This is a genomic window from Oryzicola mucosus (assembly GCF_014534685.1).
Classification (GTDB): Bacteria; Pseudomonadota; Alphaproteobacteria; order Rhizobiales; family Rhizobiaceae; genus Oryzicola; species Oryzicola mucosus.
On sequence record NZ_JACVVX010000006.1, the window covers coordinates 112,386 to 224,984 of the forward strand.

The 112,599-nt window shown below is 60.6% G+C and carries 111 protein-coding genes, 2 tRNA genes and 1 pseudogene (2 of these 114 running past the window's edge); 43 read left to right on the forward strand and 71 right to left on the reverse strand.

Annotation, left to right across the window (positions count from 1 at the left end; all coding sequences use genetic code 11):
- The 7 genes from ICI42_RS18260 to ICI42_RS18290 all read right to left on the reverse strand — a co-directional run.
- A protein-coding gene (locus ICI42_RS18260) for a GNAT family N-acetyltransferase (protein ID WP_188166040.1) crosses the window boundary here: on the reverse strand, nt 1-228 show its 5' portion. It extends 252 nt beyond the left edge of the window; 228 of the gene's 480 nt are visible here — the first part of the coding sequence; the start codon lies at nt 226-228; its stop codon lies beyond the left edge, outside the window.
- A gap of 4 nt (nt 229-232) precedes the next feature.
- Nucleotides 233-1,732 (reverse strand): Asp-tRNA(Asn)/Glu-tRNA(Gln) amidotransferase subunit GatB, encoded by a 1,500-nt coding sequence (gene gatB / locus ICI42_RS18265; RefSeq protein ID WP_188166041.1) that lies wholly within the window; start codon nt 1,730-1,732, stop codon nt 233-235.
- Between the two features lie 81 nt (nt 1,733-1,813).
- The gene (locus ICI42_RS18270; protein ID WP_188166042.1) at nt 1,814-2,245 is read right to left on the reverse strand and encodes a CBS domain-containing protein; all 432 of its coding nucleotides are present in this window, start codon (nt 2,243-2,245) and stop codon (nt 1,814-1,816) included.
- A 201-nt stretch (nt 2,246-2,446) separates the two neighbouring features.
- Nucleotides 2,447-3,400, reverse strand: coding sequence for a GGDEF domain-containing protein (locus ICI42_RS18275; protein ID WP_188166043.1), 954 nt, complete (start codon nt 3,398-3,400; stop codon nt 2,447-2,449).
- Nucleotides 3,401-3,500: 100 nt separating this feature from the next.
- The gene (locus ICI42_RS18280; protein ID WP_188166044.1) at nt 3,501-4,508 is read right to left on the reverse strand and encodes a glycoside hydrolase family 25 protein; all 1,008 of its coding nucleotides are present in this window, start codon (nt 4,506-4,508) and stop codon (nt 3,501-3,503) included.
- Nucleotides 4,509-4,707: 199 nt separating this feature from the next.
- Nucleotides 4,708-4,899, reverse strand: a complete 192-nt coding sequence (locus ICI42_RS18285; RefSeq protein ID WP_188166045.1) for a hypothetical protein — start codon at nt 4,897-4,899, stop codon at nt 4,708-4,710.
- Between the two features lie 173 nt (nt 4,900-5,072).
- Nucleotides 5,073-6,122, reverse strand: coding sequence for an aldo/keto reductase (locus tag ICI42_RS18290; protein WP_188166046.1), 1,050 nt, complete (start codon nt 6,120-6,122; stop codon nt 5,073-5,075).
- 520 nt (nt 6,123-6,642) lie between these two features.
- On the opposite strand from ICI42_RS18290, the gene ICI42_RS18300 reads away from it, so the two are divergent.
- The gene (locus ICI42_RS18300; RefSeq protein WP_188166048.1) at nt 6,643-7,695 is read left to right on the forward strand and encodes a DUF1176 domain-containing protein; all 1,053 of its coding nucleotides are present in this window, start codon (nt 6,643-6,645) and stop codon (nt 7,693-7,695) included.
- Here the strand turns inward: ICI42_RS18300 and ICI42_RS18305 are convergent, their stop codons facing one another.
- From ICI42_RS18305 to ICI42_RS18335, 7 genes are all read right to left on the reverse strand, one after another.
- Nucleotides 7,696-8,529, reverse strand: a complete 834-nt coding sequence (locus tag ICI42_RS18305; protein WP_188166049.1) for an alpha/beta hydrolase family protein — start codon at nt 8,527-8,529, stop codon at nt 7,696-7,698. It lies immediately after the preceding gene.
- Between the two features lie 230 nt (nt 8,530-8,759).
- Nucleotides 8,760-10,367 carry an NTP transferase domain-containing protein gene (locus ICI42_RS18310; RefSeq protein ID WP_188166050.1) on the reverse strand — a complete coding sequence of 536 codons (1,608 nt, stop codon included), beginning with the start codon at nt 10,365-10,367 and terminating at the stop codon, nt 8,760-8,762.
- Nucleotides 10,364-10,843, reverse strand: coding sequence for an XdhC family protein (locus tag ICI42_RS18315; protein ID WP_407945184.1), 480 nt, complete (start codon nt 10,841-10,843; stop codon nt 10,364-10,366). The genes ICI42_RS18310 and ICI42_RS18315 overlap by 4 nt, the downstream gene beginning before the upstream one ends.
- A 233-nt stretch (nt 10,844-11,076) precedes the next feature.
- Nucleotides 11,077-11,415 (reverse strand): XdhC family protein, encoded by a 339-nt coding sequence (locus ICI42_RS18320; RefSeq protein WP_188166052.1) that lies wholly within the window; start codon nt 11,413-11,415, stop codon nt 11,077-11,079.
- 15 nt (nt 11,416-11,430) lie between these two features.
- On the reverse strand, nt 11,431-12,684 hold the full coding sequence (locus ICI42_RS18325; protein WP_188166053.1) for a vWA domain-containing protein: 1,254 nt from the start codon (nt 12,682-12,684) through the stop codon (nt 11,431-11,433).
- A 2-nt stretch (nt 12,685-12,686) separates the two neighbouring features.
- Nucleotides 12,687-13,610, reverse strand: coding sequence for an AAA family ATPase (locus tag ICI42_RS18330; RefSeq protein WP_188166054.1), 924 nt, complete (start codon nt 13,608-13,610; stop codon nt 12,687-12,689).
- A 28-nt stretch (nt 13,611-13,638) separates the two neighbouring features.
- Nucleotides 13,639-14,133, reverse strand: a complete 495-nt coding sequence (locus ICI42_RS18335; protein WP_188166055.1) for a flavin reductase — start codon at nt 14,131-14,133, stop codon at nt 13,639-13,641.
- A gap of 150 nt (nt 14,134-14,283) precedes the next feature.
- Here ICI42_RS18335 and ICI42_RS18340 point away from each other — a divergent pair, with 150 nt between their 5' ends.
- The 4 genes from ICI42_RS18340 to purB all read left to right on the forward strand — a co-directional run bounded on the left by ICI42_RS18340 (nt 14,284) and on the right by purB (nt 18,669).
- Entirely contained in the window at nt 14,284-15,348 is a 1,065-nt protein-coding gene (locus ICI42_RS18340; RefSeq protein WP_188166056.1) for a branched-chain amino acid ABC transporter substrate-binding protein, read from the forward strand.
- Complete coding sequence (locus tag ICI42_RS18345) at nt 15,345-16,358, forward strand: P1 family peptidase (protein WP_188166057.1); 1,014 nt, start codon at nt 15,345-15,347, stop codon at nt 16,356-16,358. Before ICI42_RS18340 ends, ICI42_RS18345 begins: the two co-directional genes overlap by 4 nt.
- A 183-nt stretch (nt 16,359-16,541) precedes the next feature.
- Nucleotides 16,542-17,276, forward strand: coding sequence for a DUF2259 domain-containing protein (locus ICI42_RS18350; protein WP_330999195.1), 735 nt, complete (start codon nt 16,542-16,544; stop codon nt 17,274-17,276).
- Nucleotides 17,277-17,361: 85 nt separating this feature from the next.
- Complete coding sequence (gene purB, locus ICI42_RS18355; protein ID WP_188166059.1) at nt 17,362-18,669, forward strand: adenylosuccinate lyase; 1,308 nt, start codon at nt 17,362-17,364, stop codon at nt 18,667-18,669.
- A gap of 70 nt (nt 18,670-18,739) precedes the next feature.
- Here the strand turns inward: purB and ICI42_RS18360 are convergent, their stop codons facing one another.
- Nucleotides 18,740-19,555, reverse strand: coding sequence for a VOC family protein (locus ICI42_RS18360; protein WP_188166060.1), 816 nt, complete (start codon nt 19,553-19,555; stop codon nt 18,740-18,742).
- A gap of 176 nt (nt 19,556-19,731) precedes the next feature.
- Here ICI42_RS18360 and ICI42_RS18365 point away from each other — a divergent pair, with 176 nt between their 5' ends.
- Complete coding sequence (locus ICI42_RS18365; RefSeq protein ID WP_188166061.1) at nt 19,732-20,286, forward strand: RBBP9/YdeN family alpha/beta hydrolase; 555 nt, start codon at nt 19,732-19,734, stop codon at nt 20,284-20,286.
- Between the two features lie 274 nt (nt 20,287-20,560).
- On the opposite strand, the pseudogene ICI42_RS18370 reads toward ICI42_RS18365, so the two are convergent.
- Nucleotides 20,561-21,330 (reverse strand): annotated as a pseudogene (locus ICI42_RS18370) (HpcH/HpaI aldolase family protein).
- Nucleotides 21,331-21,353: 23 nt separating this feature from the next.
- Nucleotides 21,354-21,674 (reverse strand): DUF1476 domain-containing protein, encoded by a 321-nt coding sequence (locus ICI42_RS18375; RefSeq protein WP_188166062.1) that lies wholly within the window; start codon nt 21,672-21,674, stop codon nt 21,354-21,356.
- 279 nt (nt 21,675-21,953) lie between these two features.
- Between ICI42_RS18375 and purC the strand changes: the two genes are divergently transcribed.
- The 5 genes from purC (at nt 21,954) to ICI42_RS18400 (ending at nt 24,721) form a co-directional block, all read left to right on the forward strand.
- Entirely contained in the window at nt 21,954-22,721 is a 768-nt protein-coding gene (gene purC / locus ICI42_RS18380; RefSeq protein WP_188166063.1) for a phosphoribosylaminoimidazolesuccinocarboxamide synthase, read from the forward strand.
- Nucleotides 22,722-22,793: 72 nt separating this feature from the next.
- Nucleotides 22,794-23,036, forward strand: coding sequence for a phosphoribosylformylglycinamidine synthase subunit PurS (gene purS / locus ICI42_RS18385; RefSeq protein WP_188166064.1), 243 nt, complete (start codon nt 22,794-22,796; stop codon nt 23,034-23,036).
- Nucleotides 23,037-23,282: 246 nt separating this feature from the next.
- Nucleotides 23,283-23,525: a hypothetical protein gene (locus ICI42_RS18390; RefSeq protein ID WP_188166065.1), complete on the forward strand. Its 243-nt coding sequence runs from the start codon at nt 23,283-23,285 to the stop codon at nt 23,523-23,525.
- Nucleotides 23,522-24,196 (forward strand): phosphoribosylformylglycinamidine synthase subunit PurQ, encoded by a 675-nt coding sequence (purQ, locus tag ICI42_RS18395; protein WP_188166066.1) that lies wholly within the window; start codon nt 23,522-23,524, stop codon nt 24,194-24,196. Before ICI42_RS18390 ends, purQ begins: the two co-directional genes overlap by 4 nt.
- Before the next feature lie 114 nt (nt 24,197-24,310).
- Entirely contained in the window at nt 24,311-24,721 is a 411-nt protein-coding gene (locus ICI42_RS18400; RefSeq protein ID WP_188166067.1) for a hypothetical protein, read from the forward strand.
- A gap of 24 nt (nt 24,722-24,745) precedes the next feature.
- Here the strand turns inward: ICI42_RS18400 and ICI42_RS18405 are convergent, their stop codons facing one another.
- On the reverse strand, nt 24,746-24,940 hold the full coding sequence (locus ICI42_RS18405; RefSeq protein WP_407945181.1) for a DUF1127 domain-containing protein: 195 nt from the start codon (nt 24,938-24,940) through the stop codon (nt 24,746-24,748).
- Nucleotides 24,941-25,060: 120 nt separating this feature from the next.
- On the opposite strand from ICI42_RS18405, the gene ICI42_RS18410 reads away from it, so the two are divergent.
- The 3 genes from ICI42_RS18410 (at nt 25,061) to ICI42_RS18420 (ending at nt 29,169) form a co-directional block, all read left to right on the forward strand.
- Nucleotides 25,061-26,482 carry an aminotransferase-like domain-containing protein gene (locus ICI42_RS18410; RefSeq protein ID WP_188166069.1) on the forward strand — a complete coding sequence of 474 codons (1,422 nt, stop codon included), beginning with the start codon at nt 25,061-25,063 and terminating at the stop codon, nt 26,480-26,482.
- A gap of 127 nt (nt 26,483-26,609) precedes the next feature.
- Nucleotides 26,610-28,847: a phosphoribosylformylglycinamidine synthase subunit PurL gene (gene purL / locus ICI42_RS18415; RefSeq protein WP_188166070.1), complete on the forward strand. Its 2,238-nt coding sequence runs from the start codon at nt 26,610-26,612 to the stop codon at nt 28,845-28,847.
- An 88-nt stretch (nt 28,848-28,935) separates the two neighbouring features.
- Nucleotides 28,936-29,169, forward strand: a complete 234-nt coding sequence (locus tag ICI42_RS18420; RefSeq protein ID WP_188166155.1) for a BolA/IbaG family iron-sulfur metabolism protein — start codon at nt 28,936-28,938, stop codon at nt 29,167-29,169.
- Between the two features lie 6 nt (nt 29,170-29,175).
- Here ICI42_RS18420 and ICI42_RS18425 read toward each other — a convergent pair whose 3' ends face one another.
- A complete protein-coding gene (locus ICI42_RS18425) occupies nt 29,176-29,970 on the reverse strand; it encodes a phosphodiester glycosidase family protein (protein WP_230980436.1) in 795 nt (264 codons plus the stop codon).
- A gap of 165 nt (nt 29,971-30,135) precedes the next feature.
- On the opposite strand from ICI42_RS18425, the gene grxD reads away from it, so the two are divergent.
- Together grxD and ICI42_RS18435 are read left to right on the forward strand one after the other, a co-directional pair.
- Nucleotides 30,136-30,471, forward strand: a complete 336-nt coding sequence (gene grxD / locus ICI42_RS18430; protein ID WP_188166071.1) for a Grx4 family monothiol glutaredoxin — start codon at nt 30,136-30,138, stop codon at nt 30,469-30,471.
- Nucleotides 30,472-30,574: 103 nt separating this feature from the next.
- Nucleotides 30,575-31,828 (forward strand): multidrug effflux MFS transporter, encoded by a 1,254-nt coding sequence (locus ICI42_RS18435; RefSeq protein WP_188166072.1) that lies wholly within the window; start codon nt 30,575-30,577, stop codon nt 31,826-31,828.
- 41 nt (nt 31,829-31,869) lie between these two features.
- Here the strand turns inward: ICI42_RS18435 and ICI42_RS18440 are convergent, their stop codons facing one another.
- From ICI42_RS18440 to ICI42_RS18460, 5 genes are all read right to left on the reverse strand, one after another.
- Nucleotides 31,870-32,697 carry an inositol monophosphatase family protein gene (locus ICI42_RS18440; protein WP_188166073.1) on the reverse strand — a complete coding sequence of 276 codons (828 nt, stop codon included), beginning with the start codon at nt 32,695-32,697 and terminating at the stop codon, nt 31,870-31,872.
- The gene (gene ttcA, locus ICI42_RS18445) at nt 32,687-33,562 is read right to left on the reverse strand and encodes a tRNA 2-thiocytidine(32) synthetase TtcA (protein ID WP_188166074.1); all 876 of its coding nucleotides are present in this window, start codon (nt 33,560-33,562) and stop codon (nt 32,687-32,689) included. Before ttcA ends, ICI42_RS18440 begins: the two co-directional genes overlap by 11 nt.
- A gap of 60 nt (nt 33,563-33,622) precedes the next feature.
- Nucleotides 33,623-34,552, reverse strand: coding sequence for a glutaminase (locus tag ICI42_RS18450; RefSeq protein ID WP_188166075.1), 930 nt, complete (start codon nt 34,550-34,552; stop codon nt 33,623-33,625).
- Nucleotides 34,553-34,660: 108 nt separating this feature from the next.
- A complete protein-coding gene (rpsD, locus tag ICI42_RS18455; protein WP_188166076.1) occupies nt 34,661-35,278 on the reverse strand; it encodes a 30S ribosomal protein S4 in 618 nt (205 codons plus the stop codon).
- A 213-nt stretch (nt 35,279-35,491) separates the two neighbouring features.
- Nucleotides 35,492-35,905, reverse strand: coding sequence for a winged helix-turn-helix transcriptional regulator (locus ICI42_RS18460; protein WP_188166077.1), 414 nt, complete (start codon nt 35,903-35,905; stop codon nt 35,492-35,494).
- Between the two features lie 131 nt (nt 35,906-36,036).
- Here ICI42_RS18460 and ICI42_RS18465 point away from each other — a divergent pair, with 131 nt between their 5' ends.
- Nucleotides 36,037-36,936, forward strand: a complete 900-nt coding sequence (locus tag ICI42_RS18465; protein WP_188166078.1) for an NmrA family NAD(P)-binding protein — start codon at nt 36,037-36,039, stop codon at nt 36,934-36,936.
- A gap of 39 nt (nt 36,937-36,975) precedes the next feature.
- On the opposite strand, the gene ICI42_RS18470 is transcribed toward ICI42_RS18465, so the two are convergent.
- The 3 genes from ICI42_RS18470 to ICI42_RS18480 form a co-directional block, all read right to left on the reverse strand.
- Complete coding sequence (locus ICI42_RS18470; protein ID WP_188166079.1) at nt 36,976-37,164, reverse strand: DUF3008 family protein; 189 nt, start codon at nt 37,162-37,164, stop codon at nt 36,976-36,978.
- A 72-nt stretch (nt 37,165-37,236) separates the two neighbouring features.
- Nucleotides 37,237-38,028 carry a glutamate racemase gene (gene murI, locus ICI42_RS18475; protein WP_188166080.1) on the reverse strand — a complete coding sequence of 264 codons (792 nt, stop codon included), beginning with the start codon at nt 38,026-38,028 and terminating at the stop codon, nt 37,237-37,239.
- Complete coding sequence (locus ICI42_RS18480; RefSeq protein ID WP_188166081.1) at nt 38,021-38,905, reverse strand: RNA methyltransferase; 885 nt, start codon at nt 38,903-38,905, stop codon at nt 38,021-38,023. Before ICI42_RS18480 ends, murI begins: the two co-directional genes overlap by 8 nt.
- A gap of 186 nt (nt 38,906-39,091) precedes the next feature.
- Between ICI42_RS18480 and ICI42_RS18485 the strand changes: the two genes are divergently transcribed.
- Both ICI42_RS18485 and ICI42_RS18490 read left to right on the forward strand, forming a co-directional pair.
- On the forward strand, nt 39,092-42,412 hold the full coding sequence (locus ICI42_RS18485; protein ID WP_188166082.1) for a CHAT domain-containing tetratricopeptide repeat protein: 3,321 nt from the start codon (nt 39,092-39,094) through the stop codon (nt 42,410-42,412).
- A 163-nt stretch (nt 42,413-42,575) separates the two neighbouring features.
- The gene (locus ICI42_RS18490; RefSeq protein WP_188166083.1) at nt 42,576-43,787 is read left to right on the forward strand and encodes an NADP-dependent isocitrate dehydrogenase; all 1,212 of its coding nucleotides are present in this window, start codon (nt 42,576-42,578) and stop codon (nt 43,785-43,787) included.
- Between the two features lie 165 nt (nt 43,788-43,952).
- On the opposite strand, the gene alaS is transcribed toward ICI42_RS18490, so the two are convergent.
- On the reverse strand, nt 43,953-46,613 hold the full coding sequence (gene alaS / locus ICI42_RS18495; RefSeq protein ID WP_188166084.1) for an alanine--tRNA ligase: 2,661 nt from the start codon (nt 46,611-46,613) through the stop codon (nt 43,953-43,955).
- Nucleotides 46,614-46,831: 218 nt separating this feature from the next.
- On the reverse strand, nt 46,832-47,923 hold the full coding sequence (recA, locus tag ICI42_RS18500) for a recombinase RecA (RefSeq protein WP_188166085.1): 1,092 nt from the start codon (nt 47,921-47,923) through the stop codon (nt 46,832-46,834).
- 242 nt (nt 47,924-48,165) lie between these two features.
- On the opposite strand from recA, the gene ICI42_RS18505 reads away from it, so the two are divergent.
- Complete coding sequence (locus tag ICI42_RS18505) at nt 48,166-48,993, forward strand: carbohydrate kinase family protein (RefSeq protein WP_188166086.1); 828 nt, start codon at nt 48,166-48,168, stop codon at nt 48,991-48,993.
- Here the strand turns inward: ICI42_RS18505 and ICI42_RS18510 are convergent, their stop codons facing one another.
- Together ICI42_RS18510 and sufA are read right to left on the reverse strand one after the other, a co-directional pair.
- On the reverse strand, nt 48,994-49,314 hold the full coding sequence (locus tag ICI42_RS18510) for a TfoX/Sxy family protein (protein WP_188166087.1): 321 nt from the start codon (nt 49,312-49,314) through the stop codon (nt 48,994-48,996).
- A 3-nt stretch (nt 49,315-49,317) separates the two neighbouring features.
- Nucleotides 49,318-49,707: a Fe-S cluster assembly scaffold SufA gene (gene sufA, locus ICI42_RS18515; RefSeq protein WP_188166088.1), complete on the reverse strand. Its 390-nt coding sequence runs from the start codon at nt 49,705-49,707 to the stop codon at nt 49,318-49,320.
- Nucleotides 49,708-49,912: 205 nt separating this feature from the next.
- Here sufA and ICI42_RS18520 point away from each other — a divergent pair, with 205 nt between their 5' ends.
- On the forward strand, nt 49,913-50,239 hold the full coding sequence (locus ICI42_RS18520; RefSeq protein WP_188166089.1) for a DUF1236 domain-containing protein: 327 nt from the start codon (nt 49,913-49,915) through the stop codon (nt 50,237-50,239).
- On the opposite strand, the gene ICI42_RS18525 is transcribed toward ICI42_RS18520, so the two are convergent.
- The 7 genes from ICI42_RS18525 to ICI42_RS18555 form a co-directional block, all read right to left on the reverse strand.
- Nucleotides 50,236-50,610 (reverse strand): SUF system Fe-S cluster assembly protein, encoded by a 375-nt coding sequence (locus ICI42_RS18525; RefSeq protein WP_407945182.1) that lies wholly within the window; start codon nt 50,608-50,610, stop codon nt 50,236-50,238. The two genes, ICI42_RS18520 and ICI42_RS18525, sit on opposite strands and share 4 nt — an antisense overlap.
- 5 nt (nt 50,611-50,615) lie before the next feature.
- Complete coding sequence (locus ICI42_RS18530; RefSeq protein WP_188166090.1) at nt 50,616-51,854, reverse strand: cysteine desulfurase; 1,239 nt, start codon at nt 51,852-51,854, stop codon at nt 50,616-50,618.
- Nucleotides 51,855-52,002: 148 nt separating this feature from the next.
- Nucleotides 52,003-53,271, reverse strand: a complete 1,269-nt coding sequence (sufD, locus tag ICI42_RS18535; RefSeq protein WP_188166091.1) for a Fe-S cluster assembly protein SufD — start codon at nt 53,269-53,271, stop codon at nt 52,003-52,005.
- Nucleotides 53,272-53,281: 10 nt separating this feature from the next.
- Nucleotides 53,282-54,037: a Fe-S cluster assembly ATPase SufC gene (sufC, locus tag ICI42_RS18540; protein WP_188166092.1), complete on the reverse strand. Its 756-nt coding sequence runs from the start codon at nt 54,035-54,037 to the stop codon at nt 53,282-53,284.
- A gap of 78 nt (nt 54,038-54,115) precedes the next feature.
- On the reverse strand, nt 54,116-54,403 hold the full coding sequence (locus tag ICI42_RS18545) for a hypothetical protein (RefSeq protein ID WP_188166093.1): 288 nt from the start codon (nt 54,401-54,403) through the stop codon (nt 54,116-54,118).
- Complete coding sequence (gene sufB / locus ICI42_RS18550; RefSeq protein WP_188166094.1) at nt 54,403-55,917, reverse strand: Fe-S cluster assembly protein SufB; 1,515 nt, start codon at nt 55,915-55,917, stop codon at nt 54,403-54,405. Before sufB ends, ICI42_RS18545 begins: the two co-directional genes overlap by 1 nt.
- A 167-nt stretch (nt 55,918-56,084) precedes the next feature.
- Nucleotides 56,085-57,245 (reverse strand): cysteine desulfurase family protein, encoded by a 1,161-nt coding sequence (locus tag ICI42_RS18555; RefSeq protein ID WP_188166095.1) that lies wholly within the window; start codon nt 57,243-57,245, stop codon nt 56,085-56,087.
- Nucleotides 57,246-57,463: 218 nt separating this feature from the next.
- On the opposite strand from ICI42_RS18555, the gene ICI42_RS18560 reads away from it, so the two are divergent.
- Nucleotides 57,464-58,138, forward strand: coding sequence for an alpha/beta hydrolase (locus ICI42_RS18560; RefSeq protein WP_188166096.1), 675 nt, complete (start codon nt 57,464-57,466; stop codon nt 58,136-58,138).
- 71 nt (nt 58,139-58,209) lie between these two features.
- Here the strand turns inward: ICI42_RS18560 and ICI42_RS18565 are convergent, their stop codons facing one another.
- Nucleotides 58,210-59,571, reverse strand: a complete 1,362-nt coding sequence (locus ICI42_RS18565; protein ID WP_188166097.1) for an esterase-like activity of phytase family protein — start codon at nt 59,569-59,571, stop codon at nt 58,210-58,212.
- A 57-nt stretch (nt 59,572-59,628) separates the two neighbouring features.
- Nucleotides 59,629-60,795 carry an anhydro-N-acetylmuramic acid kinase gene (locus tag ICI42_RS18570; RefSeq protein WP_188166098.1) on the reverse strand — a complete coding sequence of 389 codons (1,167 nt, stop codon included), beginning with the start codon at nt 60,793-60,795 and terminating at the stop codon, nt 59,629-59,631.
- A gap of 107 nt (nt 60,796-60,902) precedes the next feature.
- Here ICI42_RS18570 and tyrS point away from each other — a divergent pair, with 107 nt between their 5' ends.
- The gene (tyrS, locus tag ICI42_RS18575; RefSeq protein ID WP_188166099.1) at nt 60,903-62,156 is read left to right on the forward strand and encodes a tyrosine--tRNA ligase; all 1,254 of its coding nucleotides are present in this window, start codon (nt 60,903-60,905) and stop codon (nt 62,154-62,156) included.
- 117 nt (nt 62,157-62,273) lie between these two features.
- Here the strand turns inward: tyrS and ICI42_RS18580 are convergent, their stop codons facing one another.
- Nucleotides 62,274-65,687: a YhdP family protein gene (locus ICI42_RS18580; protein ID WP_188166100.1), complete on the reverse strand. Its 3,414-nt coding sequence runs from the start codon at nt 65,685-65,687 to the stop codon at nt 62,274-62,276.
- A gap of 93 nt (nt 65,688-65,780) precedes the next feature.
- On the opposite strand from ICI42_RS18580, the gene ICI42_RS18585 reads away from it, so the two are divergent.
- Nucleotides 65,781-66,248 (forward strand): peroxiredoxin, encoded by a 468-nt coding sequence (locus ICI42_RS18585; protein ID WP_188166101.1) that lies wholly within the window; start codon nt 65,781-65,783, stop codon nt 66,246-66,248.
- Nucleotides 66,249-66,315: 67 nt separating this feature from the next.
- Here the strand turns inward: ICI42_RS18585 and ICI42_RS18590 are convergent, their stop codons facing one another.
- Complete coding sequence (locus tag ICI42_RS18590; protein ID WP_188166102.1) at nt 66,316-66,582, reverse strand: hypothetical protein; 267 nt, start codon at nt 66,580-66,582, stop codon at nt 66,316-66,318.
- A gap of 74 nt (nt 66,583-66,656) precedes the next feature.
- Here ICI42_RS18590 and ICI42_RS18595 point away from each other — a divergent pair, with 74 nt between their 5' ends.
- Nucleotides 66,657-66,980, forward strand: a complete 324-nt coding sequence (locus tag ICI42_RS18595) for a hypothetical protein (protein ID WP_188166103.1) — start codon at nt 66,657-66,659, stop codon at nt 66,978-66,980.
- A gap of 6 nt (nt 66,981-66,986) precedes the next feature.
- On the opposite strand, the gene ICI42_RS18600 is transcribed toward ICI42_RS18595, so the two are convergent.
- Together ICI42_RS18600 and ICI42_RS18605 are read right to left on the reverse strand one after the other, a co-directional pair.
- A complete protein-coding gene (locus ICI42_RS18600) occupies nt 66,987-67,415 on the reverse strand; it encodes a hypothetical protein (RefSeq protein WP_330999196.1) in 429 nt (142 codons plus the stop codon).
- A 415-nt stretch (nt 67,416-67,830) separates the two neighbouring features.
- A tRNA-Asp gene (locus ICI42_RS18605) sits at nt 67,831-67,907 on the reverse strand.
- A gap of 210 nt (nt 67,908-68,117) precedes the next feature.
- On the opposite strand from ICI42_RS18605, the gene ICI42_RS18610 reads away from it, so the two are divergent.
- Both ICI42_RS18610 and ICI42_RS18615 read left to right on the forward strand, forming a co-directional pair.
- Nucleotides 68,118-68,193, forward strand: a tRNA-Val gene (locus ICI42_RS18610).
- An 82-nt stretch (nt 68,194-68,275) separates the two neighbouring features.
- Complete coding sequence (locus ICI42_RS18615) at nt 68,276-69,148, forward strand: glycosyltransferase family 2 protein (protein WP_188166104.1); 873 nt, start codon at nt 68,276-68,278, stop codon at nt 69,146-69,148.
- Between the two features lie 72 nt (nt 69,149-69,220).
- On the opposite strand, the gene ICI42_RS18620 is transcribed toward ICI42_RS18615, so the two are convergent.
- The 5 genes from ICI42_RS18620 to ICI42_RS18640 form a co-directional block, all read right to left on the reverse strand.
- On the reverse strand, nt 69,221-69,493 hold the full coding sequence (locus tag ICI42_RS18620) for an HU family DNA-binding protein (protein WP_188166105.1): 273 nt from the start codon (nt 69,491-69,493) through the stop codon (nt 69,221-69,223).
- A gap of 195 nt (nt 69,494-69,688) precedes the next feature.
- On the reverse strand, nt 69,689-72,103 hold the full coding sequence (gene lon, locus ICI42_RS18625; protein WP_188166106.1) for an endopeptidase La: 2,415 nt from the start codon (nt 72,101-72,103) through the stop codon (nt 69,689-69,691).
- A 255-nt stretch (nt 72,104-72,358) separates the two neighbouring features.
- Nucleotides 72,359-73,630 carry an ATP-dependent Clp protease ATP-binding subunit ClpX gene (gene clpX / locus ICI42_RS18630; protein WP_188166107.1) on the reverse strand — a complete coding sequence of 424 codons (1,272 nt, stop codon included), beginning with the start codon at nt 73,628-73,630 and terminating at the stop codon, nt 72,359-72,361.
- Nucleotides 73,631-73,898: 268 nt separating this feature from the next.
- The gene (locus ICI42_RS18635) at nt 73,899-74,531 is read right to left on the reverse strand and encodes an ATP-dependent Clp protease proteolytic subunit (RefSeq protein WP_188166159.1); all 633 of its coding nucleotides are present in this window, start codon (nt 74,529-74,531) and stop codon (nt 73,899-73,901) included.
- A 147-nt stretch (nt 74,532-74,678) separates the two neighbouring features.
- A complete protein-coding gene (locus ICI42_RS18640; RefSeq protein WP_188166108.1) occupies nt 74,679-75,782 on the reverse strand; it encodes an NAD(P)/FAD-dependent oxidoreductase in 1,104 nt (367 codons plus the stop codon).
- A 101-nt stretch (nt 75,783-75,883) separates the two neighbouring features.
- Between ICI42_RS18640 and ICI42_RS18645 the strand changes: the two genes are divergently transcribed.
- Nucleotides 75,884-77,137: a cytochrome P450 gene (locus ICI42_RS18645; RefSeq protein WP_188166109.1), complete on the forward strand. Its 1,254-nt coding sequence runs from the start codon at nt 75,884-75,886 to the stop codon at nt 77,135-77,137.
- A 6-nt stretch (nt 77,138-77,143) separates the two neighbouring features.
- Here the strand turns inward: ICI42_RS18645 and ICI42_RS18650 are convergent, their stop codons facing one another.
- The 4 genes from ICI42_RS18650 to ICI42_RS18665 all read right to left on the reverse strand — a co-directional run bounded on the left by ICI42_RS18650 (nt 77,144) and on the right by ICI42_RS18665 (nt 80,335).
- Nucleotides 77,144-77,488, reverse strand: coding sequence for a cupin domain-containing protein (locus ICI42_RS18650; protein WP_188166110.1), 345 nt, complete (start codon nt 77,486-77,488; stop codon nt 77,144-77,146).
- 11 nt (nt 77,489-77,499) lie between these two features.
- Entirely contained in the window at nt 77,500-78,783 is a 1,284-nt protein-coding gene (locus tag ICI42_RS18655) for an O-acetylhomoserine aminocarboxypropyltransferase (RefSeq protein WP_188166111.1), read from the reverse strand.
- Between the two features lie 149 nt (nt 78,784-78,932).
- Nucleotides 78,933-79,454, reverse strand: a complete 522-nt coding sequence (locus ICI42_RS18660; RefSeq protein ID WP_188166112.1) for a CoA-binding protein — start codon at nt 79,452-79,454, stop codon at nt 78,933-78,935.
- 47 nt (nt 79,455-79,501) lie between these two features.
- Nucleotides 79,502-80,335: an enoyl-CoA hydratase gene (locus ICI42_RS18665; RefSeq protein WP_188166113.1), complete on the reverse strand. Its 834-nt coding sequence runs from the start codon at nt 80,333-80,335 to the stop codon at nt 79,502-79,504.
- Nucleotides 80,336-80,500: 165 nt separating this feature from the next.
- Here ICI42_RS18665 and ICI42_RS18670 point away from each other — a divergent pair, with 165 nt between their 5' ends.
- Nucleotides 80,501-80,950, forward strand: coding sequence for a PaaI family thioesterase (locus tag ICI42_RS18670; protein ID WP_188166114.1), 450 nt, complete (start codon nt 80,501-80,503; stop codon nt 80,948-80,950).
- Between the two features lie 3 nt (nt 80,951-80,953).
- On the opposite strand, the gene ICI42_RS18675 is transcribed toward ICI42_RS18670, so the two are convergent.
- Nucleotides 80,954-81,325, reverse strand: coding sequence for a helix-turn-helix domain-containing protein (locus ICI42_RS18675; RefSeq protein ID WP_188166115.1), 372 nt, complete (start codon nt 81,323-81,325; stop codon nt 80,954-80,956).
- A gap of 10 nt (nt 81,326-81,335) precedes the next feature.
- The gene (locus ICI42_RS18680; RefSeq protein WP_330999197.1) at nt 81,336-81,605 is read right to left on the reverse strand and encodes a type II toxin-antitoxin system RelE family toxin; all 270 of its coding nucleotides are present in this window, start codon (nt 81,603-81,605) and stop codon (nt 81,336-81,338) included.
- 266 nt (nt 81,606-81,871) lie between these two features.
- Here ICI42_RS18680 and rplM point away from each other — a divergent pair, with 266 nt between their 5' ends.
- Nucleotides 81,872-82,336, forward strand: a complete 465-nt coding sequence (gene rplM, locus ICI42_RS18685; protein WP_188166116.1) for a 50S ribosomal protein L13 — start codon at nt 81,872-81,874, stop codon at nt 82,334-82,336.
- 1 nt (nt 82,337) lies between these two features.
- Nucleotides 82,338-82,814 carry a 30S ribosomal protein S9 gene (gene rpsI / locus ICI42_RS18690; protein ID WP_188166117.1) on the forward strand — a complete coding sequence of 159 codons (477 nt, stop codon included), beginning with the start codon at nt 82,338-82,340 and terminating at the stop codon, nt 82,812-82,814.
- A gap of 106 nt (nt 82,815-82,920) precedes the next feature.
- On the opposite strand, the gene ICI42_RS18695 is transcribed toward rpsI, so the two are convergent.
- The 3 genes from ICI42_RS18695 to ICI42_RS18705 are packed head-to-tail and all read right to left on the reverse strand — an operon-like array spanning nt 82,921 to nt 85,856.
- Nucleotides 82,921-83,673, reverse strand: a complete 753-nt coding sequence (locus ICI42_RS18695) for an ABC transporter ATP-binding protein (RefSeq protein WP_188166118.1) — start codon at nt 83,671-83,673, stop codon at nt 82,921-82,923.
- Nucleotides 83,667-84,731, reverse strand: a complete 1,065-nt coding sequence (locus ICI42_RS18700; protein WP_188166119.1) for a FecCD family ABC transporter permease — start codon at nt 84,729-84,731, stop codon at nt 83,667-83,669. The genes ICI42_RS18695 and ICI42_RS18700 overlap by 7 nt, the downstream gene beginning before the upstream one ends.
- Before the next feature lie 3 nt (nt 84,732-84,734).
- Nucleotides 84,735-85,856 (reverse strand): ABC transporter substrate-binding protein, encoded by a 1,122-nt coding sequence (locus tag ICI42_RS18705; RefSeq protein WP_407945185.1) that lies wholly within the window; start codon nt 85,854-85,856, stop codon nt 84,735-84,737.
- A gap of 122 nt (nt 85,857-85,978) precedes the next feature.
- Between ICI42_RS18705 and ICI42_RS18710 the strand changes: the two genes are divergently transcribed.
- The 3 genes from ICI42_RS18710 to argC all read left to right on the forward strand — a co-directional run bounded on the left by ICI42_RS18710 (nt 85,979) and on the right by argC (nt 88,853).
- Entirely contained in the window at nt 85,979-86,800 is an 822-nt protein-coding gene (locus ICI42_RS18710; RefSeq protein ID WP_188166121.1) for a class I SAM-dependent methyltransferase, read from the forward strand.
- A 95-nt stretch (nt 86,801-86,895) separates the two neighbouring features.
- Nucleotides 86,896-87,852: an agmatinase gene (speB, locus tag ICI42_RS18715; protein WP_188166122.1), complete on the forward strand. Its 957-nt coding sequence runs from the start codon at nt 86,896-86,898 to the stop codon at nt 87,850-87,852.
- Between the two features lie 62 nt (nt 87,853-87,914).
- Nucleotides 87,915-88,853 (forward strand): N-acetyl-gamma-glutamyl-phosphate reductase, encoded by a 939-nt coding sequence (gene argC / locus ICI42_RS18720; protein ID WP_188166123.1) that lies wholly within the window; start codon nt 87,915-87,917, stop codon nt 88,851-88,853.
- Nucleotides 88,854-88,983: 130 nt separating this feature from the next.
- Here the strand turns inward: argC and ICI42_RS18725 are convergent, their stop codons facing one another.
- Nucleotides 88,984-90,072 (reverse strand): COX15/CtaA family protein, encoded by a 1,089-nt coding sequence (locus tag ICI42_RS18725; RefSeq protein WP_188166124.1) that lies wholly within the window; start codon nt 90,070-90,072, stop codon nt 88,984-88,986.
- A 149-nt stretch (nt 90,073-90,221) separates the two neighbouring features.
- Here ICI42_RS18725 and ICI42_RS18730 point away from each other — a divergent pair, with 149 nt between their 5' ends.
- The gene (locus ICI42_RS18730; RefSeq protein ID WP_188166125.1) at nt 90,222-90,443 is read left to right on the forward strand and encodes a DUF2842 domain-containing protein; all 222 of its coding nucleotides are present in this window, start codon (nt 90,222-90,224) and stop codon (nt 90,441-90,443) included.
- 3 nt (nt 90,444-90,446) lie between these two features.
- On the opposite strand, the gene ICI42_RS18735 is transcribed toward ICI42_RS18730, so the two are convergent.
- Nucleotides 90,447-91,874, reverse strand: coding sequence for a hypothetical protein (locus ICI42_RS18735; RefSeq protein ID WP_188166126.1), 1,428 nt, complete (start codon nt 91,872-91,874; stop codon nt 90,447-90,449).
- A 227-nt stretch (nt 91,875-92,101) separates the two neighbouring features.
- Here ICI42_RS18735 and ICI42_RS18740 point away from each other — a divergent pair, with 227 nt between their 5' ends.
- The 3 genes from ICI42_RS18740 (at nt 92,102) to ICI42_RS18750 (ending at nt 94,866) form a co-directional block, all read left to right on the forward strand.
- Entirely contained in the window at nt 92,102-92,671 is a 570-nt protein-coding gene (locus ICI42_RS18740) for a polysaccharide biosynthesis/export family protein (RefSeq protein WP_188166127.1), read from the forward strand.
- A gap of 254 nt (nt 92,672-92,925) precedes the next feature.
- Nucleotides 92,926-94,458, forward strand: coding sequence for an undecaprenyl-phosphate glucose phosphotransferase (locus ICI42_RS18745; protein ID WP_188166128.1), 1,533 nt, complete (start codon nt 92,926-92,928; stop codon nt 94,456-94,458).
- 156 nt (nt 94,459-94,614) lie between these two features.
- Nucleotides 94,615-94,866, forward strand: coding sequence for a hypothetical protein (locus tag ICI42_RS18750; protein ID WP_188166129.1), 252 nt, complete (start codon nt 94,615-94,617; stop codon nt 94,864-94,866).
- A gap of 44 nt (nt 94,867-94,910) precedes the next feature.
- Here ICI42_RS18750 and ICI42_RS18755 read toward each other — a convergent pair whose 3' ends face one another.
- From ICI42_RS18755 to ICI42_RS18790, 8 genes are all read right to left on the reverse strand, one after another.
- Complete coding sequence (locus tag ICI42_RS18755) at nt 94,911-95,531, reverse strand: riboflavin synthase (RefSeq protein ID WP_188166130.1); 621 nt, start codon at nt 95,529-95,531, stop codon at nt 94,911-94,913.
- Nucleotides 95,531-96,655, reverse strand: a complete 1,125-nt coding sequence (gene ribD, locus ICI42_RS18760; RefSeq protein ID WP_188166131.1) for a bifunctional diaminohydroxyphosphoribosylaminopyrimidine deaminase/5-amino-6-(5-phosphoribosylamino)uracil reductase RibD — start codon at nt 96,653-96,655, stop codon at nt 95,531-95,533. The genes ICI42_RS18755 and ribD overlap by 1 nt, the downstream gene beginning before the upstream one ends.
- Nucleotides 96,652-97,122: a transcriptional regulator NrdR gene (gene nrdR, locus ICI42_RS18765; RefSeq protein ID WP_188166132.1), complete on the reverse strand. Its 471-nt coding sequence runs from the start codon at nt 97,120-97,122 to the stop codon at nt 96,652-96,654. Before nrdR ends, ribD begins: the two co-directional genes overlap by 4 nt.
- Before the next feature lie 150 nt (nt 97,123-97,272).
- Nucleotides 97,273-98,574: a serine hydroxymethyltransferase gene (glyA, locus tag ICI42_RS18770; RefSeq protein ID WP_188166133.1), complete on the reverse strand. Its 1,302-nt coding sequence runs from the start codon at nt 98,572-98,574 to the stop codon at nt 97,273-97,275.
- A gap of 171 nt (nt 98,575-98,745) precedes the next feature.
- Complete coding sequence (locus tag ICI42_RS18775; RefSeq protein ID WP_188166134.1) at nt 98,746-99,996, reverse strand: L,D-transpeptidase family protein; 1,251 nt, start codon at nt 99,994-99,996, stop codon at nt 98,746-98,748.
- A 297-nt stretch (nt 99,997-100,293) separates the two neighbouring features.
- A complete protein-coding gene (gene ldtR, locus ICI42_RS18780; RefSeq protein WP_188166135.1) occupies nt 100,294-100,809 on the reverse strand; it encodes a transcriptional regulator LdtR in 516 nt (171 codons plus the stop codon).
- Between the two features lie 178 nt (nt 100,810-100,987).
- Nucleotides 100,988-101,449, reverse strand: coding sequence for a DUF6163 family protein (locus ICI42_RS18785; protein WP_188166136.1), 462 nt, complete (start codon nt 101,447-101,449; stop codon nt 100,988-100,990).
- A complete protein-coding gene (locus ICI42_RS18790; RefSeq protein ID WP_230980437.1) occupies nt 101,446-102,495 on the reverse strand; it encodes an enoyl-CoA hydratase/isomerase family protein in 1,050 nt (349 codons plus the stop codon). Before ICI42_RS18790 ends, ICI42_RS18785 begins: the two co-directional genes overlap by 4 nt.
- Before the next feature lie 135 nt (nt 102,496-102,630).
- On the opposite strand from ICI42_RS18790, the gene hemB reads away from it, so the two are divergent.
- A complete protein-coding gene (gene hemB, locus ICI42_RS18795; protein ID WP_188166138.1) occupies nt 102,631-103,662 on the forward strand; it encodes a porphobilinogen synthase in 1,032 nt (343 codons plus the stop codon).
- A gap of 2 nt (nt 103,663-103,664) precedes the next feature.
- Here the strand turns inward: hemB and sthA are convergent, their stop codons facing one another.
- Nucleotides 103,665-105,074: a Si-specific NAD(P)(+) transhydrogenase gene (gene sthA, locus ICI42_RS18800; protein ID WP_188166139.1), complete on the reverse strand. Its 1,410-nt coding sequence runs from the start codon at nt 105,072-105,074 to the stop codon at nt 103,665-103,667.
- A gap of 187 nt (nt 105,075-105,261) precedes the next feature.
- On the opposite strand from sthA, the gene ICI42_RS18805 reads away from it, so the two are divergent.
- The 3 genes from ICI42_RS18805 to ICI42_RS18815 all read left to right on the forward strand — a co-directional run bounded on the left by ICI42_RS18805 (nt 105,262) and on the right by ICI42_RS18815 (nt 107,552).
- On the forward strand, nt 105,262-105,732 hold the full coding sequence (locus ICI42_RS18805; protein ID WP_188166140.1) for an RDD family protein: 471 nt from the start codon (nt 105,262-105,264) through the stop codon (nt 105,730-105,732).
- 124 nt (nt 105,733-105,856) lie between these two features.
- A complete protein-coding gene (locus tag ICI42_RS18810; protein ID WP_188166141.1) occupies nt 105,857-106,615 on the forward strand; it encodes an arginyltransferase in 759 nt (252 codons plus the stop codon).
- Nucleotides 106,616-106,655: 40 nt separating this feature from the next.
- A complete protein-coding gene (locus tag ICI42_RS18815) occupies nt 106,656-107,552 on the forward strand; it encodes a DMT family transporter (RefSeq protein ID WP_188166142.1) in 897 nt (298 codons plus the stop codon).
- Here ICI42_RS18815 and ICI42_RS18820 read toward each other — a convergent pair.
- Nucleotides 107,540-108,730 (reverse strand): AI-2E family transporter, encoded by a 1,191-nt coding sequence (locus ICI42_RS18820; protein WP_188166161.1) that lies wholly within the window; start codon nt 108,728-108,730, stop codon nt 107,540-107,542. The genes ICI42_RS18815 and ICI42_RS18820 overlap by 13 nt on opposite strands.
- A gap of 194 nt (nt 108,731-108,924) precedes the next feature.
- Complete coding sequence (parC, locus tag ICI42_RS18825; protein WP_188166143.1) at nt 108,925-111,231, reverse strand: DNA topoisomerase IV subunit A; 2,307 nt, start codon at nt 111,229-111,231, stop codon at nt 108,925-108,927.
- 217 nt (nt 111,232-111,448) lie between these two features.
- On the opposite strand from parC, the gene ICI42_RS18830 reads away from it, so the two are divergent.
- Nucleotides 111,449-112,599, forward strand: the 5' portion of a protein-coding gene (locus tag ICI42_RS18830) for a hypothetical protein (RefSeq protein WP_188166144.1). Its footprint extends 55 nt past the window's final position; the window shows 1,151 of its 1,206 coding nt (coding positions 1-1,151); the start codon lies at nt 111,449-111,451; its stop codon lies off the right edge, out of view.

The window sequence follows — 112,599 nt, forward strand, 5'->3', positions numbered from 1 at the left end:
GGCAGCGGCATAGGCCATGCCACCGAGCGATTTGCCGTCATCCGCGACGAGGAATTCCGAGGCCGGCCGTTCAAGCCGCGCCTTGAGCGAGGGCATGGAATGCCATTCGGCGGTAATCTCGTTGACCCGCTCGACGCCATAAATGGCGTCGTAGGTGTCATGCCAAGTCGCCGATAGCAGTAAGCGCACCGCTTCCAGGTCGCGCGCGCCGGCGGTTCGAACGAACATCCGACTACTCGATACCCAGCTTGGCCTTGACCAGATCGTTGACGGCCTGTGGGTTGGCCTTGCCGCCGGTAGCCTTCATAACCTGGCCTACAAACCATCCCGCCATGCTTGGCTTGGCCTGCGCCTGCGCCACCTTGTCGGGATTGGCGGCAATCACATCATCCACCGCCTTTTCGATGGCGCCGGTATCGGTGACCTGCTTCATGCCTCGGCTTTCGACCAATTGACGCGGTTCGCCGCCCTCGTTCCAGAGGATTTCAAACAGATCCTTGGCGATCTTGCCGGAAATCGTGCCTTCCTTGATCAGGTCAATTACGCCGCCAAGCTGGTCCGGGGAAAGTGGAGCGTTTTCAATATCTTTGCCAGCCTTGTTCAACGCACCGAGCAGATCGTTGATGACCCAGTTGGCAGCCAGCTTTCCGTCGCGCCCGGCCGCCACCTTCTCGAAATAGTCGGCGATGGCCTTTTCCGAAACCAGGATCGAGGCATCGTAGACCGACAGTCCGAGGCTTTCGACCAGGCGCGCTTTCTTGTCGTCGGGCAGTTCAGGCAAGTCCTTGGCGAGGTCATCGACATAGGCCTGGTCGAATTCGAGCGGCAGGAGATCGGGATCGGGGAAGTAGCGATAATCATGCGCTTCTTCCTTCGACCGCATCGAGCGCGTCTCGCCCTTGACGGGATCGAACAGGCGCGTTTCCTGGTCAATCGTGCCGCCGTCCTCGATGATGCCGATCTGCCGGCGTGCCTCGTACTCGATGGCCTGGCCGACAAAGCGTATCGAGTTGACGTTCTTGATCTCGCAGCGCGTGCCGAACTCTCCGCCCGGCTTGCGCACCGAGACGTTGACGTCGGCGCGCATCGAGCCCTCATCCATGTTGCCGTCGCAAGTGCCGAGATAGCGCACGATGGTGCGCAACTTGGTCAGATAGGCCTTCGCCTCGTCGGAGGAGCGCATGTCGGGCTTGGAAACGATTTCCATCAGCGCCACACCCGAGCGGTTGAGATCGACATAGGACATGGTCGGGTTCTGGTCGTGGATCGATTTGCCCGCATCCTGTTCGAGATGCAGGCGCTCGACGCCAACCTCGATATCCTCGAACTCGCCCTTGCGATCTGGACCGACGGACACGGTCACAATGCCTTCGCCCACGATCGGCTGCTTGAACTGTGATATCTGATAGCCCTGCGGCAAATCTGGATAGAAGTAGTTCTTGCGGTCGAAGACCGACTTCAGGTTGATCTGCGCCTTGAGGCCCAGACCGGTGCGGATCGCCTGCTTGACGCATTCCTCGTTGATCACCGGCAGCATGCCGGGCATTGCGGCGTCGACGAGGCTGACATTGGCATTCGGCTCGGCGCCGAAGGCGGTCGATGCGCCTGAAAACAGCTTCGCATTCGATGTCACCTGGGCATGGACTTCGAGCCCGATAATGACTTCCCAATCCCCGGTTGCGCCGGGAATGAGGCGTTTGGGATCGGGCGTGCGGGTATCGATGAGTGTCATGGGGCCAATTCGCGAAATTCAACAAAATGTTGAATTTCGCTACCCTAACGCGCCCGATGAGGCAAGTTTAAAGGCCGTCCTTCACGCCGTCGCGATATATTGCTTGATCTCCTCGGCCTCGCGCTCGACGTCCTCGATGCGGCGCTTGACGATATCGCCGATGGACACGATGCCATCCAAGAACCCTTCCTTCTCAACGGGCAGATGGCGGAAGCGTCCCTGCGTCATGATCTCCATGAGCTCGTTCACGGTATGGTTCTCGTTGCAGATTTTGACTTTGGGCGTCATCACGTCGCGCACGCTCTTCTCCAGCGCACCCGGTCCCTCCTTGCCCAGAACCCGAACAACATCGCGTTCGGAGAGAATGCCTATGATCTTGCGGTCGCCATTGGTAACGACAAGAGCGCCGATGCGATGGTCTGCAAGGATCTTTACCGCAGCCATCAAGGGTTCGTTGGGGCCGAGCGTGTAGACATCGTGCCCCTTCTTTTCGAGAATAGCCTTTACAGTCATGTGATCCTCCTCTGCTGCATCATCGGGCACGAGCCCGGCATCGTCTGCCAATATCCGCTTGCGCCGCAGGACATGGGCTGGTTTCCGCAACGGCAATGGTGCGCCGACGGGGTGTGCTTTTCAAGAGCTAGCTAGTTTTCTTCAGCCTCATTGCCGCGCACATGCAGCAAAGCTGCAATGGACCGCATCACGCAGGGTGGCTCAGGCAGCATCCGAAGCGTTTTTGGGAGCGATGCGGATCGTGTTGCGGCCGGCTTGCTTGGCTGCGTAGAGCGCATCGTCGGCGCGACGCATCAATGCCGACAGCGAATCGCCCATGGTGGCCGAGGCTATGCCGGCGCTGAAGGTGAAGGCCACCGTCGCGTTGACATGCCTGGAGGACAGCGGTTGCAGCGAAAGGAGGATGCGGTGCAGCCTCAATCGGGCAAGCTCTTCATTTGTGTCGGGCATAACCACCATAAATTCCTCGCCGCCGAGCCGGCAGACTTGGTCACCCGCCGGCAGAAGCGTCGTGAGCGTGTGGGCAAACAGAACAAGCACCTCGTCGCCCACCGCATGGCCGAAACCGTCATTGATGCGCTTGAAAAGGTCGATGTCGATAATCGCCAAGGACAGAGGCTGGCGTGCTGTCATGAAGTCCGACAGAGCAGCGTCGGCTCGCTCCAATCCATGGCGGCGACTGGCGAGCCCAGTAAGAAAATCGGTTCTCGTTTCCCGCAAAGCCGCGTCATGAGCTGCTCGCAGCTTCAGTTCTTCGTTTTTGGCACGTGAAACGTCGCTGGCCACGACCAACGTCCAGCCATTTGGCATGCGATGATCGTTGATCCACCACCAACTGCCGTCATACATGTCGACTGCGAAATCGTAACGCAGATCGCCATTGCGCCGCCTTTCGCGCACGCGTGGCGCGAAAGCTTCAAGCTTCATTGTTTGAAGCTGTATTCCGTTCTCTGACTCGATGGCCTCCACCAGGGCGTCAACAAAATCGAAAGGCGGTCGCGGCGCGTTTGGAAAGAAGGCGGCACGAAAGGCGTCGTTGACGAAGCGCACAGCGTCGGTCTCATCGCAGAGGCAAATGCCGACATGGCCGGATTGTAGCGCCGCCATCATCATCGCGGCGATGGTAGAGTCGATCTCACCCACTTTGTCCGGCATTCGACGCGTTGGTCCCCAAATGCTCCAACAGGAGTGAAACAGAGGTCGGAGCGTTTGGCAATGTGGCGATCACTATCACTAACCGCAGGTTGAATTTTGGTCAGTCGGCTTTGGCCATCATTTTCTGGACGCCCAGCCAGCGGCGCCACTGTTCTTCCGTACCGTGGAAGACATTAAGGTCGATCTTGCCGGTCACGCCATGCGACAGTCCCGATCCGGAATATTGCCAGAATACCCATTCGCGGCCGGGATAGACCTTGGACGGGTGCTGTGCCACCGCGCGCAGCCAGAACGGATAGTCCAGGAAGGCCCCGCGCAGATTGTCCTTGTAGAAATCGGGCGCGGTGTAGATCACCGGGCGCTTGCCATAGTGCTTTTCCAGCCGGTCCATGAAGACTTGCATCTTCTCGCGCACCTTTTCGGGCGAAAGACGACGCTTGCAGCTCGACTGGCCGTTGTACTCGACGTCGATGACCGGCGGCAGCGCATCGGGATCGCGCGGCACGTTGCGGATGAACCAGTCGGCCTGGTCGCTGGCAACGCGGCACCAGTAAAAGAAATGATAGGCCCCTCGCCTCAAGCCGGCAGCCTTTGCCAGGCGCCAATTGGTTTTGAACATCGGGTCCAGATGATCGCCGCCGTCGGTGGCCTTGATGTAAGCGAAATTGGCACCTTGGCTGCGGAGCCGCTGCCAGTCGATATTGCCCTGCCAGCGCGAGACGTCGACGCCGTGCACGGCAAGGTTCTTTGGCGACGAGCGGCCAAAGTCGATCGGCTTTGCGTCGCGGAACTGGCGGGGGCTAACGCTTATGCCGCCCAGCAAGGCGGCTGCCTTGCTGGGACGCGGGGCGGAAGCAAGCGCTGCCAGCGGCACCGGGGGCTGCGGCGAAGCCGATCCAGCATCGGTGACCGAAGCCATTTGCGGTTGTTCATCGATCTCAGCCAGGACCGAAGCAATGTCAGCGGGTGGGACTGGCGCGGTTGAAATCGCGCTGGTCGTCTCCATCGATGGACGCTGCAATTGCAGCACATCCATGCTGGAACTGGAGGTACACCCAGCCAGCAAAGGAAAGACGAGCAAGGAAGCAAGAAATCTTGGCGTTCGCATCTGAACCTGTACACACAACACAACAGACAGAAGACGGACCCCGCATAAGCAAGACGCAGCCCACTCAAATTGCTAACGAGAAATTACCAACAAATATTGAATGCTTATGATTAACGCCGCAAAACGCTGAAATAGCCTGCGAAAACAAAAGGCCCGGCGAGCCGGGCCTTTTAGAAGGATCGATGACCTTGTGTTCCCCTCATGCGCACAGACCGGCTGCACGGCATGCGCTGATCAAATGCGCCGGCGGCACCACCGCTGTGTCGGTTCCGTCCACCGCCTTTACGATCAGCCTTCTCAACTCATCTGGACGCACGCGGTCGCGCTCCATGACAAGCTGGACCATCGGATCGCTCAAAAGCTCGTCCAGATGCGTCTTGCCTTCGCTCATATATCGCCTCCTCGGAATGCCGCCCGATGCTTAGATAGGAACTAAATCAGGCTCGCCAATGATGGTTTGGCGGCTATGTTGTGGCAAATACGAGAAACCGTTGCAGGAGAAGGCTTTGCGACGCAATTTTTTTGCGCCGTCGCGCGGTTTGCGTCATTCCCTTGCACAAATTGTCAGGGACAAGGATTGCCGGTACGCTGATGGATGTCGTTGACCGCCTTTTCCATCTCCTCTGTCCACACGACATCTGCCGCAGACAGGGCGGTTTCAAGCTGCGGGATCGAGGTCGCCCCAATGATAGAGGCCGTTACAAACTGTCGGCTCAGCACAAAGGCCTGTGCGAACAGCGCCGGCTCCATACCGAAAGACCGGGCGAGGTCGTTGTAAGCGAGAAGTGCTTCGGCCGCATGCGGCTTCTCATAGCGCTGGCCGCGATCAAAAAGGGTGGTGCGGGCACCCGCGGGCCGCGCGCCATGGTCATATTTGCCCGTCAGATAGCCCTGCGCGAGAGGCGAATAGGCGAGCAAACCGATATCCTCGCGGTCGCAAACCTCGGCCAGGTTCACTTCGAAGGTACGGTTTACAAGATTGTAGGCGTTCTGGATCGAAACCGGCCTCGGCCCCCTGCCCATGTCCGATGAAGCCACATAGCGCATGGTGCCCCAGGCGCTCTCGTTCGAGAGGCCATAATGGCGGATCTTACCGGCCTTGATCAAATCGTCGAACACGCCGAGCGTCTCTTCGATCGGGGTTTCGTCCGCATCGCGCGGCGCCGGCCACTCACCCACGCGCGTCGGGTTGGAGCCCCATGGAATACGACGCTCCGGCCAATGGATCTGGTAGATATCGATATAGTCGGTGCCCAGCCGCGCCAGGGACTTGTCGATGGCGTCGAAGATGTCGGCCCGCACCAGCCGCGATGGGTGGCCGCGCATCCAGTCGTTGTCAGTCCTACCCACGACCTTGGAAGCGAGGATGATCTTGTCGCGCGTGCACCGCGCCTTCATCCAACTGCCGACAATCTTCTCAGTACTGCCATAGGTCTCCGCCTTAGGCGGAATGGAGTACATTTCGGCGGTGTCGAAGAAATTGATGCCGCGTTCGAAAGCCAAATCCATCTGTGCGTGACCTTCGGCTTCGGTGTTCTGCTGACCCCAGGTCATCGTGCCAAGGCAAATTCGGGTGACGGAAAGATCGGTGCGGCCGAGACGGCGCTGCTGCATGAAAAATCTCCGGTGAGAGCATCGGGAGGATGCGGGTTCAGACTGTCCATTACATCAGATGGCTGTGTCTATCCAAGTCGGTAGGGGCAACGCGCACCTTATTGCGCTCGGTGGTCGTCTCTGCCTGTCATGGCGAATTTCTGCACATGCCCTCGTTGACGCTGCGTCGTGCGCATCTTCCAGCATAACAGCCATGCTCTTGCTGCAGTGCACAATTTGACACAATTCACCTATATGAGGGGCATAGGGAGGAACCACACAGGGAATCAGACCATGAGGTTCTACACCGAAATGTTCGCGCGACCGCGCAACAGCGAGCGAACACGATACCGCGCCGCAATGACCATACTGAACTCCATGTCGGGCGCCGACCGTGCCGACATTGGTGTCAAGCCAGCGGATTTTCCACGCATCGCTCGTGAAATGTCGACAAAGCAGGCTTGAAGGCATCCGGGACGCTTCATTCCGTCACCGGCTTGCCGCAATCGGCCCTACACACTGCGGTGGAGAGGAGATTTCAATGACACCACGCCTCACCGCCGCCGCAACCGCCCTTTTTGCGTTTTCCTGCTTTCCCGGCCTTGCCGCCGAACCGGACTACTACGACAACAGGTCCGACGCCGCATCGCTGATCAAGTCGCTCTACAACGCCATAGACCGCAAGGAATATGCCCGCGCCTGGGATTATTATGGCGAGGAGAAGCCGGCCAAGGATTTCCAGACGTTTCAGGACGGCTATGCCAAGACCGAGAGCGTCGACGTCCTGACCGGCGCCGTCAGCAGCGAAGGCGCGGCGGGCAGCATCTATTACAACGTGCCGGTGGCGATCCGCGCCAATGACAGCGATGGCAGCGACAAGGTCTTTGCCGGCTGCTACGTGGTCCGCCAGGTCAATGGATCCATCCAGGAACCGCCGTTCCAGCCGATGCTGATCGACAAGGGCACACTGAAGGCCGCCGACGGGAATTTGGCAGATGCGCTGCCTGCGCAATGCGGCGAGGCCCCACCGCCAGAAACCGATGCCGTTCTGCAAAAGGTCAATGCCTGGTTTTCCGCAACATATGCCGGACCGTGCAAGGAAAACGATGGGCCGGGTGGCCGCTCGGAAGAGCAGACCGGACCGGAAGCCCACAAGATTTCCTACCACAAGGAAGGCGACGATGCCTCCGAGCCGGCCAGTGAAGCGCGGCTGTTCCGCTTCTTTTGCATGATGGGCGCCTATAACGAGACGCATATCTACTACCTCTGGGACGAGGTGAACGACCTGCGGCAGCTGGAATTCGCAAGTCCCGAACTCGACATTCAGTATGCCGACCCCGATACCAACGAAAAGGTCGAGAGCGTCAAGATCATCGGCTACCAGGCTGACAGCGAATTGGTCAATTCTGACTATGACGAGCAGACCATGACCATCACTTCGAACGGCAAATGGCGCGGCGTTGGCGACGCCTCCGATTCCGGAACCTGGCTGTTCCGCAATGGCGAGTTCACCCTCGTCAAATATGACGTCGATGCGTCCTATGACGGCGAGATCAACCCCGAAACGGTTCTGGACTACTACTCCGCGCCCTGACTATCGGGCCGACAGCATCCAGTTCAGGGTCTCCCGCCAGTCGACCATGCGGATCGGCGTGCCGTGGGTTCCGGTTTCGAAACGCACGAACCGCGCGGGATAGCCGGGCGCTTTCTTCAGAATCGAGCGGAAGAAGGCTTCCTGTTTGTCGGCGGGAAAGACCGTATCCTTGCTGCCCTGCCCGAAAAAGACCGGCGTGCGGGCCTTGAAGGCCGGCGAATTGAGAAAACGGTCATCCCACAGCGAGCCGAGCAAAAGGTAGCCCGAGACGGTCGAGGCCATCGCCGGGTCGCCCGCCAGCGCCCAGCACAATGCGCCGCCCATCGAGCCGCAGGCGACGAAGATCTGAGCGGAGGGGGACTGCGCCTTATAGTGGCTGATCAAGGCAGCGATCTGGGCAGCGCCTTTTTCACCGAAGTCCGGGAAATCGGGCGACAGGTAGAGACCGCCATTGTCGGCCATCAGGTTCTTGATGCGGTTGAAGTTGCCGCCGAAGGTGAAATCGTCCACCCCCTGCCGGCGGCTGCCGCCTTGCCCATGCAGGTAGAGCGTGATGACCGACGCGCCTTGGGTGCGTCCAACCGCGACATGACGGATGTCGCCGACAGGGGATTTGAGCACCAGTTCCTTTTGGACGCCGCGTACACGCGTTGAGACATATTTGCCCTGCGCGCGCCGCTCCGGCACCTCGTCGCGGGCGTTGATGTCGCGCATCTCGTGGTAGTCGACGACTTTATATGCCTCGCCTTCAGACGCAATGATGCCGGGATAGGCGAAGAGTTCGTCCTTGTAGGGTTTGAGGGTGGTGGCGTGGGCTGGCAACGCCAAGGCCATGGCAAGTAAGAAGCAGATCGATTTGGCTGCTCTCGCCCCCCTCTGTCCTGCCGGACATCGCCCTCTCAAGGGGGGAGATTGGATGTCATCTTCGTTTTCGCCAACCTCCAACGGAGCAGAAGCCGCGAGAGCAGCCGAACTGCTGATCTCCCGCCTTGAGGGGGCGATGTCCGGCAGGACAGAGGGGGATGTTCTCAGGTAGCGGATCAGACCAGAAAGCAAAACAACCCTCAATCCTGCAGCACACCACCGGCGCCAGCGAGCGCTTCGGGCGTATCGACATCGATGAAGGCACCCTCGCCCAACTCGACATCGATGACCTCGACATCATGCGCCTCTACCAGATGACGCGCGCCGGTGTCTCCCTGAAGCTGCCGGACGCCCTCGAAAAGCGCGCGCGGCAGGATGACGGGATTGCCGCGTTTGCCGAAATGGCTGGCGCGCACAACAGCCATGCCGCCGCTGCGTTCGAAGGTCTCGATCAGGCGATCGAGGTCGGCCGAGGTGATGCGCGGCATATCGCCAAGCACGACCAAGGCACCTGAGGCCGTGGCCGGCACGGCGGCAATGCCAGCCTTGAGCGATGTGGACAGGCCTTCGGCGAAATCCGGATTGTCGGCGATATCGAGCGTCAAACCCGAGAGCGCCTGCCGGATTCGCTCGCCCTGGTGGCCCGTAACGACCGAGAGGCCGGTCGCGCGCGAGCCTGCGGCCTGTTCCGCAAGCCGCCGCACCAGCGGTTCGCCGTCGAACAGCGCCATCAGCTTGTTCGGCCCGCCCATGCGGCTCGAACGGCCAGCTGCGAGCAGTATCGCGTGAACCTTTGGCTTGCCGGCTTTGCGCGCCTCGCGCGGCTGCGGGCGTGTCGGTATTTCCATCAGAAGCCCGCCGACTCCCATGCCGGCAATGTCGCGGGGCGTGACCTCCAGACCGGCTATCAGGCGATCCAGCACCCAATCGAAACCATTTTCCTTGGGGCTGCGCGCGCAGCCCGGTGCGCCGATCACCGGCACTGAGCCGAGCCGGCCCAGCACGAGAAGGTTGCCAGGGTCCACAGGCATGCCGGCATAAAGCACTTCGCCCCCGGCCGCGCGGATCGCCGCGGGCACGACATCGTCGAAATCGGCCATGGCTGATGCCCCAAACAGCACCGCCATATCGACCTGCGGGGCGAGACTGTCAAGCGCCGCCGCCAGCGCCCGCGGCTCATGCGACGCGCGCTGCTCGGACAGGATGGTGCTCCCTGAGCGGGCAAGACGCGCGCGTGTAGCCTCGACGGTCTTGTCCAGCACGCTGTCCTTGACGCTCGGCAGCACAGTCTGGATCATGCCGACACGCTTGGGCGCAAAGGTATGAACCGCGAATGCCGGTGCAGACCGGCACAGCTCCGTCACCTGTTCGATGACCGTAGACGCTACCGCGAAGGGGATAATCTTGACGGTGGCCACCATCTGGCCGGCGTCGACACGGGCAAAGGCCGGAAGCGTCGCCAGCGTGACGGCGGGATCGATCGCATTGACCGCATCGACCAGCGCTGCGCTGACGGTGAACACCCCCGCCCCCGCCGCATGCAGATTGACACGGCCGGTCGACGCGGGCCGGGCTTTGACTCCCCTGATATCAAGCGCCTGGACGACCGCTTCGGCAGCGGCATTTTCCTCAAGATCACCGGGTTCCAGCATGGCGGCCACCACGGTTTGCACGCCTGCTTCTATCAGCGCCTTGATGTCATCTGCATCCAGGCGTTTCGCTTTGGGCAAGCGACGGCCGACCAAAGCAACCGAGTGCGCCAACAGAGCGCCTTCGGCCTGATCGACCGGCACCGCACCGAATCTCATGCAGTTTTTTCCTTGACCTTGGCGGCGTTGCCGCGGGCGCGAAACGCCGCGATGACTTGCGCAAGCACGGCGACCGCTATCTCAGCAGGATTGGCCGCGCCAATATCGAGCCCGATGGGGGCAGCGATACGGTCAAGTTGGTCGGCTGTCGCGCCTAGGCTTTTCAGACGCTCGAGGCGGGCGGCATGCGTCTTGCGGCTGCCGAGCGCGCCGACGTAAAAGCAACCCGCATCCAGCGCCGCCTTCAAGGCGAAATCGTCGATCTTGGGGTCGTGGGTAACGGCTGCGACAGCAGTGTAAGCATCGAGCGGTCGCTCGGCGAAGACCTCTTCCGGCCAGCGCGGATCGAGCGGCACGTCGGGAAAGCGGTCCTCCGCGGCGAAAGCGGTTCGCGGATCGACGATTTCCACCGGATAGCCGGCAACCCGCGCCATGGGCGCCAAGGCCTGGCTGATATGGACGGCGCCCAACAGCATCAGGCGGGGCTGGGGGAGGTGTGCATTGATGAAAAAGGACCTGTCCTCAGCCTCCGTCAGGCCGGAATTGCCGGTGCGAAAAGCCCTGGCCACCACCTCGCCGAGGGCACCGCTTACCATCTCCCCCTCGCGGATCAGACGGCCCGCGCCATCACTGAGATCGGTGACGAGGACCGCGGCGCGGCGGGCGCGCCGTTCACCGTTGAGCTGTTCGAGCAAATGCGGGTCCATGGTCAGCCCAGCCGCTCGACATAAACCCGGATGCGGCCACCGCAGGAGAGGCCGACCCGCCATGCGGTCTCGTCGGCGACACCGAACTCCAGCATGCGCGGGTGTCCTGTTTCGATAACCTCGCCGGCCTCGGAGATAACAGCGCCCTCCACGCAGCCGCCCGACACCGAGCCGTGGAAGTTGCCCTCGGCATCGATGACGAGGTGGCTGCCCGTCGGGCGTGGGGCCGAGCCCCACGTCTCGACGACCGTTGCGATCGCGACCGGCTTGCCGTCTTGACGCCAGCGCTCGGCGATCAGCAGCGGGTCGCGGGCTTCATCGAGATGCGTGGCTTCCTGCATCGCTTCCTCCAAAAATCATGCCGCCTGGGCGTTTTGCCGCCCGAGCCAGTGCCTGACATCCATATGGCCGCCCCGTCGGTCGTCGCCAAGGGCCGCGCAGAGATCGGCCAGCGCGTTGAGGTTGTGTATGGGCCGGAATTCATCGACATGCGGCAGCATGGCACGAACGCCGCGCGCGCGCGCCTCAAAACCGTCGAAGCGCAGCAGAGGGTTCATCCAGATCAACCGGCGGCAGGATTTGCGCAGCCGTTCCATTTCCTCGCCAAGGCCAGCTACATCGTCGCGTTCGAGCCCATCGGTGATAAGCAGGACAATGGCGCCCTGCCCCAGAACACGGCGCGACCAAAGCCGGTTGAACTCGTGCAGCGTGTCGCCGATGCGCGTGCCGCCGGACCAGTCGCGGACGGCTGCGGAGCACTCCGCCAGCGCCTCGTCGGGGTCCTTGCGGCGCATCTGGCGGGTCAGGTTTGTGAGTTGCGTGCCGAAGACGAAGGCGTGCACGCGCCGGCGCTTTTCCGTCATCGCATGCAGGAAATGCAGAAAGATGCGCGTGTACTGGCTCATCGAGCCGGAAATGTCGGCCAGCACCACCAGCGGCGGATGCACCTGTCGCGGCGAGCGGAATTTCGGCAGCACGAGGTCTCCGCCGGTGCGCGCAGCAGAGCGCATCATGGCGCGCGCATCGATTTTGGCGCCGCGCGGATCGGGCCGGAAGCGGCGCGTCCGCACCAGATCGAACGGCAGGCGCAGGGCGGCGATCTCGCGCCGGGCGGCGGCCAGTTCGACGGCGTCCATCTGGGCGAAGTCCTTGCCCCTCAGCACCTCGTTGCCGGACACGGTGAACCGGGCATCGACCTCGATCTCGGGGATTTCCTTTGGCGGCTGGTTCTTCCGAAGCCCCTCGAACAGCGCCTGGCTGACCCGATTTTCCGCTGGGCGCGGCTTCTGCTTCTCGCGATGATCGGGAGCGATGGGTGAAAACATCGCCAGCATCTTCTCGACCAGTTCGCGCGACCGCCAGAACAGGCGGAATGCCTCGTCGAACACCGCATGATCCTCATGGCGATTGACCAGCACGGCGTGCAGCGTCCAGTAGAAATCCTCGCGGTCACCGATACCGGCGGCAAGGACCGCCTCGATGGCATCCTTGACCGATGCCGGACCGACCCGCATGCCCGCTTTGCGCAAGGTGCGCGCGAAATAGACGATGTTCTCGGCGAGACGGCCTTCGATCCTGGCTGTTTCTGGCTGGGAAGGCGAAGCGGTCATATCTACTCCGCCGCCGACAGTTCCGCCTTCACCTCGTTGAGGATGCGGCGGCCCTCGCCCTTGTCGATGCGAGCGATATCGTCCTGGTATTTCAGCAGCACGCCGATGGTGTCGGAGATCGTCTCGGGGTCGAGCGCGATCTTGTCGAGTTCGGTGAGCGCACCAGCCCAGTCAATGGTTTCAGCCACGCCGGGTACCTTGAAGAGATCGATCTGGCGCAGTTTCTGGACGAAGCGCACGACCTCCTCCGACAGCTTCGATGCCGCATCGGGCACCTTGCGGCGAACGATTTCCAGTTCGCGTTCGGCCGTGGGGTAGTCGACCCAGTGATACAGGCAGCGGCGCTTGAGTGCGTCGTGGATCTCGCGCGTTCGGTTGGTGGTGATGATGACGATAGGCGGCTCTTCCGCCTTGATGGTACCGAGTTCGGGCACCGTGACCTGATAGTCGGACAGGATTTCGAGCAGGAAGGCCTCGAAGGCCTCGTCGGTGCGATCCAATTCGTCGATGAGGAAGACGGGCGCTGCACCCGCCTTGCCCGTCAAGGCTTCGAGAACGGGGCGGCGGATAAGATATTTTTCGGAAAAGACGTTCTTTTCCATACCTTGGCGGTCGACCGCGCCCGATGCTTCCTCCATACGGATTTCGATCATCTGCGCCGCATAGTTCCATTCATAGACGGCGGAGGAGACGTCGAGGCCTTCATAGCACTGCAGGCGGATCAGGCGACGGCCGAGCGCGGACGCCAGAACCTTGGCGATCTCGGTCTTGCCGACACCAGCCTCGCCCTCAAGGAAGAGCGGGCGGTTCATGCGCAGGCTGAGGAATAGCACCGTCGCCAGTGCCCGGTCGGCGACATAATCGGCGCCGGTCAGCACTGCCAGCGTCTCGTCGATGGATTGCGGTGCAGGAAGCGGCTCGGTCATGTCTTCTCCATTGCCATCCCGGCATGGGTCACAGAATGTGGTAGCTGCGGTCATGGTAGAGCAGCGGGCGCAAGTTATCGCCGATGCGGAGGCCTGTCACCTTGCCAAAAAGCACACGATGGGTGCCGATATCCTTGCTGTCGAAAATTTCGCAGTCGAACACCGAGATTGCATCCGTCAACGCCGGCGCACCGGTGGCAATGACATCCCATTCGGCTTTCGCGAAACGTTCTTCCGGTGACAGCCTGGTCACGCCGGAAAAGGCGACAGCAAGAGGCTCATGCTTGGCTGCAAGCGTGTTGAGAGCGAAGGTACCATTCCTGATAAAGAGCTCGTTGGACGGGTTTTCCCGGTTGACGCAGACCAGAACCGTCGGTGGGGTGTCCGAAACCGAGCAGGCGGCTATGACGGTCGTTCCGCGTTTGCCTGCAGCGCCGTCGGTGGTGATCACCTGCACAGCGCCTGCATATCGGCTCATCGCGTCGCGATAGGCCTGCGGCCCGACTTCGTATTTCTTCAGCACATCGTCATTCCCGACCAGAGTATCGAACTCATATATGGCGCGTGGCAATCGGTCACAAGAAAAGCATGCAGCCAACGCCGTGAAATGGCATGTTGCACTTGTGCAACGCAGCCTTTAGGTGTGCGAAAAACACGGGGAGCTATCGAGCGCATGCGACGGGCGGCCGCAACTATCGGCCTTTTGGCGGGATTGTGCCTCGGCACGACGGCGGGCAGCGCATTGGCGCAGACCGTGGGTATCGTTGCACCTCTCAGCGGGCCGATGCAGATTCTCGGTCGCCAGGTCGAGACCGGTGGGCGTCTAGCCGCCAGCGCCCTCAAGCTGAATGTCGTCGTAGCCGACGACGCATGCACAGAGGAAGGAGGCAAGGCGGCAGCCGAAGCATTGATCTCCGCCAAGGTGACGGCGGTTGTGGGCTTCCTCTGCAACGAGGCAGCCATAGCTGCCCTTCCCTTGCTCAAGGATGCCGGCATTCCGGCGATCACGCTTGGCGTGCGCGCCAACGGTCTGACAGACACGCGCGAAAAGACGGACTGGCCGGTTTACCGGCTCGGACCGCGCGCCGACAGCGAGCGCGATGCCGTGGGCACGCTGATGACGCGGCTGTGGCGCGATGAGCTTTTCGCCATCGTCGACGACGGTACCATCTACGGTCGCGAACTCGCGGAAAGCTTTCGAGCCGCCGCCGAACAGGCCGGGTTGAAAGCCGTGATGGTCGACACCTTCCGGCCTGCCATGGAAAACCAGGTTGGGCTCGTCGGACGTCTGCGACGGTCCGGTGCTACCCATGTCTTTGTCGGCGGCGATGCTGACGACATCGCCATCATGGCGCGCGACGCCAAGGGCATGGGTGCTTCGATGACCTTTGCCGGCGGAGAAACGCTGCGCATGCCGACTGGCACCGCAGCGATTGCGCCTGGCACCATCATGATCGGCTTGCCCGATCTGGCGGAAGCGGCTCCGGCATCGGTGGCCAGGCGGTTCCGTACCGCGGACATCATCCCCGAAGGCTACATGCTGCCAGCCTATGCCGGTGTGGAAATCGTGGCTCAAGCAGGCAAATCCAGCGCCGATGCGCTGAAGACGCTGGGCACTGAAACATTCGAGACAGCAGTCGGACCGATTCGCTTCGACACCAAAGGCGACCTGGCGGACAACCCGTTCCGCACCTTTCGTTTCGATGGCAGCACATTCATCCCCCTGGAGGACCAATGAGCTTCAAGACCGGCCCTAAAAACCTGATCACCGACGTCGCGGGACTGAAGGTCGGCAACGCCTCGGACGCCAGGCTCAAATCCGGCGTGACTGTCCTTCTGTGCGATCCGGCGGCCACCGCTTCGGTGCAGGTTCTCGGCGGCGCGCCCGGTACGCGTGACACCGAACTTCTTGAACCGCACAACACGGTGGAAGCTGTCCATGCGCTGGTGCTTTCCGGCGGCTCGGCCTTCGGCCTGGATTCCGCTTCGGGGGTGCAGGCTGCATTGCGCGAGCGCGGCATCGGTTTCGATGTCGGTGGCCAGAAGGTGCCAATCGTTCCGTCCGCCATCCTGTTCGACCTGATCAATGGCGGCGACAAGAACTGGGACCGCTTCCCGCCTTATCGCGACCTTGGCTACCAAGCCGTGCAGAACGCTTCTGAGGATTTCGAGCTCGGAACCATCGGCGCGGGTTCAGGCGCGACGACGGCTTTGCTCAAGGGCGGGCTCGGCTCGGCTTCCACCCGCTTGGATAACGGCGTCACGGTCGGCGCGCTGGTGGCCGCCAATCCGGTCGGCTCGGCGACAGTGGGCAAGACAAAGCATTTCTGGGCGGCGCCGTTCGAGATCGGCGAGGAGTTCGGCGGTCTGGGCCTGCCCGCGCCGCTGCCGCACGATACAACAGCGCTTTACACCAAGCTGCGCGATCCGCTCGCCAACACCACCATCGCCATCATCGCCACCGACGCCGTCCTTAGCAAAGCAGGCGCCAAGCGGCTCGCCATTTCAGCGCATGACGGCTACGCCCGTGCGATATGGCCAGTGCACACGCCGATGGATGGCGACCTCATCTTCGGGGTTGCGACCGGCAGCAGCGGCATCGAGCTCGACCCGATCCAGCTGACCGAGGTTTATGCGGCGGCGGCGGCGACAATGGCGCGCGCTATTGCGCGCGGCGTCTATGCTGCGACCGCGGAGGCTGGAGATGTGAACCGGACCTGGTCGAGCCTGGGACTGGCAGAGTCATGAACTCGGTTGCGGAAAGACTCCGCGTATACCCCCTCACCCGGCCTCCGCTCCGCTCGGCCACCCTCTCCCCGCTGGGGAGAGGAAAATGATCATCGCAGCGCCAGTCCCTTCTCCCCGCGGGGAAAAGGTGGCCCGGAGGGCCGGATGAGGGGGCATCTCATGCCAACTGAGAAGGAACGTTTTGTGAGCAGAAAAACCCTGGCCATCGCCTTCCTTTCTCTCGCTTACGCTGCGCCCGCGCAAGCTGGCGACACTGCTAACTTGTCCGTGCTCGGCTTCAGCAAAGACGGCAAGGTCTTCGCCTTCGAGGAATACGGCATACAGGACGGTTCGGGCTTTCCCTATTCGAACCGCTTCTATGTCGACATCGCCAAGGACGATTTCGTAGCCGGCACCCCGATCCGCGTGCTGTTCGAGGACGAGATCAAGCCGCTCTATGCTGTGCGCGCGCAGGTCGGCGAAAAGGGAAATGCCATTCTGAGCAACCAGGAACTGGCTGAAAATCCTGGCTTTCTCGCGGGTTTCAACGCGGTGACGGAGGTGAGTGCCGATCCCCACCACATGGTCGTCAATCCGCGCCCAGTGTTCCCGCCAATCGACGCAAATATGGAAGTCCTCCTCGAGGAGTTTCCGCTCAAAGGCCCGAACTTCTGTGACGGCGGCGTCGGCCCTACCAAGGGATATCGGCTGATCGGTATCCACACGAAAGACGGCGGCAAGACGGAAATGCTGCACGAGGATACATCCATTCCGCAAAGCCGGGGCTGCGCCACCGGCTATCGGATCGGAGGCGTACAAACCTTCTTCACACCAGACGACAAGATGGCTTATGCAGTGCTGATCACCGTTATCCGGCAGGGTTTTGAGGGTCCGGATCACCGCTGGATCGCCAATACGGGCTATTGGGCGGGGGAATAGGCCGCTTCCGGCAATCCCGGCGTTGAGCATTGCCGCCGCCTCTGTTAGGGAGCGGCGACGCCAACGAAACGCTGGATACCCTGCCATGATCCCTCGCTACTCACGGCCCGAGATGGTCGCCATCTGGTCGCCCGAGACCCGCTTCCGCATCTGGTTCGAGATCGAAGCCTATGCCTGCGACGCTCTGGCCGAGATCGGCGTGATCCCCAAGGAGGCGGCAAAGACCATCTGGGAGAAGGGCTCAGCGGCGACGTTCGACGTCGACAAGATCGACGAGATCGAGCGTGTCACCAAGCATGACGTCATCGCATTCCTGACGCATCTGGCCGAGTTTGTCGGCCCGGACTCGCGCTTTATCCACCAGGGCATGACGTCGTCCGACGTGCTCGACACCTGTTTCAGCGTGCAGTTGACTCGCGCCTCCGACCTGCTGCTGGCCGATCTCGACGCGCTGCTGGCAGCCCTCAAGCGCCGCGCTTTCGAGCATAAAGACACCGTCACCATCGGCCGCAGCCACGGCATCCATGCCGAGCCGACCACCTTTGGCGTCAAGCTGGCGCAGGCTTATGCCGAATTCTCGCGCTGCCGCGAGCGCCTGGTGCATGCGCGCGAAGACATCGCCACCTGCGCGATCTCGGGCGCAGTCGGCACCTTCGCGAATATCGACCCGCGCGTCGAAGAACACGTCGCCGCCAAGCTCGGCCTGAAGCCGGAACCTGTGTCCACACAGGTCATCCCCCGCGACCGCCATGCGATGTTCTTTGCCACGCTGGGCGTCATCGCCTCGTCGGTCGAGCGGCTGTCGGTGGAAATCCGCCATCTGCAGCGCACCGAGGTGCTGGAGGCGGAAGAGTATTTCTCGCCGGGCCAGAAGGGCTCGTCGGCGATGCCGCACAAGCGCAACCCTGTGCTGACCGAAAACCTGACGGGTCTCGCCCGGATGGTACGCTCCTACGCGTTGCCGGCGATGGAGAATGTGGCGCTTTGGCACGAGCGCGATATCTCGCATTCTTCGGTCGAGCGCATGATAGGCCCGGACGCCACCATCACGCTCGACTTTGCGTTGGCGCGCCTGACTGGCGTAATCGACAAGCTTTTGGTCTATCCCGAGAACATGGACAAGAACCTCAACAAGTTCCGCGGGCTGGTGCATTCGCAGCGCGTGCTGCTGGCCTTGACCCAGGCTGGCGTGAGCCGCGAGGATGCCTACCGGCTGGTGCAGCGCAACGCCATGCGCGTCTGGGAACAGGGCGCTGACTTCCTCGAAGAACTTCTTGGTGACAAGGAAGTGACCGATGCCCTGCCGGAAGCCGAAATCCGTGAGAAATTCGATCTCGGCTATCACACCAAGCATGTCGACACGATCTTCAAGCGGGTGTTCGGGGAGGCCTGAACGCGCCACGATTAGCTGACAAGACGCCCTCGCCCGGGATTTCCGAGCGAGGGCGTTTTTGCCAGAACACTCAGCCCGGCAGGCCGGGCACTGTACGGATCACCGTGCCCCATGGATCTTCCTTGACGGTCTCGGCGGAGATTTCGGAAGACCGCATTTCCACCCAGCTCAAACCGGTGAGCCCTGATTTGCGGCGGCCAGCGCCGGCACTTTGCCAGGTGTTGGCGCCGATATGGTGGTGATAGCCGCCTGACGACAGGAAGACCGCCGCCGAGCCATAATGGGCTACGGCATCGAAGCCGAATTCGCGCTTCCAGAAATCTTCCGCATCAACGGGGTTGCCGACGCGAAGATGGACATGACCGACAACGCCGTTTTCCGGGACGCCCTGCCAGCCGGCATCGCCCTCCGGCACGTCCGCGAGCACGGAAGCAATATCAAGCCGCTCTGTTGACATGCCCACCTCGCCGCCGCTCCAGGTCCATGTATCAGCGGGACGGTCTGCGTAGATTTCAATGCCGTTGCCCTCAGGATCGGTCAGATAAAGCGCTTCGGAAACGCGATGGTCCGACGCGCCGCCAATCTGGATCTTGTTGTCGATGGCGTGCTGTATCCATCGGCCGAGATCTGCGCGTGACGGCAACAGAAACGCGGTGTGGAACAAACCTGCGGCACGTGGATCGTCCGGCAGCGCGTTTTTGTCCGACTGGATATCGAGCAGCGCCCGATTCGGCGATCCCAATGTGATGACTGAGCCATCGCGCGACAATTCCTGAAGGCCGACCACCGTGCGGTAGTAGGTGGCGAGGGCTTCCGCATCGCGTGCGGTCAGGCCGACACGCGACACGCTCGTCGGCGTGGTGGCGGAAAAAGGAAGGGTGCTCATGCTCGGCTCCGTGGCTCGATGATGCCTGCAAAGTTGCAGCATCCGTTGCCTCCTATGTCGACAATTGCCATCGTTCACACAAGACAGCGCAAATCGAACACCGTGTTCATTTAATGGATACGACAGGGGTAAATTACCCGGTTGCACCAAGCGGGTGTCGTCGCTACATCCGCGTCATGAAGGTCAAAGACGCAGATATCCTGATCATTCCCGGCTACACGAATTCCGGGCCGGACCACTGGCAGAGCCGGTGGGAACAACGTTTGTCTACCGCGCGCCGCATCGAGCAGGAAGAGTGGGTTAAACCGGTGCGCGAAGACTGGACGGACACGGTCGTAGCGGCCGCAAACCAGGCTGAGCGCCCGCTGGTGTTGGTGGCGCATTCGCTCGGCGTACCGACCGCGATCCACGCACTACCCAGGATCAAGAGCCGTATCGCCGGCGCATTCTTCGTCGCCCCGCCCGACGTGGCAAATCCGGACATCCGGCCAAAGCATCTGATGACCTTCGGGCCTTATCCGCGCGACCCGCTGCCTTTTCCGTCGGTGCTCATTGCCAGCCGAAACGATCCCTATTGCGACTACGACGTGGCCGAAGATATTGCGGCGGCCTGGGGCTCACTGTTCATCGATGCGGGCGAGGCTGGGCATCTCAACAGCGATTCAGGCCACGGCCCATGGCCGGAAGGCTCGATGGTCTTCGCGCAGTTCCTGTCTCGGCTGGAAGGCTAGAGCGTTTCCTGTTTAGATTGAAGCGGTTCGCTACGCCTCCGATGGCGAGGCGATCCGCCAGGAAGGCGGCGCAGTCCCGATGTGGTGCATCGGGCAAGCCGGCTGACACAGCGGGCGCCCGCCAGCGGGAAACCCTTCGGGCCGGGTTAATTCGGGCCAAATCCTTCGGGCCTCGGCTCGGCCGTAGCACCACTACGACCTCGCCTCATCCCTCGACCTTGTCCCGAATTTCCTCCGGCAGAACGATTCAATCTAAGCAGGAAACGCTCTAGTTTTAACCAATCGTGCTGCGCATGGTGCCAAGCAGCGACTTTGCCCCAAGCGCCATGACCTGCTGTTCCGAACCGGTCGCCAGCAAGCGATAGCCCATCTCGACCATTCTCCCCGTCAAGGCTGGATCGACGATGTAGATCGCTGCATATTTTCCCGCCGCCCTGGTCTTAGCGGCGATGGAGGCAATCGCCTCCATCATGTCTTCAAGCGATGGGTTGATTTCGGCGCCATCGGTCCAGGCGATGGAAAAATCCGAAGGACCGACAAAGATGCCGTCGATGCCCGGGATTGCCAGATATCGTCGACAATCCCGAGTGCGGCCCGCGTCTCGATCATCGCGAAAGACACGGTTGCGGCGTTGGAATCGCGCAACCAGGCGGCCGGGCCTGGGCTGTTGCGGCGGGGTGCGGCATAGGTCGGCCCCCAAGACCGTTCACCGACAGGCGGATATTTCGTCGCCGCGGCAAAACGGCGTGCGTCCTCAATGGTGTTGATCATGGGAGCGATGACCGCATCCGCGCCGAAATCGAGGGCGCGGCTGGCCATGTCGAAGCGACCGACCGGAATACGCACCAGCGACGGCTTTCCCGCAGCAGCAACAGGAAGAAGGCAGCGCAGCACGCTGTCTTCATTATGGCCCCCATGCTGCATGTCGAGCGTGACGGCGTCGAACCCCTGCCCGGACAGAATCTCGACCGTGAGGGCGTCGGGCACAGTCGACCAAGCGGTTATGGTCGTCAGATCAGCCTTCAGGCGCTCGATCAATGTCATCGCACGGTCCGGTGTTGGCTGCCTCAGCTGTTTTGGATTTGTGCGACTGCCACCGCCATCAGTTCGTCCATGGTGCGGCGAATCTGGTGGTCGGACTGGTCGACGCCGGCGGCATCGAAGTCGGCGCGAATCTTGCGGAACACGTCATGGTCGCCTGCCTCCTGTATGTCGGAGACGATGACTTCCTTAGCGTAAGCATCCGCGTCCGCACCTGTCTTGCCGAGCTTTTCGGCAGCCCAAAGGCCAAGCGCCTTGTTGCGGCGGGCATTCGCCTTAAACCGCAGTTCCTCGTCGAAGGCGAACTTGCGCTCGAAACCCTCTTCGCGATCCTTCATATTGGTCATCGAAGCCTCCAGATATCTGCCGATTCGGCCAAGGTTAAACGTGGTTGGCGCTTCACAAACCAAAAGGCTGCGCCGCGGTCAATGCCTTCCGCCATGCGGCGGCGCGTCAATTCGTCGGGGAAAGGGGTCGATTGAGGCCAATTGGCCAGAAATGTTGATTGAGCTAAAGGTCCGATTGCGATAGAGACCGGCCTTGAAACCCACTGCCGCTGCGGCACGCCGCGCGGGAAAGGAGCCGGCAATACTGCCGGACGGCCTCCAAACCAGAGAACCAGTCACATGAAGAGTCGCCGCCGCATCTACGAAGGCAAGGCAAAGATCCTTTATGAAGGACCCGAGCCAGGCACGCTGATCCAGTTCTTCAAAGACGACGCCACCGCTTTCAACAACAAGAAGCACGAAGTCGTCGATGGCAAGGGTGTGCTCAACAACCGCATTTCCGAGCACATTTTCAGCCATCTCAACCGGATGGGCATTCCCACGCACTTCATTCGCCGCATCAACATGCGCGAGCAGCTGATCAAGGAAGTCGAGATCATCCCGCTCGAAGTTGTCGTGCGCAACGTCGCCGCCGGTTCGCTGGCCAAGCGCCTGGGCATCGAGGAAGGCACCGTCCTGCCGCGCTCGATCATCGAGTTTTATTACAAGGCGGACGCGCTCGACGACCCGATGGTGTCTGAAGAGCACATCACAGCCTTCGGCTGGGCCAGCCCGCAGGAAATCGACGACATCATGGCGCTTGCCATCCGCGTCAACGACTTTCTCTCCGGCCTGTTCCTCGGCGTCGGAATCCAGCTCGTCGACTTCAAGATGGAATGCGGCCGCCTTTATGAAGGCGAGATGATGCGCATCGTCGTCGCCGACGAAATCTCGCCGGACAGCTGCCGGCTGTGGGACGTCGCCACCCAGGACAAGCTCGACAAGGACCGTTTCCGCCGCGACATGGGCGGTCTCGTCGAAGCCTATCAGGAAGTGGCCCGCCGTCTCGGCATCATGAACGAGAACGAGCCGCCGCGCCCGACCGGGCCGACGCTGGTCAAGCACTAATACAATTTGGGGCGACCGCCCGACCGGCCGCCCCGCTTCGCATTCAAGACCTATCTTCGGAGACCGAGTTCAGTGATCAAAGCGCGCGTCATCGTCACCCTCAAGAACGGCGTTCTGGACCCTCAGGGCAAGGCAATCGAAGGCGCGCTGGGCGGCCTCGGCTTTGACGGCGTAGGCTCCGTACGCCAAGGCAAGGTTTTCGACGTCGAGCTTTCCAGCACGGACGCCGCCAATGCGGAAGCGGAAATCAAGGCGATGTGCGACAAGCTTCTGGCGAATACAGTGATTGAGAATTATAGTGTGACGCTTATCTGAGGTTGCAGGCAAGGCATCGGTGACGAGAGTCACAAAGGGTGAGATTTACAGTTTAGCTCAGGAGCTTGAGCTCATTGCCAACGAAATGACAGATATCAAGTGTGAAATCGCGGATGTCATCCAAGAATTGGCACAGCTTCAGAGTGGCACCCGCGGTATTTTGACACACTGAAAATGCAAGGCGACCAATTGTTACGTATCGATCATAAGCTAGCAGCTAAATTCGACAGTCGCTGAGACAATTAAATGGAAACCGGCGTCACAAACGAGTTGATGTATGAACTACTGAAGCGTGTTCATGCAGATATTTCCGAGGTCAAGTTCGATCTTCGAGAGATAAAAAAGCGCATGACCAATACCGAAGAGGCGCTGGCTGGTGTTAACCGAAGGCTGGATCGCCATGACGAACGTCTTGACCGCATCGAGCGTCGCCTAGAACTGCACGAATTCGCAGAACAATCACAGAAGCCTTACGATCAAAACTCATGAAATCAGCCGTCGTTCTCCTCCCAGGCCTCAACCGCGACCGCGACATGATCGCGGCGCTGACCAAGATTTCCGGCAAGGCGCCTGTTACGGTGTGGCAGACGGATACGGACATCCCGGATGTTGACCTGATCGTCATTCCCGGCGGCTTTTCCTATGGCGACTATCTGCGCTGCGGTGCGATCGCTGCCCGCATGCCGGTGCTGAAGGCGGTCGCCGAAAAGGCGGCGAAGGGCGTTCAGGTGATCGGTGTCTGCAACGGTTTTCAGATCCTGGTCGAAGCCGGCCTGCTGCCGGGCGCCCTGATGCGCAACACCTCGCTGAAGTTCGTCTGCCGCGAGGTCAAGCTGCAAGTGACGAACGCCAACACTGCGTTCACCCGCGGCTATACACAGAACCAGATCATCCGCTGCCCTGTTGCGCATCACGACGGCAACTATTTTGCCGATACCGATACGTTGTCGCGGCTGGAAGGCGAAGGCCAAGTCGTGTTCCGCTACGCCGAGGGCACCAATCCCAACGGCTCGCTCAATGATATTGCCGGCATCGTCAGCAAGGACGGCAACGTGCTCGGCATGATGCCGCACCCCGAAAACCTGATCGAAGCCGCGCACGGCGGCAGTGACGGACGCGCTTTGTTCGAAAGCGCTCTCGGGCTCAAAACAGCGGCATAAGTGCGAGCAGCGGCGTCGGAGTACCACGCTTTAAGAAGTTGTTATCGGCCTGCCGTTATCCGATATGCAATCCCGATCCGCTTTGGACCGATGGCTCCGCAGAAAGGCCGCCTCATGCGCGTCAAGTTTACGTTCGTCGCTGTGCTCGCTGCCTTGGTATCGCTTTCGGCCTGTCAGTCCGAGAAGCAGACCCCGGCCCCGGCCCCGACCGGGAAGAGTGCCGCGCTGCGCAGCATGGAACAGGTGGCCATCGCCGCTCATAAATGCTGGTTCGCCAGCAAGGATCCGGCTTTCCGCAACTATCGCATGGCGAATGAACTGAACTCGTTCACCGGCACGCCCCGCTTCCTGGTTGTCCCCGCGAAGAACTACGGCGGATTGCCGGCGCTCGTCGTGCAGGCGCGCGGCAATTCCAGCCAGGTCGAGACCTTTGGCCCGCTTTTGAGCCAGTCGGTCGGATCCCGCATCAACGCCGATATCGCCCGCTGGCGCTCTGGCGATGCTGGCTGCGGCATTGCTGCCTGACGCGCCGCGCTTCGGCCAATTCGATCAATCGAGGAACGAGCGAATACCTTCGCGGTAGGCGTCGGCGCGCGATATGCCGACATCCCAGAGTTGTTCATCCGTCATGTTGAGCAGTGCCAGACGGGTACGCCGCCGTTCCAGTCGCCAAGCGAGCCAGATGAACCCTTTGCCGATGAAAGCCGCTATGGTGCGGCTATAATCGCGCGATATCTTGGACACTCTCCTCAGCGGCGGAGATATTGTATCTATTGTACTCATCTTTATCACCGTATTGCTTCCATTGTGCGTAACGACGATATGAATTGACTCTATATTGAAGGCAATATATTAATTGTCACCATGACAAATTGGACTCTCAACCTCTCCAGCGGCGACGGACCGCTTTATTTGCGACTTGCCGACCGGATCGAGTCCGATATCGATAGCGGCGCGCTGAAATCCGGCACGAAACTGCCGCCTCAGCGCAATTTGGCCTATGACATCGGCGTCACAATCGGCACCGTAGGCAGAGCCTATGCGCTGTTGCGTGAACGAGGATTGGTCAGCGGCGAGGTGGGACGAGGCACCTATATCCTCGCGAGAAGCGGCGGGACCGAGGAGGACATCGCGGCAGAGCCCGTCGAACCCCGGCAGGAAGGAACCCGCTTTATCGAAGCACCAGTCGGCAAGCTGCGCTTCGACAGCACGGCAGCACCCAATGTCGGCCAAAGCGGTGCAATCGAGACAATGCTGGCGTCAATAAGCCGGAATTACCCTGACGATGTGAGCAGCTATACAAGAACATTTCCCCAGCACTGGTTCGAGGCCGGGCAGCAATGGCTGTCGCGCAACGGTTTTCGCCCAAGCGCCGATACGATCGTGCCGACCCTTGGCGCCCATGCGGCCGTGGCGGCTGCGATTTCGGCACTGACGTCACCGGGCGATTATGTCGTCTTCGAGCACCTGACTTATACGCAAATTTCGCGCACGGCGGCGTTGATTGGGCGACGGCTGGCGCTGGTGAATGCGGATGAGCAAGGGCTTGATCCCGACGATTTTGAACGCGTTTGTGCCCAAAAACATCCCAAGATGGCGTTCCTGATGCCCACTGCGCAGAACCCCAGCGTAACGATCATGCCACGGGAGCGTAGGGCGGCGGTCGCCGAGATCGCGCGCAAATACAATGTGATTCTGATCGAAGACGATCTCTACGGCGCGCTGACGGACGACCCAACGCCGCTTCTGGCCGAGTTCGCTCCAGAGCGCACTCTGGTGGTTGGGGGATTGTCCAAGTCTGTGGCGGCAGGCGTGCGCGGCGGCTGGCTCTCCTGCCCCCCGCACTACCGGCACAGCATTCGCGTGGCGCACAAGATGATGACCGGCGGCATGCCGTTCGTTCTCGCGGAATTGTGTGCCCAGTTGGTGTGTTCCGGACAAGCCACTGCCATCCGGAACCGCTCCATCGTCGAGATCAACACCCGTCTCGCGATGGCGCGTGCGCTTCTTGACGGATATGACTTCAATTCCGTCGCCAACATCCCGTTTCTGTGGCTGGCCGTTCCCGAGCCGTGGCACTCCGGCACCTTCAAGAACGCCGCCTATGAACAAGGCCTGCTGATCGACGACGAGGACGAGTTCAAGGCCGGACGATCCGACCGCGTCTATCACCGGGTCCGCCTGGGTGTATCGTCCACCCGCACGCATGCGGAAACCGAACGGGGCCTGCGCGCCATCCGCAGGCTTTTGGACGAAGGCAGCGCCGGCTACGATAGTTTCGGCTGACCCAAACGCAGCGAGAATGCCCGAAACCTTGCTTTCCCGGTGAATTTCTGGCCATTGGCGGTATATCCCCGCCCGCGCTTGCGCTATGGAGCCTCGCAAAGGTGTTCCAACGGATTCTACGAGCCCCATGACCATCCAGAACGACGTCCCGATCACTGCAGAGCTGATCAAGGCCCACGGCCTGAAGCCGGACGAATATCAGCGCATTCTCGATCTCGTCGGCCGCGAGCCTACCTTCACCGAGCTTGGCATCTTCTCGGCGATGTGGAACGAGCATTGTTCCTACAAGTCGTCCAAGAAGTGGCTCAAGACGCTTCCGACCAGGGGCGAGCGCGTCATTCAGGGACCGGGCGAAAATGCCGGTGTCGTCGATATCGGCGATGGCGACTGCGTGGTCTTCAAGATGGAGAGCCACAACCATCCCTCCTATATCGAGCCTTACCAGGGCGCTGCGACTGGCGTCGGCGGCATTCTGCGCGACGTCTTCACGATGGGTGCCCGGCCCGTCGCGGCGATGAACGCGCTACGCTTCGGTGCGCCGGATCATCCCAAGACCCGCCACCTCGTCTCCGGTGTGGTGTCGGGCGTTGGCGGGTACGGCAATTCCTTCGGCGTGCCGACGGTAGGCGGCGAGGTTAATTTCGACCCGCGCTACAACGGTAACATCCTCGTCAACGCCTTCGCCGCCGGGCTCGCCAAGACCGATGCCATCTTCCTCTCTGAAGCCAAGGGCGTCGGTTTGCCGGTCGTCTATCTCGGCGCCAAGACTGGCCGCGACGGTGTCGGCGGGGCGACCATGGCCTCCGCCGAATTCGACGACAAAATCGAGGAAAAGCGTCCCACCGTGCAGGTGGGCGACCCCTTCACCGAGAAATGCCTGCTGGAAGCCTGTCTCGAACTCATGGCGTCGGGCGCGGTCATCGCCATCCAGGACATGGGTGCGGCCGGGCTGACCTGTTCGGCTGTCGAAATGGGCGCCAAGGGCGACCTCGGCATCGAGCTCGATCTGGATAGAGTGCCGGTGCGCGAAGAGCGCATGAGCGCCTATGAGATGATGCTGTCGGAGAGCCAGGAGCGCATGCTCATGGTGCTGAAGCCCGAAAAGGAAGAAGAAGCCGAAGCGATCTTCCGCAAATGGGGCCTCGACTTCGCCATCGTCGGCAAGACCACCGACGACCTGCGTTTCCGCATCCTGCATCAGGGCCAGGAAGTCGCCAATCTGCCAATCAAGGATCTGGGCGATCAAGCTCCGGAATATGACCGCCCCTGGACCGAACCGACGCCGCGCGCGCCGCTTGCCAAGGACGACATTCCCCAGGCCGACGTCGCCGACGCGCTGCTCAAACTCCTGGGCGGACCGGATCTGTCGAGCCGCCGCTGGGTCTGGGAACAATACGACACCATGATCCAGGGCAATTCGCTGCAGCGCCCCGGCGGCGACGGCGGCGTGGTGCGCGTCGAAGGTCACGACACAAAGGCGCTGGCCTTCTCATCGGACGTAACACCGCGGTACTGTGAGGCCGACCCGTTCGAGGGCGGCAAGCAGGCCGTGGCCGAATGCTGGCGCAACCTGACGGCTACAGGCGCCCTGCCCCTGGCGGCCACCGACAACCTCAATTTCGGCAATCCCGAGCGCCCCGAAATCATGGGCCAACTCGTCAAGGCCATCCAGGGCATCGGCGAGGCCTGCCGTGCGCTCGACTTCCCGATCGTGTCGGGCAACGTCTCGCTCTACAACGAGACCAATGGCCAGGGCATCCTGCCGACCCCGACCATCGGCGGCGTCGGCCTGATCGACGATTGGGCCAAGATGGCACGCTCCGGTTTCGCCGCTGAAGGCGAGATGATCCTTTTGGTCGGCGCGCCCGATTGGTGGGGCACGCATCTCGCGCAGTCCATCTATATGCGCGACCTGCACGGCCGCACCGACGGTCCCCCGCCGCCGGTCGACCTCGCCCATGAGCGCAAGGTCGGCGACTACGTCCGCAAGCTGATCCGCTCCGGCGTGGCGACCGCCGTGCACGACGTTTCGGATGGCGGGCTGGGCGTTGCCTTGGCTGAAATGGCGATGGCCTCCGGCATCGGCGCCACCGTCAACCAGTTGAACAATGGCGATCCGATCCCGCAGTTCTTTGGCGAAGACCAGGGCCGCTATCTTGTGACCCTCAACATCGATCCGCAGGGAGAGGACTTCAACGCAATGCTGGCCGAGCAGAAGCAGCTCGGCATCTTCGCGCCCTGGATCGGCAGCACCGGCGGCACCGCGCTCAAGCTTGGAGAAGCGCGCGCTATCGCGGTCGCCGACCTCAAGGCGGCTCATGAAGGCTGGTTCCCGGCCTTCATGGCGGGTGAACTCGCGAGTTGAATTGACATGGAGATCGGGCGGAGAACAATTGACCGCGCCCGACCTTCCCACCTATCCTGCCGAAGCAGTGAAATCGGAGACTATCCCATTGGCAATGGACGCCCGCGACATTGAGAAGCTGATCAAGGAGGGCATTCCGGATGCCACAGTCACGATCCGGGATTTGGCAGGCGACGGCGACCACTATGCCGCCGAGGTCGTTTCCGAGAGCTTTCGCGGCAAGAGCCGGGTGCAGCAGCACCAGATGGTCTACAACGCCCTGAAGGGCAATATGGGCGGCGTTCTGCACGCTTTGGCGCTGCAGACGAGCATCCCCGATTGACGCTTTCTACTTTTCAAAAACAGACAGGATCGGCCCTGCCGGATACCCGCCGCCAATCACATGCTCGGTACCATTCGTCATCGCCGAGACCACGCCGTCGAAATACAGCGCGTTTGGGCAGTCAAGTTCATTCCTAAACAGCCGCGCGAAGCTACCGAAACTGACGGGCTGGCGGGAAATCGCCAGAACTACGGTGTTGGGATCGCGAACGCCGACACCGTTGCGGATAAAGCGCGACGCACCGTCCGGTTCGAATCGCGGGTGCAGCGCGCCGTTTATGACCAGCATTGGGCCAGACTGCGTTGCGAAGGCGGCGTTCCGCGGCACAGCGGCATAGGCTGAGCTTTCTGAAATCGCAGCCGTACCATCGTTTCCGACGCTGAAGACGCCATTTGGCTTCAGAAAGAAATTGCCTTCACCATCCGCGAGCTCAATGGGATGGGTTTCCCGACCATGCTCGACCAGAAGGCCGACGGCAGACACATCTTCGTGATACATGCCAGCGTTCATCGACAGGATCGGCCGGCGGAATTTTTGCGCCATTATGGCGTCATGCCGCTTCAGCGAACGGTAGGGCTTTCCCGCCTCGTCGTTGAGCGACATCTGGATGTCGAGACGCTGCATATCGATGGTGCAGACGATGTAGTCCACAGCCTCAAAACGCAGTTTGCGGCATGGCGCGGGAAGCTGCGCATCTGTCTGGGCGATCTTGCGCGGCGGTGCCATTCCGAGGCGCAGAGACGCGCCGCCCACCAGAATCATGATGGCGAGCAGCGAGAGCCAGAGCACCCTTCGGCTCATGGACGGGCACCGTTCAATGACATCAGCGCAAAAGACATGGATGTTGCTACCTGCTTGCCTGGCCGGAAGACCGCTTTCACCAAAGTCTTGTTTCAACCGGAAGATGGGGTTATTTGAAGGTAACGATTTCCAAGCCTTGCTCCCAAAGGCATGAAAGGTTTTTCCATGAGCGGTATCAACGATTTCATCGACAGCGAAGTGAAGAGCACCGATGTGGTCGTCTTCATGAAAGGCACCCCCGGCTTCCCGCAGTGCGGGTTTTCCGGTCAGGTCGTGCAGATTCTCGACTATCTCGGCGTCGACTATAAGGGCGTCAACGTTCTGGAATCAGCCGATCTGCGCCAGGGCATCAAAGACTATTCCAACTGGCCGACCATTCCGCAGCTCTATGTCAAGGGCGAGTTTGTCGGCGGTTGCGACATCGTCCGCGAAATGTTCCAGGCCGGCGAATTGCAGACATTCTTCACTGAAAAAGGCGTCAGCGTCAAAGGCGCTGCCTGAGATTGAGACGTCCCGGCTTTGTGCCGGGAACGATCATCGACCGACCATGTTTCGAATGCGCCGGGATTCTCTGGCGCATTTTGCTTTTTGAACGGACTTTATTATGGACCAGCGCTCAACGACCACCCCAGCGCAACCGATCTCCATTCCGCGATGGGAATTTATCGCGCTGGCCGCAGCGCTGATGGCCACGAATGCGCTGGCCATCGACATCATGCTGCCGGCGCTGCAGCAGATGGGCGACAGCCTTGGCGTGGAAAGCGAAAACCACCGGCAGTATGTCATCTCCGCCTATTTCGGCGGCATGGCGCTGGCGCTGTTGCCTTACGGCCCGATCTCTGACCGCTTCGGTCGGCGCGGGCCACTGCTTTTCGGTCTCGGCGTCTATGTTGCGGCGGCATTTGCCGCAGCTTTCGCACCCAACTTCGAGACGCTTCTGGTTCTTCGCTTCATCCAGGGCGCTGGGGCGGCATCGACACGCGTCATCGCCATTTCCATGGTGCGGGACCGTTATGCCGGCCGGCAGATGGCGGAGATCATGTCGCTGGTCTTCATGGTCTTCATGGTCATCCCGGTGATTGCGCCGGCCCTCGGCCAGGCCATCATGATCTTCAGCGAATGGCACATGATCTTCCTGTGCATGGCTATCGTTGCCCTTGTCATCACGATATGGGCAGCGATGCGCATGCCCGAAACGTTGGCGCAGAGCGAGCGGCGTCCGCTGACCTTCGCTTCGATCGGCCAGGCTTTCCGTATGGTCGTCACCACACGCATCTCCCTGTGCTACACGCTGGCGTCGACGCTGGTCTTCGGCGCGCTGTTCGGTTTCATCAATTCGGCCCAGCAGGTCTATGTCGGTATATATGGCGTCGGCGTCTGGTTCCCGGTGATCTTCGCCGCGATTGCCTTGATGATGTCGCTATCCTCCTTCCTGAACTCCAGGCTGGTGGTTCGGGTTGGCATGCGCCGACTGTCGCATGGTGCGGTGATCGGCCTGACCATTGTGGCGACCATCTGGCTCACCCTATCGCTCGTGGGAGAACTGCCCCTGTGGCTGTTCATCGGCCTGTTTGCGCTGATCATGTTCCAGTTCGGTTGGATCGGCTCGAACTTCAATTCGCTCGCCATGGAGCCGCTCGGCCGCATGGCCGGCACGGCGTCATCGGTGCAGGCCTTCTTTCAGACATTCGGAGGCGCGGTGGTGGGCGTGATCATCGGACAGGCGTTCGACGGCACCACGACACCGCTGGCGGCCGGCTATGCAGGGCTCGGCTTGCTCGCCATCGTCCTGGTGCTGATTGCCGAGCGTGGGCGTCTGTTCCAGCCGCAGCATGAGCAACACACTGCGGCGCATTGAACGACGCCAGGGAGGTCGGCTAACCTGACCTCCCTCCATAATCAGTCGGCCCAGAGTTCGCGGCGGATCTCTTCCCAACTCGATTTGTCCGGCGCGACCAGCAGGCCGCCGTCGACATGGCTGGGAAGATAGGCGCTGCTGTCCAAGCGCGCGGCGTATCCCCCGGCCTGTTGATGGATCAGAACGCCGGCGAGATGATCCCAAGGCATCAGCTTGTTATAGATCGCGAAGTGGGCGTTGCCGGTCGCCAGCAAGTGATATTCGTGCGCCGCGCAGCGATAGCCGAATTGCGACAGGCACTTGGCATGGTTTCTCGCCAGCGTGGACCGCAGCGGCTCCTCGACATATTGCCATGAAACACTGCCCGTCATCTCATGGATCGACCCGGTAGCAGCCGCCTTCACCTTGCGCGTCGCGCCCGAGGGCGCGCGCAGATGGGCGCCCGCACCCTTGGCGCCAATCAGCCAATCCTTACCGACCGGATCGTGGATGATGCCTGCTATCGTCTCGCCCTTGACCACCACGGCCAGCATGACGCCAAACAGCGGAATGCCTGCGGCGAAATTAAAGGTTCCGTCTATGGGATCGATGACGAAAGCGAGATCGGCAGTTCCGAGCGTGTCAAGCAGCGTCCGGTCTTCCTCATAGGCTTCTTCGCCGACAATCAGAGCCTCGGGATAGCGCTCTTTCAAAATGCGGGTGATGTACTTCTCGGCCGCTATATCGCCCTCGGTGACGAGGTCTACCGCAGAGGTCTTCTGGCGGATCTGGTCGTCTTCCAGGGTACGGAAGCGCGGCATGATCTCCACCGTTGCAGCCTCCGCGAGCAGGTCTGCGAGGCTATCGATGGTCTTGTCGTCAAAGTGCATGGGTCTGTCCTGGTTGGTCGGCTCCACTCGCGGCAAGTCCTGCGAAATCGAACAGCTTGCGATCGAGGAGATGGGACGGGCGCACATTGGCCATGGCGCGGATCATGATGTCCTTGCGGCCCGGCATGCGCTTTTCGATGTCGTCGAGCATCGATTTCATGACATTGCGCTGCAGGCCTTCCTGGCTGCCGCATAGGTCACAAGGGATGATGGGAAACGCCATCGCTTCGGCAAAGCGCGCCATGTCCGTCTCGGCGCAATAGGCCAGCGGCCGCAACACCATGACATCGCCTTCGTCGTTAAGCAGCTTGGCCGGCATGGCGGCAAGCCGTCCGCCATGGAACAGGTTCATGAAGAAGGTCTCAAGGATATCCTCCCGATGGTGGCCGAGCACCAATGAGGAACAGCCCTCCTCCCGCGCAATGCGGTAGAGATGGCCGCGACGCAGCCGCGAACACAACGAGCAGTAGGTGTTGCCCTCGGCGATCTTGTCGGTAACGACCGAATAGGTGTCGCGATACTCGATCCGATGGGCGATGCCGTTGGCCGTCAGATAGTCCGGCAGAATATGCTTCGGGAAATTCGGCTGCCCCTGATCCAGATTGCAGGCCAGAAGCTCGACCGGCAGAAGCCCGCGCCATTTGAGATCGAGCAGGATAGCAAGCAGACCGTAGGAATCCTTGCCGCCCGACAGGGCCACCAGCCAGCGCTCTCCCGGCTTGACCATGCCGAAATCCACGATGGCCTGGCGAGACGAACGCAGCAAGCGTTTGCGCAGCTTGTTGAACTCGACGGAGGACGGCACCGCGCGGAACAGCGGGTGACAGCCGTCGGCCGCTTCGATTTCGGGATCGTGGATTGTCATTGTTCTATCTCCTCGTTCCCGTTTAGCGTGGTCATCGAGCAACGCAAAGAGCGCTGTGCGTCAAAGCCCGAAAACGGACCATCCCGTGCGCTTGGCGAGTATTTCGAGCGCTGCCGTGCCGAGCAACGAATTTCCGTAATCGTTGAGTCCCGGAGCCCATACCGCAATGGACGCCTTGCCCGGCGCCACAGCCAGGATGCCGCCGCCAACGCCGCTCTTGCCCGGCAGGCCGACGCGGTAGGCGAATTCGCCGGATCCGTCATAGTGGCCGCACATCATCATCAACGCATTGATGCGGCGGGCGCGCTCGCGCGATACGACCGAACTGCCGGATACCGGGTTGCGGCCATTGGCAGCCAGATAGAGACCGGCATGGGCAAGCTGACGACAGGACATGGCCAGCGCACACTGGTGGAAATAGACGCCCAAAGTGTGTTCGGCGGGATGATCGAGCCGGTCGAACGACCGCATGAACTGGGCCAGGGCAAAATTTCGGAAGCCGGTCGCGTTTTCCGATTTCGCCACGGCCTGGTCGGTGGTGATGGTGTCGTCACCGGATAGGAAGCGAACGAAATTGACAATCTCGCCAATGGCTTCGCGAGGTTTGTGGCCAGATAAAATCAGATCGGTGACGGCAATCGCGCCTGCGTTAATGAATGGGTTGCGAGGCCGGCCCTTTTCGAATTCAAGCTGAACGATGGAGTTGAAGGCCGTCCCGGATGGCTCGCGGCCGACGCGGTTCCAAAGGGAATCGCCGTGCTTGCCGAGCGCAAGCGTCAGGGTGAACACCTTGGAAACGCTTTGGATGGAGAAAGGCAGCTCTGCGTCGCCGGCCATGTATTCGGTGCCGTCGACACCGATGACAGCGATGCCGAAATGGGCGGGATCGATGCGGGCGAGTTCGGGTATATAGGTCGCGACCTTGCCTTTGTCGTCACGCGCAGAGAGCGTTGTGTGGATGTCGTCCAACAGCGCCTGCAAGTCTTCCATGCCCATGTCCCCGCTTTGCTTGCTCGCTTTGTAGCCGAGGTGCCTGCGATTGAAAGCAGAAATGAAAAAGCCGCCCGAAGGCGGCTTTTCCGAAGTCTTTGCGGTCGCTTAGCGCGAATAGAATTCGACGACCAGGTTCGGTTCCATCTGCACGGCGAACGGAACGTCTGCCAGGCCGGGTACGCGGTTGTAGGTGGCGACCATCTTGTTGTGATCGACTTCGATGTAGTCCGGAACGTCGCGCTCGGCGAGCTGAGCTGCTTCGAGCACGATAACGAGCTGCTTCGACTTCTCGCGGACTTCGATCACGTCGCCAACCTTGCAGAGGTACGAACCGATATTCGTACGCTTGCCGTTCACATTGACGTGGCCGTGGTTGATGAACTGACGGGCGGCAAAGATCGTCGGAACGAACTTGGCGCGGTACACGACCGCGTCAAGGCGCGATTCGAGCAGGCCGATCAGGTTCTCGGAGGTGTCGCCCTTGCGGCGGTTGGCTTCATCGTAGGTCTTGCGGAACTGCTTTTCCGAGATGTCGCCGTAGTGACCCTTGAGCTTCTGCTTGGCGCGGAGCTGAATGCCGAAGTCGGACAGCTTGCCCTTGCGGCGCTGGCCGTGCTGGCCGGGACCGTATTCACGCTTGTTGACCGGGGACTTCGGACGGCCCCAGATGTTCTCGCCAAGACGACGATCGATTTTGTATTTTGCGGATTCGCGCTTGCTCATCGCATTCCCTTTCAAAAAGTTACACCCGGAACCTCATGCTCCGGGTGAAGGAAACGCGCCCTCCTCTGGCCTCGATTTAGAGACCTGACAGAGTTCTCACCGCAACGCTGCGGGAAAACCCACGGGACACGTCATGCACATAAAGTGCGACACCGGGCCTTTCGGACCCGGTGCTGGTGCGGTCGATAGAAGATCAGGCTGGATTTGTCAACGTCAGGCTTCAGCAGCGTCGAAGGCATCCCGGGCCTGCCGCAGCCGATCCCTGTTGTCTGCCGCCCATGATCCAAGCGCGGCCACCGGCACTGCAATAGACTGACCAAGTTCGGTCAATGAGTATTCCACCTCCGGCGGCGTGGTGGGCTTCACGGTCCTGGTTACCAGTCCATCGCGTTCGAGCGAGCGCAAGGTGACGGTCAGCATACGCTGGGAAATGCCTTCGATAGCGCGCTTCAGCGCGTTGAACCGGCAAGGAGCCGGCTGCAGGGTAAACAGGACAAGCAGGCTCCAGGTGTCGCCCACCCTGTCCAGAACTTCCCGAACCGGGCAACCGCCCTCGGCATCGCGGTCGAAACCGGGATTGCTGTAAAGCAATGGGGTGGCCGATCCATTCCTCGTGGGCGCGTTCATGCAGTTCCCTCTATGTAACCTGGGCACGAAATCATGCGTACTTACACATTGTGCTCGCTCTTGCTACCTAAGTTACTGTTGATAACCAGATTATGCAACGTACCCAAACAAAATGAACCAAGGAAGCTATAATGGCACAAGCAGCGGATATTCTCGTCACCGGAGCGTCCGGCCATCTCGGTCGCGCCGTCCTCACCCATTTGCTCGACACGCTGAAGATTCCTGCCGACCGCATCGTAGCGACGAGTCGCAAGCCTGAAGAGCTTGAAAACCTGCGCGCTCGTGGCGTCGAGCTTCGCAAGGCGGACTTCGACGATGCGGCCAGCCTGGCAGCAGCATTCGCCGGCGTGAAGCGCCTTTTGATCATCAGCACGGACGCGCTGGACGAGCCTGGCAAGCGGCTCCGCCAGCATCAAGCCGCAGTCAAGGCAGCTGAAGCCGCCGGCGTCGCGCACATTGTCTACACATCGCTACCGAACGCGAAAACGTCGCTTGTGTCCTTCGCGCCGGATCATGCCGGCACCGAGGCGGCAATCGCATCGAGCAGCATTCCCGGCCATACGATCCTCGGCAACACCTGGTACGCGGAAAATCTGTTGCATTCCCTCCCCAACGCTTTGGCTACCGGCAACTGGTACACGGCCGCTGGCGACGGCGGAACATCCTACATCACGCGTAACGACCTGGCTTTGGCTGCCGCGGTCGCGGTGGCGTCGGATTTCACCGGAAAGCGCACTCTGAACCTGTTCGGCAGCAAAGCCTATACCGTCGACGAGGTCGCCGAATTGGCTCGCAAGGCAATCGGCAAGCCGCTCCAGGTGGTGCAGGTGCCGGTTGAAGGTCTCATTCAAGGAATGATTGGCGCTGGCCTGCCCGAGCCGGTCGCTCACGTCTATGCCTCGTTCGATACGGCAACAAAGGCGGGCAATCTGGCTGGCTCTCCGGACGATTTCAAAGCCTTGACCGGCAAGGAGCCTGAGCCCTTTGAGCAGTGGTTTTCGAAAACCGGCGCTGCCGCGCTGTCGGCTTAACAGCCTTTGTCAAGGACAGTGAGGGCGCGGTTGGCGCTCTCACTTCTCTTCCTTGTGTTCAGGAAGTCCCTTGCGCTTGGTCGACGCGAATTCGTCCAGCTGTTTTTCGGACATCGATTTGTACATCTCCTTGGATGCACCGACCAATTCGCTTTTCTTGATATCGCCGCGTTTTGCGGCAAGCGCCGCGCCGGCGGCTTTCTGCTGAGCTTTGGATTTTGCGGGCATTTTTTTCTCCCGTGACGATTGTCTCGAAAGAACGCAAATACCGCTGCGATGTTCCTGACGGGCTGCTCGGCTCTATCTCGCGACGTTCAAGCCGAACCCCTGCATCAGGCGGCGTGTGCTGAAGTCGGCCTTGCCCGATGTGAAGACCGCGAGATCGGGCGTATTAATGCCGGGCTCGACCGGTAAGGGCGCGAGAAGGGACAGAGCCCGCCGTGCTATAGCCTCGGCGGGATCGAGCCAATCGACAGGCCAGGGTGCTGTCTTGCGCATGCGATTGGCCAGGAAAGGATAGTGCGTGCAGGCAAGCACCACGATGTCGGTGCGGGCACCTTCTCGCTCGATGAAGCAGGGCGTTATTTCATCCCGCACAGCGTTCTCGTCGACAAAGCCCTCGCGCATATAGGTCTCGGCCAGACTGGCCAGCCGGTCGCTTGCGACCAGCCGCACGTGGCACTTGGTAGCCCATTGGTGGATCAGATCGCGCGTATATTGCCGCTTGACGGTGCCGGGCGTGGCCAGCACGGAAACCAGTCCCGAGCGCGTGCGCTCGGCTGCCGGCTTGATGGCAGGCACGGTGCCGACGAAGGGATGGTGCGGAAATGCTTCACGCAGAGACTCGATCACCAGAGTCGAAGCCGTGTTGCAGGCAATCACCGAGATTTCAGGTTGATAACGGTCGAGCAGCCGCGCGAAAAGCTTCAGGATGTGATCGTTAAGCGCGGGTTCCTCCCAGGCGCCATAGGGAAAGGCGGCGTCGTCGGCGACATAGACGAAACGGCGGTCCGGCATCAGCACCCGTGCCTCACGCAGCACGGTCAGCCCGCCTATTCCCGAATCGAACAGCAAGACCGGCCGGTCAGCCATTGTCGATGCCCTTCCCGGCGTCGATGGGTTCCGGATCGCTGTCGTCGACCACCTTGGCGCGCGCAGCCTTGTCGGCATGCGCCTTGCGGTCGGGATAGCCGGACCCACGTGGCTCTTTTGGCGAAAAATAATCGAGCGAGGCAACAACGCCGCGCAGCACCTTGAGCTCGGACTCGGCAAAGCCCGCGCGGGTCAGCACGGCGCGGATGTTGTCGACCATCTTGGGCTTTTTCTGCGGCGGCCGGAAATAACCCCGTACCTGCAGCGCGGATTCAAGATGGTCGAACAGCCCCTGCAGGAGTTCCTTCGGCGCCGGAGCTACCTCCGGCACCTTGAAGGCGGTGTCGGTCTCGTTCTCCAGGCCCGACTTCATCCACTCATAAGACATCAGCAGCACGGCCTGAGCGATATTGAGAGAGGCGAAGGCGGGATTGACCGGGAAGGTGACGATCTCGTCGGCGAGGCCGACTTCCTCATTGTCGAGACCGAAGCGCTCGCGGCCGAACAGGATACCCGTTTTCTGCCCGGCGACGAAACGGCCACGCAGCGCCCTGCCCGCCTCGACCGGGCCGCGCACCGGCTTGAAGCCATCGCGCTCGCGTGCTGTGGTGGCGAAGACGAAATTCAGATCGGCCAGAGCCGCGGGCAAATCGTCATACACCGTCACGGCGTCAATGACATGGTCGGCGCGGCTGGCCGCCGCGCGCGCCTTTTCGCTGGGCCAGCCATCGCGCGGGCGCACCAGCCTAAGCTCTGACAGGCCGAAATTGGCCATGGCGCGCGCCACCATGCCGATATTCTCGCCCAGTTGCGGCTCGACCAGGATGATCGCCGGGCCTTCGGTCAAAAGCGCTCTGTTGGTGTCCTTGATGCTCATCGTATCAACCAGTATCCGTCGTGCCCCTCCCTCGCACAGTTCGTGCGAAAACGGAACCTGCACAGAAGAGGGCTAAGAATCCGCCCAAAATCCGACAAACTGCCCGGATTGCATTTGGTCGGGCTTGAATGAATATGGCGCGCCGAACTGCATCAGCGGTCGAGCGGCCGTTTACAGGTGGCGGGAATGCGGGCTTTCATCCTTGCGGCCATTGGCGCTGCCTTCCTGGTGGGCTCGGCCATCGCCCAAACCCCTAAACTCGCCGAGCCCGATGCCGAAATGCAGGCAGAGGCCAAAGCCGGCGATTCTTACAAACAGTGGGAACTCGGAAACTTCTATGCAAATCGCGGTGCGGACGGCGATCTCGACCGCGCCATTGATCTCTATTCGAAATCGGCTGAGGGCTATCAAAAAGACGAGGGTGAAACCAGCACGAATGCCGCGCTAGTGTTCCACACGCTCTCCGCGACCCAGATCAAGCGCGGCGCGCTTTATCCGGCGATCACGAGCGGGTTGGAGCGCGCGATTATCCTGGCGCAGGCAGCGCCCGGCAGCGCCGATCTCGCCTCGGCTTTGGTCGATCTCGGTCGCGCCTACCAATTGGTCGACAACCACGCGACCGCCATCGGCCAGTTCGACCGGGCGATCCGGATTTATGAGGAACTGGATGAATCCAGCCTTTCGTCTTTGGCGAGCGCCACCGTCGACAGGGGTATTTCGCTCGTAGAAATGAGCCGCCGCGACGAGGCCATCGCCGCCTATCGCCAAGCCGCCGAGCACTATCGTGGGCTTTCGACGCCTGAAGACGCAAATCTGGCAATCACGCTGGGCAATCTTGCCAGCACGTTGTTCGACCAGAAGCGGTGGAGCGAGGCGGAAACGGTTCGCCGCGAACAGGTCGCAATCCTGCACAGCACCAAACCCGACAGTCTTGAGCTCGGCCAAGGCCTCGAATCGCTCGTGCAGATATTGCAGTCGCAAAACCAGCACAGCCAGGCGTTGGTCGCGGCCGAGGAAGCCATGGCGGTCTATGCCAAGGCCAAAGGCGAAAACAGCCTGGAATATACCGGGATGATGTTCGGCAAGGCTTACTCGCTGGAAGCCCTGGCTCACTATGAACAGACGCTGGCGCTGCTGGAAGACGTCGCTGCCCGCTATGAGGCGTTCACGGACGCAGGCCCGCAATCGGCGCAACTCGCCATCACGCTGGTCGCTGTTGCCAGGGTAAACACCTTCCTTGCACATTATGGCGATGCCGAAGCCGCGGCCAAGCGGGCGATTGCCATTTTCCGCAAGACCAAACCCGGCAGCAACGATCTCGGCTACGCCCTGCAAGAGTTAGGGGCGGCCTATCAAAAACTGTCAAAGTATCGCGAGACGCTTCCGATCTACGAGGAGGCCCGCAGGCTCTTTATTGCCGACAGCGGCGATATCAGCGAGTTCGTCGGCGACAGCTATCTCAACCAGGGCATCAGCCTGGAAGGTTTAAAGGACTATCCAGCCGCGCTGAAATCCTACGACAAGGCGATCGAGCGCTATTCGGCGGCCAGCGGCAAGGACAGCCTTCTCGTCGGCTATGCCATCAACAACACGGCTTGGGTGTACCGCCGGATGGAGCGCTATGCCGAGTCCGACGCCGCCTTTCGCAAGGCCCTGCCCATCATCCAGTCCAAGCTTGGCCCGACGCATTTCAACACCACAAAGGTGCTGATCAACATAGGCATTACCTCGCAACTGCTGGGGCGAAACGACGAGGCTATCCAATGGTCGATGAAGGCGCTGTCCAACATCAACCGCAGCGTCTCCAGTACGCTCGACGATCAGCGCTGGGTCTACGACACCATGGCAAAGGCCTTCAAAGGCCGTGGCGACCCCAAGCGCGCGATCCTGTTCGCCAAGCTCGCCATCAACGCGCAGCAGAAAATCCGGTCCAACAACAAACAGTACCAGTCCGACGACCTTAAGGAGTTCAAGGCCGAGTGGCGCTTCCTCTACCAGGACCTTGCCGATCTTCTGATCGGTGAGGGTCGGCTCGCCGAGGCGCAGGCTGTGCTGAATATGGAAAAGGACGAAGAGCTCAGCGAGTTCGTGCAACGCGACGCACAAGCCGACCTGCGCGACCGCGAGGCATCGTTGACCACGCGCGAAGACAGCGAGTTGAGAGACATGCGCTCCCTGCTCGGGCAGCCCATCGCGGCCGCTTCCGCCGTCGCCGAACTCATCGCCAAGAAGAATGCCGGCACCATCTCCAAGGACGAAGAGGTGCAACTAGCTTCGCTGGAAAGCTTGCTGGACCAAGCTTACGAAAGCTTCATGACCGATGTCGAAGCATTCCTGAGAAAAGCCGGCGAGGAGGACGCCGGCGTCCAGAAAGAGATCGACGCGATCAACCTGGACTACACGGCGGATGCGCAGGAGGAATTGCGCGCGTTCGAGGGTAAGGCTGCGATGCTGCAGGTCGCCAGTCTCGGAGAGGCCACGCATCTCTTCCTCACGGTTCCCGATGCGTCCATCCATCGGCGGGTAAACATCTCTCGCGCTGAGCTGTCGCGGAAGGTGTTCGAGGCGCTCGATGCCATTGAGCGGCGCGACGCAGGCGTAAACCTGAAGATGCAGTCGCTCTACGACATCCTGATCTCGCCAGTCTCAGGCGATCTGAAGGCGAGCGGCGCGCGGACGCTTATGCTGAACCTGCAGGGATTTCTGCGCTATGTGCCGTTCGCGGCACTTCATGACGGCCAGAAATATCTGATCGAGGAGTATTCGCTCGCGCTCTACACGCCCGCAGCGCGAACCGAATTCGCCACCGCCGACCGCTCGCCGGAAAAAAGCGCTGGTTTCGGCGTCACCGCTGGCCACCCCGGCTTCTCGCCCCTACCGGGCGTGGCGCGCGAGCTTCAGGCGATCTTCGGCAATCCCGACAAGCCCGGCGCGCTCGCGGGCGCTGCCAGCCTCGACCAGGCGTTTACGCGCGAGAGCTTCAGCGCGGCGTTGAAGAACCGCCCCTCGATCGTCCACATTGCCAGCCACTTCAAGCTTGTGCCCGGACGCGAGACGGATTCCTTCCTGCTTCTGGGCGACGGATCGCCACTGTCACTGTCTGACATTCGAAAAGGTCGCGGCTTCCGCTTTGGCGGTGTCGACCTGCTCACCCTGTCAGCCTGCGAGACGGCGCGCGGCGGCGGATCGGAGGGCGATGAGGTAGAGAGTTTCGGCGCGCTCGCCCAGATGAACGGCGCGTCCTCGGTCATGGCAACGCTGTGGCCGGTCGCCGACGGCGCCACCGCCGGCATCATGCAGTCCTTCTACCGGCATATGGTGGAAGGCAAGATGAGCAAGGCCGAAGCCCTGCGCGCGGCGCAGATCGAGGCTATCCTTGGGCCAGGCGCATCAGGCGCCGAGCGCGGCGCGCTGTCGCTTGTCGCCACCGTCGCTCCGGCGGCGGCGCGACCCGCGAGCCATCCCTATTTCTGGTCGCCCTTCGTGCTGATGGGCAACTGGCTCTAGACCCATCAAAGCTACGCGTACGCAATCCCGGAGTGCGGCACGCTTTAAGACCGCTTTTCATACATTTGGCCGCACGAAGGTTTGCGCGGGTGTGCTCGCTTTGATATAGGGGCGCGAACCGTACAGAATATCCGTTCCCCCTTCCGAAAGAGGCATATTTCACATGGCGAAAATCAAGGTGGCTAACCCCGTCGTAGAGCTCGACGGCGACGAGATGACCCGCATCATCTGGCAGTTCATCAAGGACAAGCTGATCCACCCCTATCTCGACATCGATCTGAAATATTACGACCTCAGCGTCGAGAACCGCGACGCCACCGACGACCAGGTGACCATCGACTCGGCAAATGCCATCAAGGAATATGGCGTGGGCGTGAAATGCGCCACCATCACCCCGGACGAGCAGCGCGTCGAGGAGTTCAAGCTCAAGAAGATGTGGAAGTCGCCCAACGGCACCATCCGCAACATCCTGGGCGGCACCATCTTCCGCGAACCAATCATCATGAAGAACGTGCCCCGTCTGGTGCCGGGTTGGACGCAGCCGATCGTCGTCGGCCGCCACGCCTTTGGCGACCAGTACCGCGCGACCGACTTCAGGTTCCCCGGCAAGGGCAAGCTGTCGATCAAGTTCGTCGGCGAAGACGGCCAGGTCATCGAGCATGAAGTCTTCGACGCACCCGATGCCGGCGTCGCCATGGCCATGTACAATCTCGACGACTCGATTCGCGACTTCGCACGCGCCTCGCTGAACTATGGCCTGATCCGCAACTATCCGGTCTATCTGTCGACCAAGAACACCATCCTGAAAGCCTATGACGGCCGCTTCAAGGACATCTTCCAGGAGGTGTTCGACGCCGAGTTCAAGGCCGAGTTCGAAAAGCGCAAGATCACCTACGAGCACCGCCTGATCGACGACATGGTCGCCTCGGCGCTGAAGTGGTCCGGCGGGTATGTCTGGGCCTGCAAGAACTATGACGGCGACGTGCAGTCCGACATCGTGGCGCAGGGGTTTGGCTCGCTCGGCCTGATGACCTCCGTATTGATGACGCCGGACGGCAAGACGGTGGAAGCGGAAGCCGCGCACGGCACGGTTACCCGTCACTACCGTCAGCACCAGAAGGGCCAGGAGACCTCGACCAACTCCATTGCCTCGATCTTCGCCTGGACGCGCGGTCTCGCCCACCGCGCCAAGCTCGACGACAATGCCGAGTTGAAGCGCTTTGCCGACACGCTGGAGAAGGTCTGTATCCAGACCGTCGAGGCCGGCTACATGACCAAGGATCTGTCCTTGCTCATCGGTCCCGACCAGCCCTGGCTCTCGACCACCGGCTTCCTCGACAAGATCGACGAGAACCTGCAGAAGGCGATGGCCTGAGGCTTCGCATTCGCAGTTTTGGAGCACAAAAAACCCGGCCTCGCGCCGGGTTTTCTCGTATCTGACGTCAGCTTTCCTTGCTGCCCTGAACTGATATCGACGCGTCGGAGCACAAAGCAAAAACGGCGGGACTGCGCCCGCCGTTTTCAGGAGATATCTCGAGGATCAGCCGGCTATAGCGCTGGCGACCGCCTCGACCGCCTCTTCAGCCTTCGAGCCGTCGGGTCCACCGGCCTGAGCCATATCCGGCCGGCCGCCCCCGCCCTTGCCACCGAGTGCTGCGGAAGCGACGCGGACGAGATCGACAGCGCTGAACCGGCCTGAGAGATCGGAGGTCACTGCCACCACAGCGCTGGCCTTGCCGTCTTCCGACACGCCGATCAGGGCGACGATGCCGGACCCGACGGTGGCCTTGCCCTCGTCGGCAAGCCCCTTGAGGTCCTTTGGATCGACGCCCGATACCGCCTTGCCGAGGAACTTCACGCCGGCAATATCGCGCACGATATCTGTTGAGCCGCCCTGCCCGCCGCCCATGGCGAGCTTGCGCCGCGCCTCAGACAATTCGCGCTCGAGTTTCTTGCGCTCGTCCAGCAATGCCTCGACACGGGCGGGAACATCGCCCGGTGCGACCTTCAATGTCGCGGCGACCGACTTGAGCCGGCGATCCTGCTCGTCGAGATGACGGCGCGCAGCCTCGCCCGTCAGTGCTTCGATGCGGCGGACACCGGCAGCGACGGCACCTTCCGACACGAGCCGGACAAGACCGATATCGCCGGTGGCAGAGACATGCGTGCCGCCGCAAAGTTCGACCGAATATGGCTTGCCGGCCTTGTCGCCATGCAATCCGGTGCCCATCGACACGACGCGAACCTCATCGCCATATTTTTCGCCGAACAGCGCCATCGCGCCTTCGGCAATGGCGTCGTCGACGCTCATGAGACGTGTGCTGACGGGGCTGTTCTGGACCACGACCTCATTGGCCATCGCCTCGACCCGCTCCAACTCCTCAGCCGAAATCGGCTTGGGGTGCGAGAAGTCGAAACGCAGGCGTTCGGGCGCGACGAGCGAGCCCTTTTGCGCCACATGGGTGCCCAGAACCTCGCGCAGCGCCTCGTGCACCAGATGCGTGGCGGAATGGTTGGATCGAAGGCGCGTGCGGCGCGCGTGATCGACCTTCATTTCAACCGCGGCACCGGTAGCAACCGTACCCCTGGTCACGCGACCGGTATGCACGAACAGGCCGTCGCCCTTCTTCTGTGTTTCGGTGATCTCGACCGCGAAGCCTTGGCCCGTCATGGTTCCGGTATCGCCCATCTGCCCGCCGGACTCGGCATAGAACGGGGTCTGGTTGACAACGATGCCGACCGTCTCGCCTTCCGACACCGCATCGACAACGGCACCATCTCTAACGAGTGCCGCGATCACGCCTTCGGCACTTTCCGTGTCGTAGCCGAGGAACTCCGTAGCGCCGGCCTTATCCTTGACACCGAACCACACCACTTCTGTGGCCGACTCGCCGGAGCCCGCCCAATTGGCGCGCGCTTCCGTCTTCTGGCGCTCCATCGCCGCGTTGAATCCGTCCAGATCCACCGAGACACCGCGCTGGCGCAACGCATCCTGCGTGAGATCAAGCGGAAATCCATAGGTGTCATAGAGCTTGAAGGCGGTTTCGCCATCAAGCCGGTCACCGCTGCCGAGCGTTTCCGTCGCGTCCGCAAGCAGGCCGAGACCGCGCGCAAGCGTCTTGCGGAACCGCGTTTCCTCGAGCTTCAGCGTTTCTGTAATTAACGCCTGGCTGCGAACCAGTTCCGGATAGGCCTGGCCCATCTCACGCACCAGAGCAGGCACGAGACGCCACATCAACGGGTCTGCAGCACCCAGAAGCTGCGCGTGGCGCATGGCGCGGCGCATGATCCGGCGCAACACATAGCCGCGTCCTTCGTTGGATGGCAGGACGCCATCAGCAATGAGGAAGCTCGACGCCCGCAGATGGTCGGCAATGATGCGATGGCTCGCGCGGTTCTTGCCTTCGGCCTTGACGCCCGTCGCCTCCTCGGACGCACGGATCAGGGCGCGGAAGAGGTCGATGTCGTAATTGTCATGCTCGCCCTGCAAAACGGCAGCGACACGCTCCAAGCCCATCCCAGTATCGATGGACGGGCGCGGAAGGTCAACGCGCTGTTCCTTCGTGATCTGCTCATACTGCATGAAGACGAGGTTCCAGATCTCAATGAAACGGTCGCCGTCTTCATCGGGGCTCCCGGGAGGGCCGCCGGGAATATTCTCGCCATGGTCGTAGAAGATTTCCGAGCAAGGGCCGCACGGACCGGTATCGCCCATTGCCCAGAAATTGTCGCTCGTGGCGATGCGGATGATCTTGTCGTCGGACAGGCCGGCGATCTTCTTCCAGAAGCCGGCAGCTTCGTCGTCGGTGTGATAGACGGTGACAAGGAGCTTGTTGCGGTCGAGCGCGAAATCCTTTGTCAAAAGATTCCAGGCAAGCTCGATAGCCTGCTCCTTGAAGTAGTCGCCGAAGGAAAAATTGCCCAGCATCTCGAAGAAGGTGTGGTGCCGGGCGGTGTAGCCGACATTGTCGAGATCGTTATGCTTGCCACCGGCGCGGACGCACTTCTGCGAGGTGGTCGCGCGGCTGTATGGACGGGTCTCAAGACCGGTAAAGACGTTCTTGAATTGCACCATCCCGGCGTTGGTGAACATCAAGGTCGGGTCGTTGCGCGGCACCAACGGGCTTGAGGCAACGACCTCATGGCCATTCTTGCGGAAGTAGTCGAGAAATGTCGACCGAATTTCGTTAACGCCACTCATCTTGCCGCCTCTGGTCGCCGTCGCTTTCGAAGAAACCGCCCGCAGGCGGAAATTGGACATGGCCTTTTAGCGACCAGACCGGGAACTGTCCAGAAACACACATGAACGCGCTTCAATAAGCACCCCACACCCCCAAAAGAAAGACCGCCGGGCGTTTCCATCCGGCGGTCCAACATACTCAAACCAACGACGGCATCACCGCCAAGTCCGGGCAAGACCTACATCGCGCCAGCTTCGTCTTCGGAATCATCTTCCTCGCGCGAACCGTTTTCCAGGAACTTCTCGGCAATCAGGCCGGCATTCTGGCGCAGGACCAATTCGATCTCCCGCATCGTATCGGGATTGTCGCGCAGGAACTGCTTGGCGTTCTCGCGGCCCTGGCCAAGACGCTGGGAATTGTAGGAGAACCAGGCGCCCGACTTCTCCACGACACCAGCCTTGACGCCAAGATCGACCAGTTCGCCGGTCTTCGACACCCCCTCGCCATACATGATGTCGAATTCGACCTGCTTGAAGGGCGGCGCAAGCTTGTTCTTGACGACCTTGACGCGAGTCTGGTTCCCGACGACCTCGTCGCGATCCTTCACTGCGCCGATACGACGGATATCGAGACGCACCGAGGCATAGAACTTCAGCGCATTACCGCCCGTCGTCGTCTCAGGCGAGCCGAACATGACGCCGATCTTCATACGTATCTGGTTGATGAAGATGACCATGGTGTTAGAGCGCGAGATCGAGGCGGTCAGCTTCCGCAGCGCCTGGCTCATCAGACGAGCCTGAAGACCTGGCAGCGAATCGCCCATCTCGCCCTCGATTTCGGCGCGCGGCGTCAGAGCGGCAACCGAATCGACCACCAGCACATCGATAGCGCCGGAGCGGACAAGCGTGTCGCAGATTTCAAGCGCCTGCTCACCGGTATCGGGCTGGGAAATCAGCAGATTTTCCAGATCGACGCCCAGCTTGCGGGCATAGACGGGATCGAGCGCATGCTCGGCGTCCACGAACGCACAAATGCCGCCCTTTTTCTGGGCCTCGGCAATCGTATGCAAGGCAAGCGTTGTCTTACCCGAGCTTTCCGGCCCGTAAATTTCGATGATACGGCCACGCGGCAGACCGCCGACGCCAAGCGCAATATCCAGCCCCAGAGAGCCCGTCGACACCGTGCCGATCTCGACCACCTGCTCGTTGGCACCGAGCCGCATGATCGAGCCCTTGCCGAAAGCACGCTCGATCTGCGACAGCGCCGCATCCAGAGCTTTTGATTTATCCACCGAACTATCCTCTACCAGCCGCAATGAGTTCTGAGCCATGATACATCACCCCTTGGTCGTCAATGAAGGCCGGACTGGGCCGTCGCAGATGTATTTTATGTACCGCTTTTGTTCTCTTTTTGCAAGAGGGTCTATGGCATTGGAAAATAATGGAAAACGCATTTTGTTCTATTTTTGTTTGGCACCTTTGCCCACGTTGCGGGAATTAGGCTGTCTTTCGCTCCAACCTGTGCGACGGGCCGAATCGCACGACATGCAGACAACCGTCGAGGCTTGAGGCGATGCGGAAGAAGCTGCTTGGAGTGGGTGCTGTTCTCATGTTGAGGGAAGGTCGCTTCAACACGCTCGCCGCCCAAGGCCTGTTCGGTAGCGGAAAACTGGTAGAGCGCCCGGGCGGCGCGTTGTTCGACACCCTCTCCTCCGCGGTCTCACGAGACGTCGACGTCAGCATCATGTCCGTCCGCGGTGGAGACGCCGCCGGCGAGCGGGTCGCTCTGGCTATCGAAAAGGCCGGGATTGCCGATCACTCCGTGGTTTTTCTTGACCGGACGACGCCAAATGCCACCGAGTTGTTCGACGCGGAAGGAAAGCCCGTGGCCGCGCTTTCCGACATAGCCCTGTTCGATCTGGCCTTCCCCAAACAGTTGCGCCGCTCGAAGGCGCGCGACGCCGTGGCGAACGCTGATGCCGTGCTGTTCGACACCAGCCTGCCCTCGGCGGCGATGGTAAAGCTTGCCGGGCTCGCGACAGCCACACCTCTTTATGGCCTTGCGCTGACGGCGGCCGCAGCCACGCGCCTGGCATCCGTCGCAAACCGCCTCGACTGTGTTTTCCTGGATGTGGATGGTGCGCGCGATCTCGCGGAGCTGGCAGCCGGCGTGTCCGCGGCTGAACTCGCTTCGGCGCTTGCCGACAAGGGCCTCAAACGCGGCATGATCTTCGGAAAAGGCTGGATGCTTGGCTTTGAACATGGCGCCGCATTTGAGATCGGCATGCCTGAGCATCCAGCCTTCCCAGACCTTGAGCGCGCGAAAATCGCGGGTACCATTCTCGCCAGGCTGGTAGAAGGGGATACATTGCGCGAGGCGTTTCCACCCGCCGGCGTGTAGTCACTTGACGCTGCGCCGCGCAGCCTCGAACGCCTTGCGTGTCCAGACGGCGAGTTCGTCGGGGTCGTCGAGCGCGCTGTCGGGGATCGACCAATAGGGCATCTTCACCGGGGTACCCTTCTTATTCTCATAGACCCACTGAACCGCACCCGCGGCAGCGAAATCCGGCGCGCTGATATCGTCAGCCTTCAGCATCACATCGCCATACAGATCGACACCCACGATCAAGCCGTCGAAATAAACGCCCTTGCCGCCGAACATGCGGCGGATTGAGACCTCGCCAAGCCCGGCGAACAGATCGCGGATGGCCTCGGCGTCCATCGCTCAGGCCGCGTTCGCAGCCGTGCGCGCTTCCGCCAGGGCCTTCAGATCGGCAGGCTTCAATTCCACCGATTCGCCACAGCCGCAGGCCGAGCTCTGATTGGGGTTGCGGAAGGTGAAGCCGGTCCGCAGCGTCGTGGTCTCGAAGTCCATTTCGGTTCCGAGCAGGAAAAGCGCGGCTTCGGGCGCGACATAGACATGCGCGCCGGCATGCTCGACATGATCGTCGCCCGGCTTGGGCTCGGTCACAAGATCGATGGTATATTCCATCCCAGCGCAGCCGCCTTTTTTGATGCCAAGGCGAATACCACGAGCGTTTTCTCGGGCATTCACGACCTCGCGCACACGGTCAGCGGCCTTGTCGGTAATGTTTATGACGGCAAAGCGTCCCATATCAGTCTCCATTGCTCACCGGTTCAAGGCCGGCGGAATGCCTTATAGATGGTCGAAGAACCACCTCATGGCAAGTGTTCAGACAAAGCGATGCGCGGCGTGTAATCACGAATGTGACAGCCGCGACAGCACGAGTGAACGCGTGTTTCCGGAACGAAGCCGAGGTGTCGGGGGTTTTTGTTTTCGTCACAAGGAGAAACAACCCATGACACCCAAGAGCTTTATTCCGATTGCCGCCGGCGCCGTGCTATTCGCTTCGAGCGCGTTGGCCAACGCGGATACCATTCTGATCACGCCGGAACAGGAAGTGGTGGTGCGCGAATATATTGTCGAGCACCCGATCGAGCCAATGGTCGAAGTTCCGTCCGATTACGAGCTTTCGGTCGGCTCAATTCTCCCGGACGGCTACGAACCCGGTCAACTGGTGCTTGAGCAGCCGTTGGAACGAGAATACCAGTATGTCGATATCGCAGGCCGCACCGCGCTGATCGATCCCGCGACCCGCGAAGTGGTCTATATCTTCAACGACTAGTACCAACCCACGGCGACCTGGGCCTCTTCGGACATACGATCGGGGGTCCAGGGCGGATCGAAGGTCATGCTGACCTCGACGCCTGATACACCTTCGACCGCGCCGACTGCGTTTTCGACCCAGCCGGGCATCTCGCCAGCGACAGGACACCCTGGCGCGGTCAAAGTCATGTCGATTTTGACGTTGCGGTCATCCTCGATGTCGATCTTGTAAATCAGGCCAAGTTCGTAAATGTCGGCCGGAATTTCCGGGTCATAGACCGTCTTCAGCGCACCAACAATGTCATCGGTGATGCGCGCCAGTTCCTCGGCTGGAATAGCGGAAGCGGACTCCGCGACAGCGGCAGCAGTCTCAGTCGGTAGATCGTCCATCATCGTCACCCGAAAAATTTCCGCGCCTTTTCAAGCGCTTCTGCCAGAAGGTCGACTTCTGCCTTCGTGTTGTACATGGCAAAGGATGCCCTGCATGTGGAGGTAACGCCAAACCGTTTCAACAGCGGCTGGGCGCAATGCGTACCGGCGCGCACGGCGACGCCCTGCCGGTCGATGACCATGGCGACGTCATGGGCGTGAATTCCCTCCAATTCGAAGGAGACGATGGCACCTTTTCCAGGCGCGTCGCCGAAGATGCGCAGCGAGTTGACCGCGCTAAGCCTCTCATGAGCATAGCTCTTCAGCGAAGCTTCGTGCGCGGCGATGCGATCGCGACCGACAGCGTCCATGTAGTCGAGCGCGGCGCCCAGTCCTATGGCTTGGACGATCGGCGGCGTGCCGGCCTCGAACCGATGTGGCGGCTCGCTATAGGTAACGTCGTCTTCGGTGACCTCGACGATCATCTCGCCGCCGCCCTGGAAAGGGCGCATACGCTCCAGCATATCGCGCTTGCCGTAGAGCACGCCAATGCCGCTGGGGCCGTAAACCTTGTGGCCCGTCAGCACGAAGAAATCGCAGTCCAGGTCCTGGACGTCGACCGGCATGTGCACGGCACTCTGGCTGCCGTCGACCAGCACCGGAATGCCGCGCGCATGGGCGATGCGGACCATCTCCTTGATCGGCGTCACAGTGCCGAGCATGTTGGACATGTGCGTGATCGCAACCAGCTTGGTGCGGTCGGTGAGGCGCTTTTCAAATTCTTCGATATGGAGAACGCCGAGATCGTCGACCGGCACCCAGACGAGCTTCGCGCCCTGACGCTCGCGGATGAAATGCCACGGCACAATGTTGGAGTGGTGCTCCATGATCGACAGGACGATCTCGTCGCCCTCGCCGATATTCGGCATGCCGAAACCATAGGCAACGGTGTTGATCGCCGCCGTGGTGCTGGAGGTGAAGACGATGTTTTCCGCACTCGGTGCGTTCAAGAAGCGGCGCACGCTCTCACGCGCCTTCTCATAGGCGTCGGTGGCGGCATTGGAGAGAAAATGCAGTCCGCGATGCACATTGGCATATTCGTTGCGGTAGGCGTGGTTGATGGCGTCAAGCACCGCCATCGGCTTCTGTGCCGAGGCGCCGTTGTCGAGATAGACGAGCGGCTTGCCATACACCTCCCGCGACAAAATCGGAAAGTCGCGGCGGATGGCCTCGACGTCATAGGAGGTGGTCAGTTGCCGGTTCATTTCAAACCCTTCGCCCGTCATCCTCGGGCTTGTCCCGAGGATCTGCTGCCGGTGAAAAAGTATCCGCGCCCTTGAATGGTGCCGCCGCAGATCGTCGGGACAAGCCCGAGGATGACGGCAACTCCCGTGAAGGCCGCGCGACCATCATCTACACATGCGTTTCGAACCAGTCGTTCAGCTTGGCTTCCAGTGCTTCCACCAGCGGCTCGTCTTCCATTTCCTCGATGACCTCAGCGAGGAACGCTTTGACCAGCAAGCCCCGCGCCGCCTTTTCCTCGATACCGCGCGCCATCAGGTAGAACAGATGGGTGCGGTCGATCTCGGTGACGGTAGCGCCATGGCCGCACTGCACGTCGTCGGCGAAGATCTCGAGCTCCGGCTTGGTCGAGAACTCGGCATCGTCCGACAGGAGCAGCGTGTTGCAGGCCATCTTGGCATCGGTCTTCTGCGCATATTGATGCACGTTGATACGGCCCTGGAACACGCCCTTGGCGCGGCCGGTCACGATGTTGCGCACCAGTTCGGTCGAACTCGTGTTGGGCACCGCATGGTCGAGCACCATGGTCACGTCGGTATGGGCGTCGCCCGAAAGCAGGTTGACGCCGCGCATTGTGAATTCCGCGCCCTCGCCTGCGGCCTTGACGATCACTTCCTGCCGCACCAGCTTGCCGCCGGCATTCATGAAGAACAGGCGGAGCTTGGCATTCGCGCCTATCTCGGCCTTGAACTGGGCGACATGCGTCGCGGTATCCGGCTGTTCCTGCACGATCACCCAGGTGATCTCGGCATCGTCGCCGATCAGAAGCTGGCTGACGCAGCTGACGGTCGCAGCACCCGTTCCGGTCTGCCGTTCGACGATGGTCGCCTTCACGCCTTTGCCGGCGCGCACCGGCAGTCGTACATGGCTCTGTGCACCACCCTGGAGGTTCTGCAGTTCAAGCGGCTGCTCCAGTTCAATGCCGTCGGCAATGTCGACGAAATAACCGTCGGCGACGAAGGCGGAATTCACCGCGCCAATCGCATCATCGGAACCGTACAGATCGAGCGCGGGAGCGAAACTGCCATCGACGAGCTTTTCCGACAAGCGGACAACCGACACGCCATCCAGAGCCGCCTTGTCATCTACGGAGACACCGTTGGCGAGCGTCAGCACCTTCGAGCCCTCGATCAGCGGTGCGAGAGCCGTTGTCGAGGCGGCAGCGTCGAAATCCGCCACCGAGGTCAGCAGGCGGCGCAAATCGGTGTAGTGCCAGGATTCGATCCGCCGCGTCGGCAGGCCGGCCTTGACCTGCTCGATAGCGCCGTCACGCTTGACCATGACAGCCGGATCGCCCGGCAGTTGCGTCAGCCGGTCGCCGAAAGCATCGACGAAGGCCGTCTCTGCCGGCGTCCTCTGGGGCGTTGCGTGAATGTTCATGGCCACCACCTCACGCTGCTTCTTCGATCACGCCGGCATAGCCGTTGGCTTCGAGTTCCAGCGCGAGCGACTTGTCGCCCGACTTGATGACCTGCCCCTTGTAGAGCACATGCACGCTGTCCGGCACGATGTGCTCCAGCAGACGCTGATAGTGAGTGATGACCACAACTGCGCGATCGGGCGAGCGCAGCGCGTTGACGCCGTCGGAGACGATCTTCAGCGCATCGATGTCGAGACCGGAGTCGGTCTCGTCCAGCACGCACAGCTTCGGCTCCAGGAGCTTCATCTGCAGGATCTCGGCGCGCTTCTTCTCGCCGCCGGAGAAGCCGACATTGAGCGGACGCTTGAGCATGTCGGGGTTCATGCTGAGCGAGGCCGCAGCCTCCTTCACGCGCTTGATGAAGTCCGGAATCTTGAGCGGCTCTTCGCCGCGCGCCTTGCGCTGCGAGTTCATCGCGACCTTCAGGAACTCCATGGTCGCGACGCCCGGTATCTCCATCGGATACTGGAACGCAAGGAAGATGCCCTTGGCGGCGCGCTCGGCGGGATCCATCTCCAGGATGCTCTCGCCATTATAGAGGATGTCGCCTTCGGTGACTTCATAGTCGTCGCGACCGGCCAGGATGTAGGACAGCGTCGACTTGCCCGAACCGTTCGGGCCCATGATAGCAGCGACCTCGCCCGCCTTCACGGTCAAGTTCAGGCCGCGGATGATTTCGGTGTCGGTCCCCGCGATCTTCGCGTGGAGGTTCTTGATCTCAAGCATTTTTTCTTCTTTCTACGAACACTTTTCGGTCGCCTTTAAGCAGTCCTCAGGCTCTCTGTCCTTTCGGTCATCGCCTGATCAAGGCGACAGCCCAGCGATAACACCGCGGCCAACGAAGTAGAGCAAAACCGGCAAGACGAAAAAAACGAAAGCCGTCACTACATCCTTCATGAAATAAAGGCCCAAGAGGAAGGTCAGCGGCGGGATCACAACGAGAGCCATAAGATGATCTTCACTGTCGAGACCGACATATTTCAGCGCCAGCGCTCCAATGATCAGTAATGGCCAAGCGAGCAACATCCAGCCCAAATGCCTTTTTCTGCGCAGCTTTTCATCTGAGTTGTCGGTCTCGCGGCCGTTATCCATCACCCCACGCTGCCCTCTAGGCTGATGCCGATCAATTTCTGCGCTTCTACAGCGAACTCCATCGGCAGTTCCTGGATGACTTCCTTGACGAAGCCGTTGACGATCAGCGCAATCGCCTCCTCCTCCGGAATGCCGCGCTGCATGACATAGAACTTCTGGTCGTCCGAAATCTTCGAGGTCGTGGCCTCGTGCTCGAACTGCGCGGTCGCGTTCTTGGCCTCCATGTAAGGCACGGTATGGGCGCCGCACTGATCTCCGATCAGCAAGCTGTCGCAATTGGTGAAGTTACGCGCGTTGGTCGCCTTGCGATGCGCCGAGACCTGACCACGATAGGTGTTCTGCGAGAAGCCTGCGGCGATGCCCTTGGAGATGATCCGGCTGCGCGTGTTCTTGCCGAGATGGATCATCTTGGTACCGCTGTCGACCTGCTGGTAGCCGTTCGACACCGCGATAGAATAAAACTCGCCCTGGCTGTCGTCGCCGCGCAGGATGCAGCTCGGATATTTCCAGGTGATGGCAGAGCCGGTCTCGACCTGTGTCCAGGAGATTTTGGAGCGGTCGCCGCGGCAATCGCCACGCTTGGTGACGAAGTTGTAGATGCCGCCCTTCCCCTGCGCATCGCCGGGATACCAGTTCTGGACGGTCGAATATTTGATTTCGGCATCGTCAAGCGCCACCAGTTCGACGACAGCAGCGTGCAGCTGGTTCTCGTCTCGCTGCGGTGCCGTGCAGCCTTCAAGATAGGAAACGTAGGCGCCCTCTTCGCAGATGATGAGCGTCCGTTCGAACTGGCCGGTGTTCTTCTCGTTGATGCGGAAATAGGTCGACAGCTCCATCGGGCAGCGCACGCCTTTGGGCACGAAGACGAACGACCCGTCGGTGAAAACGGCGGAGTTCAGCGTCGCATAATAGTTGTCGGTGGTCGGCACGACCGAGCCGATATACTTCTTGACCAGTTCCGGGTGCTCGCGGATCGCCTCGGAAATCGAGCAGAAGATGACGCCGGCGGCAGCCAGTTCCTTCTTGAAGGTGGTCACGACCGAGACGGAATCGAACACCGCGTCAACGGCGACGCGGCCCGACTTGTAGACGTTGTCATTGGCCTCTTCGGTATCCTCAACAGGCTTCTGAACCCCGGCAAGAATCTCCTGCTCCTTGAGCGGAATGCCGAGCTTTTCATAAACCTTGAGGATTTCGGGGTCGACCTCGTCGAGCGAGGTCGGGCCAGGCGTCGATTTCGGCGCGGCGTAATAATAGATGTCCTGGAAGTCGATCTTGGGATAGTCGACGCGCGCCCAATTGGGCTCTTCGAGCGTCAGCCAGCGTCGATAGGCTTCAAGCCGCCATTCGAGCATCCATGCGGGTTCGCCCTTCTTCGCAGAGATGAAGCGGACCGTGTCCTCGCTCAGGCCCTTTGGGGCCTTATCCATCTCGATAAAGGATTCAAATCCGTACTTATACTGATCCACATCGATCTTGCGGACCTGCTCGATCGTTTCCTGCACAGCAGGCATCGGCGTTCTCCATCCACGCCGGGGTCAAGACCCGGCAGTTTTCAAACTATGGCACCGCAGAGCGGCGTAAGTTCAATATAGTGTGCGTTTGCCGGAAATTCACCCGGAAGAAGGCTTTTCGCCTCCCTGACACACCCGTTCAGCGGCCCTTGGGCCAATTCCCGCCGTCAGGCGGCTTTCGTCACTCGCGAACGCGCCAAAAGCTTGGCCAGCGCGTCCGAGAAAAGATCAAGCTCCGCATCGGCCGTTTGCGGGCCGATGGAGACCCTCAGCGCCCCGAGTCCATCCACATGCCCCATAGCCTGGAGCACATGACTGGGACCGACCTTGCCCGACGAGCAGGCTGAGCCAGCGGAAAGGGCTATGCCAGCGAGGTCGAACGCGATCTGGGCTGTTTCCGCCTTCAACCCGGGAACCGAGAAGAAGCTTGTGTTTGCAATGCGATCCGCATTCGCGCCGTGAATCTCGGCATCTGGCGCGAGCGTCCTGATGGACTGTTCAAACCGGTCGCGCAAGCCTCGAACGATCTCGATTTCAGACAGCGCGGTGAGCGCTTTGCGTGCGGCCGCGCCGAAACCGGCGATGCCAGGCAGGTTTTCCGTCCCAGCGCGATGCCCTTTTTCCTGGCCGCCGCCGGAGATAAGCGGCGCCGGCATCATGACATCGCTATTTCCGACAATCGCGCCGACACCCTTAGGACCGCCGATCTTGTGCGACGACAGAATCAGGAAATCGCCGTAAGCACCTGACATATCAAGCGGAATTCGTCCCACTGCCTGCACCGCATCGACCACAAGTACACCACCCGCGGCCTTAACCAAGGCGGCAATGGCCGCCAGAGGCTGGATGACGCCGGTCTCATTGTTGGCCGCATGGACCGCCACAAGCGGCACCCCCCCGGCCATATCATGAGCAGAAAGTGCCTGCGCCAGAGCGCCGAGATCGGCGACCCCCTGGGCATCGACGCCGATGTGCGCAACACGGTCGGCAGCGAACCGCCCGCCTCCCAGGATACAGGGGTGATCGGCTGAGCTGACATAGAGGCGCGACATGCGCAACACGGACCGACCCATGCGCCAATCCGGCGTCAACAGCGTCGCGGCGGCCTCGGTGGCGCCTGACGTAAAGATCACATGCTCGGGCTTGGCGCCGACCAGAGCGGCCACATCGCGACGGGCATCCTCGACGATGCGACGCGCGGCGCGGCCTTCGGCGTGAACGGATGATGGATTGGCGGCCACGTCGAGCGCCGCGACCATAGCCTGCCGCGCCGCATCGAGCAGCGGCGCGCTGGCATTATGATCGAGATAGGCGCGCAGGCCGGCCATGTCCGTACGTTTTACTCCGTCGCTTGGCATTCGGCGCAAGACAACCGTTTTTCCTTGAAATCGCAAGGTCAGACGTCCTATCTAGCCGCTTTGCCAGACAGGCGGACGCGCCGCCAGTTTTTAACAATTCTAAACTGGCTTCTAAGAAGACTAGCGTCCCGCGTCAAGCGGGACATGGAATTGTTACATACTGGCGCACCGCCAATGAGGAGTTTTGTATGCCCGAGGTCATTTTCAACGGTCCGTCCGGTCGTCTCGAAGGCCGGTACCAGCCGTCGAAGGAAAAGAACGCGCCGATTGCCATCGTCCTGCATCCACACCCGCAATTCGGCGGGACGATGAACAACAAGATCGTCTACGACCTCTTCTATATGTTCCAGAAGCGCGATTTCACCACGCTCCGCTTCAACTTCCGCGGCATCGGGCGCAGCCAGGGCGAATTCGACCACGGCACGGGCGAACTGTCGGATGCGGCGGCGGCGCTGGATTGGGTTCAGTCTCTGCATCCGGACTCAAAGAGCTGCTGGGTGGCCGGTTATTCCTTCGGTTCGTGGATCGGAATGCAGCTTCTGATGCGCAGGCCGGAGATCGAAGGCTTCATCTCGGTCGCGCCGCAGCCCAACACCTATGATTTCTCGTTCCTGGCGCCCTGCCCGTCTTCCGGCCTGATCATCCATGGCGATGCCGACAAGGTGGCGCCGCCCAAGGATGTGCAGGGGCTGGTCGATAAGTTGCACACCCAGAAGGGCATCACCATCACTCAGAAGACGCTGCCTGGCGCGAACCATTTCTTCTCCAACGACCACGATCTGCTGCTGGAGGAATGTGCGGATTATCTCGACCGCCGCATGGCCGGCGAGTTGGCTGACCCCCGGCCGAAGCGTTTGCGCTGAGCCGCTGACAGCTGCTTTATAAAGAAGGCCGGCGAAGCGATCCGCCGGCCTTCTTCGTTATCGGAACTGGACTATTTGGCCTGCAGGAACTCGCCAACCTCGAGCAGGACGAACTCGTTGTCGTCAGCCTTATCGAGCGCGCGCCCTGCCGAGAACGGCAGGTTGTTGTCATTGCCGACGATGATGTGGGTGTCGTCAACGAGATCGACATTCTCGATGGTGACGAAAGGCATGTCGTAGAAGCCTTCGCCGCCGCCCTGGCGCTTTTTGTTGTCGGGATCGGCGACCTTCATCAGATCGATATAGCCGATCTTGCGAGCCGCCTTGCCGGCGTTCTCATCGGTGAGTTCGATCTTGTAGATGCGCTTGAGCTTGGCCGGGGTGGCAAAGCAGTCGGCGGAAGGGCTCTTCGGATCGGCGCATGCCGTTGAAGCCACGCCAGCGCCATTGTCGCGCTCGATCACCAGACCCTCTGTTGCGCTGATCATGTTGAAATCGCCAATCGCTTCGCCGCCGTCAGCCAAAGGATAGAGCCAGCTGCGGCCCGTCCATGTCTTGCCGGCGACATCGAACTCGACGACGCGCAGGGCCGTCTTGCCGTCAGCCTTCTCCACGGAACCGTCCGACATATAGCGTGGGCCTTCCAGAAGAGCGTAGAGCTTCGAGCCGTCCTTGGACATGGCGAGCCCTTCATAGCCGCCGGAGCGCTTCAGGTTGAAGGTGGGCATCTTGGCCGCGGGGTTGCCCGGAAGGTTCAGCGCCGGATGATCCGGCGAACGCACCGGCTCGCCTTCGACGACCGTCTCGAAGACATCCGTCAGCTTGCCGTCGAGATCGAACTTGAGCAGGTAGGGACCGAACTCCTCGCCGATCCAGAAACCATCGGCGACGGGCTGGATGGATTCGACATCGAAATCGCCACCCGTCAGGAAGCGGTTCTCCGACCCTTCGAGCGCGATCGGAAATGGCGCCTTCTTGTCGGGATCGGTCAAAAAGACGGTCTTCATGCGATCGACGGTGCCGGCATCCCAGTCGAATTTGACATGATGGATCATAAGGGCAGCGTCGGTGGAGTTCAGCTTGTTGCCAAAACCGTTGTCGGACAGCGTCCAGAAGGTCCCGTCGCTCATCGTCTTGATACCCGAAAAGCCCTGAACCGCCTGCCCGTCAAACGGCAGTGAGTGGCCCGTCGGACGAACGCCGTCCTTGCCTGGCACTGTACCGAGGCCGGTGGCGCGAACACGGTCGGCGGTCGAGAATTTGCCTGCCGAACGCAGATGCTCGGGCGCGTTTTCCGGCGCCGGGATGATCGTGTTGGCCGGCAGGATCGCATGGCCTGTCAGCTTCGACGGAAATTCGCGCTCCTGCGCGAAGGATACGGTCGTGGAAAGGGCGAGAAAGGCAGCCGCGGCAGCCAGGATCGAGTGTTTCATCTGGGAGTCCCCGAAAGTGGTGAAAAACCAACAGCCGGGAGCTAGTGGGTTCCAATGTCAGTCGCTTGACGCGGGCGTGAAGCTTTGATGACCCTCAACAAAAGGCGATGCGAGTACCCCGCCCGACACCGCTTCACGGCAGCCGGTGGTGCCGGGAAAAGTCAACGGCAGAGCTTTCTGCGAACGGACCGCGAGATAGGCCCATGCCTCGGCTTCCGTAGCGTCGCCGTCGAGGCCCGCATCTTCGGCGACGATCACTTCGGCGCCTGATCTTTGCGCGATCTCGCTGAGATCGCCGACGATGTGCGGGTTTTTCCGGCCGCCGCCGCAGATGATCCAGAGTTTCGGCGCAAGCGGCATCTGGTTCGCCGACACGGCGATGGCGCGTGCCGAGACCGCCGCCAAGGTACGCGCGCCATCCGCCAGTTCGAGCCCTTCGACCTCGGCAAGCGTGAAGTCATTGCGGTCGAGCGATTTCGGGCCGGGCCGCCTGAAGAACGGTTTGTGCAGGTAACGGTCTACCACCTGCTCCACCACCCCGCCCTCGCTGGCAATGGCCCCGCCTGCGTCATAGGGAATGCCGCCTTCGCGGTCGACCCACTGGTCGATCAGCGCGTTTCCTGGCCCGCTGTCGAAAGCCAGCGGCTCGCCCGTCTCTGGCACATAGGTGACGTTGGAAATCCCTCCGATGTTGACGAAGACCACTGGGAACAGCCCGGCATGGGGCGCAGGCAGCGACCGAGCCAGGGCTGCGTGGTAGGCCGGCACCAATGGAGCGCCCTGCCCGCCATGCGCCATGTCGTTGGCGCGCATGTCATAGATGACTGGAATGCCGGTTTCCCCTGCCAGCAGCGCTCCATCACCGAGTTGAACAGTCACGCCAAGATGCGGCCGGTGCAGAACGGTCTGGCCGTGGAAGCCGATCAGGTCGACCTCGCGCCATTCCGGCGGCAGGGCGTTCATGAACGCTTTCACGGCATCGGCATGGCGCAACGTGATATCGCGCTCGATCTCGGCCAGCCCCCCCGGACGGTCGGTTCGAACCACGACTGACTTGGCCGTCTCCAGCGACGCCTCTATACGGCGGCGGAAGGCTGCGTCATAAGCAACGAAGTGGGATGGGCCGGTCTCTATAACCGAAACGCCGTCCGTTCGCATTATGGCGAGATCGATGCCGTCCATGGATGTGCCGCTCATCAGCCCGATTGCCGTCACCAATGCCATAAAAACACCGCCGTCCTTGTGATTCCCGCCCCCGGGATGTTAAAGGCGCGCATCCACAACACCAACAGAGACCGGCAAAGCCGAGACCCAGCCGAAAGACAAAGACAATGTCCGCCTTCAAGTCAGATTTCCTGCGCACGCTTTCCGAGCGCGGCTTCATCCACCAGATTTCGGATGAAACCGGCCTCGACGACCTGTTCGCAAAGGAAACCGTGACGGCGTATATCGGCTTCGACCCGACCGCATCGAGCCTTCATGCTGGCGGCCTGATCCAGATCATGATGCTGCACTGGATGCAGCAGACCGGCCATCGCCCCATCGCGCTGATGGGCGGCGGCACCGGCATGGTTGGCGATCCGTCCTTCAAGGACGAGGCCCGCAAGCTGATGACAGTCGAGACCATCCAGCAAAACATCGACGGCATCAAGAAGGTGTTTGCCAACTACCTGACCTTCGGCGACGGCCCGCGCGACGCGCTGATGGTCAACAATGCCGACTGGCTGGCGCCGCTGAACTACCTCGAATTCCTGCGCGATGTCGGCCGGCATTTCTCGGTCAACCGCATGCTGAGCTTCGATTCGGTCAAGCAGCGGCTGGATCGGGAGCAGTCTCTGTCGTTCCTCGAGTTCAACTACATGATCCTGCAGGCCTACGACTTCGTCGAACTCAGCAAGCGCTACGGCACTCGGCTGCAGATGGGCGGGTCGGATCAGTGGGGCAACATCATCAACGGCATCGATCTCGGCCACCGCCTGGAGCAGCCGCAGCTATTTGCACTGACATCGCCGCTGCTGACCACCGCTTCAGGCGCCAAGATGGGCAAGTCGCTCAACGGTGCTGTCTGGCTGAACGCCGACATGCTGAGTCCTTACGAGTTCTGGCAGTATTGGCGCAACACGGAAGACGCCGATGTCGGCCGCTTCCTCAAGCTGTACACCACGCTGCCGCTCGACGAGATCGCGCGGCTGGCGGCACTTGGCGGCTCGGAGATCAACGACGCCAAGAAGGTTCTGGCCACCGAGGTGACGGCGATTCTGCACGGCCGCGATGCCGCCGATCAGGCGTCGGAAACAGCGCGCAAGACCTTCGAGGAAGGCGCCCTGTCCGAAAGCCTGCCGACGGTCGAAGTGCCAAAGGCAACACTTGAGTCCGGCGTCGGCATCCTGGCCTTGTTTGTGACAGCCGGATTGGCGGGCAGCAACGGCGAGGCACGTCGGCATATCCAGGGCGGCGCAGTCAGGATCAATGATGCGCCGGTCAGCGACGACCGGCGTGGCGTCACCCTCGCCGATCTGTCGCCGGAGGGGGTCATCAAGCTTTCGCTAGGCAAGAAGAAGCATATTCTCGTCCGCCCGGCCTGATCGTAGATCCTCTGAAACACGAAAGCCTCGCAGCGAGAGTGGCTTGCGGGGCTTTTTTCATCTTTCGCTCAAGGTCGCTCTCGTCGGATAGTTCTCGGCGAACTTTGTTGAGAAGCCTTAATATTCGAAAATGGCGCGGAAGATGCCGGGCGCTATCACCGATAGCGGATTAACGCTGAGATTGGGTGACTTGGCGTTGCCCGACAGCTTGTAGGTTACGCCGATCAGCCCGCGATCCCGGCCGTTTCCCAGGATGGCACCGATCAGCGGCAACTCGCCGAATAGCCGGTTGAGCCCATAGGCCGGCATGAATGTGCCGGTCAGGTTCATGACGTCGTTTTCATCATAGACGACACCTTGGAACGTCGTGCCGATATCCGCCCCGCGCAGGACGCCGTTGGAAAGGCTGAGATAACCCGGACGTCTTTCGATGTTCGCGGCCCCGCGCTCGAACTTCACCTGGGAAGTGTCGATCTGGCGATCGACGGCCTGGCTGAGGCTCCTGTCGGAGCCCGGCGCGCGGGTGGATACGATGGAAGCAAGGCGCGGCTCGTTGACAACAACGAAATCGCGCGCGTCGACCAGGCCCTTGAGCGTGCCGCCTTCCGGACCGGTCAGAGAGAGCGATATGCCGCCGCTCTTCATCCGCTCATAGACATTGAGGAAACGCAGCACCGCACCGGCATCGGACGACCGCATCTCAATGCGCCGATTGCCGTCCGAAACGCCGTTGGACATGGTTATGGCGCCGCCGCCGCGCGACGTAGCTTTCACCTCGAGCGACGATATCGACGAGCCTGACCCGGCATAGTTCAAAGTTACGCCCGAGAGACGCTCATCATAGAAACCGATGAGCGTATCGACCTTAGCGTTGATGGCGATGGGCGTCGATCCCAGGCTGGATTTCGATCTGGTGCCGGTTTCTTCGCTCATGAATTGCTTGACCAATGGCCGAACGTCGAGGCTGTCACCATTGATGGAGATCGCATAGCCGCGCCCCTCGCGGCGTATGGTGATGGAAGCCTCGTCGTCGCGGTTCAGTTGGACGCGGTCGAAGCGTGCCGAGGTCAAACTACCGCCGTTGAGGACGAGCGAACCTGTCGCGCCAAAGGTTTTTCCATCCAGTTGAAAATCGGACAACGTGGCCTGCGCACCTTCGCGCGCCAGCACGAAACTCACCGAAGCAGGAACACCGGCCCCCTTGCTCCAGCCGATCCACGGCAGATCGAGCTTTGCTCGGCTCAGATCGGCCTCGACCTTCTGCGGCTGGCCTTCGCCGGCGACATCGAGCTTGACCTTCACCGGCCCGGACAACATCGCCGAAAGGCCGGGCACAAGGGCGTTTCGCGACCTGTCGTCAAGATTGAGCGTCACCTCCAGATTGCGCGCCGGCTGGTCGGGCCGCAAAGGCTCAGTCAGGGCAATTTCGGCTGGGATACCGTTCAACAACCCTTTGGCGGAGATGACCGCCTGTTGCGGCGATACGTTTATGGTGCCGTCAGCTTCCGTGAGCGTCTGGCCGCTGAAGGGTTTGGCGATCGAAAGGTCAGTATAATCAAGTGTGACGAGCCAATCGAGCGTGCTCGAATCGATGCCTTTGGCAAGCGGAATATCTGCGCGGACATGGCCCTTCACCGTTCCCGACAGGTCCTCTGGCAGGAAACCCACCTTCCGCATCGCATTGATGGGGTCATAGGAGGTGAGTTCGATGATGGCGTCTGCGGTGCCGGCGACGTCGATGTCGAGCTTTCCGATCAAGGGCTGGATATGGGCGGCCGTGATCTTCAGCGAACCGTTTGTGGCAGCGACGGAACGACCGCTGGGCAGGAAGACGGAGCCTGACGAAAGGCTGATGTCGACATCCGTACCGGCGAAGTCGACGACACCGGCGGCGTCGCGAATGGGCGGGATGTGACCCGCCACATCGAACCGCGTATCGACCACCTCGAAACGACCGAACGACTCTTCGCGCCCCAGAGGGGTACCCTCGCCCAACCGACCGGGGGCAACGCGAACCTGAAGCTCGCCGGCCGGTACCCTGCCTCCGAACAACTTTTGCAGTACCCAGCTGCGCGCCGCCCTCGCCGACAGCCAGGGCCAGAACTGCTTGACATGCGCCACCGGCATTTGATGCGCATTCAGGGCCAGCACAATTCCGGGCGTCTTTCCCTCGACGAACTGGATCGACGCCTTGCCGAGAAGATCGCTGCTGTCACCGGAGCGCACGCCGATCTCATCGGCATTCAAGGTGCTGGAATTCACGTCATAAGCGCCGGCGACCCTAGCCATGAACTCGATCGGCGCCTCAGGTGAGTCTTCCGGCGCCGAACGCGAATTGCGGCTGATCATATCGAAGCGATAGGCCGGCGCATCGTTGGCCTCGCCTGTCGGTGGACGCGGGCCCACGACGCCGGTGAAATCGAACAGCGACCGGCCGGTCGAGATCGTCAGGCGGTCGACCTCGAGCTTGTTGGTGCCGCTTGCCAGCCTGGCGGCAAGTTCGATGTCGCCGGACAGCACGCCGCGATTTCCCATGTCGAGCATCGAATTCTTGACCGAGATACCCGCCTTCAGCTGCGAGGGCTCATCGGCGGTTCCTTCGGCTCCAGTAATGGTCACCTCTGTTGTGCCGAGCGCCGTCTTGCCTTCCGGCAGCGAAGCAGCATCGGGCTCAGTCCCCGGCTCGGTCTTCACCGAAATGTCCAGCGCGGTGATGCGGCGGGGATTGTCCTGCCGGGTCGCCGTGGCCGTGACGTTCATCTTCCTGCCGTCGAAGTCGATAGTCCCGGCGAGATGGAGAGCGCCCTGCACCGACTGCGAGACATTGGCTGCGACCACCGACACGCGTGTCAGGCTGCCGCCCGCAGGCAACATGAAATCGACATTCTGCAGCGAGACCTTGCGCGTCGTCCCGGCCGCTACGCTGTCGAACGCCTTGTTCAACTGCGAAAACACTTCGGCGACAAGTTTGTCAGGGTCTACCAGCCCCTGCCCGTTGCGCACACCGGCCAGCCAATCCGAGCGGCCGGTGTCGGGCATAGCTCCCACGACCACGCGGGCCTGCGAGACCGTTGCATTGCTGAGCCTGACATTGCCGTAGAGCAGGGGCAGCAGGCGGATGCCGAAGCGGATGGTGCCATTGTCCATCATGGAGACACCGTCGGCGCGTTTCAGCGATACATCCGGTATCTCCACCGCGATCAGCCTGGGCCCGTCGAAGGCGAGATGCGCCTGTCCGGAGGAGACATCGACATCCATGCCGGCAAGCCGTTCGATCGCGGCCTCGGCCTCCTGCCGCAGGCGTTCCTGACCGAAGCCGGAAAAGCTCAAACCTTCCAACAGCAAGACCGCGAGAAGCACCACTCCGCCGACAATAGCTGCGCAGGCAATGATGGATTTGCGCGTTCTGCGCATTACGATCACGCGTCGCGGCGTCAGATCCTGCCCCTCGGCAGAGGGCAATGCTCCCAGATTACAGATATCGCCTCGTTTGAAGCGTATCTTTTCAGCCGGGGGCAGTTCACGATTCACGCGCGGTTCCATATCCGTTTCGGCGATGGACGAATCCAGTGCCGAGCTTATATCCGTTGGCTTCCGCGCGTAACCTCAAACAAGGGCATCGATATGGCTGAACTCAAAGAAGGTCAAAAAGCACCGGAACTGCATCTTCCGCGCGACGGCGGCGGCGAACTCAACCTGGCCGACCTCGGCGGCAAGGCGGTGGTGCTCTATTTTTACCCCAAGGACGACACCAAGGGTTGCACGCTGGAAGCGATCGATTTTTCGCGGTTAAAGCCGGAATTCGAGCAAGCCGGCGCTGTGGTCATCGGCGTTTCGCCGGACAGCGTCAAAAGCCACGACAAGTTCAAGGCGAAGCACAAGCTCGACATCGATCTCGCTTCCGATGAACAGCTCAGCGCCCTGCAAGCCTATGGGGTCTGGGTCGAAAAAAGCATGTACGGACGGAAATATATGGGCGTGGAGCGAACCACCGTCTTGGTCGACAAGCAGGGCGTGGTCGCCCGCATATGGAACAAGGTGAAGGTCGATGGTCATGCCGAGGAAGTTCTGGCGGCCGTTCGATCTTTGTAAGAATGAGGCTTAGATTGCGATAAACAGGAACCTTTGTCCAATGCCGGCGTTTTGAATGCGAACAATTTCAGCATAGGAGAAAGAAATCATGCGCAGCATTATCCTCTGGATGCTTGGCATTCCTATTCCGATCATCATTCTCCTGTGGTTCTTCATGCGCTAAACGCATATTTTTAAGAACATATTCGACACCGAGCCCTGCAGCCGAAAGCTGCGGGGTTTTTGGTATTCGCTCGGATGAAGGGTAGCTGGTGGCATTCAACATAATGGGATCGTAAGGTTGAACCTGGGTTGGGCGATATCGATTGATCAAGGCGGCGGCTTCGGTCGCCACTCCAGCATGGACCCGCCGGCGAACTGTGCTAGGTTACGGTCCACGGCGCACCCATATGACCGGGACTTTCTTGCATGAAAAAACTCGTCCTGCTGCTGGCAGCCTCGCTTTCGGCCTGCACCACCTATTCGCAAGGTGTGGACAGTGAGGTCTACTCGTCGCGGCCCTACGACCTTGCGCCCTGCGCAGAGGTGGTCCGGGAACGCGACGCGCTTGCGGCTCAATATCCGAACCTGCCGCCGGACAGGACCGAGCGCCGTGCGCTGGGAGCCTTTGCGACGATTCCGGATTTCCGCAGCGCGCAGGAAAAAGAAATGCGCGCGATCAAGGGTAAGCTCAGCGCCATGGACCGCGCCATCGAACGGCGCGGCTGCCGAAACCCTAAAAATACCGGCTGACGGGTTCTACTGACCTGCTCCAACACCTTGCCCGCGGCTGTCACGGGCATAGACGACGCAGCCGTCGACAATGCTGCTGCATAAGGCATTGACGCTGCTTGGCTGGTTGTTGTCGCCGGCATAAGCGATCTTCACCACCTTGCCATCCTCGAACCGAATCTGTGCGTTGCAATAGCCGCCCGGCGCGAGATTTGCCGAACCCCCAACGGAGGGAAACAGCCCTGCGGCACCCGTCGGCATAACGAGGTTGATATTGCCTCTGGGCTTGGCGCGCTCATAGCTCCAGATTTGCCCGCCGTCGCTCGTCGTGGCCGTTCGGGTCGGAAAACCCGCGCACATGCGGACGTCATCGCCATTCAGCCCAAGCATCTCTGTTCGCGCCGCCCGCACGACCGGTTCCTCACGCATAAAACGGGATGTGTCGTCGGGGACCACACATGAAGCCGCGAGAAGCGAAGCAAAACACGGGGCTGCCGCGAGCGATCGAGCTCGAAAAACCGTCATATCTCTCTGTAAGTTTGGACCAGCCTTAACCCGACATAAGAAAGGTCTGCTCGACGTCAACCCGTCCACCGCAGCCCAGCAACGGGCGCGATGGGTGAACAGCCCAGAAAAGCAGGCTTTGCGGGACTTCGATTTTTTCTCGATTTTTGTATGGCGATGGACTTCTACCACTCACCGCATCGAAGAAGCTGGTGAAGCTTCATATTCCTGTAGAGGCGGCCGTGCTCTGCCGCGCCAATGCTGGGCGACTTGAAATTCGGAAGAACATATAGGGACAAAAGTTTGAATTGCCGATCTGGCGTTCAAACTTTCCAGTTCACCAACAACACCTAAGTCGTTGAAAAACTGGCGCGAGTGACGGGGCTCGAACCCGCGACCTCCGGCGTGACAGGCCGGCACTCTAACCAACTGAGCTACACCCGCGCTTGTGACGAACTCGTGTTCCGCGTCCGTCGTGAGCGGTGAATTAAGGGGTTCGCCCCTGGGTGTCAAGCGACAAGGAGCGGGAATAGCATAAAGTTTTCAGGTATTTTTCCACAGCTGCGGTTTACGCCGACGAAGATCGCAAAGCGTCTGAAAAATGCGGATTTCGGCTTGCGAAGCAGGGTCTAACCGCTTAAACCTCGCGCCGGAGGGCGATTAGCTCAGTTGGTAGAGCGCCTCGTTTACACCGAGGATGTCGGCGGTTCGAGCCCGTCATCGCCCACCAGTTCAAGCGCTGGTTGGATCGAAAGCTGCGCCTCCTCAGCCGATGGCTTGGGCAACCCGCATGGCAATGTAGATTTCGAAACATGGAAATAGATGTCTGCGCTGTCGTTGTCACCTACAACCCATATCTGGACCATCTCGTCGAGCTTTTGTCACAGCTTCGAGAAAGCGCCGGGGCCGTCGTTATAATCAATAATGGTTTGCCGCTTACGGGTATCGCCACGGACATCGACAATCCCGACAATGTGGGACTTGCGACGGCGCTCAATCAGGGCATAGCCATCGCCAAGCAAGGTGGCTTCCGCTTTGTCGCCCTGTTCGACCAGGATAGCCGCCCAGCGCCGAATATGATTGCCATACTGCGCAAGGCCTTCATCGATTTGCAGCAGGCCGGCTGCAATACGGCCGCGGTCGGTCCGACCTATCTGGACCCCCGCACGCAAGAGATCATTCCCTTTGTCCGGTGGGGTTTTCCACGTCACCAGCGGGTGATCGGCCAGACAACTCCCCTGCGCGTGGACTTTCTCATCACCTCGGGCACCCTGATACCGCTGTCGGTCATCGAACAGATTGGTGAGATGGACGATGCGATGTTCATCGACAACATCGATATGGAGTGGTGCGCTCGGGCGATCGATGCGGGATATGCCCTCTTCGGCGTTCCGACCGCCAAAATGATTCACACAATCGGCGACTCCATCAGAACGATCAATCTGTTCGGTTTGCAAAGGCAGATCCAGGTGCACGCTCCGCTGCGCCTGTACTACATCATGCGGAACAGAATTCACCTCTATCGGCTGCGGCATGTCAGTTGGCGTTGGAAACTCAGTGACCTCATCAGGATAGTCTACAAATATGCCCTGTTCGCTTTCGTTATCCCGCCGCGGATCGAGAACGTCCGTTATATGACAAAAGGCATAGCCCATGGGATTTTGGGTAGGCGTGGCAAGCTTTAGAAACAGCTTGCCAAAAACAGAAAAGCCGGGCGATGCCCGGCCTTCCATATCGTAGCGTGGTCTTGGAACGTCTTAGTTGACGGCGTCTTTCAGGCCCTTGCCGGCGCTGAACTTCGGTACGGTGCGAGCGGGGATCTGGACTTCCGCTCCAGTCTGAGGGTTGCGACCGGTGGAAGCAGCGCGCTTGGAAACGCTGAAATTGCCGAAACCGACCAACCTTACGTCTCCACCCTGCTTCAGTTCTCCAGTGATCGCGGCAAACACCGCGTCGACCGCAGCCTGGGCATCGCCCTTAGAAAGCTTGGCTGCTTCGGCAACGGCGGAGACTAGTTCGTTCTTATTCATCAAACTTTCCTTCCATGACTAGACCGGAACTTCAGACTCATCCCGGTTGGGAACGGACTTTAGAAAGAACTGTTCCCGCAACCAAGCGCAAATCGCACATGAGAGGCCAAAAAACCCCGGAATTCCGGGGTTTTTCACATCAAAAAGCCGGGCACAAGGCCCGGCTTTCGTTTTTTCCGCGAAAGGCGCCTCGCCTCAGTGGGCAAAACCCTTTCCGGCATCCTCGGTGGCGTCGGCCGCAGTCGCAGGTACCGGCGTCGGCTCCACCCATTCAATCGGCTCAGGCATGCGAACCAAGGCATGCCGAAGCACCTCGCCGACACGGCTGACCGGGATGATCTCCATGCCGCTTTTCACATTGTCCGGAATGTCAGCCAAATCCTTGGCGTTCTCTTCCGGGATCAGCACCTTCTTGATGCCGCCGCGAAGCGCTGCAAGCAGTTTCTCCTTCAGACCCCCGATGGGCAGCACCCTGCCCCGCAGCGTGATCTCGCCGGTCATGGCGACATCCGCCCGGACCGGGATACCGGTGAGCACGGAGACGATGGCAGTCGCCATGGCCACGCCCGCCGACGGACCGTCCTTGGGCGTGGCGCCCTCGGGAACGTGCACGTGGATGTCGCGCCTGTCGAACAGCGGCGGCTCGATGCCGAAATCGATAGCTCGCGAGCGGACATAAGATGCGGCCGCCGAGATCGATTCCTTCATCACGTCCTTCAGATTGCCTGTCACCGTCATGCGGCCCTTGCCGGGCATCATCACGCCTTCGATCGTCAGAAGCTCGCCGCCGACTTCCGTCCAGGCAAGACCCGTGACCACGCCCACCTGATCGTCGGCTTCCACCTGACCGTACCGGAACCGCGGCACGCCCAGATAGTCCGGCAGGTTTTTCTCGATCACGTCGATCGACTTCTTGTCGGACCGAAGGATTTCGGTAACGACCTTGCGGCCGACCTTCATCAGCTCGCGTTCGAGGCTACGCACACCCGCCTCGCGGGTGTAGGTCTGGATGATCATGCGGATCGCATCCTCGGAGATCGAAAACTCCTGAGGCTGCAATGCGTGATCGCGAATGACCTTGGGCAGCAGGTGCCGCTTGGCGATTTCGACCTTCTCGTCTTCGGTGTAGCCGGCGATGCGGATGATCTCCATGCGGTCCATCAAGGGCGCAGGAACGTTCAGCGTATTCGCCGTTGTCACGAACATCACACTCGAAAGATCGTATTCGACCTCGAGATAGTGGTCCATGAACGTCGAGTTCTGTTCCGGATCGAGCACCTCCAGCAATGCCGACGACGGATCGCCGCGGAAGTCCTGGCCCATCTTGTCGATCTCGTCGAGAAGGAAGAGCGGGTTGGACTTCTTCGCCTTCTTCATCGACTGGATGACCTTGCCGGGCATCGAACCGATATAAGTGCGGCGGTGACCGCGGATTTCGGCCTCGTCACGTACGCCGCCAAGCGCCATGCGGATGTATTCGCGGCCGGTCGCCTTGGCGATCGATTTGGCGAGCGAAGTCTTGCCGACGCCGGGAGGGCCGACAAGGCACAGGATCGGACCCTTGAGCTTCTTCTGACGGCTCTGCACAGCCAGATATTCGACGATGCGGTCTTTGACCTTGTCGAGACCGTAATGCTCGGTATCGAGTACCGTTTCGGCGAAATTCAGGTCGGTCTTGACCTTGCTGTTCTTGCCCCACGGGATCGACAGGATCCAGTCGAGGTAGTTGCGAACCACCGTGGCTTCGGCGGACATGGGCGACATCGTCCGCAGCTTCTTGAGTTCGGCTTCCGCCTTTTCGCGGGCCTCCTTCGTGAGCTTGGTCTTCTTGATGCGCGCCTCGATTTCGGCGGCCTCGTCGCGGCCGTCCTCGCCTTCGCCGAGTTCCTTCTGGATCGCCTTCATCTGCTCGTTGAGGTAGTACTCGCGCTGGGTCTTTTCCATCTGCCGCTTGACGCGGCTACGGATGCGCTTCTCCACCTGCAGCACAGAGATTTCGGCTTCCATGAAGCCCATCGCCTTCTCAAGCCGCTCCTTGACTGACAGCGTACCGAGCATTTCCTGCTTCTCGGTGATTTTGATGGCGAGATGCGACGCGACCGTATCGGCAAGCTTGGAATAGTCGTCGATCTGGCTGGCGGCGCCAACCACCTCCGGCGAAATCTTCTTGTTCAGCTTCACGTAGTTTTCGAAGTCGGACACCACCGAGCGGGCAAGAGCCTCGACCTCGACCTCTTCTTCCTCAGGCTCGGCAAGCACGATCGCCTGCGCCTCGTGGAAATCGGAGCGTTCGGTGAAGGAAGCAATCTTGGCGCGCGCGGTCCCTTCGACCAGCACCTTCACCGTACCGTCCGGAAGCTTCAGAAGCTGCAGGACATTGGCGAGGGTACCGACGTCGTAGATCGCATCGGGTTCCGGATCGTCGTCAGCGGCATTGATCTGGGTGGCAAGGAGAATCTGCTTCTCCTGGCCCATCACCTCTTCCAGCGCCTTGATCGATTTTTCACGACCCACGAAGAGCGGCACGATCATGTGCGGAAACACGACGATGTCTCTCAGCGGGAGGACCGCAAAAACGCCGTCAACGGAAGAGCGGGCTAATTTGGCCATTGTCGAACCTTTCATGTCGCGACCGCACGCTGGCCAGCCGCGACTCTCATACTAGCGATCCCGAAGCCATCCGCCTACCCGCCCCGTTAGGCGGCATATGAGCACGGAAGGCTTATCGTGATCCATCAGGGAATAGTTGGAGGTTCGCCGGGTAAACATCAAGGGTTTCAACCAGAACCGCTGAATAATCAGGCATTTCATCCAACGAAAACGGCGCCTCGCGGGCGCCGTCGGTCGTAAGCTGCAAGGTAAACGTCAGGCGCTGACGTTGCCCTTCTTCTCCTCGCTCTCGGAGTAGATGTAGAGCGGGCGCGCATTGCCCGACACCACCTCTTCCGAGATGACCACTTCCTGCACGCCTTCCAGCGCCGGCAACTCGAACATGGTGTCGAGCAGGATCGATTCCAGGATCGACCGCAAACCGCGCGCGCCGGTCTTGCGCTCGATGGCGCGGCGGGCGACCGCCGACAAAGCGTTCTCGTGGAACGTCAGTTCGACATTTTCCATCTCGAACAGGCGCTGATACTGCTTCACCAAGGCGTTCTTCGGCTCCGTCAGAATCTGGATCAACGCAGGTTCATCCAGATCTTCCAGCGTCGCCAGGATCGGCAGACGGCCGACGAATTCGGGGATCAGGCCGAACTTCAGCAGATCCTCGGGCTCGACCTGACGGAACAATTCGCCGGTTCGACGATCCTCCGGAGAGGCCACATTGGCGCCGAAGCCGATCGAGGTCTTGCGGCCACGGTCGGAGATGATGCGATCGAGACCCGCGAAAGCGCCACCGCAGATGAACAGGATGTTCGCAGTATCGACCTGCAGGAACTCCTGCTGCGGATGCTTGCGGCCGCCCTGCGGCGGTACGGAAGCGACGGTGCCTTCCATGATCTTCAGGAGCGCCTGCTGGACGCCCTCGCCCGACACGTCACGCGTTATGGACGGGTTGTCCGACTTGCGGCTGATCTTGTCGATCTCATCGATGTAGACAATGCCGCGCTGAGCCCGCTCGACATTGTAGTCAGCCGACTGCAACAGCTTCAGGATGATGTTCTCGACATCCTCGCCGACATAGCCAGCTTCCGTCAGAGTCGTTGCATCCGACATGGTGAAGGGAACATCGATGATGCGGGCGAGCGTCTGCGCAAGAAGCGTCTTGCCGCAACCGGTCGGGCCGATCAGGAGGATGTTCGACTTCGCCAATTCGACGTCGTTGCTTTTGCTCGCATGCGCCAGCCGCTTGTAGTGGTTGTGCACGGCGACCGAGAGCACACGCTTTGCGTAGGGCTGGCCGATCACGTAATCGTCCAAAACCTTCAGAATTTCCTGCGGGGTCGGAACACCCTCGCGGGACTTCACCATCGAGGTTTTGTTCTCCTCGCGGATGATGTCCATGCAGAGCTCAACGCACTCGTCGCAAATGAAGACGGTGGGGCCAGCGATGAGTTTGCGGACCTCGTGCTGGCTCTTGCCGCAGAACGAGCAATAGAGCGTGTTCTTGGAGTCGCCGCCGTTGCTGACCTTGCTCATAATGTCCAAGTCCTTTCAGTTCAGCCTGGCCGCTTGCCTGGCCTGATGAACCCCGTCGGCGACATGCCTTGATGATCGTTCCGTTCGCTGCTGCCGTCTGACTCAGCCGAAGGCCACAGCATCTCATCGCGAGCTAAGCCGCCGAAGCTCAACATTGACTTAACGTAGGCGCTCACATCCGTCGAGGAAACAGCAAATTGTGACGGAAATGCCGCAGGGCACGTCAAAAATGCGTCATATCCAAGAACGGATGCGAAGGGGCCCGGGTTCACTGCGATACCGCACCCTCGATCGCTTCGCGCGAACTGATAACCTTGTCGATAAGGCCAAAATCCTTAGCCTCGTCGGCAGTCAGGAAATGATCGCGGTCGAGCGTGCGTTCGATCTCTTCGTAAGCTTTGCCGGTGTGTTTCACATACACCTCGTTCAAGCGACGCTTGAGCTTGATGATGTCCTGCGCATGGCGTTCGATATCGGACGCCTGGCCGGAAAAACCGCCGGAAGGCTGGTGAACCATGATGCGGGCGTTGGGCGTGGCGAATCGCATGTCCTTGTGGCCGGCACAGAGCAGCAGGGAGCCCATCGAGGCCGCCTGGCCGATGCAAAGCGTCGACACCGCCGGCTTGATGAACTGCATGGTATCATAGATCGCCATGCCGGAGGTCACCACGCCACCGGGCGAATTGATGTAAAGGCTGATTTCCTTCTTCGAGTTTTCCGCCTCGAGGAACAGAAGCTGCGCGCAGACGAGCGTGGCCATACCGTCTTCCACCGGTCCGGTAATGAAGATGATTCGTTCCTTCAGGAGACGCGAAAAGATGTCATAAGCCCGCTCGCCGCGGTTGGTCTGCTCGACCACCATCGGAACGAGGTTCATGTAGGTTTCGACGGGGTTCTTCATCATGATCCCTTTTTGATGATGGGACTTCTGCGCCGGTCGGGCAGAATCAGGTCTCGGATTGTTACGACTGTAAATAGGATGCGTGGTCGCGCTTGTGCAAGAGTGCGGTGAGGGCTGCTGTCATTAAGCCTTCATTCTCAGCACCAATCATGCCACCTCGGCCTTGAGCCAGGCCTTGAGACCCTCGACATCGCCGTCACCCACCGCTTCAGCGACCCTGCGACCGACAGCAGCGCCAAACTTATAGCCATGGCCGGAACAGGCAGACACCACCAGACAACGCCCTTCGTCATGAGCGAAGAAGGTCTCGTCGGCAGTAAAGGTGTAGGCGCATGTCACGACTTCGGTGATGCGGTATTCCTCGATCCGTGCAATCGGCGGCGAAAACAGGTTGCGGATGGCCTCGCCCTCGCCTTCTACCGGCTCGCGGTTCCAGTCGGCATCGCTGGTACGCACCTTGTGCAAGCCGGAGCCGAATTTCATCCCCGCGCCGCCCGATGGCGGAATCATGTAGCCGTCCGTCTTGCCGCCGACATCCAGAATGACCGGCGCTTTCTCCCACGCCGCCTTGAGATCGGCAGGCGGCTCCACATAGGCCAGCGCCGTCCGATAGGTCTTCAACTCTCCGTCCAGCATGGGAAACAGCTTGAGCACCCAGGCGCCTGCGGTGACGACGATCCGGTCGGCCCGCATGGTCTCGCCGCCTTCCAGATCAACAGTGCCTTCTCGCGAATCGATCGATTCGACTTTCGTGTTTTCGTAGACATTTGCGCCATGTGCTTTGAGCCAGGCGGCGAGGCCGGATGCGATCTTGCGGCAATGCAACGCCCCGCCATCGGATGAGTGGATGACATAGCGAAAGCTGTCCGGCGCCAGGAACGGCCAGCGAAGGATGGCCTCGTCCGGCGCAACGGTTTCAAACGGATAACCGCCAGCAACAAGCCCATCGCGGTATGCGTCGGTATCGTCTCCCTCTTCGCGCGAAATACAGATGAAGCCGCGTGGATCGAGATGGTTCTCGCCGAGATCCGCCCAGAGTTCATCCCACGCCGCATAGGCTTCAGTGATCAGACCTCCGTAGCCGGTGGCGGCTCCATAGGCGCGGCGGATTATGCGATGGTGATCCCCGGATGCCGCCATCGGATTGGGGATCGGCCCCTGCTCGACGATCGAGACGGAGTGACCGGCCTTGACCAGCGCCCAGGCGGTCGAAAGCCCGGCGATACCGGCTCCAACGACGATGATGTTCATGCGGGTCCCTCTCAAGCTTGACGCTGGATCAACCGATCCATCGGCTCTCCGCCAACATATGGTCTAGCCGGTCCGAGACAAGCCACGTTATGAAAACAAGCATGACCGAGAGCCTCCAACCACCCTATCTCCAGTTCGATCCAGCAACACGCTTCCTGCGCCTGAACCCGCATGAGCCGCGTTTCGTGCAGAACCCATACGAAGCCTATGCATGGATGCACGATCAAAGCTCCGCTTTCTTCTGGGAAGACTACGGCTTCTGGTGTTTCGGTGCTTACGACGACGTCAATCGCCTCCTGCGCGACCGGAGGCTCGGTCGTCAGAAGCCGGAGGGCGCGCCCGACAGCCAGGGCAATCTCGGCGACCGCGGCCACCTCACCGCCTTCGACGGCATCGAAGCCAATTCCATGCTGGAACTCGAGCCGCCGGTGCACACGCGGTTGCGAACCTTGGTCAACCGGGCGTTCGTTTCGCGCCAGGTGGAACGGCTGCGGCCGCGCGCCGCGGGCCTGGCCAACGAACTGGTGTGTGGATTTGAAAAGGACCGGCAAGTCGACCTGATCCGGGCCTATGCCGCGCCGCTGCCGATCACCATCATTGCCGAGATGCTGGGCGTACCGACCTCCATGGGTCCGCAGCTGCTTGCCTGGTCCAACACCATGGTGGCGATGTACATGCATGGCCGCACGCGCCAGACCGAGGAAGCGGCGAACCGGGCGTCGCATGACTTCGCGGATTTTCTTCGCGGTTATGTTGCGGAACGGCGCAGGAATCCCGGCGACGATCTGCTCTCGCTGCTCATCTCCGCGCAGGAGGATGGCGAGAGGCTCAGCGAGGACGAACTGATCTCATCGGTGATCCTGCTGTTGAATGCCGGCCACGAAGCTACCGTGCATCAGACCGGCAACGCGGTTCGTTCGATTCTGGCGCAGGGCGGCGACCCGCGCCGGTTCTTCACCTCACCCGAAGCGACCGCTGCCACAGTCGAAGAATGCCTGCGCTTCGACGCGCCGCTGCATATGTTTACGCGCTATGCCTATGGCGAGACCGAGCTTGCGGACGGGATCACAATCCAGGCTGGCCAGCAGATCGGCCTTTTGCTGGGCATGGCGAACAGGGACCCCAACAGTTTTTCCGAACCGGACAGCTTCCTGCCCGGCCGCACCGACCAGAAGAACGTGTCTTTCGGCGCAGGCATCCATTTCTGCATCGGCGCACCGCTGGCGCGGATCGAATTGCAAGCCTCACTGAAAACGCTGTTCGACCGGTTGCCAGAGTTAACGTTGGCCCAAGAACCACGCTTGCGCGACAGCTACCACTTTCACGGGCTGGAGCGTCTGACTGTTCAGTGGTGATCCGGCTCACAGCCGGATCACATACTCCTTGCGAGTCGTTTCAAGCACTTCCCAGCTTCCCTTGAAGCCTGGTCTGAGCACGAAACTGTCGCCCGCGCGCACTGTTCGCGCCTCTCCGCCGTCCTCGGTGAGGATGGAGACGCCGGAAAGGATGTGGCAGAACTCCCATTCGTCATAGACGATGCGCCATTTGCCCGGCGTGGCTTCCCAGATGCCGGCATAGACCCCGCCGTCGGCTTCCTCCACGTTCCAGGTTCGGAATTTCGGGTCGCCGGCAAGCACCCGGTCGGGCGCCGGGGCGCCCTGCTCTGGTTCAGCACCGGATATGTCGATGGTCAGGAATAACGGCACCCCTGGCCCTCCTATGCCTTGGCCAGGGCTTGTTCGAGATCGGCGATGATGTCCTGCACATCCTCAATGCCAACCGACAGGCGCACCACATCCGGTCCCGCTCCAGCCGCGACCTGCTGTTCGGGCGAAAGCTGGCGATGCGTGGTCGACGAGGGATGGATGACCAGCGACTTGGTGTCGCCGACATTGGCGAGATGCGAAAACAGTTCAAGCGCCTCAACGAACTTCACGCCCGCCTCGTAACCGTCCTTCAGCCCGAAGGTGAAAACGGCACCGGCGCCCTGCGGCGCGTATTTCTGCTGCAGCGCGTGATTCGGGTCGCTCGGCAGGCCAGCATAGGAAACCCACGCGACCTTCGGGTGCTTGGAGAGCCATTCGGCCACCGCCAGCGCATTGTCGCTGTGGCGCTGCATGCGCAGCGGCAGAGTTTCCAGGCCCGTTAGAATCAGGAAGGCGTTGAACGGTGAGATCGCCGGACCGAAATCACGCAGGCCCAGCACGCGGGCCGCGATGGCGAAGGCGAAATTGCCGAACGTCTCATGCAGCACCAGCCCGCCATATTCCGGCCGCGGCTGTGACAGCATCGGATAGTTGCCGGACTTCGACCAATCGAAGGTGCCGCCATCAACGATCACACCGCCGACGGAATTGCCGTGGCCGCCGATGAACTTGGTCAGCGAGTGGACGACGATATCGGCGCCATGCTCGATGGGGCGCAGGAGGTAAGGCGACGCCAGCGTGTTGTCGACGATCAGCGGCAGCCCGTGCCTGCGGGCGATTTCAGCGATCTTTTCGATATCGACGAAGGTGCCGCCGGGATTGGCGAGACTTTCCACGAAGATCGCGCGTGTCCGGTCATCGATCTGGCTCTCCCAGGTCGAAAGCTCGTTGGTGTCGGCCCAGCGCACTTCCCAGCCGAAATTCTTGAAGGCATGGCCGAACTGGTTGATGGAGCCGCCATAAAGGCGCTTGGCGGCCAGGAAATTGTCGCCGGGCGTTAGCAGATTGTGGAAGACCAGAAGCTGGGCAGCGTGACCGGAGGCTGTGGCAAGCGCCGCCGTACCGCCCTCAAGTGCGGCCACACGCTCTTCGAGCACCGCCTGGGTCGGGTTCATGATGCGTGTGTAGATGTTGCCGAAAGCCTTCAGCCCGAACAGCGAAGCGGCGTGATCGGCGTCGTCGAAGACATAGGACGTCGTCTGGTAGATCGGCGTGGCGCGAGCGCCGGTTGCCGGATCGGGTTTGGCGCCGGCATGAACCGCCAAAGTGTTGAAGCCGGGGGCGCGTTGGGACATTGGATTCCTCCCTCAAAAGATCTGTATCGGTCGGCAGCATTCTTGGCCCGGGTCCCGCCCAATTGCAAAGTAGAATATTTCTACATTTTGCCCTTCAAGGCGCGAATCGGAATGGTTTCGCACAATTTTAGAAATGAAATTTCCAACCGTTATTTCTGGCGTACGCCAAAACTCTGGAAGCCACCGCGCATAATCGGCTTCTTCGATGAAATCATGCCGGAGTTGACGCCATTCCAACCGATCTCTCCGGCAAGCCGGGCATATTCGATCTTGGGACAGCGGTTCATGACGACTTGCACGCCCGCGGCTTCGGCCTGCGCGGCGGCGGCGTCATTGCGGATTCCCAGTTGCATCCAAATGACTTTCGGCAATGGATCGAGGGCGAGCGCCTCTTCCACGATCGCAGGCACCGCCTCGGAAGCGCGGAAGATGTCGACCATATCGATGGCAACGGGGATGTCCCCTAGTTTCGCATAGGTCATGCGACCGAGGATGTCCTTGCCGGCATGGCCCGGATTGACCGGATAGACCTCATAGCCCTTGTCGATCAGATATTTGGTCACGAAGAAACTCGGCCGAACCTCGTTGCCGGAAGCGCCCACGATCGCGACGGTGCGGACCCCGTTCAGAATGGCCGAGATGTAGGTGTGATCGTAGCTGTCGTGGTTCACAGTGGTCCTTGAAGTGTTAGGCGCTCCGGTGAATTTCAGCGCAGGCGTTATTCGCCTGTCCACTCAGGTGCGCGCTTTTCGATAAACGCTCCGATGCCTTCTTCAGCATCTTTGGCCATCATGTTCTCTACCATGACGCGCGCGGTGTGCTCATAGGCATCCGCCAGGTTCATTTCGGCCTGTTGATAGAACGCTTCCTTGCCAATCTTGAGCGTCAAAGGCGATTTGGAAGCAATGGTTTGCGCGTATTTTCCGACAATCTGATTCAGATATTCGCGGGGGACGACCCGGTTTACAAGGCCGAATTCACGCGCTGTGGAGGCGTCGATGGTCTCGCCGGTCAGCAGCATCTCCATCGCCTGCTTGCGCGAGACATTGCGCGACAAAGCCACCATCGGCGTCGAGCAGAACAGACCGATGTTAACCCCCGGCGTGCAAAAGCCCGACTGGTCCGTGCAGACGGCCAGGTCGCAGCTTGCGACCAGTTGCAGGCCAGCCGCAGTCGCCAGCCCATCAACGGCGGCGATGACCGGCTTGGGATGGCGAACGATGGTTTGCATCAGTTCGGAACAGCGCTGCATCGTGACTTCGAAAAACGCCCTTCCCCGATCTTCATCGCCACGGCGGCCAGTCAGTTCCTTGAGATCGTGCCCCGCGCAGAACACCTTGCCGGACGCCGCGAGAATAATTACCCGCACAGCCTTGTCGTCGCGCGCAGCATCGAATGCGGCTTGAAGAGCCTCCATCATCGCCAGAGACAGCGCGTTTGCGGGAGGGTTGGCCATGGTGATTCGAAGGACGCCGTTCTCCAGACTGCGCACGATCGGTCCTGCCTCTACCTCGCCGGACACGGCGCGTTTGATGGAAACGACATCGGCCATAGTGTTCTCCCGCCAGATCCTCGCTGACGCGCGATGATCTCTTTTCACGAGAGAACTAGCATGGCCCGCCTTGAAGGACAGCCCGCAAATGTGTCTTCTCTCCGTTGACGAAATGCCACCGCGAAAAGTTACCGGCGGGCAAGCCGGGCGAGGAGGATATGCCGCATGCCATCTCAGGCCGATCTAACGCCCGTTATGGGAATCGAGGATATCAACGCGTTCATCGCGTCGGTTTACCCGCAACTCAATGACATGTCCGAATCCTACGTCACCATCGCAATCGTCCCGGGTGGCTGCACGGTTCGGCTGAATGCGGACGAGCGGCATCTGCGTCCGGGCGGTACGGTCTCCGGCCCTTCCCTGTTCACGCTGGCTGATATAGGCGGCTATGTCTGCGTGCTCTCCCACGCCGGTCCCGATGCACTATCGGTCACCACCAATCTCACCATCAACTTCATGCGCAAGGCCGAGGCCGGGCCGATCGACGCGCATTGCCGTATCCTGAAGCTAGGTCGCAGCCTGATGGTTTTCGACTGCGATATCGTCGCCGGTCCTGACAGGCAGACGGTGGCGCACGCCACGGGCACATATTCCATCCCGCCGAAGCGAACATGATTCTTAGATCAGGTCATCCACCGATACGTTCAACGCGTCGGCAATCTTTTTCATCGTGCCGACAGTACCGTCCCTTTTTCCCGTCTCGATCTGCGAAAGATAAGCCTGAGTGATGCCAGACATTTCGGCAAGACTCTTGGCAGATAAGCCTCTGTGGTCGCGCCACGCGACAACCTTATTTTCGCCGGCCAGAATCCGCTCGACAAACTCCGAAGGCAGCAACTCCTCATCGCCGGCCGCAAGACGCATCTCAAAATTGCGTATTTCTGCACTGGCGGTTGCCTCTTCGGCTGCCTCCAAAAGACGCTCGTATTCTTCCTCAGGCATCACAATCAAGCGTTCACCGCTCGATGTCGTCAGGGTCTGAACGCCCATAGTCAACCTCTCAACCGTAAATGCTTCCGCGGGGGCCGACGCTGATAATGGCGACAACCGTTCCATCTTCTCGAAAAATCACCCGCCAATCGCCGACCCGAAGGCGCATATATCCTTCATAACCTTTGAGACGTTTTACATTGTTGGCCTGTGACACTGGATCTAGCGCATATTGCTCGATTTTATTTCGTATCAGGCTGGCAGTGTTCGTAGGCATCCTCGTCAGCGGCTTAAGAGCTTCACGGCTGTAGTGAATTTGCCTCATTACGATGATTAGCATTCTGCTAATTAGGCCGCAATACCCCCCGAGCCGACAAGAACTGTACGGTAAAATAGCACCACATATTCAAGCATTTGATTCTAATTGTTTTTCTTAGGTAATTGACGGGGTGACATGCTTGACGCCTCATCAGCCCCTCTTTATAAGCCACATCGAAGCGGCGATCTCGACAGAGGTCGCTGTTTTTTCATTGGCTCGGCCCGTAAGCCTGCCAATCAAGCAACAAGAAACGCCTTCTCAGAAGGTCCGAACAGAAAGCAGAAACCATGGCAACCTTTTCGCAGAAGCCTGCGGACGTGGTGAAGAAGTGGGTGCTGATCGACGCCGAGGGTCTCGTCGTTGGCCGTCTCGCCACGATCGTCGCCAACCGTCTTCGCGGCAAGCACAAAGCTACTTTCACGCCCCACGTCGATGACGGTGACAACGTCATTATCGTCAACGCCGACAAGGTCGTGTTCACCGGCAAGAAATACACCGACAAGATGTATTACTGGCACACCGGCCACCCCGGCGGCATCAAGGAGCGCACCGCGCGCCATCTGCTCGAAGGCCGCTTCCCCGAGCGCGTTCTCGAGAAGGCTGTCGAGCGCATGATCCCGCGCGGCCCGCTCGGCCGTCGCCAGATGAAGAATCTCCGCGTCTACGCGGGCACCGATCATCCGCATGTCGCTCAGCAGCCCGAGACGCTCGACGTCGGCGCGCTGAACAGCAAGAACAAGAAGGCTTCGTAACATGGCTGAGCTGAACTCGCTCGCAGATCTCGGAACCGTCGCTGCATCGTCGCAGCCGGCTGCTCCGGTCCACGTCCAGAAGCTCGACAAGTCGGGCCGCGCCTATGCTACCGGCAAGCGCAAGAACGCTATTGCGCGCGTTTGGGTCAAGCCGGGCACGGGCAAGATCATCGTCAACGACAAGGAATATGCAGCCTATTTCGCGCGTCCTGTCCTGCAGATGATCCTGAACCAGCCGATCGTCGCGGCAAACCGCGCCGGCCAGTATGATATCGTCGCCACCGTTGCCGGCGGCGGCCTCTCCGGCCAGGCCGGTGCCGTTCGTCACGGCATCTCCAAGGCGCTGACCTACTACGAGCCGACCCTGCGCGGCGTGCTCAAGAAGGGTGGCTTCCTGACCCGCGACAGCCGTGTCGTCGAGCGTAAGAAGTACGGTCGTGCGAAAGCCCGTCGTTCCTTCCAGTTCTCGAAGCGTTAAGCTTCCAGATCATACAATCGAAAAAAGCGGGCTTTCGGGCCCGCTTTTTTTGTTGGTCGTCGTTTGGAACGTGCAGCCGAAGGACGCGTCCTGACCGCCAGAACACTCAGATGGCGCGGTCGACGATCACCATGGGCCGCCCCAGCGAGCAGGTTTCGATCCGCGCAGCAACGCGATAGATGTCGCGCAGCATGCCATCGTTGATAACGCTTTTGGTCGGACCGCTGGCAACCATCACACCGTCGGCAATTACAATCGTATTCTGACAATAGCGCAGCGCGTGGTTGAGATCGTGCAACGCAATCAGCACGATCATGCCTTTGCGAACTGCGAGTTCGGAGACGAAGTCGAGCACGTCGATCTGCCGGTGAAGATCAAGCGCCGAAGTCGGCTCGTCCATCAACAGCACTTCGGGCTCGCGGACCAGTGCTTGGGCCAGCGAAACGAGCTGGCGTTGCCCGCCCGAAAGTTCTCCAAGCCCCTTGAACGCAAGGTCGCTTATCCTCAGCGATTTCAGGATCGCGTCGATGCTGCCCAGTTCGTCATCCGACACCCGCCAACCGCCGCCTTGCTTGGCCGAAAGCAGAACGGATTCATAGACCGTCAGCACCGCATTGGCGCCCGTGTCCTGGGGCATGTAGCAGATGGTTTTCTTGCCGCGATCGGTATCGGACAGTTGAACCACACCCGGCCCCGATATCAGCGAGGCAATGCGCTTGAAGAAGGTCGACTTGCCGGCGGCATTGGGACCGATCACCGCCGTGACGCTGCCGCTCTCCAACAGGTCGGTCGTGACGCCGGAAAGCACCGTGGTGCGGCCATAGGCTGCGCCCACATCTTGAAGCGCAAGCGCTACCATGCCCGCCTCCGGTTGCTGAAGATAAGAACAAAGAAGAACGGCACGCCGACAAGCGCGGTGATGACGCCGATCGGCAGGATGGCGCCGGGGATCAAAACCTTGCTGACGACCGACGTGACGGACAGCAGCAAGGCGCCGCAGATCACAGAGCCGGGCAGGAAGAAGCGCTGGTCCTCTCCGACCACCATGCGGGCGATATGCGGGCCGACAAGGCCGACGAACCCGATCGTGCCGACGAAGGATACCGGAATTGCAGCCAGCAGGCTAACCGTCATCATCGTCGTCAACCGCAGCCGACGGACATTCACGCCCATGCTGGCGGCCTTGTCGTCGCCCAGCCGCAGGGCGGTCAGAGCCCAGGCGTTGCGCATGAACAGCGGCACTGTGACGACGAGGATGGCGGCGGTGACGTAAACCTTCGCCCAGGTCGCCTTGGTCAGGCTGCCCATGGTCCAGAAGACGACGGCTGCCAGCGCCTGCTCGGAAGCGAGATATTCGAGCAGCGATAGCGCTGCGTTGAAGGTGAACACCAGCGCGATACCCAACAGGACGATGGTTTCGACGCTGACGCCGCGCATGGTGGAGGCGAAATGGATGAAAAGTGCCGCCGCCATTGCCATGACGAAGGCGTTGATGGGGACCATATATTGCACCGCGCCTGGGAAGAGCGCCACGCCGCCGACAAGCCCCAACGCGGCGCCGAAGGCGGCAGCTGCGGAGATACCGAGCGTGAAGGGACTGGCAAGCGGGTTCGACAGGATCGTCTGCATCTGGGCGCCGGCAACCGATAGCGAGGCGCCAACTGTGATCGCCATCAACGCGATCGGCATCCGGATATCCCAAATGACGACGCGGAGCTGGTTTGCGGCTGTGGCAGGATCGAAGATCGTGCTCAGCACCTGCGTCAGCGAATAATTCGCCGGCCCGAGCGCCATGTCGACGGACACGCTGACTGCGAGCGCAAACGCCAGAACAGACAGGATGACGATGCGCCTAAAGGCAAGGGCGCGATACTGATCGCGCCCCGTAGCCGTAGCCTCAACAGCCATATCGGTCATGGCTTACTTGTCTTTCAGCGAGACGAAATATCCCGGCTTGTAGTCGAGCGGCAGGAACCGCTCGTGCAGTTCCTTGAAGGTCGCTTCCGGATCGAGGTCGCTAAACAATTCCGGATGCAGCCACTTCGCAATCTCCTGGATGGCGACGAACTGATAGGGGTTGTTGTAGAATTGGTGCCAGATTGCGTGGAAATTGCCCTCCTGCACCGCCTTGACCTCGGTGAAAGCCGGACGCTTGGTCAGGTTCTCCAGCTTACGGCGGGCTTCGATTAGGTCAGCGCCATATCCAAGGCCAACCCAATCGCCGCCGGGAACATAGGCTTCCCACGTGCCGCCGGTGACGATGATCTGATCAGGATTGGACGCGATGATCTGCTCGGGGTTCACGACGCCGAAGGTGCCCGGGATGATGTCCTTGGCCATGTTGATGCCACCGGCGATCTCGACCATCTTGCCGAAATTCTCGTCGCCGAAGGACATGCAGCAGTCGTCGGAATAACCGCCTGCCCGGTCGATGAAGACGAGAGGCTTTTCCGGTTTCTTTTCGTCGAGAACGTCGGTCACGCGCTTGATGCTGTCGGCGCGGAACTTGATGAAGTCCTCGGCCAACTGCTCCTTGCCCAGAAGCTTGCCCATGATGCGCATGCTCGGTTCGGTGTTCTGCATCGGCTTCTCGCGGAAGTCGACATAGACCAGCGGAATGCCGACCTTGTCGAGCTTTTCGATGAAACCCGCCTCTTCCGTCGCCGTCTTGGCATCGACGTTCATCATGATGACGTCCGGCTTCAGCGACACCGCCTGTTCAATGTCGAACGTGCCGTCTTTCATGCCGCCGAAAGTCGGCAGCTTTGCGATATCGGGGTACTTTTCCAGATAGGCCTGGTAGGATTCGGGGTCGGCTTTCGGCAGATCGTCGCGCCATCCAACGACGTGCTCGAACGGGTTCTGCTTGTCCAGCGCGGCAAGGAAATAGATCTGGCGACCTTCACCGAGGATCACATGCTTGACCGGAGCCTCGACCTCGACCTGACGGCCTGTGACGTCGGTAACGGTGACTTTATCGGCCAATGCCGGCCAGACCGTTGCAAGAAGAAGCCCCGTTGCCAAAACGGTCGCCCTGGACATAGTGCGCATCAACATTCACTCCGTGGATATGTGGCGCGTGTACAATTTCTTGATTAAAATCGTCAAGTAATATCTACCGCTCTTCCCGATTTGAATCGTCGTTCGCACTTCTGGAGCATTGATTGGAACACGCATCGAATTACGGTCTCCGCGACGAGATCAAAGCCTATTGGTCGGCGCGCGCCGCAACCTTCGACCTGTCGCCCGGCCACGAAATTTTCACCGATGCCGAGCGGGAGGCCTGGCAGAAGCTGATTCTCCGTCATCTTGGAGAGGGTAACGGTCGTCAGGCGCTAGACCTTGCCAGCGGAACGGGCGTGGTTTCGCATCTGCTTGACGATCTCGGCTTTGCCGTGACGGGCCTCGACTGGGCCGAGCCGATGCTCGATCTCGCGCGCGCCAAAGCACGAAAGCGCGGCCGCTCAATTCGCTTTCGCTTGGGCGACGCGGAAAACACGATGGAACCGGACAGCACCTATGACGTCGTCGTCACCCGCCATCTGGTGTGGACGCTGGTGGATCCGAAGGCGGCTTTCGCGGAGTGGAGGCGGGTATTGAAACCCGGTGGACGCCTGTTGATCGTGGACGGGGATTTCGTCACCGCCGGATTCACTGAAAAAGCGCTGAAGCGGCTTGCAAAGCTGCTGCAGAAATTCGGTCTCTTGAAAGCTGACGCAGTCCCCGCGTCACCGGACATGATGGAAGCGCACAGGAGCATTCTCTCCCGCGTCCATTTCTCAGGCGGCGCGCGGGCCAACGATGTCGCCGATCTGGTCACGGCTGCGGGTTTCCACGATGTTCGGGTGGATGTCGATCTGCGGCAGATCCACAAGGCGCAGTCGAAGCACTGGAACGCATTTTCGGCAATGGCGCGAGGCATACAGCACCGTTACGCGATCTCGGCCACCAAACCGATAGCCGATGCCTCGGATGCGCCGCGGTAAAGTGGACGCGGGGAAGCCACCACACAGAAAGCGGTCGCATTTCTGAAACGAATGGCGAATAACGGTGCCCTGAAAACTGCATGAAGGAATAGCCCATGCCGTCATCGTCGATCGATCACGCCTTCACCGCCACCAAAAACACCGGTCGGGCAACGGACCCGACCTATGCAGGTGCGCTTTCCTTCATGCGTCGGCGCTATACGAAAAACCTGAAAGGCGTCGACGTCGCCGTCTGGGGCATCCCGTTCGACGCAGCCGTGACCAACCGTCCCGGCGCACGTTTTGGCCCGCAGGCGATCCGCCGCGCGTCGGCGATTTTCGACAATGATCCGCAATATCCCTTCGGACGCGATCTGTTCAACGAACTCTCTGTGATCGACTATGGAGACTGCCTGCTCGACAGCGGCAACCATCAGAAAACGCCGGGCACCATCGAGCGCGAGGCAGCGAAAATCCTGAGATCCGGGGCGTTCCTGCTGACGCTTGGGGGCGACCACTATGTGACATGGCCGGTTCTCAAGGCGCATGCGGCCATCCATGGTCCGTTGGCCCTGGTGCAGTTCGACGCCCACCAGGACACATGGCCTGACGATGGGAAACGCATCGATCATGGCTCTTTCGTCGGCCGCGCGGTCAAGGAAGGTCTCATCGATCCCGACCGCTCCATCCAGATCGGCATCCGCACCCATGCGCCGGACGATTTCAGCATCAAGATTCTCTATGGCCATGAGGTCGAAGAACTGCGCGCCGTCGACATCGCCTATGCCATCGCCGAGCGAACCGGGGGCAAGAAAACCTATGTCACCTTCGATATAGACTGCCTCGATCCAGCTTTCGCACCCGGGACTGGCACGCCGGTCGCCGGCGGACCGTCTTCCGCCAAGATATTGTCGGTGCTGCGCCAGATGGGCCATATCGACATGGTGGGCGCCGACGTTGTAGAGGTTGCGCCGGCCTACGATCATGCTGATATCACGGCAATCGCCGGCTCGACGGTCGCGATGCACTATCTCGGGCTTCTCGCCGAGAAACGCGCCCGCGAACGGGCTTGAAATCCTGAGTCCGGCAACGGACGCAAGGCACTGAAACAACACGCACTTACGGAATGGCTGGTATGAAACCGAAAATCTTCATCGACGGCGAACACGGCACCACGGGTCTGCAGATCCGCACGCGCCTCGCTGCTCGCGACGATCTCGCGGTGCTGTCCATTCCCGAGTCCGAACGCCGCAACAAGGACAAACGCGCCGAGCTGCTGCACGAGGCGGACATCGCTATCCTCTGCCTGCCCGACGACGCCTCCAAGGAATCCGTCGCCATTCTCGAAGGCGACAATTCTACCCGCATCATCGACACCTCGACCGCCCACCGCACCCACGCCGACTGGGCCTACGGCTTCGCTGAGATGGACGCAGCGCAGCGCGAACGCATCGCCAAGGCTCGGCTTGTCGCCAATCCCGGCTGCTATCCGACGGGCGCCATCGGCCTGATCCGGCCGCTGGTTGCCGCTGGCATCCTGCCGTCCGACTACCCTGTCACCGTCAACGCGGTCTCCGGTTACACGGGCGGCGGAAAACAGATGATCGCGCAGATGGAGGATGCCTCGAACCCGGAGCATATCGCCGCGCCGCATTTCCTGTACGGCTTGCCGCTTACCCACAAGCATGTCGGCGAAATGCAGACGCATGGCCTCTTGGCAAAGCGCCCGATCTTTTCCCCATCGGTGGGCCGCTTCGCACAAGGCATGATCGTACAGGTGCCGCTGCATCTCAGCGACCTGAACGGCAGTCCCACCCTACAGGACCTGCATGCGGCGCTCCTCCAGCACTACGCCGGCCAGGATATCGTCGAGGTGGTAGCGCTGGCAGATAGCGCCAGGCTGGCGCGGCTGGACCCGACCGAACTCAACGATACCGATCGCATGAAGCTGTTCGTGTTCGGTACGGAAGGAAAGGGCCAGGCCAATCTCGTCGCCCTGCTCGACAATCTCGGCAAGGGCGCTTCGGGTGCAGCCGTGCAGAACATGGATCTGATGCTCGGTGCGACGCACTGAATGCACGATCCGGCGTTCCCGGACCGCTGGAATATCGCCAGTGCCGTTCTCATCGCGGAAACATTCAGCAGCCGCATCTGGAAAGTGCGGCTGTAACTGATTGTCGCCGAAGCGATTCGCTCGGTCCGGCTCAGCTTCTGACGGCGATTTCCGTGGGCAGCGGATAGCTACCCTTGGTCGCGCGCCAGTGGGCTGCGGCAAAGCCCAGCGTGACCAGCGCAAAGCCTTGGTGCAGCAGGGCCCAATGGATGTCGACCTGCATCAGCAGCGTGACGACGCCGATGATCGCCTGCAGCAGCACGAGATGGAAGAGGATCAGCGCACGCCGTCCATGGGTCGTACCTGGCTGCCGCCTGTGCGTGGCAATCATATGCCACAAGGTCAGCGCGAGGAGCAGATAAGCGCCGCCGCGGTGGATGAACTGCACCGTCTTCGGGTTCTCGAAGAAGTTGTGCCACACGGGTTGCATGATCAGCATATCGCCGGGAATGACGGCGCCATCCATCAACGGCCAGGTGTTGTAGGTCAGGCCGGCATCCAGCCCTGCCACGAGGCCGCCGAGGAATATCTGGAAGAGCACCAGCACGACGATCCAGCCAGCAAACTTCTGTGTGACCCGGTCGGCGGGGGCTGCGTGATGTTGCGCCAATCCGCGCGCCACGACCATGGTGGCGGTGAAGATGAGCGCGGCGATGGTTAGATGCGTGGCCAGACGGTACTGGCTGACCTCTGTCCGCTCGACAAGGCCGGAAGCCACCATCCACCAGCCGACCGCGCCCTGCAAACCGCCGAGCGCAAGAATGCCGACCAGCTTCGGACCGAGACCGGGCTCGATGCGCCGGCTGAACCAGAAATACAAAAGCGGCACCGCAAAGATGAAACCAACGCCGCGCGCCAGGACCCTATGCGCCCACTCCCACCAGAAGATCGTCTTGAAGCCGTCCAGCGTCATGTCCTGGTTCAGGATCTGATATTGCGGGATTTGCTGGTATTTCAGGAACTCTTCCTGCCATTCGGCGTCCGACAGCGGCGGGATGATGCCATGGATCGGCTTCCATTCAGTGATCGAAAGCCCGGACTCCGTCAGGCGCGTGGCGCCGCCAACCAGAACGATGGCGAACAAGAAGAAGAGCACGACATAGAGCCAGCCGCGGATCATCGCCCGGTTGGCGAGTTCACGGTCACGCGCGACCAGAGGCGCTGCTTCGACGGAGGCCATGGCGACCTTCTCCTGTTCCAATCCGCCGGATAGGTGGACCATCGGATGGAAACAGGCAAGTTCGGCCCGCGCGACACGCCGTCGCGCCGCTTGCAAGGTTGCGCAGGCAGGCTCGAGGGCTTATGCGAAAGCCGAACGGAGAGACGACCATGCCTGTGCGCCTGAAGAAGCTGATCGGAACGGTGCTCTTGGTCCTGCTGGTCATCGTGTACTCGATGGTGGCGACGCTGATCGCGGTGGCGCAACTCGCCGAATCCGGCCCTCTCGTCCACTTCATCTATTTCGCGCTCGGCGGCCTCGTCTGGATCCTGCCGGCCATGCTGATCATCAAGTGGATGGTGAAGGACCCTAAGGCGACACAACGCCGATAAGGTCTATGCGACCGAACGGCCCTCGTTCCACCTCTGCATGGCGCGTTCTGGGCGGACCAAGGTGACGTCCGTATAGCCGTGAGCCGCCATGTTCTTGAGCGCGCGCGCTACCGCCTCTCCAGCTTCGATATGGCTGACCAGGATGGTGGTGCTTTCGCCGACAACCCTGTGGACGCCCGACGGATCGGCGGGTCCGCATTCCACCACCACGATGTCGTAGGCGGTGATCAGCGAGTGCAGGATGATGGGCAATCGGTCGGCCGCACGCATGGCGCGCACGGGGTCGGCGTTTCCCTTCGGGATGACGTGACAGGCTGAATAATGATCGGCATGGATCACCTCGCTGAACTGCGCTTCTGAGGCGAGCAGGTCGGTGATTCCCGGGTGGCTGCGCCGGTCGAGCATCGGGCTGGAAGCCGCGGCCGATGCAGTCAGGTCGAGCAGCAGCACACGCAGCCCCGCATCGGCAATTTCCCGCGCAACCAGCACCGAACTCGCCGCTGCGTCGTCGCCTTCGGGCGAGAGAAAGACCGCACGCGCCGTGCCGCCTGCGATAAGCCGTTCGGCGGCGGTTTCGACATCGATGCCGAGTGGCACGCCACCATAGACGGAACGCGGCTTTTCCTTGATGGCACCAACGGTTCTGGCCTGCGGCTCGTCTGCTTCGGAAAACAGGTTGCGCGGGGTGTCTGCCGGCATGCCGATCAACGAGATTGACTGCATCGACGGCTGGAATACCCTTCTGTGCCTGAAAATCGCAGCGGCAATCAGCGCCACGACACAGGCAATCAAGACGGAGAGGATGAATGTCATGCCGACGATCCGGAGCAGACTTGGATAGTAGGGTTCAGCAGGCGCCGTCGCACGGCTTATAACCCGGCTGACCGGCAACCGTCCCACGGAATCGTCATTCTGCCGCAAAGTCTCGAACCCGTCTGCCAGGGCATTGGGAACGGCGGCCGCGACGTCAGGGTCTTCCGCCGAAAATTCTATCGCAATCAGCCGCCCGTCGGCCCGCCGAACCGTCAGCCTGTCACGCATCGCCGCCAATGTGCGCGCTTCCGCCGACATCCTTTCGGGATCCGGAACAAGACCGAAGCGGATTTTCCAACTGTCCAGCCAACCAGCCTCGCCTCCGCCGAATTCGCCGCGGGTTTCAAGATCGAGACGGTCAGCAGCACGCTTCAAGCTCTCGTCGGAGAGGATGAGGCCGATCTGGCCGGCGATGCTCTGCTCCACAGCGGCGACGCCACGGTCAGTGTCTAGCCCGTCAATCAGGATACGAGCCTCGGCCCGATAGCGTTCGGGCAACTGCGTGCCGAGGCCATAGGCTGCTAGGCAGGAGAGGAGAACGAACGCAGCGATGGGTCTCCAGCGGGCCGCGAGGCTCACTGTTTGGAGGCTTTGATGGCTGCTCAGTACGTTGGACATGCTCCCTACTCCGCAGGAGGAAGCCGTCACGGTAAACAAACATGGTAACTCGGTGGTTAAAGACGCGTCTAAACACCCTCTGGGACCTCTCAGCGTTCCCCGACCCACCTTCTTCGCGGTTTGCGCCAGGCCTTTACCGGCCATTAACCCTAACAAGGTCATAACGAGTTCGATCCTGATATCGCCGCTTCGCAGCTCGCGACCATTCAAAAGGTAGCCGTTGAGATATGAAAAGCTTCTCTCACCTCAGCCAGGCGGTTGTCGCGGTGATGCTGCTCGCAGTGGCAGGCTGCTCGACCTATCGCCCCGCTCCGGAAGCCTTTCATGCCGCAATCGACGAGCCCTATCGGCTGGGGGCCGGCGACCGCGTTCGCGTCACCGTTTTCGAGCAGGACGGCCTGACCAACGTCTATAGCGTCGACCAGTCCGGCTACATTTCCTTCCCGCTAGTCGGAGCGGTGGCAGCGCGGGGGAAAACCGCCAAGGAAATTGAAGGCACAATCGCCGCTCGGCTGCGCGAAGGCTATCTGCGCGACCCCGACGTTGCGGTGGAAGTCGACCGCTACCGGTCGGTGTTCGTCATGGGCGAAGTCGGCGCGGCAGGGCAGTATTCTTTTGTCCCGGGCATGACGGTCCAGCAGGCAATCGCGATGGCGGGCGGCTTCACGCCTCGCGCTTCGCAAGTCGATGCCGACATCACCCGCTCCGTTAACGGCAATGTCGTCACCGGTCGGGTGCTGATTTCCGATCCCATCATTCCGGGAGACACGATCTACATCCGCGAGCGCCTGTTCTAGGGCGCAGCGGCACGAGTTCCGCCACCACGATTTCACGAACAGCAACCGGCAAACTTCTCTTCTCAACCCCTCGTTAGGGAAGACACCGGTTCATGACTGCGGGTTTTAAAGGTCTCGCGTAGCCCGCCCCCTCTTCCCGCCGGAAGCGTATTCCGTCACGCTTCCGGTGGGTTGCGCTTGTTTGCTTGACGAGATTTCAAGCTTTTTTAGCGGATTTGCGCTATGCAACGCTCAAGAGGCGACAGGACCTGTTTATGAAAGAGATCGATCCGGCGGGCCGCTTCTCGGCGAAGTCCGTCCGCAGTGCTGAGACCAGACAGAACGGCGACAGCGGCAATCTCAACGAGGTGGCGCGGCAGGTGGCGGCTCAGTATCGTGCCGATACGCTGTCGCCTGTCATGGTGTGTGGGGTTCTGCATCTCATCGAATTTGGCGTCCTGTTCCTGTCGGGCATCGCGCTCTACGCCTTCAACGTCAGCTTCTTCAGCCACCTCGTCTGGCAATATCTGATGGTCATAGCCGTGGTTTCGGCCGTGGCGGTCATCATTCTCGACATTCTCGACTGCTACCAGATTCAGGCTGTGATGCGGCCGCTCCGCTCGCTGACGCGCATCCTTCTCGGCTGGGCCGGAACCTTCGCACTCATGGCGGTGGTTGCCTTCTTCTTGAAAATCTCCTCCGACTTCTCACGCCTGCTTTTCGGCACCTGGTTCGCGGTCGGTTTCGTTCTGCTCGTGGCATTGCGGCTGATCGTGTCGACGGTGCTGCGGCGCTGGGCTCGCAACGGACGCATGGAGCGCCGCGCTGTCATCGTCGGTGGCGGCAAAGCCGCTGAGGTTCTGATCCGCCAGCTGGAACAGCAGCCCTATAACGACATACGCATCTGCGGCATCTTCGACGACCGCGACGATGTCCGATCGCCGCCGATCGTTGCCGGTTATCCGAAACTTGGCACCATTTCCGAACTCGTCGAATTCGCCCGCATCGCGCGTGTCGACATGCTGATCGTGTCGCTGCCGCTCACGGCGGAAGGACGAGTGCTTCAGCTACTCAAGAAGCTTTGGGTGCTGCCCGTCGACATCCGCCTGTCGGCCCATTCCAATCAGTTGCAGTTCCGTCCCCGCGCCTACTCCTATATCGGCGCGGTTGCGATGCTCGACATCTTCGACAAGCCGATCACCGACTGGGATTCGGTCGCCAAGCGCATTTTCGATATCGCCTTCAGCCTTCTCGGCATCGTCGTCTTCTCGCCCATCATGCTGATCACGGCGATTGCGATCAAACTGGATTCCAAGGGACCGGTCCTCTTCAAGCAGAAACGCCACGGCTTCAACAACGAGATTATCGAAGTCTACAAGTTCCGTTCGATGTACACTGACCAGTCCGATCCGACCGCGAAGAAATCGGTGACCAAGAACGATCCGCGCGTCACACGCGTGGGACGTTTCATCCGTAAGACCTCAATCGACGAGTTGCCGCAGTTCTTCAATGCGCTGTTCGGCAGCCTGTCGCTTGTCGGTCCCCGCCCGCATGCGATTGCGGCGCAGTCGCATAACCTGCTCTACACCGAAGTGGTGGATGGCTATTTCGCCCGACACAAGGTCAAGCCCGGGGTCACGGGTTGGGCACAGATCAATGGCTGGCGCGGCGAGATGGATACGGACGAGAAAATCCGAATGCGGACGGAGCTCGATCTTTATTACATCGAGAACTGGTCGCTGTGGTTCGACCTGAAAATTCTGGCACTGACGCCGATCCGGCTTCTGAACACCGAAAACGCCTATTGAAATTGGTTCCCCCAATCTCCGCTCAACAATCTGTGACCACTTTGTGAGGCTGGTTTACCGTCCCCAAGGAAACCAAACAGTCCTGAAAAGCTTATTGGGTACGCTCTGCAAGATAAGCAGGCGACCCAAGACAGATAGAATTCAGGGAGATTTCAAATGAAGAAACTTGTTCTGGCTCTTGCAGCAGTAACATTCCTCGCAGGCGGCGCTTTCGCTGCCCAGACCAATGGTGTTGTTAAAGAGTATAACGCGGAATCTCGCGTGATTACTTTTGAAGACGGCACCAGCTTCACCATCCCGGCAGACGTCGCCATCCCACCGGAAGTAGCGGTTGGTAAGAGCGTTTCGATCGACACCGACGAAAACGACGCGACGATCGTGAAAACCGTTCTCGTAAACCCGATGTAATGGGTTAACGCCGATATAAGCCCCTGCACTTCTGGTGCGGGGGCTTATTTGCGTTTTAAAGCGTCGAATTCCATCAGCCGCGCCGCATAGCGCGCCATCGTGTCGACTTCCATATTCAGCGGATCGCCCTCCGCCCGCTCGCCCCAAGTGGTCACCTGCAGCGAATGATGGATGAGAAGGACATCGAACACATTTCCATCGACCTTATTGACCGTCAGCGATGTGCCATCGAGCGCCACCGAGCCCTTGGGCGCGACGAACCGAGCCAAATCATCGGGTGCCTCGATACGGAAACGTACGGCCTCGCCTTCGGTCTCGCGCGCCACAATGCGAGCCATCCCGTCGACATGACCCGAGACGATATGACCGCCAAGTTCATCGCCCACTTTCAAGGCGCGTTCCAGATTGATGGGGCGTCCTGCGGACCAAGACGACGCTGTCGTCAGTCGAAGGGCTTCCTCCCAAGCCTCGACCTCGAACCACCGATCATTTGATCCGGCTTCAGGAAGTGCCACGACCGTCAAGCAGACGCCTGCACAGGCAATCGACGCGCCGATATCGATCGTCGATGGATCGTAAGCGGTTTGGATGCGCAATCGCACGCCCTCGTCGAGCGGGGCAACCGAGGCCACGGTGCCGATATCGCTTACGATGCCTGTGAACATCAGACCGCCCTCACCCATTCCATATAGCGGTCCTCGCCATAATTCTCTTCGCGGACCAGATGAAAGCCGGCGGGGATACGTGTTTCGTCGATCGGAGCATCGATCCCGCCCTCGCCGATTTCCTCCGGGCCGCGATACAGACAGATGCGGTCGACCAGACCTTCCTCGATAAACGCTTTCGCCGTCTCTGCGCCACCCTCGACGATCACGCTGGACATGCCGCGCGCTGCCAGATCCTCAAGCAGTTCGGGGAGCGCCATGCGCCCTTCATAGTCTTCGGTCGCCAGAATTTGGATGCCCAGCCTCTCCAACGCTTCGCGTCGCCTTGCATCCGCTCCAGGCAGAACCGCCACATAGAGCGGCACTTCGCCGGAGGATAGCACCAGCTTCGAATCCTCAGGCAGGCGCGCCTGCCCATCGAGAACGATTCTGGCCGGCGACCGCCCCTTCAGACCGGCCAAACGAACGGTCAGTTCCGGGTTGTCAGCAAGTGCGGTGCCGATGCCCACCAGGATTGCATCGCATTCTGCGCGCAGCATGTGGAGTTGGCGCCGCGCAATATCGCCGGTGATCGCCACCTGCCCCTCGCCGCGACGGCCAATCATGCCATCGCTGGAAAGCGCAAGTTTTAGAATCACTTCCGGTCGCTTGCTCACCGAACGTCTCATATAACCCGCCATCTGGCATGCGGCCTCCTCGGCCAGTACGCCCTCGGTCACCTCAAGTCCTGCCGCCCGCAGAATGGCATAGCCTTTCCCCGAAACGCGCGGGTCGGGGTCGCTGGCTGCTCCGACGACCCGTGCAATGCCTGCGGTCACCAGCGCCTCTGCGCAAGGCGGTGTCCGCCCATGATGCGCGCAAGGCTCGAGCGTCACGTAAGCCGTGGCTCCGCGCGCCAGTTCGCCCGCCTCCGCGAGCGCGACAGTCTCCGCATGTGGGCGACCACCGCTGGCGGTGATGCCGCGCCCAACGATGTAAGGCCCCGACCCGTCATTGCGGACGATCAAAGTTCCGACGGACGGATTGGTCGAGGTAAGGCCCAGATTGCGGCGCGACAGCCGAAGAGCCGCTGCCATATAGCGCCGGTCGAGCTTGTCATGATGGGAAACACCTTTGCTTGTCATCGCTCGGCCCCATCTTCTTCGCCCTTCAACTCGCCCAGGACATCGTGGAAATCCTTGGCCTCGCGGAAGTTGCGGTAGACGGAAGCAAACCGGACATAGGCGACATCGTCCAGCGACTTCAGAGCATCCATGACCAGCCGACCGATTTCTCCCGACGCAATCTCACTCTCGCCAGAACTTTCGAGCTGGCGAACGATGCCGCTGACGGCGCGTTCGATGCGCTCGGGATCGACATTGCGTTTGCGGCAGGCGATTTCGATGGACCGCGCCAGCTTGTCGCGATCGAATGGCACCTTGCGGCCCGACTTCTTGGTCACGATGAGGTCGCGCAATTGCACGCGTTCGAAGGTGGTGAAGCGGCCTCCGCAAACCGGACAGATTCGACGGCGGCGGATGGCCGCGCCGTCTTCGGCAGGACGCGAGTCCTTCACCTGCGTGTCTTCAGACTGACAATATGGGCAACGCATGACAATCCCTGGCTGCGATTCCTCGGCAGCCAAGGTCTAGAGCAAGATGCGCCGAGATTAAAGCACTAGCCCACATCCGGATGGAGATTGGCCATTTGCCCGCCGTATCAAGGCATTGACGGGCAGCGTTGATGCGCCGCCCGCGCAGGCTCAAGCGAGATAGGAATACATCGGGAAGCGTTCGGTCAGCGACACGACCTTGGTCTTCACCGCGGCCTCGACCGCGGCATTGCCCTCATCCGAGTTGGCAATTTTCAGGCCGTCGAGCACCTCGGCGATCAGCGAGCCAATCTCGCGGAACTCGGCTTCGCCGAAGCCGCGCGTCGTGCCGGCGGGGGTGCCAAGGCGGATGCCGGAGGTCACGAACGGCTTCTCGGGATCAAACGGAATGCCGTTCTTGTTGCAGGTGATGTTGGCGCGGCCAAGTGCGGCTTCCGCGCGCTTGCCTGTGGCGTTCTTGGGACGCAGGTCTACCAGCATGAGATGGTTGTCGGTGCCGCCGGAAACGATGTCGAGCCCGGTGTCCTTGAGGCTCTCCGCCAAGGCTTTGGCGTTGTTGACCACGTTCTGCGCATAGGACTTGAATTCAGGCTTCAGCGCTTCGCCGAACGCGACCGCCTTGGCTGCGATGACATGCATCAGCGGGCCGCCCTGAAGGCCCGGAAACACTGCCGAGTTCATCTTCTTGGCCATATCCTCATCGTTGGTGAGGATCATGCCGCCGCGTGGCCCGCGCAACGATTTGTGCGTGGTCGTGGTCACGACATGTGCATGCGGGATTGGCGACGGATGGACGCCGCCGGCCACGAGACCTGCGATATGGGCCATGTCCACCATCAAATAGGCGCCGACGCTGTCGGCGATCTCGCGGAAGCGCTTCCAGTCCCAGACGCGCGAATAGGCGGTGCCGCCAGCGAGAATGAGTTTCGGCTTGTGCTGCTGGGCGAGCTTTTCGATCTCTTCCATATCCAGGAGATTATCGTCCTTGCGCACGCCGTAAGAGACGACGTTGAACCACTTGCCGGACATGTTGACCGGCGAGCCATGGGTAAGGTGACCGCCGGAGTTGAGGTCGAGGCCCATGAAGGTGTCGCCCGGCTGCAGCAGCGCCAGGAACACCGCCTGGTTCATCTGGCTGCCCGAATTCGGCTGCACGTTGGCGAAGTTGCAACCGAACAGTTGCTTGGCGCGCTCGATGGCAAGGGTTTCGGCGACATCGACATACTGGCAGCCGCCATAATATCGCTTGCCCGGATAACCTTCGGCATATTTATTGGTCATGATCGAGCCCTGCGCTTCGAGCACAGCGCGCGAGACGATGTTTTCCGACGCGATCAGTTCGATCTCATGGCGCTGCCGGCCCAGTTCGTTGCGGATCGAGCCGAAAATCTCCGGGTCGATCTCTGCGAGCGGGGTTTCAAAGAAGTCTTTGGTCTTCGAAGCGGATGCCATGATGGTGATTTCCTCGGTGTCCGTAAGGGAAAGGCGGATACAGGCGGGCCATTAACACACTTGCCGCAGGCCTGCCACGCTCTCACTGCGAAATTCGTTTGCCGCTTTACGCCAAAGCGCCAAAAGAAAAAGCCGCCCCGAGGGACGGCTTTTGCAAAAATTGCTGTTCGATCAGATCGCGGAAGAAAGCTGCAGTTCGCGCGCGCCGTCGAGATGGTAGATGTCGTCGCGGAAGTGGACGACGCTGTCGCCGGTCGACCAGGCAGAAACATACTCGAAATAGACCGGCACAGGATTGGTGATCGCGACCGGCGTGCTCTCACCGCTCTTGATGGTCTGTTCGAAGCGCTGGCGATTCCAGCCTGCCGTGTCGCGCATGATCCAGGTGACGAGATCGCGCACGTTCTGGACGCGGACGCAGCCCGACGAATCGAAGCGCATCAGCTTGTTGAACAGGCCCTGCGACGGCGTGTCGTGCATGTAGGTCGCATGGCTGTTGGGGAAGTTGATCTTGACCGAAGCCATGGCGTTGATCTTGCCCGGATCCTGGCGGAAGCGGAACTTGGCCGCATCTTCGGTAGACCAGTCGATGGTCGTCGGGTCGATCTCGCCCTGCGGCCCCAGAATACGAATGGCGTTCTTCTTCAGATATTCCGGATCCTTGCGCATTAGCGGAATGATGTCCTTGCGAACGATCGATTCAGGCGCGTTCCAATAAGGATTGACGATGATCTCGTTGATCTTGGACGCGAGGATCGGAGTCTGGCGGTCAATTTTGCCGACAATCGCGGTGTGGCGCAGCACGACACGGTCGTTCTCCACCGCCTCGATCTGGGCTGCCGGAATGTTGACGACGACATAGCGGCTTCCGAGCGTGCCGGCCTTTTCGCGCAGACGGGTAAGGTTGGTCTGAAGCTGGCCAAGACGAACCGGAGCGCTGACATTCATGGCGGCGTAGCTGTACTGGCCGAGAACGCCGTCGGCCGGCAGGCCATGACGGGCCTGGAAGCGCTTCACTGCAGCATCGACATAGGTATCGAACGCATTCGACACACCGGCCCGTGAGGACAGGTCACCGGAAACCATGAGTCGGCGGCGCAAGGCGGCGACATCGGGGTCGATGACGCCGAGTTGCAGCTTCTTCGTGTCCGGAACGGACGGCCATCCGCCCTGGGCTACGATCTGACCATAGGAGTTGATCGCCTGCTCGACAAAAGAAACCGTCTGCGGGGAAAAGATCGGCAGGGTGGTTGCCACCTTGCCGCCCTGGGTGGCGCGGGCGTCGAACTGATCATCCCAGTTTCCACGACGCTTGGCGCCCAGGAGCTCCGAGATTGCGTCCTGTGCGCTGGCGCGGCCGGCAACCAACGAGGCACCCACAGCGGTTGCACCGTACAGAAAATTACGACGACTGGTTTTCATGAACGATCGACCTTCCACCTGTTCGGCAAACGTTAAGCATGCCGGCGAACTTACTCTCATCAAGCTTAATAAATGCCAACCACGGTCTCTTCACCGTGCATCACTTCAGTGTGATACGGACGCTGGCGGACGGCGAAGCCTGATCTACCGGCTACCGGATTTTCATCGGAATATGGCGGCAGCGTGGCCACCCTTCCCCGACCGGCCAAAAAAAACAGGACCGGGGCATTTCTGCCACCGGTCCTTGTCGGTCATTCTCTGTTGGTTTGATGATGCCGCCCGTCGAGAACCTAACGATTACATGCGATACGCGATGGTGTCGTTCCAGAAACGGTCAAGGCGCTGCAGCGCACGGTTCATCTGCATGAACTCTTCGCTGTTGATGCCGCCGACCTGCTCGATGGAACCAATGTGGCGCTCGTAGAGGCCGCCAACGACCTCGGCCACTTCCTGACCCTTGTCGGTCAGGCTGATCCGCACCGAGCGGCGATCAATCCGCGAGCGCTGGTGGCTGATGAAGCCAAGTTCGACCAGCTTCTTTAGATTGTAGGACACGTTGGAGCCGAGATAGTAACCGCGAGAGCGCAGCTCGCCCGCCGTAAGTTCGGCGTTGCCGATATTGAACAGCAACAGCGCCTGGATAGCATTGATGTCGCTGCGGCCGTTGCGATCGAACTCATCCTTGATCACGTCAAGTAGACGGCGGTGGAGCCTTTCAACAAGCTGAAGCGATTCCATGTAGAGCGAACGAATACCGTCGCGGCGTTCGTCGGATACAGTTGCGGGCTTCGCAGCAGGACGCGAGTTGATCATTGTTCTTGCCTCTCGTTTGTCGCCTGGTGACTTTTTGTTTTGATCACCTTGAGCACGAACCTATCGAATGCCGATAAAATTCGACTTAAAAGTCAAGCTTAACGGGAGCTTACGCAACACGGGTTTCGAAAGACGATTAACGAACCGTCACCCGCACCCAAACAATTAACCTTTATTTTTAGGCAATTTTTTCCGGCCCCGAAGCGGCGTGTTCCGAACGGCTTTCCGCACGCCTGCGCTGCCACCAGATGAGCAACCGGAAGGCGCAATAGATTAGAGCGATGGCAGCATGCACCAGCACGATGGCCAGCCTTCTGCCGTAGAGATTGGAATAAACCACATACATGGTCGTCTCGGTGGCAGCGCAGACGAACCAGATGACCGGCCCCCACGACGCCTGCATCCACAACCCGCTCGCCGCGAATGGAAACAGCGCGGCCAATGTGACTGAGGCGACCTGCCAATGCAGCGGCATAAGGTCGAAGCGCCACATCGAGCCGCCATAGATGCCGATCAGCCGCACCCAGTACAGAACGCCGAACGCCAGGCAGTAGAGCGCAACCAGCCTCAGGAACCAGCCGAGACCTGCTTCGGCCAGGCTTGGCCGAAGGCTTCTCAGACTGGCGGTTTCATAGGTCAAAGCACCAGTTCCCTCTCCCCTAAGGGTTGAAAGTAACGGTCGATATCCGCTGGATCGACGTCTTCGAGACGCGGCGGCGACCATTTCGGCGCAGCATCCTTGTCGATCACGGCGGCGCGAATGCCTTCATAGAAGTCCTTGCCCTCCAGCATGCGGTTGAGGATGCGGAATTCCATCCGCATGCAGTCTTCCATGGATTTCCCGAGGCCCGCAGCGATCTGGCGGAAGGCAACGTGCAGGCTGGTAGGAGACCGCAGCATCAGGGTGTCTAGCGTCTTTGCAGCGAAGGGATCGGTTGCCGAGGCCGCACGAAGGCTTTCCAGGATGCCGGCCAGCGAATCCTTGGAGAAATGTCGCGCAATGGCGTGAACATCAGCGTCTTCCGTCTCCCGCTTGGCCGGCGCGAAGGCCTCGCGCAATGCGAGGTCGACATCGCCGGTCTCCGACACGCGCTCGATGATGCCGAGCAGATATTCAGACTTCACGGTGTAGTTTGCCAGCCCCGACCACAACGCGTCGCCATAACGGATGCGAGTGCCGGTCAGGCCGAGATACATGCCGAAGCTTTCGCCCAGTTCAGGCAGAATGTGGCTGCCGCCGACATCCGGAAAAAAGCCGATGCCGACTTCCGGCATGGCGAACTGCGCGTTCTCGGTCATCACCCGATGCGAGCCGTGGAACGACACGCCGACTCCTCCGCCCATGACAATGCCGTCGACTAAAGCCACATAAGGCTTGCGATAACGCGCAATCTGAACATTCAGACGGTATTCATCGGCGAAGAAGTCCACCGGCGGCATGCCCGCTTTCCCGGCTTGATAAATGTCGAGGATGTCACCGCCGGCGGAGAAGGCCCGCCCCTCGGCCTTGACCAGAACGGCCGAGACGGCCGGATCGGTTTCCCAGGCGGTCAAGGCGGCGGATAGCGCGCGCACCATCTTGTGGGTGACCGCATTGAGCGCCTTGGGCCGCGTCAGGGTAACAATACCGGCAAGGCCCTGCTGTTCGAAGCGGATTTCGTCGCCGCCGCCAAAGTCGTGTGTCAACAGAATCCTCCGAGGCTCGAGCAGGATGAAACAGCTAAGCGGGCGGTCCCTTCGCGTCAATGCCGCTGGAACAAGGGGTCGCATTGGTCTTGGCAAACCGGCTGTGTTAAAAATCGCGCGATCTGGAGTCCTTTGATGAACAAGATGACCGCAAGCAAGCCCTTTTCAAGCCGCAGCGTCGATGAGATCACCGGCGGCTGCCGCTTGCGCCGCATGCGCAAGGCTGACTGGTCGCGCCGGCTCGTTCAGGAGAGCAGGCTGTCGGTGGACGACCTGATCTGGCCGATCTTTATTGTCGACGGCAAAGGTCGCCGCGAGGAGATCGCCGCAATGCCAGGCGTGTTTCGCATGTCGCTGGATTTCGCGGTGAAGGAAGCCGAGCGCGCCGCCAAACTCGGCATCCCAGCCATCGCGACGTTTCCCAATGTCGACATGAACCTTCGCGACCAGACGGGCTCGCACATTCTCGATGCCGACAACATCATCAACAAGGCAACACGCGCCATCAAGCAAGCGGTGCCCGAGATCGGTATCATAACCGATGTAGCGCTCGACCCGTTCACCAGCCACGGTCATGACGGCATCCTGCGGGACGGCGTGATCGTCAATGATGAGACGGTACAGCAAATCACTGCCGCAGCCGTGCTTCAGGCGGCGTCGGGCTCCGACATCATCGCGCCATCCGACATGATGGACGGCCGCATCGGCGCGATCCGCGATGCCCTCGACGCCAACGGCTTCCAGGACGTGGCGATCATGTCCTATGCGACCAAGTTTGCCTCCGCATTCTACGGTCCGTATCGGGAAGCCGTGGGTACAGCCGGGCTGCTCAAGGGCGACAAGAAGACCTATTATATCGACCACGCCAATTCGGACGAGGCAGTGCGCGAGACCGAGCAGGATCTGGCCGAAGGCGCCGACATGATCATGGTCAAGCCCGGCTTGCCCTATCTCGACATCATCCGCAGGCTGAAGGACGAGTTTCGCGTACCGACCTTCGCCTACCAGGTGTCGGGCGAATACTCGATGATCAAGGCGGCGAGCGCCAATGGCTGGATCGACGGCGAAAAGGCGATGCTCGAATCCCTGCTAGCCTTCAAGCGCGCCGGCTGCGATGGCATCCTCACCTATTTCGCGCCCCAAGTCGCCCAGATGCTTAAGGGCTGACATTACTCGGCAGCCCGCAAGGCGGCGTAACCCATGCGGTTCCAGGCGTCCAGACCGGCGATCTTGTAGGCTTCGGCCAGCGTCGGATAGTTGAACGTGTTCTCGACGAAGAAGTCGACCGTGCCCTGCAGGTTGATGACCGCCTGGCCGATATGGATCAGTTCGGTCGCGCCCTCGCCGACGATATGCGCCCCCAGAAGCCTTCTGGTTTCGAGCGAGAAGATCAGCTTCAGGAAACCGCTGTCCACGCCCATGATGTGACCGCGCGAGGTTTCGCGGAACCGGGCTACTCCGCATTCATAGGCGATACCGCTGGCGCGAACCTCTTCCTCCGACTGGCCCACCGTGGAAATCTCCGGAACGGCATAGATGCCATAGGGGAAGGTCTCGGGCGCCGGAGGCAAGGGAACGCCGAAGGCGTGGCAGGCAGCCACACGTCCTTGCTCCATCGAAGTCGATGCCAGGCTGGGAAAGCCGATGATGTCGCCGGCGGCATAGATGTTGGGAACCGAGGTCTGCAATGTGTGCGGGTCGACCTTGATTCGGCCGCGAACATCGGCTTCGACGCCGATCGCCTCCAGCCCCAGACCCTCGACATTGCCCGAACGCCCGGCGGCGTAAAGGACCATCTCCGACCGGATCACGCGACCGTCGGCCAGGATGACCTCGGCATGGTCCGGCTTGCTTAAAACCTCCCTGACGCCGCTGCCGAACCGCATGACCATGCCTCTGTCGCGAAGCTGGTGGATGAAATCGTCAATGATTTCGCGGTCGACGAAATCGAGGATGGATTGGCGCGGCTCGACCAGGGTGACGGGCACATCGAGCGCCGAAAAGATCGTGGCATATTCCACGCCGATGACGCCGCCGCCGATCACGGTCAGCGTGCGTGGCAGGCGTTCGAGTTCCAACATCTCATCGCTGTCGAAGACGCGCTTGCGGTCGAAGGGGATGGTTGCCGGGCGGTGCGGCTTGGTGCCGACCGAAATCAGCGCGTGATCGAACTCGACCTCGCTGCGCTCGCCGCTGTCGGCCAGCAGAGCGACGGAATTGGCGCTGAGGAAGCTGGCCGCGGCGCGCTGGTGCTTGACTGCGTTGCGCATGAACTGATGCTGCAAAACCTCGACCTCGTGATCGAGTGTCTTCTGGAGCCGCTGGATCAGATCTCCCACGGCAATGTCCTGCTTGACCCTGTAGCCGCGCCCGTAGAAGCCGCGTTCACGCCAGCCAGACAGGTTGAGGACGGTTTCGCGCAGCGTTTTGGACGGAATGGTTCCGGTGTGAACAGACACGCCGCCAAGCCGCCGGCCCTTGTCGACGACCAGCACCGACTTGCCAAGCTTTGCGGACTGAACCGCGGCTCGACGTCCGGAAGGCCCGCTCCCGATGACCAGCATTGCATATCTGCTCATTCTGCATCGCCCTTCTTGCTGCAATGCACAAACTAGCGCCTGAATGTGACACAACTCAACCGCCCCGAGGCGTAAATGAAAATTTCCTTGGATGCCCAGAAATCTTGATTTTGCATTGTGATTACCCATTTTTCGGTCTGAGGCGCATCAACCCACGCAACCCGCGCCCGAAAGGAATCAAAACGGAATGAACGCTCGCGTTCTGGACGGCGAAATCATCACCAGCAGCCTTGACGACATCCGCAACTATGACGGTGTCCGGTCGCGGCGCATTTTCGCTTTCTGTATTGACTATCTGATCGTCGGGCTGCTGCTCATACCGGTCGCCATCGTCGTTTTCGTCCTTGGCGTCATAACGCTGGGTCTGGGGTGGATGTTGTTTGGCGTGCTCTTCCCGTTGGTGGCGCTTTGCTACATCTGGAGCACGCTGGGCGGGCCAAACCAGGCAACGGTGGGAATGCGCGTGATGGGCATCCGGCTCGCCCGCCTGGACGGTCGAACCGTCGACGGCCTGTTTGCCGTGCTGCACTCGATCCTGTTCTGGGCTGCCAACGCCCTCCTAACGCCCCTGGTGCTTCTTGTGACCCTGTTCACCGACCGAAAGCGCGCCTTGCACGACCTGCTGCTCGGCACCGTCGTGGTCAGAAGCGACCGTTGATGGCTTTTTCGCCGCTTCCGCGCGCAAAAGTGAAGTTGCGCGGAAGCTTTGGCGCAAGAAGCCAGTTGAATTTTTCCGCTTCCGGGGGAAGCTATAGGGATTCATGGGAGTCCCTTGGCGATCTATGACCCAGCACCCGACGCAATCGCCGCAGTTCTTTCTGACAGCCCCATCGCCCTGCCCTTATCTCGAGGGACAGTTCGAGCGGAAGGTGTTTACGCATCTGGTCGGCGATAAGGCTCCCGAGATGAACGACTTGCTCACGCAGGGCGGCTTTCGTCGGTCGCAGAACATCGCATACCGTCCAGCCTGCGAGACCTGCAGAGCCTGCGTTTCAGTGCGCATACTGACAAACGAATTTACCCAGACACGCAACATGAGGCGCATCGCGGCGCGCAACAGCGATCTGGTCGGCGCGATGTTGAACCCCGAACCCTCGACCGAGCAGTACTCGCTCTTTCGCAGCTATCTCGACGCCCGTCACCGTAAGGGCGGCATGTCTGACATGACGGTTCTCGACTACGCCATGATGGTCGAGGATACCCATGTTGAAACCAAGCTGATCGAATACCGCCGCCGCGGCCCTGATAGTTTTCTCACTGGCAAGGGACAGGGCGAACTGATCGCCGTGGCGCTGACCGACCGCATGGCGGACGGCCTGTCGATGGTCTATTCCTTCTATAATCCCGAATTCGAGGATCGTTCGCTCGGCACCTTCATGATTCTCGACCATATCGCCCGCGCCGGAGCTCTCGGTCTGCCCCACGTCTATCTCGGTTACTGGGTCAATGGTTCGCCAAAGATGAACTATAAGATACGGTTCACGCCGCAGGAGCATCTCGGCCCAAAGGGCTGGGACCGTTACACGCCCGAGATCGAGTGATCAAAGGCGCGTTTGTCCTTGCCAAGGCAGGGAGAACGTCGTGACTGCATCTCTATCCGATCATGCGAAAGGCCTGCTGCTGACCGGCTTCGGCGGCTTGGTGCTGACCTTAGACATTCCGCTCATACGCTTGGCTTCGGGCGAACATTGGAGCGTACTGCTCGCACGCAGTGCGGCAACGCTATGTGTCACGCTGATCGTCTGGTTCGCCTGGAGGCTGATTCGCGGCAATGTGCCGGCGCTGGTTCCCGGCTGGACAGGCCTGCTTGTCGCTGCTTTATACGGCGCAAGCTCCACGGCATTCCTGACAGCCGTCTTTTACACCTCGACGGCCAACCTAGTCTTCATCCTAGCCTTCAACACCATGTTCGCCGCCCTGCTTTCCTGGGCGTTCCTTGGCGAACGACCGAGCCTAGCCACCATGATCGCAATGGCTTTCATGCTGCTTGGCGTCGGCATCATCGTGGGCGACTCCGTCGGCACCGGCAATTTGTTCGGCGACATGCTCGCCTTGGTCGCCGCCCTTCTGATCGCCGGGGCGATTACGGTCAGCCGCGCGACCGGTAAGGATATGGGTTTCGCCGCACTCGTCGCCGTGGCTCTGCCGCTTCTGGTGGCCGCAGTCATGCTGCCCGATGCGGGCGTTTGGATCGAAGCGCCATGGTGGATCCTGTTCAACGGCGCGGTAGTCATTCCGATTGCGTTCTTCTGTCTCGCCAACGGACCGAAATATATCTCCGCCCCCGAAGTGGCGATGTTCTATCTCTTGGAAACGGTGCTGGCGCCGGTCTGGGTCTGGATGATCTTTGCCGAGCAGCCGTCGCGCAACAGCCTTATCGGCGGTGCAATCCTGATTGCAACGCTGATCATCCACACGCTCTGGCAGATATCGCGAAGCCGGCGGCGCATTCCGCGCGGCGCCGGTCAGGCCGTGTGAGACTTGGCGCGGGGCTGTGGCGGCAAGTCAGGCTCGACGTTTTTCGCCAGTTCGACGACGGCCACTTCGTGCTCTTCCGTCGCCAAGGTCGCCGCAGCCAGCGCCTCCTCGTCGCTGGCCTCCACCTCGCGCACCCATTCGCGCCAGATCGATACCAGCAGAGCCATCAGCACCGGGCCGATGAAGAGCCCTAAGAAACCCATCGTCTTCACGCCGCCGATGAGGCCGAAGAAGGTCGGCAGGAAAGGCAGCTTGATCGGACCACCGACCAGCTTGGGCCGTAGTGTCTTGTCGACGATGAAGAGTTCGATACTGCCCCAGGCGAACAGAGCGATGCCTGCAACCAGCGAGCCGCTGGCAACAAGATAAATCGAGACGAGCGTGAACGACAACGGCGCACCGCCGGGAATCAGCGCCATGATGCCGGTCAGTACGCCCAGCGTGATCGGCGACGGCACGCCGGCGATCCAGTAGGCAACGCCCAAAACGACGCCCTCGCCAATCGCGATCAGGGTCATGCCGATGACGGTCGAACTGATGGTGGCCGGCACGATGCGGGAGATTCGCTCCCACCGCATCGGCAGGATGCGTTCACCCAGCCGGTCGATCTGTGCGACGAAATTTTCGCCATCGCGGTAGGTGAAGAACAAGGCGATCAGCATGAACAGCAGCGTCAGCAGATAGCCGAACGCGCTGCCCCCCGCGGCGAGCACGCCGCGATAGATGCTGCCGATATTGGCACCGCTGAGAAGCTGGAACAGTTCGCCGATAGCCCCGGGATGGCCGATATAACGTGCCCACTGCTCGTTGAGCCACTCGCCTATGCCGGGCAGGTTGAGCATCCATTCCGGTGTCGGGGCGCCGTTGCGGTTGGTCTGCACCGCCCAGGAAAACCATTCGCGCACCTCGTTGACCGCATAGGTCGACGCGAAAGCGATGGGCACGACGAGGAAGGCGACGATGAAGAGAATTGCCAGGGTCGCTGCCACGGTACGGTTGCCATCGACAGCTACAAGCAGGCGCCGATACAGCGGCCAGCTCGCAAAAGCAATGACGACGGCAGCCAGCACGGGGACCAGAAAACCATGGAAAAAGTAGATGCCCGCAGCGACGATCAGAACCAGCAGCCACCGCGCTGCCGAAACCGGCGACACCAGCGGCGCGCGCTTGGCCGACATGGAGCCGAAGAAGCGCGGTTCCCGGTTTTGCCTGCTCGGATCGGATATGCTCAAAGGATCATACGCTCCATCAACCCAATATGGGAGATTGGATACGCTCCCACAACTCCCGCTCGAACCAGAATAGCTTACCGGCCAATCATGTCGAAAGCTTTATCCGAGCGGTAAAACCGGAAATAAGTTGGGCTGCCGACTCAGCCGAACTTGCCGGTGCGTGGGAACCCCTTCGGGACCATCCTTCCGGCGCCAGCGCGATTGCCGAGCCATTCCGTCAGTTCGCTGCGCATGCGGGTGAATTTTCGGTTGGACGAATCAGACCAGGAAAGCCCTTGCTCGATGGCGAAGATCTTGAGGTCGAGAACGCCGCCATCCTTGTAGCGCTGCAGCCGGACACCCTTGCCGCGTGCCATTTCCGGAATTTCCGAAATCGGGAAGACCAGCATCTTGCGGTTGTCGCCGATGATAGCGACATGGTCGCCGTTAGCCGGCACGCAAATCTGCGCCTCGTCCGGCGACTTGACGTTCATCACCTGCTTACCCTTGCGGGTGTTGGCGACGACCTCATCCTCGGAGACGATGAAGCCGCTGCCTTCATGCGAGGCCACCAAAAGCTTGCGCTTGGGCTCGTAGACGAAGGCGGTGACGATGTCCTGGTCGTTCTCCATGTCGACGATGATGCGGATCGGCTCGCCATGGCCGCGTCCGCCCGGCAGGCGGTCGGCGCCGATCGTGTAGAACTTTCCGCCCGTGGTGAAGACCAGGATCTTGTCTGTCGTCTGGGCATGGAAGGCCAGCTTCAGGCTGTCGCCCTCCTTGAAGGTCAGCAGCGACAGGTCGTTGAGATGCCCCTTCAGCGCCCGCAGCCAACCCTTTTCCGAGACGACGACGGTGACGGGTTCCTTCTCGATCATCGCCTGATGAATGTCGGCGACGTCGTGGTCGGGAGCGTCCGCGAACTGGGTGCGGCGCGCGCCGAGCTCTGTGTTGAGAGCAAATTTCTTGCGTGTCTCGCTGACCTGCCAGCGGATCGTGCTCCACTGCTTGACGTCGGAGGCCAGCAGATCCTCGATCTGCTTCTTCTCCGCCGTCAACGCTTCGAATTCCTTGCGAATTTCGAATTCTTCCAGCTTGCGCAACTGGCGCAGCCGCAGGTTGAGGATTGCCTCGGCCTGGACATCCGTCAGGTCCCATCTGGCGATCATCACCTGCTTGGGCTCATCCTCCTCGCGGATGATGCGGATGACCTCGTCGATGTTGAGATAAGCGATGAGATAGCCGGCAAGCACTTCCAGCCGCCGCTCGATGTCGGCCAGACGGTGCCTGGAACGCCGCACCAGGACCTCGCGCCGGTGGTCGAGCCACTCCTGCAGAACGGACTTCAGCGACAGCACGTTCGGGATCTTGCCGCGCGACAGCACGTTCATGTTGAGGGGAAAGCGCGTTTCGAGTTCGGTCAGCTTGAACAGCGATTCCATCATCAGGCCGGGGTCGACCGCACGGCTCTTGGGCACCAGAACGACGCGTATGTCCTCGGCGCTCTCATCGCGGATGTCTTCGAGCAGCGGCAGGCGGCGCGCGATCAGAAGCTCTGCGATCTTCTCGATCAACCGTGCCTTCTGCACGCCATAGGGAATTTCAGTGACGACGATGGTCCAGGTGCCCCTGCCCTGATCCTCCTGAGCCCATTTGGCGCGAACCCTGAACCCGCCGCGGCCGGTCTCATAGGCGTTGACCACCGAAGCCCAACTGTCGACCATGGTGCCGCCGGTCGGGAAGTCAGGCCCGCGAACCTTGCATTCTAGCCGGGCGACCGGATCGTCCTTGATCTTTTCCCACTCAGCCGGAGAGGTCATCAATTCCTCGACCGAAGCATAGGAGCGGTCGATGAGATACAGTGCTGCCGAGCAGAGTTCGGCTGCGTTATGCGGCGGAATCGACGTGGCCATGCCGACCGCGATGCCGGACGATCCGTTGGCGAGCAGATTGGGAAATGCGCCCGGAAGGACGACGGGCTCTTCGTCTTCCTCATTGTAGGTCGGGCGGAAATCGACCGCGTCCTCGGTGATGCCTTCCAGCAGCGCCGTCGCCACCTCGGTCATGCGCGCTTCGGTGTAACGCATGGCAGCCGCGTTATCGCCGTCGATGTTGCCGAAGTTGCCCTGCCCGTCGACCAGCGGATAGCGAACGGAAAAATCCTGCGCCAGCCGCACAAGCGCGTCATAGATCGACTGGTCGCCATGCGGATGGAACTTGCCCATGACCTCGCCGACGATGCGGGCGCATTTGGCGAAACCCTGGTCGGGATTCAGCCGCAACAAGCGCATGCCGTGCATGATGCGGCGATGAACGGGCTTCAGCCCGTCGCGAACGTCCGGCAGAGCGCGGTGCATGATGGTGGACAACGCATAGGCGAGATAGCGCTCTTCCAGCGCTGCCTTCAGGTCGACCGGTTCGATGTGATCACCGCCGCCATCTTCGGGCGGCAAAGGCCTTTTTCCCATGGGTTCCGGTTAGCGGAGCGGATGATTCGCTGCAAGCGGTGGCAACGCCGCGGCGAAAATCAACAGTGCATGATTTCCCAAATTCCGGCTGCGCCCTAGCTAAGGTTTGCCTTTTCTCGCCGAATGCGTGCAAAATTGGCGAAATGCCTTGATGCAGTCCAGTTCGTACAAGACGTGTTGTGGCGCTAAAGAATCAAACTCTTAGGGAAAGACACAAATGCTCCATCGTTCGACCGTGGGTAAACTGACGCTTTCGACCTTTCTGCTCACCGTGCCTTTGAGCTCCGCTTTCGCGCAGGATGCGACCGCCATCGCCGACCGACTGCAGGCTGCGCTGAAGACGCAAAGCATGGACCTTTCCTGGGACAGTGTGACCGGCGACGCCGCGGAAACCGTTCTGCAAGGCGCCAAGCTGTCGATCCAGGGTCCGGAGACGCCCCAGGTCATACCGCTCGGCAAGCTGACCCTGACCGGCATCGAAGAAACCGACAAGGGCGGCTATCACATCGATATGCTGACCACCGATCCCTATGAAGTCACCGAGCGCGGCTCGACCATCACGTCCAGCCCTGTCGAAATCGGCGGGCTGGTTCTGCCCGCGCCCGGCGCAACCGATCCACTCGAAAGCGCGATGCTCTACGAGACGCTCGATGTTGATAATTTCACAGTCAAGGTCGGCGACAAGCCCGCCTTCACGCTCGACCAACTGCATGTCGAGATGACGCCGCCTACAGACGGTGCCGCCATGGAGTTCAGCGCCAACGTCGAAAAATTCACCGGCGACCTGTCGCTGGTTACCGACCCGAACGCCAAGCGCGCCATCGAAGGCCTCGGCTACCAGACCATTGACGGCTTTGTCGAAGCGGAAGGCACATGGCAGCCCTCGGATGGGCGCATGCAGCTGTCGCAATACGACATCACCGTCAACAATGCCGGGACGCTCGGCATGACCTTCGACCTTGGCGGCTACACCATGGACTTCCTGAAATCGATGCAGGACCTGCAAAAGAAGATGGCCGAGCAGCCGAAGGGCGCGGACACCAACGCCCAAAGCATGGCGATGCTCGGCCTGATGCAGCAGCTTACCCTGGCCAGCGCCACGATCCGCTTCGACGACGATTCGCTGACCGGCAAGATTCTCGATTACGTCGCCAAGCAGCAGGGCGCGAAGCCCGAAGACATTGCCAACCAGGCCAAGGCCATCCTGCCCTTCATGAGCGGCCAATTGCAGAATCCCGAACTCGCCAAGCAGATTTCCACCGCCGTGAACGCCTATCTCGACGATCCGCAGTCGCTGGAAATCGCGGCCAAGCCGGCATCGCCAGTGCCATTCGCGATGATCGCGGCCAATGCGATGTCCAACCCGGT

Excerpts from the sequence above, each read along its gene's own strand:
- gatB (WP_188166041.1), bottom strand. The coding sequence starts at position 1,732 with ATGACACTCATCGATACCCGCACGCCCGATCCCAAACGCCTCATTCCC.
- ICI42_RS18270 (WP_188166042.1), bottom strand. The coding sequence starts at position 2,245 with ATGACTGTAAAGGCTATTCTCGAAAAGAAGGGGCACGATGTCTACACG.
- ICI42_RS18275 (WP_188166043.1), bottom strand. The coding sequence starts at position 3,400 with ATGCCGGACAAAGTGGGTGAGATCGACTCTACCATCGCCGCGATGATG.
- ICI42_RS18280 (WP_188166044.1), bottom strand. The coding sequence starts at position 4,508 with ATGCGAACGCCAAGATTTCTTGCTTCCTTGCTCGTCTTTCCTTTGCTG.
- ICI42_RS18285 (WP_188166045.1), bottom strand. The coding sequence starts at position 4,899 with ATGAGCGAAGGCAAGACGCATCTGGACGAGCTTTTGAGCGATCCGATG.
- ICI42_RS18290 (WP_188166046.1), bottom strand. The coding sequence starts at position 6,122 with ATGCAGCAGCGCCGTCTCGGCCGCACCGATCTTTCCGTCACCCGAATT.
- ICI42_RS18300 (WP_188166048.1), top strand. The coding sequence starts at position 6,643 with ATGACACCACGCCTCACCGCCGCCGCAACCGCCCTTTTTGCGTTTTCC.
- ICI42_RS18305 (WP_188166049.1), bottom strand. The coding sequence starts at position 8,529 with ATGGCCTTGGCGTTGCCAGCCCACGCCACCACCCTCAAACCCTACAAG.
- ICI42_RS18310 (WP_188166050.1), bottom strand. The coding sequence starts at position 10,367 with ATGAGATTCGGTGCGGTGCCGGTCGATCAGGCCGAAGGCGCTCTGTTG.
- ICI42_RS18315 (WP_407945184.1), bottom strand. The coding sequence starts at position 10,843 with ATGCTGTTGGGCGCCGTCCATATCAGCCAGGCCTTGGCGCCCATGGCG.
- ICI42_RS18320 (WP_188166052.1), bottom strand. The coding sequence starts at position 11,415 with ATGCAGGAAGCCACGCATCTCGATGAAGCCCGCGACCCGCTGCTGATC.
- ICI42_RS18325 (WP_188166053.1), bottom strand. The coding sequence starts at position 12,684 with ATGACCGCTTCGCCTTCCCAGCCAGAAACAGCCAGGATCGAAGGCCGT.
- ICI42_RS18330 (WP_188166054.1), bottom strand. The coding sequence starts at position 13,610 with ATGACCGAGCCGCTTCCTGCACCGCAATCCATCGACGAGACGCTGGCA.
- ICI42_RS18340 (WP_188166056.1), top strand. The coding sequence starts at position 14,284 with ATGCGACGGGCGGCCGCAACTATCGGCCTTTTGGCGGGATTGTGCCTC.
- ICI42_RS18345 (WP_188166057.1), top strand. The coding sequence starts at position 15,345 with ATGAGCTTCAAGACCGGCCCTAAAAACCTGATCACCGACGTCGCGGGA.
- purB (WP_188166059.1), top strand. The coding sequence starts at position 17,362 with ATGATCCCTCGCTACTCACGGCCCGAGATGGTCGCCATCTGGTCGCCC.
- ICI42_RS18360 (WP_188166060.1), bottom strand. The coding sequence starts at position 19,555 with ATGAGCACCCTTCCTTTTTCCGCCACCACGCCGACGAGCGTGTCGCGT.
- ICI42_RS18365 (WP_188166061.1), top strand. The coding sequence starts at position 19,732 with ATGAAGGTCAAAGACGCAGATATCCTGATCATTCCCGGCTACACGAAT.
- ICI42_RS18375 (WP_188166062.1), bottom strand. The coding sequence starts at position 21,674 with ATGACCAATATGAAGGATCGCGAAGAGGGTTTCGAGCGCAAGTTCGCC.
- purC (WP_188166063.1), top strand. The coding sequence starts at position 21,954 with ATGAAGAGTCGCCGCCGCATCTACGAAGGCAAGGCAAAGATCCTTTAT.
- ICI42_RS18390 (WP_188166065.1), top strand. The coding sequence starts at position 23,283 with ATGGAAACCGGCGTCACAAACGAGTTGATGTATGAACTACTGAAGCGT.
- purQ (WP_188166066.1), top strand. The coding sequence starts at position 23,522 with ATGAAATCAGCCGTCGTTCTCCTCCCAGGCCTCAACCGCGACCGCGAC.
- ICI42_RS18400 (WP_188166067.1), top strand. The coding sequence starts at position 24,311 with ATGCGCGTCAAGTTTACGTTCGTCGCTGTGCTCGCTGCCTTGGTATCG.
- ICI42_RS18410 (WP_188166069.1), top strand. The coding sequence starts at position 25,061 with ATGACAAATTGGACTCTCAACCTCTCCAGCGGCGACGGACCGCTTTAT.
- purL (WP_188166070.1), top strand. The coding sequence starts at position 26,610 with ATGACCATCCAGAACGACGTCCCGATCACTGCAGAGCTGATCAAGGCC.
- ICI42_RS18425 (WP_230980436.1), bottom strand. The coding sequence starts at position 29,970 with ATGAGCCGAAGGGTGCTCTGGCTCTCGCTGCTCGCCATCATGATTCTG.
- grxD (WP_188166071.1), top strand. The coding sequence starts at position 30,136 with ATGAGCGGTATCAACGATTTCATCGACAGCGAAGTGAAGAGCACCGAT.
- ICI42_RS18435 (WP_188166072.1), top strand. The coding sequence starts at position 30,575 with ATGGACCAGCGCTCAACGACCACCCCAGCGCAACCGATCTCCATTCCG.
- ICI42_RS18440 (WP_188166073.1), bottom strand. The coding sequence starts at position 32,697 with ATGCACTTTGACGACAAGACCATCGATAGCCTCGCAGACCTGCTCGCG.
- ttcA (WP_188166074.1), bottom strand. The coding sequence starts at position 33,562 with ATGACAATCCACGATCCCGAAATCGAAGCGGCCGACGGCTGTCACCCG.
- ICI42_RS18450 (WP_188166075.1), bottom strand. The coding sequence starts at position 34,552 with ATGGAAGACTTGCAGGCGCTGTTGGACGACATCCACACAACGCTCTCT.
- rpsD (WP_188166076.1), bottom strand. The coding sequence starts at position 35,278 with ATGAGCAAGCGCGAATCCGCAAAATACAAAATCGATCGTCGTCTTGGC.
- ICI42_RS18460 (WP_188166077.1), bottom strand. The coding sequence starts at position 35,905 with ATGAACGCGCCCACGAGGAATGGATCGGCCACCCCATTGCTTTACAGC.
- ICI42_RS18465 (WP_188166078.1), top strand. The coding sequence starts at position 36,037 with ATGGCACAAGCAGCGGATATTCTCGTCACCGGAGCGTCCGGCCATCTC.
- ICI42_RS18470 (WP_188166079.1), bottom strand. The coding sequence starts at position 37,164 with ATGCCCGCAAAATCCAAAGCTCAGCAGAAAGCCGCCGGCGCGGCGCTT.
- murI (WP_188166080.1), bottom strand. The coding sequence starts at position 38,028 with ATGGCTGACCGGCCGGTCTTGCTGTTCGATTCGGGAATAGGCGGGCTG.
- ICI42_RS18480 (WP_188166081.1), bottom strand. The coding sequence starts at position 38,905 with ATGAGCATCAAGGACACCAACAGAGCGCTTTTGACCGAAGGCCCGGCG.
- ICI42_RS18485 (WP_188166082.1), top strand. The coding sequence starts at position 39,092 with ATGCGGGCTTTCATCCTTGCGGCCATTGGCGCTGCCTTCCTGGTGGGC.
- ICI42_RS18490 (WP_188166083.1), top strand. The coding sequence starts at position 42,576 with ATGGCGAAAATCAAGGTGGCTAACCCCGTCGTAGAGCTCGACGGCGAC.
- alaS (WP_188166084.1), bottom strand. The coding sequence starts at position 46,613 with ATGAGTGGCGTTAACGAAATTCGGTCGACATTTCTCGACTACTTCCGC.
- recA (WP_188166085.1), bottom strand. The coding sequence starts at position 47,923 with ATGGCTCAGAACTCATTGCGGCTGGTAGAGGATAGTTCGGTGGATAAA.
- ICI42_RS18505 (WP_188166086.1), top strand. The coding sequence starts at position 48,166 with ATGCGGAAGAAGCTGCTTGGAGTGGGTGCTGTTCTCATGTTGAGGGAA.
- ICI42_RS18510 (WP_188166087.1), bottom strand. The coding sequence starts at position 49,314 with ATGGACGCCGAGGCCATCCGCGATCTGTTCGCCGGGCTTGGCGAGGTC.
- sufA (WP_188166088.1), bottom strand. The coding sequence starts at position 49,707 with ATGGGACGCTTTGCCGTCATAAACATTACCGACAAGGCCGCTGACCGT.
- ICI42_RS18520 (WP_188166089.1), top strand. The coding sequence starts at position 49,913 with ATGACACCCAAGAGCTTTATTCCGATTGCCGCCGGCGCCGTGCTATTC.
- ICI42_RS18525 (WP_407945182.1), bottom strand. The coding sequence starts at position 50,610 with ATGGACGATCTACCGACTGAGACTGCTGCCGCTGTCGCGGAGTCCGCT.
- ICI42_RS18530 (WP_188166090.1), bottom strand. The coding sequence starts at position 51,854 with ATGAACCGGCAACTGACCACCTCCTATGACGTCGAGGCCATCCGCCGC.
- sufD (WP_188166091.1), bottom strand. The coding sequence starts at position 53,271 with ATGAACATTCACGCAACGCCCCAGAGGACGCCGGCAGAGACGGCCTTC.
- sufC (WP_188166092.1), bottom strand. The coding sequence starts at position 54,037 with ATGCTTGAGATCAAGAACCTCCACGCGAAGATCGCGGGGACCGACACC.
- ICI42_RS18545 (WP_188166093.1), bottom strand. The coding sequence starts at position 54,403 with ATGGATAACGGCCGCGAGACCGACAACTCAGATGAAAAGCTGCGCAGA.
- sufB (WP_188166094.1), bottom strand. The coding sequence starts at position 55,917 with ATGCCTGCTGTGCAGGAAACGATCGAGCAGGTCCGCAAGATCGATGTG.
- ICI42_RS18555 (WP_188166095.1), bottom strand. The coding sequence starts at position 57,245 with ATGGCCGGCCTGCGCGCCTATCTCGATCATAATGCCAGCGCGCCGCTG.
- ICI42_RS18560 (WP_188166096.1), top strand. The coding sequence starts at position 57,464 with ATGCCCGAGGTCATTTTCAACGGTCCGTCCGGTCGTCTCGAAGGCCGG.
- ICI42_RS18565 (WP_188166097.1), bottom strand. The coding sequence starts at position 59,571 with ATGAAACACTCGATCCTGGCTGCCGCGGCTGCCTTTCTCGCCCTTTCC.
- ICI42_RS18570 (WP_188166098.1), bottom strand. The coding sequence starts at position 60,795 with ATGGCATTGGTGACGGCAATCGGGCTGATGAGCGGCACATCCATGGAC.
- tyrS (WP_188166099.1), top strand. The coding sequence starts at position 60,903 with ATGTCCGCCTTCAAGTCAGATTTCCTGCGCACGCTTTCCGAGCGCGGC.
- ICI42_RS18585 (WP_188166101.1), top strand. The coding sequence starts at position 65,781 with ATGGCTGAACTCAAAGAAGGTCAAAAAGCACCGGAACTGCATCTTCCG.
- ICI42_RS18595 (WP_188166103.1), top strand. The coding sequence starts at position 66,657 with ATGAAAAAACTCGTCCTGCTGCTGGCAGCCTCGCTTTCGGCCTGCACC.
- ICI42_RS18615 (WP_188166104.1), top strand. The coding sequence starts at position 68,276 with ATGGAAATAGATGTCTGCGCTGTCGTTGTCACCTACAACCCATATCTG.
- ICI42_RS18620 (WP_188166105.1), bottom strand. The coding sequence starts at position 69,493 with ATGAATAAGAACGAACTAGTCTCCGCCGTTGCCGAAGCAGCCAAGCTT.
- lon (WP_188166106.1), bottom strand. The coding sequence starts at position 72,103 with ATGGCCAAATTAGCCCGCTCTTCCGTTGACGGCGTTTTTGCGGTCCTC.
- clpX (WP_188166107.1), bottom strand. The coding sequence starts at position 73,630 with ATGAGCAAGGTCAGCAACGGCGGCGACTCCAAGAACACGCTCTATTGC.
- ICI42_RS18635 (WP_188166159.1), bottom strand. The coding sequence starts at position 74,531 with ATGAAGAACCCCGTCGAAACCTACATGAACCTCGTTCCGATGGTGGTC.
- ICI42_RS18640 (WP_188166108.1), bottom strand. The coding sequence starts at position 75,782 with ATGAACATCATCGTCGTTGGAGCCGGTATCGCCGGGCTTTCGACCGCC.
- ICI42_RS18645 (WP_188166109.1), top strand. The coding sequence starts at position 75,884 with ATGACCGAGAGCCTCCAACCACCCTATCTCCAGTTCGATCCAGCAACA.
- ICI42_RS18655 (WP_188166111.1), bottom strand. The coding sequence starts at position 78,783 with ATGTCCCAACGCGCCCCCGGCTTCAACACTTTGGCGGTTCATGCCGGC.
- ICI42_RS18665 (WP_188166113.1), bottom strand. The coding sequence starts at position 80,335 with ATGGCCGATGTCGTTTCCATCAAACGCGCCGTGTCCGGCGAGGTAGAG.
- ICI42_RS18670 (WP_188166114.1), top strand. The coding sequence starts at position 80,501 with ATGCCATCTCAGGCCGATCTAACGCCCGTTATGGGAATCGAGGATATC.
- ICI42_RS18675 (WP_188166115.1), bottom strand. The coding sequence starts at position 81,325 with ATGGGCGTTCAGACCCTGACGACATCGAGCGGTGAACGCTTGATTGTG.
- ICI42_RS18680 (WP_330999197.1), bottom strand. The coding sequence starts at position 81,605 with ATGCTAATCATCGTAATGAGGCAAATTCACTACAGCCGTGAAGCTCTT.
- rplM (WP_188166116.1), top strand. The coding sequence starts at position 81,872 with ATGGCAACCTTTTCGCAGAAGCCTGCGGACGTGGTGAAGAAGTGGGTG.
- rpsI (WP_188166117.1), top strand. The coding sequence starts at position 82,338 with ATGGCTGAGCTGAACTCGCTCGCAGATCTCGGAACCGTCGCTGCATCG.
- ICI42_RS18695 (WP_188166118.1), bottom strand. The coding sequence starts at position 83,673 with ATGGTAGCGCTTGCGCTTCAAGATGTGGGCGCAGCCTATGGCCGCACC.
- ICI42_RS18700 (WP_188166119.1), bottom strand. The coding sequence starts at position 84,731 with ATGACCGATATGGCTGTTGAGGCTACGGCTACGGGGCGCGATCAGTAT.
- ICI42_RS18705 (WP_407945185.1), bottom strand. The coding sequence starts at position 85,856 with ATGTCCAGGGCGACCGTTTTGGCAACGGGGCTTCTTCTTGCAACGGTC.
- speB (WP_188166122.1), top strand. The coding sequence starts at position 86,896 with ATGCCGTCATCGTCGATCGATCACGCCTTCACCGCCACCAAAAACACC.
- argC (WP_188166123.1), top strand. The coding sequence starts at position 87,915 with ATGAAACCGAAAATCTTCATCGACGGCGAACACGGCACCACGGGTCTG.
- ICI42_RS18725 (WP_188166124.1), bottom strand. The coding sequence starts at position 90,072 with ATGGCCTCCGTCGAAGCAGCGCCTCTGGTCGCGCGTGACCGTGAACTC.
- ICI42_RS18730 (WP_188166125.1), top strand. The coding sequence starts at position 90,222 with ATGCCTGTGCGCCTGAAGAAGCTGATCGGAACGGTGCTCTTGGTCCTG.
- ICI42_RS18735 (WP_188166126.1), bottom strand. The coding sequence starts at position 91,874 with ATGTCCAACGTACTGAGCAGCCATCAAAGCCTCCAAACAGTGAGCCTC.
- ICI42_RS18740 (WP_188166127.1), top strand. The coding sequence starts at position 92,102 with ATGAAAAGCTTCTCTCACCTCAGCCAGGCGGTTGTCGCGGTGATGCTG.
- ICI42_RS18745 (WP_188166128.1), top strand. The coding sequence starts at position 92,926 with ATGAAAGAGATCGATCCGGCGGGCCGCTTCTCGGCGAAGTCCGTCCGC.
- ICI42_RS18750 (WP_188166129.1), top strand. The coding sequence starts at position 94,615 with ATGAAGAAACTTGTTCTGGCTCTTGCAGCAGTAACATTCCTCGCAGGC.
- ICI42_RS18755 (WP_188166130.1), bottom strand. The coding sequence starts at position 95,531 with ATGTTCACAGGCATCGTAAGCGATATCGGCACCGTGGCCTCGGTTGCC.
- ribD (WP_188166131.1), bottom strand. The coding sequence starts at position 96,655 with ATGACAAGCAAAGGTGTTTCCCATCATGACAAGCTCGACCGGCGCTAT.
- nrdR (WP_188166132.1), bottom strand. The coding sequence starts at position 97,122 with ATGCGTTGCCCATATTGTCAGTCTGAAGACACGCAGGTGAAGGACTCG.
- glyA (WP_188166133.1), bottom strand. The coding sequence starts at position 98,574 with ATGGCATCCGCTTCGAAGACCAAAGACTTCTTTGAAACCCCGCTCGCA.
- ICI42_RS18775 (WP_188166134.1), bottom strand. The coding sequence starts at position 99,996 with ATGAAAACCAGTCGTCGTAATTTTCTGTACGGTGCAACCGCTGTGGGT.
- ldtR (WP_188166135.1), bottom strand. The coding sequence starts at position 100,809 with ATGATCAACTCGCGTCCTGCTGCGAAGCCCGCAACTGTATCCGACGAA.
- hemB (WP_188166138.1), top strand. The coding sequence starts at position 102,631 with ATGAACAAGATGACCGCAAGCAAGCCCTTTTCAAGCCGCAGCGTCGAT.
- sthA (WP_188166139.1), bottom strand. The coding sequence starts at position 105,074 with ATGAGCAGATATGCAATGCTGGTCATCGGGAGCGGGCCTTCCGGACGT.
- ICI42_RS18805 (WP_188166140.1), top strand. The coding sequence starts at position 105,262 with ATGAACGCTCGCGTTCTGGACGGCGAAATCATCACCAGCAGCCTTGAC.
- ICI42_RS18810 (WP_188166141.1), top strand. The coding sequence starts at position 105,857 with ATGACCCAGCACCCGACGCAATCGCCGCAGTTCTTTCTGACAGCCCCA.
- ICI42_RS18820 (WP_188166161.1), bottom strand. The coding sequence starts at position 108,730 with ATGTCGGCCAAGCGCGCGCCGCTGGTGTCGCCGGTTTCGGCAGCGCGG.
- parC (WP_188166143.1), bottom strand. The coding sequence starts at position 111,231 with ATGGGAAAAAGGCCTTTGCCGCCCGAAGATGGCGGCGGTGATCACATC.